This is a genomic window from Agromyces sp. NPDC055661 (assembly GCF_053618135.1).
Window position 1 is genome coordinate 779,730 of record NZ_JBSHHC010000002.1, and the last position, 102,049, is coordinate 881,778.

At 71.2% G+C, this 102,049-nt stretch carries 90 protein-coding genes and 2 tRNA genes (1 of these 92 running past the window's edge); 61 read left to right on the plus strand and 31 right to left on the minus strand.

Translation table 11 applies throughout. The features are described from left to right. From ACWGO8_RS17225 to ACWGO8_RS17275, 11 genes are all read left to right on the plus strand, one after another. Nucleotides 1–116, plus strand: partial view of an anthranilate synthase component I gene (locus ACWGO8_RS17225; RefSeq protein WP_452044204.1) — the 3' portion only. 1,405 nt of this gene lie to the left of the window's left edge; the window shows 116 of its 1,521 coding nt (coding positions 1,406–1,521); its start codon lies off the left edge, out of view; it ends in the stop codon at nucleotides 114–116. Further along, nucleotides 113–919: a Trp biosynthesis-associated membrane protein gene (locus ACWGO8_RS17230; RefSeq protein ID WP_452044205.1), complete on the plus strand. Its 807-nt coding sequence runs from the start codon at nucleotides 113–115 to the stop codon at nucleotides 917–919. The genes ACWGO8_RS17225 and ACWGO8_RS17230 overlap by 4 nt, the downstream gene beginning before the upstream one ends. A 33-nt stretch (nucleotides 920–952) precedes the next feature. After that, on the plus strand, nucleotides 953–1,183 hold the full coding sequence (locus ACWGO8_RS17235; RefSeq protein ID WP_452044206.1) for a DUF6704 family protein: 231 nt from the start codon (nucleotides 953–955) through the stop codon (nucleotides 1,181–1,183). Between the two features lie 3 nt (nucleotides 1,184–1,186). After that, a complete protein-coding gene (gene trpC, locus ACWGO8_RS17240; RefSeq protein WP_452044207.1) occupies nucleotides 1,187–1,957 on the plus strand; it encodes an indole-3-glycerol phosphate synthase TrpC in 771 nt (256 codons plus the stop codon). A 1-nt stretch (nucleotide 1,958) separates the two neighbouring features. Continuing rightward, nucleotides 1,959–3,167 (plus strand): tryptophan synthase subunit beta, encoded by a 1,209-nt coding sequence (trpB, locus tag ACWGO8_RS17245; protein ID WP_452044208.1) that lies wholly within the window; start codon nucleotides 1,959–1,961, stop codon nucleotides 3,165–3,167. Beyond that, complete coding sequence (gene trpA, locus ACWGO8_RS17250) at nucleotides 3,164–3,949, plus strand: tryptophan synthase subunit alpha (protein ID WP_452044209.1); 786 nt, start codon at nucleotides 3,164–3,166, stop codon at nucleotides 3,947–3,949. The genes trpB and trpA overlap by 4 nt, the downstream gene beginning before the upstream one ends. 59 nt (nucleotides 3,950–4,008) lie before the next feature. Continuing rightward, nucleotides 4,009–5,019: a prolipoprotein diacylglyceryl transferase gene (lgt, locus tag ACWGO8_RS17255; protein WP_452044210.1), complete on the plus strand. Its 1,011-nt coding sequence runs from the start codon at nucleotides 4,009–4,011 to the stop codon at nucleotides 5,017–5,019. Nucleotides 5,020–5,110: 91 nt separating this feature from the next. After that, on the plus strand, nucleotides 5,111–9,703 hold the full coding sequence (gltB, locus tag ACWGO8_RS17260) for a glutamate synthase large subunit (RefSeq protein ID WP_452044211.1): 4,593 nt from the start codon (nucleotides 5,111–5,113) through the stop codon (nucleotides 9,701–9,703). A 53-nt stretch (nucleotides 9,704–9,756) separates the two neighbouring features. Then, complete coding sequence (locus ACWGO8_RS17265) at nucleotides 9,757–11,214, plus strand: glutamate synthase subunit beta (protein ID WP_376954837.1); 1,458 nt, start codon at nucleotides 9,757–9,759, stop codon at nucleotides 11,212–11,214. A gap of 85 nt (nucleotides 11,215–11,299) precedes the next feature. After that, the gene (pyk, locus tag ACWGO8_RS17270; RefSeq protein WP_452044212.1) at nucleotides 11,300–12,715 is read left to right on the plus strand and encodes a pyruvate kinase; all 1,416 of its coding nucleotides are present in this window, start codon (nucleotides 11,300–11,302) and stop codon (nucleotides 12,713–12,715) included. A gap of 80 nt (nucleotides 12,716–12,795) precedes the next feature. Further along, nucleotides 12,796–13,245, plus strand: a complete 450-nt coding sequence (locus ACWGO8_RS17275) for an SRPBCC family protein (protein WP_452044213.1) — start codon at nucleotides 12,796–12,798, stop codon at nucleotides 13,243–13,245. 14 nt (nucleotides 13,246–13,259) lie between these two features. Here the strand turns inward: ACWGO8_RS17275 and ACWGO8_RS17280 are convergent. Continuing rightward, a tRNA-Leu gene (locus ACWGO8_RS17280) sits at nucleotides 13,260–13,342 on the minus strand. A gap of 36 nt (nucleotides 13,343–13,378) precedes the next feature. On the opposite strand from ACWGO8_RS17280, the gene ACWGO8_RS17285 reads away from it, so the two are divergent. The 5 genes from ACWGO8_RS17285 (at nucleotide 13,379) to rpsA (ending at nucleotide 22,418) form a co-directional block, all read left to right on the plus strand. Continuing rightward, on the plus strand, nucleotides 13,379–13,984 hold the full coding sequence (locus ACWGO8_RS17285) for an ANTAR domain-containing response regulator (protein WP_452044214.1): 606 nt from the start codon (nucleotides 13,379–13,381) through the stop codon (nucleotides 13,982–13,984). A 141-nt stretch (nucleotides 13,985–14,125) separates the two neighbouring features. Continuing rightward, complete coding sequence (gene polA, locus ACWGO8_RS17290) at nucleotides 14,126–16,828, plus strand: DNA polymerase I (protein WP_452044215.1); 2,703 nt, start codon at nucleotides 14,126–14,128, stop codon at nucleotides 16,826–16,828. Between the two features lie 180 nt (nucleotides 16,829–17,008). Continuing rightward, nucleotides 17,009–18,682 (plus strand): DUF885 domain-containing protein, encoded by a 1,674-nt coding sequence (locus ACWGO8_RS17295; RefSeq protein WP_452044216.1) that lies wholly within the window; start codon nucleotides 17,009–17,011, stop codon nucleotides 18,680–18,682. Between the two features lie 198 nt (nucleotides 18,683–18,880). Beyond that, nucleotides 18,881–20,815, plus strand: coding sequence for a PKD domain-containing protein (locus ACWGO8_RS17300; RefSeq protein WP_452044217.1), 1,935 nt, complete (start codon nucleotides 18,881–18,883; stop codon nucleotides 20,813–20,815). 154 nt (nucleotides 20,816–20,969) lie between these two features. Continuing rightward, the gene (gene rpsA, locus ACWGO8_RS17305; RefSeq protein ID WP_452044218.1) at nucleotides 20,970–22,418 is read left to right on the plus strand and encodes a 30S ribosomal protein S1; all 1,449 of its coding nucleotides are present in this window, start codon (nucleotides 20,970–20,972) and stop codon (nucleotides 22,416–22,418) included. Between the two features lie 100 nt (nucleotides 22,419–22,518). Here the strand turns inward: rpsA and ACWGO8_RS17310 are convergent, their stop codons facing one another. Further along, nucleotides 22,519–23,130, minus strand: a complete 612-nt coding sequence (locus ACWGO8_RS17310; RefSeq protein ID WP_452044219.1) for a DUF4126 domain-containing protein — start codon at nucleotides 23,128–23,130, stop codon at nucleotides 22,519–22,521. A 77-nt stretch (nucleotides 23,131–23,207) separates the two neighbouring features. Here ACWGO8_RS17310 and coaE point away from each other — a divergent pair, with 77 nt between their 5' ends. The 12 genes from coaE to ACWGO8_RS17370 all read left to right on the plus strand — a co-directional run bounded on the left by coaE (nucleotide 23,208) and on the right by ACWGO8_RS17370 (nucleotide 37,494). Then, nucleotides 23,208–23,819 carry a dephospho-CoA kinase gene (gene coaE, locus ACWGO8_RS17315; RefSeq protein ID WP_452044220.1) on the plus strand — a complete coding sequence of 204 codons (612 nt, stop codon included), beginning with the start codon at nucleotides 23,208–23,210 and terminating at the stop codon, nucleotides 23,817–23,819. A 96-nt stretch (nucleotides 23,820–23,915) separates the two neighbouring features. Beyond that, nucleotides 23,916–25,982, plus strand: a complete 2,067-nt coding sequence (uvrB, locus tag ACWGO8_RS17320; RefSeq protein ID WP_452044221.1) for an excinuclease ABC subunit UvrB — start codon at nucleotides 23,916–23,918, stop codon at nucleotides 25,980–25,982. A gap of 98 nt (nucleotides 25,983–26,080) precedes the next feature. Continuing rightward, nucleotides 26,081–28,972 carry an excinuclease ABC subunit UvrA gene (uvrA, locus tag ACWGO8_RS17325; protein WP_452044222.1) on the plus strand — a complete coding sequence of 964 codons (2,892 nt, stop codon included), beginning with the start codon at nucleotides 26,081–26,083 and terminating at the stop codon, nucleotides 28,970–28,972. A 5-nt stretch (nucleotides 28,973–28,977) separates the two neighbouring features. Beyond that, nucleotides 28,978–30,945 (plus strand): excinuclease ABC subunit UvrC, encoded by a 1,968-nt coding sequence (uvrC, locus tag ACWGO8_RS17330; RefSeq protein ID WP_452044223.1) that lies wholly within the window; start codon nucleotides 28,978–28,980, stop codon nucleotides 30,943–30,945. A 37-nt stretch (nucleotides 30,946–30,982) separates the two neighbouring features. Further along, nucleotides 30,983–31,864 carry an RNase adapter RapZ gene (rapZ, locus tag ACWGO8_RS17335; protein ID WP_452044224.1) on the plus strand — a complete coding sequence of 294 codons (882 nt, stop codon included), beginning with the start codon at nucleotides 30,983–30,985 and terminating at the stop codon, nucleotides 31,862–31,864. A 37-nt stretch (nucleotides 31,865–31,901) separates the two neighbouring features. Next, nucleotides 31,902–32,879, plus strand: a complete 978-nt coding sequence (gene whiA / locus ACWGO8_RS17340; RefSeq protein ID WP_376954820.1) for a DNA-binding protein WhiA — start codon at nucleotides 31,902–31,904, stop codon at nucleotides 32,877–32,879. 164 nt (nucleotides 32,880–33,043) lie between these two features. Then, on the plus strand, nucleotides 33,044–33,670 hold the full coding sequence (locus ACWGO8_RS17345; protein ID WP_452044225.1) for a superoxide dismutase: 627 nt from the start codon (nucleotides 33,044–33,046) through the stop codon (nucleotides 33,668–33,670). A gap of 95 nt (nucleotides 33,671–33,765) precedes the next feature. Then, on the plus strand, nucleotides 33,766–34,770 hold the full coding sequence (gene gap / locus ACWGO8_RS17350) for a type I glyceraldehyde-3-phosphate dehydrogenase (protein WP_376954817.1): 1,005 nt from the start codon (nucleotides 33,766–33,768) through the stop codon (nucleotides 34,768–34,770). Between the two features lie 11 nt (nucleotides 34,771–34,781). Further along, nucleotides 34,782–35,996, plus strand: a complete 1,215-nt coding sequence (locus ACWGO8_RS17355; RefSeq protein WP_452044226.1) for a phosphoglycerate kinase — start codon at nucleotides 34,782–34,784, stop codon at nucleotides 35,994–35,996. Further along, nucleotides 35,987–36,775: a triose-phosphate isomerase gene (gene tpiA, locus ACWGO8_RS17360; RefSeq protein WP_452044227.1), complete on the plus strand. Its 789-nt coding sequence runs from the start codon at nucleotides 35,987–35,989 to the stop codon at nucleotides 36,773–36,775. Before ACWGO8_RS17355 ends, tpiA begins: the two co-directional genes overlap by 10 nt. An 85-nt stretch (nucleotides 36,776–36,860) precedes the next feature. After that, nucleotides 36,861–37,112 carry a preprotein translocase subunit SecG gene (gene secG / locus ACWGO8_RS17365; RefSeq protein ID WP_108595410.1) on the plus strand — a complete coding sequence of 84 codons (252 nt, stop codon included), beginning with the start codon at nucleotides 36,861–36,863 and terminating at the stop codon, nucleotides 37,110–37,112. Between the two features lie 13 nt (nucleotides 37,113–37,125). Then, the gene (locus ACWGO8_RS17370) at nucleotides 37,126–37,494 is read left to right on the plus strand and encodes an RNA polymerase-binding protein RbpA (RefSeq protein ID WP_376954812.1); all 369 of its coding nucleotides are present in this window, start codon (nucleotides 37,126–37,128) and stop codon (nucleotides 37,492–37,494) included. A 105-nt stretch (nucleotides 37,495–37,599) separates the two neighbouring features. On the opposite strand, the gene pgl is transcribed toward ACWGO8_RS17370, so the two are convergent. The 6 genes from pgl to tkt are packed head-to-tail and all read right to left on the minus strand — an operon-like array spanning nucleotide 37,600 to nucleotide 45,725. Beyond that, entirely contained in the window at nucleotides 37,600–38,370 is a 771-nt protein-coding gene (pgl, locus tag ACWGO8_RS17375) for a 6-phosphogluconolactonase (RefSeq protein WP_452044228.1), read from the minus strand. Continuing rightward, complete coding sequence (locus ACWGO8_RS17380) at nucleotides 38,367–39,326, minus strand: glucose-6-phosphate dehydrogenase assembly protein OpcA (RefSeq protein ID WP_452044229.1); 960 nt, start codon at nucleotides 39,324–39,326, stop codon at nucleotides 38,367–38,369. Before ACWGO8_RS17380 ends, pgl begins: the two co-directional genes overlap by 4 nt. Beyond that, nucleotides 39,323–40,864 (minus strand): glucose-6-phosphate dehydrogenase, encoded by a 1,542-nt coding sequence (gene zwf, locus ACWGO8_RS17385; protein WP_452044230.1) that lies wholly within the window; start codon nucleotides 40,862–40,864, stop codon nucleotides 39,323–39,325. The genes ACWGO8_RS17380 and zwf overlap by 4 nt, the downstream gene beginning before the upstream one ends. Before the next feature lie 17 nt (nucleotides 40,865–40,881). Next, complete coding sequence (locus tag ACWGO8_RS17390) at nucleotides 40,882–42,486, minus strand: glucose-6-phosphate isomerase (RefSeq protein WP_452044231.1); 1,605 nt, start codon at nucleotides 42,484–42,486, stop codon at nucleotides 40,882–40,884. Further along, entirely contained in the window at nucleotides 42,483–43,610 is a 1,128-nt protein-coding gene (gene tal / locus ACWGO8_RS17395) for a transaldolase (protein ID WP_452044232.1), read from the minus strand. Before tal ends, ACWGO8_RS17390 begins: the two co-directional genes overlap by 4 nt. A gap of 24 nt (nucleotides 43,611–43,634) precedes the next feature. Then, nucleotides 43,635–45,725 (minus strand): transketolase, encoded by a 2,091-nt coding sequence (tkt, locus tag ACWGO8_RS17400; RefSeq protein WP_452044233.1) that lies wholly within the window; start codon nucleotides 45,723–45,725, stop codon nucleotides 43,635–43,637. Between the two features lie 320 nt (nucleotides 45,726–46,045). Here tkt and ACWGO8_RS17405 point away from each other — a divergent pair, with 320 nt between their 5' ends. Continuing rightward, nucleotides 46,046–46,969: a heme o synthase gene (locus ACWGO8_RS17405; protein WP_452044234.1), complete on the plus strand. Its 924-nt coding sequence runs from the start codon at nucleotides 46,046–46,048 to the stop codon at nucleotides 46,967–46,969. Nucleotides 46,970–47,108: 139 nt separating this feature from the next. Here ACWGO8_RS17405 and ACWGO8_RS17410 read toward each other — a convergent pair whose 3' ends face one another. Then, nucleotides 47,109–47,351 carry a hypothetical protein gene (locus ACWGO8_RS17410; RefSeq protein ID WP_452044235.1) on the minus strand — a complete coding sequence of 81 codons (243 nt, stop codon included), beginning with the start codon at nucleotides 47,349–47,351 and terminating at the stop codon, nucleotides 47,109–47,111. Nucleotides 47,352–47,488: 137 nt separating this feature from the next. On the opposite strand from ACWGO8_RS17410, the gene ACWGO8_RS17415 reads away from it, so the two are divergent. Continuing rightward, nucleotides 47,489–50,380 (plus strand): helix-turn-helix transcriptional regulator, encoded by a 2,892-nt coding sequence (locus ACWGO8_RS17415; RefSeq protein WP_452044236.1) that lies wholly within the window; start codon nucleotides 47,489–47,491, stop codon nucleotides 50,378–50,380. On the opposite strand, the gene ACWGO8_RS17420 is transcribed toward ACWGO8_RS17415, so the two are convergent. Both ACWGO8_RS17420 and ACWGO8_RS17425 read right to left on the minus strand, forming a co-directional pair. Continuing rightward, nucleotides 50,377–50,976 (minus strand): gamma carbonic anhydrase family protein, encoded by a 600-nt coding sequence (locus tag ACWGO8_RS17420; RefSeq protein ID WP_452044237.1) that lies wholly within the window; start codon nucleotides 50,974–50,976, stop codon nucleotides 50,377–50,379. The two genes, ACWGO8_RS17415 and ACWGO8_RS17420, sit on opposite strands and share 4 nt — an antisense overlap. Next, nucleotides 50,973–51,899, minus strand: coding sequence for a COX15/CtaA family protein (locus ACWGO8_RS17425; protein WP_452044238.1), 927 nt, complete (start codon nucleotides 51,897–51,899; stop codon nucleotides 50,973–50,975). The genes ACWGO8_RS17420 and ACWGO8_RS17425 overlap by 4 nt, the downstream gene beginning before the upstream one ends. Nucleotides 51,900–52,150: 251 nt before the next feature. On the opposite strand from ACWGO8_RS17425, the gene sufB reads away from it, so the two are divergent. From sufB to ACWGO8_RS17450, 5 genes are read left to right on the plus strand one after another with little or no spacing between them, the layout of a single operon-like run. Then, a complete protein-coding gene (sufB, locus tag ACWGO8_RS17430; protein WP_452044239.1) occupies nucleotides 52,151–53,569 on the plus strand; it encodes a Fe-S cluster assembly protein SufB in 1,419 nt (472 codons plus the stop codon). 14 nt (nucleotides 53,570–53,583) lie between these two features. Next, nucleotides 53,584–54,753: a Fe-S cluster assembly protein SufD gene (gene sufD / locus ACWGO8_RS17435; protein WP_452044240.1), complete on the plus strand. Its 1,170-nt coding sequence runs from the start codon at nucleotides 53,584–53,586 to the stop codon at nucleotides 54,751–54,753. A 1-nt stretch (nucleotide 54,754) separates the two neighbouring features. After that, nucleotides 54,755–55,081: a non-heme iron oxygenase ferredoxin subunit gene (locus ACWGO8_RS17440; RefSeq protein ID WP_452044241.1), complete on the plus strand. Its 327-nt coding sequence runs from the start codon at nucleotides 54,755–54,757 to the stop codon at nucleotides 55,079–55,081. A 50-nt stretch (nucleotides 55,082–55,131) separates the two neighbouring features. Continuing rightward, nucleotides 55,132–55,902, plus strand: coding sequence for a Fe-S cluster assembly ATPase SufC (gene sufC / locus ACWGO8_RS17445; protein ID WP_452044242.1), 771 nt, complete (start codon nucleotides 55,132–55,134; stop codon nucleotides 55,900–55,902). Between the two features lie 20 nt (nucleotides 55,903–55,922). Further along, complete coding sequence (locus ACWGO8_RS17450) at nucleotides 55,923–56,252, plus strand: metal-sulfur cluster assembly factor (RefSeq protein ID WP_452044243.1); 330 nt, start codon at nucleotides 55,923–55,925, stop codon at nucleotides 56,250–56,252. Between the two features lie 56 nt (nucleotides 56,253–56,308). Here ACWGO8_RS17450 and ACWGO8_RS17455 read toward each other — a convergent pair whose 3' ends face one another. Then, on the minus strand, nucleotides 56,309–58,348 hold the full coding sequence (locus ACWGO8_RS17455; protein WP_452044244.1) for a M3 family metallopeptidase: 2,040 nt from the start codon (nucleotides 58,346–58,348) through the stop codon (nucleotides 56,309–56,311). 63 nt (nucleotides 58,349–58,411) lie between these two features. Between ACWGO8_RS17455 and ACWGO8_RS17460 the strand changes: the two genes are divergently transcribed. Continuing rightward, nucleotides 58,412–59,245, plus strand: a complete 834-nt coding sequence (locus ACWGO8_RS17460; protein WP_452044245.1) for a methyltransferase domain-containing protein — start codon at nucleotides 58,412–58,414, stop codon at nucleotides 59,243–59,245. Nucleotides 59,246–59,248: 3 nt separating this feature from the next. Here the strand turns inward: ACWGO8_RS17460 and ACWGO8_RS17465 are convergent, their stop codons facing one another. From ACWGO8_RS17465 to ACWGO8_RS17480, 4 genes are all read right to left on the minus strand, one after another. Continuing rightward, on the minus strand, nucleotides 59,249–59,473 hold the full coding sequence (locus tag ACWGO8_RS17465) for a hypothetical protein (RefSeq protein ID WP_452044246.1): 225 nt from the start codon (nucleotides 59,471–59,473) through the stop codon (nucleotides 59,249–59,251). After that, nucleotides 59,473–59,919 carry a GNAT family N-acetyltransferase gene (locus tag ACWGO8_RS17470; protein WP_376954788.1) on the minus strand — a complete coding sequence of 149 codons (447 nt, stop codon included), beginning with the start codon at nucleotides 59,917–59,919 and terminating at the stop codon, nucleotides 59,473–59,475. The genes ACWGO8_RS17465 and ACWGO8_RS17470 overlap by 1 nt, the downstream gene beginning before the upstream one ends. 10 nt (nucleotides 59,920–59,929) lie before the next feature. After that, the gene (valS, locus tag ACWGO8_RS17475) at nucleotides 59,930–62,512 is read right to left on the minus strand and encodes a valine--tRNA ligase (RefSeq protein ID WP_452044247.1); all 2,583 of its coding nucleotides are present in this window, start codon (nucleotides 62,510–62,512) and stop codon (nucleotides 59,930–59,932) included. Between the two features lie 103 nt (nucleotides 62,513–62,615). After that, the gene (locus tag ACWGO8_RS17480; protein ID WP_452044248.1) at nucleotides 62,616–63,968 is read right to left on the minus strand and encodes an MFS transporter; all 1,353 of its coding nucleotides are present in this window, start codon (nucleotides 63,966–63,968) and stop codon (nucleotides 62,616–62,618) included. Between the two features lie 208 nt (nucleotides 63,969–64,176). On the opposite strand from ACWGO8_RS17480, the gene ACWGO8_RS17485 reads away from it, so the two are divergent. The 5 genes from ACWGO8_RS17485 (at nucleotide 64,177) to ndk (ending at nucleotide 70,401) form a co-directional block, all read left to right on the plus strand. Continuing rightward, nucleotides 64,177–64,572, plus strand: coding sequence for a GntR family transcriptional regulator (locus ACWGO8_RS17485; protein WP_376954783.1), 396 nt, complete (start codon nucleotides 64,177–64,179; stop codon nucleotides 64,570–64,572). Nucleotides 64,573–64,830: 258 nt separating this feature from the next. Further along, the gene (ileS, locus tag ACWGO8_RS17490; RefSeq protein ID WP_452044249.1) at nucleotides 64,831–68,154 is read left to right on the plus strand and encodes an isoleucine--tRNA ligase; all 3,324 of its coding nucleotides are present in this window, start codon (nucleotides 64,831–64,833) and stop codon (nucleotides 68,152–68,154) included. Continuing rightward, nucleotides 68,151–69,527 carry a bifunctional folylpolyglutamate synthase/dihydrofolate synthase gene (locus tag ACWGO8_RS17495; RefSeq protein ID WP_452044250.1) on the plus strand — a complete coding sequence of 459 codons (1,377 nt, stop codon included), beginning with the start codon at nucleotides 68,151–68,153 and terminating at the stop codon, nucleotides 69,525–69,527. The genes ileS and ACWGO8_RS17495 overlap by 4 nt, the downstream gene beginning before the upstream one ends. Nucleotides 69,528–69,535: 8 nt before the next feature. Beyond that, on the plus strand, nucleotides 69,536–69,982 hold the full coding sequence (locus ACWGO8_RS17500) for a DUF4233 domain-containing protein (RefSeq protein ID WP_452044251.1): 447 nt from the start codon (nucleotides 69,536–69,538) through the stop codon (nucleotides 69,980–69,982). Then, nucleotides 69,979–70,401, plus strand: coding sequence for a nucleoside-diphosphate kinase (gene ndk, locus ACWGO8_RS17505; protein WP_148734946.1), 423 nt, complete (start codon nucleotides 69,979–69,981; stop codon nucleotides 70,399–70,401). The genes ACWGO8_RS17500 and ndk overlap by 4 nt, the downstream gene beginning before the upstream one ends. 82 nt (nucleotides 70,402–70,483) lie before the next feature. Here the strand turns inward: ndk and ACWGO8_RS17510 are convergent, their stop codons facing one another. After that, nucleotides 70,484–71,110: a vitamin K epoxide reductase family protein gene (locus ACWGO8_RS17510; protein WP_452044252.1), complete on the minus strand. Its 627-nt coding sequence runs from the start codon at nucleotides 71,108–71,110 to the stop codon at nucleotides 70,484–70,486. 279 nt (nucleotides 71,111–71,389) lie between these two features. Between ACWGO8_RS17510 and ACWGO8_RS17515 the strand changes: the two genes are divergently transcribed. Continuing rightward, nucleotides 71,390–74,149 (plus strand): Rne/Rng family ribonuclease, encoded by a 2,760-nt coding sequence (locus ACWGO8_RS17515; RefSeq protein ID WP_452044253.1) that lies wholly within the window; start codon nucleotides 71,390–71,392, stop codon nucleotides 74,147–74,149. A gap of 38 nt (nucleotides 74,150–74,187) precedes the next feature. Here ACWGO8_RS17515 and ACWGO8_RS17520 read toward each other — a convergent pair whose 3' ends face one another. After that, nucleotides 74,188–74,484 (minus strand): DUF4031 domain-containing protein, encoded by a 297-nt coding sequence (locus ACWGO8_RS17520; RefSeq protein ID WP_452044254.1) that lies wholly within the window; start codon nucleotides 74,482–74,484, stop codon nucleotides 74,188–74,190. A gap of 217 nt (nucleotides 74,485–74,701) precedes the next feature. Here ACWGO8_RS17520 and rplU point away from each other — a divergent pair, with 217 nt between their 5' ends. The 12 genes from rplU (at nucleotide 74,702) to ACWGO8_RS17580 (ending at nucleotide 82,809) form a co-directional block, all read left to right on the plus strand. Continuing rightward, on the plus strand, nucleotides 74,702–75,010 hold the full coding sequence (gene rplU / locus ACWGO8_RS17525; RefSeq protein ID WP_148734950.1) for a 50S ribosomal protein L21: 309 nt from the start codon (nucleotides 74,702–74,704) through the stop codon (nucleotides 75,008–75,010). Nucleotides 75,011–75,035: 25 nt separating this feature from the next. After that, nucleotides 75,036–75,293: a 50S ribosomal protein L27 gene (gene rpmA / locus ACWGO8_RS17530; protein ID WP_376954774.1), complete on the plus strand. Its 258-nt coding sequence runs from the start codon at nucleotides 75,036–75,038 to the stop codon at nucleotides 75,291–75,293. 76 nt (nucleotides 75,294–75,369) lie between these two features. Continuing rightward, a complete protein-coding gene (obgE, locus tag ACWGO8_RS17535; protein ID WP_452044255.1) occupies nucleotides 75,370–76,917 on the plus strand; it encodes a GTPase ObgE in 1,548 nt (515 codons plus the stop codon). Beyond that, nucleotides 76,914–77,717: a glutamate 5-kinase gene (proB, locus tag ACWGO8_RS17540; protein ID WP_452044256.1), complete on the plus strand. Its 804-nt coding sequence runs from the start codon at nucleotides 76,914–76,916 to the stop codon at nucleotides 77,715–77,717. Before obgE ends, proB begins: the two co-directional genes overlap by 4 nt. Nucleotides 77,718–77,741: 24 nt before the next feature. Beyond that, nucleotides 77,742–79,010, plus strand: a complete 1,269-nt coding sequence (locus tag ACWGO8_RS17545; protein ID WP_452044257.1) for a glutamate-5-semialdehyde dehydrogenase — start codon at nucleotides 77,742–77,744, stop codon at nucleotides 79,008–79,010. 50 nt (nucleotides 79,011–79,060) lie between these two features. Further along, entirely contained in the window at nucleotides 79,061–79,282 is a 222-nt protein-coding gene (locus ACWGO8_RS17550; protein ID WP_376954770.1) for a hypothetical protein, read from the plus strand. A 15-nt stretch (nucleotides 79,283–79,297) separates the two neighbouring features. Continuing rightward, the gene (gene nadD, locus ACWGO8_RS17555) at nucleotides 79,298–79,897 is read left to right on the plus strand and encodes a nicotinate-nucleotide adenylyltransferase (RefSeq protein ID WP_376954768.1); all 600 of its coding nucleotides are present in this window, start codon (nucleotides 79,298–79,300) and stop codon (nucleotides 79,895–79,897) included. A gap of 35 nt (nucleotides 79,898–79,932) precedes the next feature. Next, on the plus strand, nucleotides 79,933–80,997 hold the full coding sequence (locus ACWGO8_RS17560; protein ID WP_452044258.1) for a hypothetical protein: 1,065 nt from the start codon (nucleotides 79,933–79,935) through the stop codon (nucleotides 80,995–80,997). A gap of 36 nt (nucleotides 80,998–81,033) precedes the next feature. Continuing rightward, nucleotides 81,034–81,423, plus strand: coding sequence for a ribosome silencing factor (rsfS, locus tag ACWGO8_RS17565; RefSeq protein ID WP_452044259.1), 390 nt, complete (start codon nucleotides 81,034–81,036; stop codon nucleotides 81,421–81,423). 100 nt (nucleotides 81,424–81,523) lie between these two features. Further along, nucleotides 81,524–81,596: transfer RNA gene (locus tag ACWGO8_RS17570), tRNA-Ala, on the plus strand. Nucleotides 81,597–81,690: 94 nt separating this feature from the next. Then, entirely contained in the window at nucleotides 81,691–82,188 is a 498-nt protein-coding gene (locus tag ACWGO8_RS17575; protein WP_452044260.1) for a glutathione peroxidase, read from the plus strand. 96 nt (nucleotides 82,189–82,284) lie between these two features. After that, complete coding sequence (locus ACWGO8_RS17580) at nucleotides 82,285–82,809, plus strand: hypothetical protein (RefSeq protein ID WP_452044261.1); 525 nt, start codon at nucleotides 82,285–82,287, stop codon at nucleotides 82,807–82,809. Between the two features lie 101 nt (nucleotides 82,810–82,910). Here ACWGO8_RS17580 and ACWGO8_RS17585 read toward each other — a convergent pair whose 3' ends face one another. From ACWGO8_RS17585 to ACWGO8_RS17610, 6 genes are all read right to left on the minus strand, one after another. After that, complete coding sequence (locus tag ACWGO8_RS17585; protein WP_452044262.1) at nucleotides 82,911–84,386, minus strand: dihydrolipoamide acetyltransferase family protein; 1,476 nt, start codon at nucleotides 84,384–84,386, stop codon at nucleotides 82,911–82,913. Continuing rightward, the gene (locus tag ACWGO8_RS17590; RefSeq protein WP_452044263.1) at nucleotides 84,374–85,396 is read right to left on the minus strand and encodes an alpha-ketoacid dehydrogenase subunit beta; all 1,023 of its coding nucleotides are present in this window, start codon (nucleotides 85,394–85,396) and stop codon (nucleotides 84,374–84,376) included. Before ACWGO8_RS17590 ends, ACWGO8_RS17585 begins: the two co-directional genes overlap by 13 nt. Further along, nucleotides 85,393–86,532: a pyruvate dehydrogenase (acetyl-transferring) E1 component subunit alpha gene (gene pdhA, locus ACWGO8_RS17595; protein WP_452044264.1), complete on the minus strand. Its 1,140-nt coding sequence runs from the start codon at nucleotides 86,530–86,532 to the stop codon at nucleotides 85,393–85,395. Before pdhA ends, ACWGO8_RS17590 begins: the two co-directional genes overlap by 4 nt. A 110-nt stretch (nucleotides 86,533–86,642) precedes the next feature. Next, nucleotides 86,643–87,137 (minus strand): Lrp/AsnC family transcriptional regulator, encoded by a 495-nt coding sequence (locus tag ACWGO8_RS17600; protein WP_148734963.1) that lies wholly within the window; start codon nucleotides 87,135–87,137, stop codon nucleotides 86,643–86,645. Beyond that, nucleotides 87,134–87,961 (minus strand): oxygenase MpaB family protein, encoded by an 828-nt coding sequence (locus ACWGO8_RS17605; protein ID WP_452044265.1) that lies wholly within the window; start codon nucleotides 87,959–87,961, stop codon nucleotides 87,134–87,136. The genes ACWGO8_RS17600 and ACWGO8_RS17605 overlap by 4 nt, the downstream gene beginning before the upstream one ends. Before the next feature lie 50 nt (nucleotides 87,962–88,011). Further along, the gene (locus ACWGO8_RS17610; RefSeq protein WP_452044266.1) at nucleotides 88,012–89,142 is read right to left on the minus strand and encodes an aggregation-promoting factor C-terminal-like domain-containing protein; all 1,131 of its coding nucleotides are present in this window, start codon (nucleotides 89,140–89,142) and stop codon (nucleotides 88,012–88,014) included. A gap of 79 nt (nucleotides 89,143–89,221) precedes the next feature. Here ACWGO8_RS17610 and ACWGO8_RS17615 point away from each other — a divergent pair, with 79 nt between their 5' ends. Both ACWGO8_RS17615 and ACWGO8_RS17620 read left to right on the plus strand, forming a co-directional pair. Then, nucleotides 89,222–90,409 (plus strand): glycoside hydrolase family 3 N-terminal domain-containing protein, encoded by a 1,188-nt coding sequence (locus ACWGO8_RS17615; protein WP_452044267.1) that lies wholly within the window; start codon nucleotides 89,222–89,224, stop codon nucleotides 90,407–90,409. Between the two features lie 76 nt (nucleotides 90,410–90,485). Next, nucleotides 90,486–91,046: a YceI family protein gene (locus ACWGO8_RS17620; protein WP_376954753.1), complete on the plus strand. Its 561-nt coding sequence runs from the start codon at nucleotides 90,486–90,488 to the stop codon at nucleotides 91,044–91,046. An 83-nt stretch (nucleotides 91,047–91,129) separates the two neighbouring features. Here ACWGO8_RS17620 and ACWGO8_RS17625 read toward each other — a convergent pair whose 3' ends face one another. Next, a complete protein-coding gene (locus ACWGO8_RS17625; RefSeq protein WP_452044268.1) occupies nucleotides 91,130–92,227 on the minus strand; it encodes a winged helix DNA-binding domain-containing protein in 1,098 nt (365 codons plus the stop codon). Between the two features lie 186 nt (nucleotides 92,228–92,413). Between ACWGO8_RS17625 and ACWGO8_RS17630 the strand changes: the two genes are divergently transcribed. Further along, entirely contained in the window at nucleotides 92,414–94,012 is a 1,599-nt protein-coding gene (locus ACWGO8_RS17630) for an ABC-F family ATP-binding cassette domain-containing protein (protein WP_452044581.1), read from the plus strand. A gap of 52 nt (nucleotides 94,013–94,064) precedes the next feature. Here the strand turns inward: ACWGO8_RS17630 and ACWGO8_RS17635 are convergent, their stop codons facing one another. Genes ACWGO8_RS17635 through ACWGO8_RS17645 form a run of 3 tightly spaced genes read right to left on the minus strand, consistent with a single transcriptional unit; the run spans nucleotide 94,065 to nucleotide 95,604 of the window. Continuing rightward, entirely contained in the window at nucleotides 94,065–94,946 is an 882-nt protein-coding gene (locus tag ACWGO8_RS17635; RefSeq protein WP_452044269.1) for an SURF1 family cytochrome oxidase biogenesis protein, read from the minus strand. Then, the gene (locus tag ACWGO8_RS17640) at nucleotides 94,943–95,188 is read right to left on the minus strand and encodes a hypothetical protein (protein ID WP_452044270.1); all 246 of its coding nucleotides are present in this window, start codon (nucleotides 95,186–95,188) and stop codon (nucleotides 94,943–94,945) included. The genes ACWGO8_RS17635 and ACWGO8_RS17640 overlap by 4 nt, the downstream gene beginning before the upstream one ends. After that, entirely contained in the window at nucleotides 95,185–95,604 is a 420-nt protein-coding gene (locus ACWGO8_RS17645) for a DUF3099 domain-containing protein (protein ID WP_452044271.1), read from the minus strand. Before ACWGO8_RS17645 ends, ACWGO8_RS17640 begins: the two co-directional genes overlap by 4 nt. Before the next feature lie 168 nt (nucleotides 95,605–95,772). Here ACWGO8_RS17645 and fabG point away from each other — a divergent pair, with 168 nt between their 5' ends. After that, the gene (gene fabG, locus ACWGO8_RS17650) at nucleotides 95,773–96,483 is read left to right on the plus strand and encodes a 3-oxoacyl-ACP reductase FabG (protein WP_452044272.1); all 711 of its coding nucleotides are present in this window, start codon (nucleotides 95,773–95,775) and stop codon (nucleotides 96,481–96,483) included. A 29-nt stretch (nucleotides 96,484–96,512) separates the two neighbouring features. On the opposite strand, the gene ACWGO8_RS17655 is transcribed toward fabG, so the two are convergent. The 3 genes from ACWGO8_RS17655 to glgC all read right to left on the minus strand — a co-directional run bounded on the left by ACWGO8_RS17655 (nucleotide 96,513) and on the right by glgC (nucleotide 99,458). Next, a complete protein-coding gene (locus ACWGO8_RS17655; RefSeq protein ID WP_452044273.1) occupies nucleotides 96,513–97,466 on the minus strand; it encodes an SMP-30/gluconolactonase/LRE family protein in 954 nt (317 codons plus the stop codon). 85 nt (nucleotides 97,467–97,551) lie between these two features. Next, entirely contained in the window at nucleotides 97,552–98,214 is a 663-nt protein-coding gene (gene serB / locus ACWGO8_RS17660; RefSeq protein ID WP_452044274.1) for a phosphoserine phosphatase SerB, read from the minus strand. Next, nucleotides 98,211–99,458, minus strand: a complete 1,248-nt coding sequence (gene glgC, locus ACWGO8_RS17665; protein WP_376954739.1) for a glucose-1-phosphate adenylyltransferase — start codon at nucleotides 99,456–99,458, stop codon at nucleotides 98,211–98,213. The genes serB and glgC overlap by 4 nt, the downstream gene beginning before the upstream one ends. An 88-nt stretch (nucleotides 99,459–99,546) precedes the next feature. Between glgC and glgA the strand changes: the two genes are divergently transcribed. From glgA to ACWGO8_RS17680, 3 genes are all read left to right on the plus strand, one after another. Continuing rightward, nucleotides 99,547–100,734, plus strand: coding sequence for a glycogen synthase (glgA, locus tag ACWGO8_RS17670; RefSeq protein ID WP_452044275.1), 1,188 nt, complete (start codon nucleotides 99,547–99,549; stop codon nucleotides 100,732–100,734). Between the two features lie 74 nt (nucleotides 100,735–100,808). Continuing rightward, complete coding sequence (locus ACWGO8_RS17675; protein ID WP_452044276.1) at nucleotides 100,809–101,594, plus strand: ABC transporter ATP-binding protein; 786 nt, start codon at nucleotides 100,809–100,811, stop codon at nucleotides 101,592–101,594. A 113-nt stretch (nucleotides 101,595–101,707) separates the two neighbouring features. Next, nucleotides 101,708–101,956, plus strand: coding sequence for a type B 50S ribosomal protein L31 (locus tag ACWGO8_RS17680; RefSeq protein WP_376954735.1), 249 nt, complete (start codon nucleotides 101,708–101,710; stop codon nucleotides 101,954–101,956). Nucleotides 101,957–102,049 lie beyond the last annotated feature (93 nt).

Below are 102,049 nucleotides of genomic sequence, written 5' to 3' on the forward strand. Positions count from 1 at the left end.
GCGGCGGCCTCGTGGCCGACTCGGTGCCCGAGTCCGAGTTCCAGGAGTCGGTGAACAAGGCCGCGGCGCCGCTGCGCGCGGTCGCCGTCGCGAACGCGATGCGGAGGGTCGAGTGACCGCCGCGCGCATGAAGCTGCCGGTCATCGTCGTCACGATCATCGGCGCCGGCCTCGCGCTGCTCTCGTGGAGCCAGACCTGGTACGAGCTCCGGCTCGCGGATGCCGCGGCGGGCGGCGAGGCGATCGCCGTGCCCGGCAGCGTCGCCTCGCCCGCCCTCGCCGCGCTCGGCCTCGCCGGGCTGGCGCTCGTCGCCGCGCTGGCGATCGCCGGACCGGGCATCCGGATCGTCCTCGGCGTGCTCGAGATCCTCCTCGGCGGCTGCGTCCTCCTCGCGGCCGGCGTCTCGCTGGGCGATCCGGTGGCCGCGGTCGCCCCGGCGGTCACGGATGCCACGGGCGTCACCGGCTCCGGACCGACCGCCGAGCTCGTGGCCTCGGCGACCGCCACCGCGTGGCCCGTCGCGGCGATCGCCGGCGGCGTGCTGCTCGTCCTCGCGGGGATCGCCGTGCTCGTCACCGGCACCCGCTGGCCCGCGTCCTCGCGCCGGTATCGCGGAGTGCGCCTGGCCGACACCGAGGAGCCCGGCTCGGCCGGGGACCGCGAGCGCGCGGCATCCGATCGCGCCGTCGACGACTGGGACGAGCTCAGCCGCGGGGACGACCCCACCGACGACCAGCCCGACGCGGCCGACGACGAGCCCGACGCGGCCGACGACGAGCCCGCCGCGACCCGTTCGACCGACCCGCCCGACACCCCCGCGGCATCCGCCCGAGCCGATGCGGACGACGCGACGGCGGTGCCCGACGTGCCCGCCGACGACGCCGCGACGGGCGAAGGCCCGACCGGTGCCAGCCGCTAGACTGACCCCCGAACCCCGCAACGAAGGAGCATCATGAGCACTGAGCACGCAGATCCCGGCCACGGACACTCGCCCGCGGCGTGGACCTCCGTCACGATCATGCTCATCGCGTTCGTCATCGGCACGGTCGCGTTCTTCTTCGACGTGCAGTGGCTCGTCTGGGCCTCCGCGGGCCTGCTCCTCATCGGCGCCATCGTCGGCTGGATCCTCGCCCGCGCCGGCTACGGCGTCGGCGGCGCGAAGACCGCCGAGAGGGTGCACTGACGCGTGCTGTCCGAGCTGACGGCGAATGCGGTCGCCGATTCTCTGTCGCGCCGTGAGGCGCGCCCCCTCGCCGAGGTCGAGCGCGCCGCGCTCGCGCGTCCGGCGGCCATCGACGCCCTCGAGGTGCTGAGCCCCGCCGAGCACATCAAGGTCATCGCCGAGATCAAGCGCTCGAGCCCGTCGCGCGGCGCGCTGGCGCAGATCGCCGACCCCGCCGCGCTCGCCCGCACCTACGAACTGGGCGGGGCGAGCGCGATCAGCGTGCTCACCGAGGGGCGCCGCTTCGGCGGGTCGCTCGACGACCTCGAGGCGGTGCGCGCCGCCGTGGCGCTGCCCGTGCTGCGCAAGGACTTCATCGCGACGCCGTACCAGGTGCTCGAGGCCCGCGCCGCCGGCGCCGACCTCGTGCTCCTCATCGTCGCGGCGCTCGACGACGCCATCCTGCGCGAGCTCTTCGACCTCATCGTCGAGCTCGGCATGACGCCGCTCGTCGAGACGCACTCCGCCGAGGAGCTCGACCGGGCCGCCGCGCTCGGCGCCCGGCTCATCGGCGTGAACGCCCGCGACCTCTCCTCGTTCGAGCTCGACCGCGACCTCTTCGGCCGGCTCGCCGCGCGCTTCCCGGCCGACGCGATCAAGGTCGCCGAGTCCGCGGTGCTGTCGGCGGCCGACGTGGCGCACTACCGCGCCGCGGGCGCCGACGTCGTCCTCGTCGGCGAGGCGCTCGTCACGGGCGACCCCATCGAAAACCTCCGAGCCTTCCTGGCGGTGTGACATGGCGCTGAGAGCGCAGACCGGTCCGTACTTCGGCGACTTCGGCGGGCGCTTCGTGCCCGAGTCCCTCGTCGCCGCCCTCGACGAGCTGGGCGAGGCGTACGACCTCGCGAAGCTCGACCCCGCGTTCGGCGAGGAGCTCGCCGAGCTCGGCCGCAGCTACACGGGGCGGCCATCGATCATCACCGAGGTGCCGCGGTTCGCCGCGCACGCCGGCGGTGCGCGCATCATCCTGAAGCGCGAGGACCTGAACCACACGGGCTCGCACAAGATCAACAACGTGCTCGGCCAGGCGCTGCTGACGAAGCGCATCGGCAAGACGCGTGTGATCGCCGAGACGGGCGCCGGCCAGCACGGCGTCGCCACGGCGACCGCGGCGGCCCTGTTCGGCCTCGAGTGCACGATCTACATGGGCGAGGTCGACACCGAGCGCCAGGCGCTCAACGTCGCGCGCATGCGGCTGCTCGGCGCCGAGGTCGTCGCGGTGAAGGCGGGCTCGCGCACGCTCAAGGACGCCATCAACGAGGCGATGCGCGACTGGGTCACGAACGTGGCGACCACCAACTACATCTTCGGCACGGTCGCCGGCCCGCACCCATTCCCCGAGATGGTTCGCGACTTCCAGAAGATCATCGGCGAGGAGGCCCGCCAGCAGGTGCTCGACCTCACCGGTGCGCTGCCCACCGCGGTCACCGCGTGCGTCGGCGGCGGTTCGAACGCGATCGGCATCTTCCACGCCTTCCTCGACGACGCCGCCGTACGCCTCGTCGGCTACGAGGCCGGCGGCGAGGGCGTCGACACCGAGCGCCACGCCGCGACCATCACCAAGGGCCGCCCCGGCGTGCTGCACGGCGCCCGCAGCTACCTGCTCCAGGACGAGGACGGCCAGACGATCGAGTCGCACTCGATCTCGGCGGGCCTCGACTACCCGGGCGTCGGCCCCGAGCACGCCTGGCTCGCCGCGATCGGCCGTGCCGAGTACCTCCCGGTGACGGATGCCGCCGCCATGGAGGCGCTCCGCCTGCTCACGCGCACCGAGGGCATCATCCCCGCCATCGAGTCGGCGCACGCCCTCGCGGGCACGCTCGAGCTCGGCCGCGAGCTCGGACCCGACGCCACGATCCTCGTGAGCCTTTCGGGTCGGGGCGACAAGGACATGGACACCGCGGCGAAGTACTTCGACCTGTACGACGAGGGAGCTTCCGAATGAGGACGGTCGGGCCGGTCATCCGCCGCCGCAACGAGGAGGCGCGGGGCGCCCTCATCGGCTACCTCCCGGTCGGCTTCCCGACGCTCGACGAGAGCGTCGAGGCCGCCGTCGCGCTCGTCGAGCACGGCGTGGACGTGCTCGAGCTCGGGCTGCCGTACTCCGACCCGGTCATGGACGGACCGGTCATCCAGGCGGCGACGCAGCGGGCCCTCCAGAACGGGTTCCGCCTCGCCGACGGCTTCGAGGCGGTGCGTCGCATCACCGAGCGCACGGATGCCCCGGTGCTGATCATGACCTACTGGAACCCCGTCGTGCAGTACGGCGTCGACCGCTTCGCCGACGACCTCGCCGCGGCCGGGGGAGCGGGCCTCATCACGCCCGACCTCATCCCCGACGAGGCGGCGGACTGGATCGCGGCATCCGAGCGCACCGGGCTCGACCGCGTCTTCCTCGCGGCGCCCACCTCGACCGACGCGCGCATCGCGCAGGCCGTCGATGCGAGCCGCGGCTTCGTCTACGCCGTCTCGACCATGGGCATCACGGGCGCGCGCAGCGACGTCGACCACGCCGCGCGGACGCTCGTGTCCCGCCTCGCCGACGCGGGCTCGCCCGCGAGCTGCGTCGGCCTGGGCATCTCCACGGCCGCGCAGGTGTCCGAGGTGCTCGAGTACGCCGACGGCGCGATCGTCGGCTCGGCGCTCGTGAAGGCGCTGGCCGACGGCGGGGTCGCCGCCGCCGGCGAGCTGGCGGCGGAGCTCGCACGCGGCACGCAGCCCGAGTGAAGTACGCTCTTGGAGGCCGCCACGGCGGCCGCACCCCCTGACGAAAGGCAGTCGACGGCGTGATCGCTCCGTTCAGCATCCCGAGCCCGGATTACGCGTGGCAGGTCCTCGAGATCCCGATCTTCGGCTGGACCCTGAACATCCACATGTACGCGCTGTGCATCCTCGCGGGCATCGTGCTCGCGGTGATCATCACCGGTCGCCGCCTCACGAAGCGCGGCGCCGAGCCCGGCGTCGTGCTCGACATCGCGCTGTGGGCGGTGCCGCTCGGCATCATCGGCGCGCGCCTGTACCACGTACTCACGCACCCCGACGACTACTTCTACCCGGGCGCCAACGTCTGGAACCCGTTCCAGCCGGGCGCGATCTGGAACATCTGGGAGGGCGGCAACGCCATCTACGGCTCGCTGATCGGCGGCGCCATCGGTGTCCTGATCGGCTGCCGCTTCACCGGCATCCGGTTCTGGTCGTTCGCCGACGCGCTCGCGCCGGGCCTCCTGGTGGCCCAGGCCGTCGGCCGCCTCGGCAACTGGTTCAACCACGAGCTGTTCGGCATGCCGACCGACCTGCCGTGGGGTCTCCAGATCGAGTCCGACAACGCCGCGTTCCCGGCCGGCCTCGCCGCCGGCACGCTGTTCCACCCCACGTTCCTCTACGAGATCGTCTGGAACCTCGCGGGCGCCGCGCTCATCATCTTCCTCGAGCGCCGCATCAACCTGCGCTGGGGCAAGGCGTTCGCGCTCTACCTGATCTGGTACGGCACGGGCCGCGCGTTCTTCGAGGCGATCCGCGTCGATCCGAGCGAGATGTTCCTCGGCGTGCGCGTGAACGTGTGGGCGTCGTGGGCCGCGGTCGTGCTCGGCATCGTCCTCTACTTCGTGCAGCGCCGCCGGCACCTCGGCGACGAGCCCTCGCCGTACGTTCCCGGCCGTGAATGGAAGGGACCCGACGCTGAGGTAGACTCAGACGAAATCGAGTCCGACTCCGACTCTCTCGACGATGGCGTCGAGGGTGAGAACACCACGGGCGAGACCGCAGCCACAAGCTCGAGCCGGTCCAGCACTCCGTAGCGTCCAGCGCACGTTCTCCGACGCGACGCCGCACCATGCGTCGCGACATCCCTTCGATGGGCCGACGACGTCCCCCGCTGTTATCTAGTTGATGAGGACGGTCCACGTGTCGCTCACTCCACCCTTCTCGAGGTTCGGTCTCGTTCCCGACGCGCAGGGCATGTACGACCCCGCCGCCGAGAAGGACGCCTGCGGCCTCGCGATGGTCGCGACGCTCCGCGGCACCGCGGGGCACGACATCATCACGGCCGCACTCGACGCGCTGCGACACCTCGAGCACCGCGGAGCGGTCGGCTCCGACGCCGGCACCGGCGACGGTGCGGGCATCATCACCCAGGTCCCCGACGCGTTCCTCCGCGCGGTCGTGCCGTTCGGCCTGCCGGATGCGGGCTCCTACGCGGTCGGCAACGCGTTCCTCCCCGTCGACCCCACCACGCGCTCGAGCGTCAAGCGCCGGCTCGCGCAGCTCGCGGCATCCGAGGGGCTCGAGGTCATCGGATGGCGCGAGGTGCCAGTTCGGCCCGATGAGCTCGGCACGCTGGCCCGCGCCGCCATGCCCGTGGTGCAGCAGCTCTACGTGCAGTCGTCGGCGACGACCTCCGAGGGCGACCGCCTCTCGGGCATCGCCCTCGACCGGCTCGCGTTCCGGCTCCGCAAGCGCGCCGAGCGCGAGATCGAGCTCTACTTCGCGTCGCTGTCGTGCCGCACGCTCGTCTACAAGGGCATGGTCACGACGCTCCAGCTCGAGCCGTTCTACCCCGACCTCTCCGACGAGCGGTTCGCGTCGAAGCTCGCGCTCGTGCACTCGCGCTACTCGACCAACACGTTCCCGTCGTGGCCGCTCGCGCAGCCGTTCCGCATGATCGCGCACAACGGCGAGATCAACACGATCCAGGGCAACCGCAACTGGATGCGGGCGCGCCAGTCGCAGCTCGAGTCGGAGCTGCTCGGCGACCTCGACCCGATCCTGCCCATCGTCACGCCCGGCGCGAGCGACTCGGCCTCGTTCGACGAGGTCGTCGAGCTGCTCACGCTCTCGGGCCGCAGCCTCCCGCACGCGGTCATGATGATGGTGCCCGAGGCGTGGGAGAACCAGACCGAGATCGACCCCACCCGCCGGGAGTTCTACGAGTACCACTCGATGCTCATGGAGCCGTGGGACGGCCCCGCCGCGATCGTCTTCACGGACGGCTCGCTCGTCGGCGCGACGCTCGACCGCAACGGCCTCCGCCCCGGCCGGTACCTCGTCACCGACGACGGCCTCGTCGTGCTCGCGAGCGAGATCGGCGTGCTCGACATCGACGAGTCGAGGATCGTCCGCAAGGGCCGCCTGCAGCCCGGACGCATGTTCCTCGTCGACACCGAGGCCGGCCGCCTCATCGAGGACGATGAGATCAAGGCCGAGCTCGCGGCATCCGAGCCGTGGGGCGAATGGCTCGACGCTGGTCGCATCCGGCTCGCCGAGCTGCCCGAGCGCGAGCACATCGTGCACCCGCCCGCCTCGGTCAACCGTCGCCAGAAGACCTTCGGCTACACCGAGGAGGAGGTGAAGATCCTCCTCACGCCGATGGCGCGCACCGGCCAGGAGCCGCTCGGCGCGATGGGATCCGACACCCCGATCGCGGTGCTCTCGAAGCGTCCGCGCCTGCTCTTCGACTACTTCACCCAGCAGTTCGCGCAGGTCACGAACCCGCCGCTCGACTCGATCCGCGAAGCGGTCGTCACGTCGCTCGGCTCCTCGCTCGGACCCGAGCGCAACCTGCTCGACGCCGGACCCGAGCACGCGCGCCAGGTCGTCCTCGACTTCCCGGTCATCGACAACGACGAACTCGCGAAGATCGTGCACATCGACCCGCGCATCGGCTCGCGCACCACGAAGACGCTGAAGGGCCTCTACCGCGTCGACGACGGCCCCGAGGCGATGCGCGCGCGGCTCGACGAGCTCTGCGACGAGGTCGACGAGGCCATCGAGGAGGGCGCCTCGTTCATCGTCCTGAGCGACCGCGACTCGACCAAGGACCTCGCGCCGATCCCGTCGCTGCTCATGCTCTCCGCGGTGCACCACCACCTCATCCGGTCGCAGACCCGCATGAAGGTCGGCCTCGTCGTCGAGGCCGGCGACGTGCGCGAGGTGCACCACATCGCGCTGCTCGTGGGCTTCGGGGCATCCGCCGTGAACCCCTACCTCGCGATGGAGACCTGCGAGGACCTGGTGCGCTCCGGCGTCATCACGGGCGTCACGCCCGAGCAGGCCGTGCACAACGTGATCAAGGCGCTCGGCAAGGGCGTGCTGAAGATCATGTCGAAGATGGGCATCTCGACCATCTCGTCCTACGCGGGCGCCCAGGCGTTCGAGGCCGTCGGCCTCTCGCAGGAGTTCATCGACGAGTACTTCACGGGCACCACCTCGAAGCTCGGCGGCGTCGGCATCGACGTCATCGCGGCCGAGAACGTGCACCGCCACCGCGTGGCCTATCCCGAGGACGTCGCCGTGCGAGCGCACGAGCGCCTCGCGACGGGCGGGGAGTACCAGTGGCGCCGCGACGGGTCGCCGCACCTCTTCAACCCCGAGACGGTGTTCCGCCTGCAGCACGCGACGCGGAACCGCCGCTACGACGTGTTCCGCGAGTACACCTCGCTCGTGGACTCGCAGGCCGAGGACCTCATGACGCTGCGCGGCATGTTCGCGCTCCGCACGGGCGTGCGGCCGCCTGTCCCCATCGACGAGGTCGAGTCGATCGAGTCGATCGTGAAGCGGTTCTCCACCGGCGCGATGAGCTACGGCTCCATCTCGAAGGAGGCGCACGAGACCCTCGCGATCGCGATGAACCGGCTCGGCGCCAAGTCGAACACGGGTGAGGGCGGCGAGGACCTCGACCGCCTGCTCGACCCCGAACGGCGCAGCGCGATCAAGCAGGTCGCCTCGGGTCGCTTCGGCGTCACGAGCATGTACCTCACCCACGCCGACGACATCCAGATCAAGCTCGCCCAGGGCGCGAAGCCCGGCGAGGGCGGCCAACTTCCGCCGACGAAGGTGTACCCGTGGGTCGCGCGCACGCGGCACGCGACCGCCGGCGTCGGGCTCATCTCGCCGCCGCCGCACCACGACATCTACTCGATCGAAGACCTGAAGCAGCTCATCTTCGACCTGAAGCGGGCGAACCCCAAGGCGCGCGTGCACGTGAAGCTCGTGAGCCAGTCGGGCATCGGCGCGGTCGCGGCCGGCACGGCCAAGGCCCTCGCCGACGTCATCCTCGTGTCGGGGCACGACGGCGGCACCGGCGCGAGCCCGCTGAACTCGCTGAAGCACGCGGGCACGCCGTGGGAGCTCGGACTCGCCGAGACGCAGCAGACGCTCATGCTGAACGGCATGCGCGACCGGGTCGTCGTGCAGGTCGACGGGCAGCTGAAGTCGGGTCGCGACGTCATCGTCGGCGCCCTGCTCGGCGCCGAGGAGTTCGGCTTCGCCACGGCGCCGCTCGTGGTGGAGGGCTGCGTCATGATGCGCGTCTGCCACCTCGACACGTGCCCGGTCGGCGTCGCCACGCAGAACCCCGAGCTGCGCAAGCGCTTCACGGGCAAGCCCGAGTTCGTGGTCAACTTCTTCGAGTTCATCGCGCAGGAGGTGCGGGAGTACCTCGCCGAGCTCGGCTACCGCTCGCTCGACGAGGTCATCGGCCGCCGCGACCTGCTCGACGTCGACCGCGCGGTCGAGCACTGGAAGGCTTCGGGCCTCGACCTCACGCCCGTGCTCGTCGGCCCCGACTTCTCGGAGTCCGAGCCGCGCCGCAACCTCCGCCAGCAGGACCACGAACTCGACGAGCACTTCGACAACGAGCTCATCCGCCGCGGTGCGATCGTGCTCGAGCAGGGCGGCAGCGTCGAGATCACGCTGCCGATCCGCAACACCGAGCGCGCCGTCGGCACGATGCTCGGCCACGAGGTGACCGTCCGCCACGGCGAGCACGGCCTCCCGTCGGGTTCGATCGACGTGACGCTGACCGGCTCGGCCGGCCAGTCGCTCGGCGCGTTCCTGCCGAGCGGCATCACGCTGCGCCTCGAGGGCGACTCGAACGACTACGTCGGCAAGGGACTCTCGGGCGGCCAGCTCATCCTGCGTCCCTCGCGCGACAGCGGCTTCGTCGCCGAGCGCAACGTCATCGCGGGCAACGTGATCGGCTACGGCGCGACGCGCGGCAGCATGTTCATCCGCGGCATCGTCGGCGAGCGGTTCCTCGTGCGCAACTCGGGCGCCACCGCCGTGGTCGAGGGCGTGGGCGACCACGCGCTCGAGTACATGACGGGCGGCCTGGCGCTCATCCTCGGCGAAACCGGCCGCAACCTCGGCGCGGGCATGTCGGGCGGCACCGCCTACGTGCTCGGCCTGCGCGAGGGCCGCGTGAACCGCGAGGCGCTGAGCACCGGCGAGCTCGAGCTGCTCCCGCTCGGGAGCGCCGACATCGAGATCGTGCGCGACCTGCTCGAGCAGCACCTCGAGCAGACCGACTCCGCGGTCGCCGCGCAACTGCTCGCCGAAGGCGAGGCCGCGTTCGACCGCTTCACGAAGGTGCTGCCGCGCGACTACGCGGCGGTGCTCCGTACCCGCCAGAACGCGGTCGACGAGGGGCTGGACCCCGACGGTGACGTGGTGTGGACCAGAATCCTGGAGGTGACGGGTGGCTGAGACGACCGAGGTGTGGACGCGAGCCGTGTCCATGAACCGCATGGAGGTGACGGGTGGCTGACCCGAAGGGCTTTCTGAAGGTCACCGAGCGGGAGCTGCCCAAGCGGCGCCCCGTGCCGGTGCGCATCATGGACTGGAAAGAGGTCTACGAGCAGGGCGACCCCGCCCAGCTCCGCCGCCAGGCCGGCCGCTGCATGGACTGCGGCATCCCGTTCTGCCACCAGGGCTGCCCGCTCGGCAACCTGATCCCCGAGTGGAACGACCTCATGTACCGCGGCGAGGGCCGCGCCGCGATCGAGCGCCTGCACGCGACGAACAACTTCCCGGAATTCACCGGCCGCCTCTGCCCGGCTCCGTGCGAGTCGGCGTGCGTGCTCGGCATCAACCAGCCCGCCGTCACGATCAAGCAGGTCGAGGTCTCGATCATCGACCAGGCATTCGGCAACGGCTGGGTGCAGCCGCAGCCGCCCGGGCGCCTCACCGGCAAGACCGTGGCCGTCGTCGGCTCGGGCCCGGCGGGGCTCGCCGCCGCGCAGCAGCTCACGCGCGCCGGACACACGGTCGCGGTGTTCGAGCGCGACGACCGCATCGGCGGCCTGCTCCGCTACGGCATCCCCGACTTCAAGATGGAGAAGAAGCACCTCGACGCGCGGCTCGCGCAGATGACCGCCGAGGGCACCCGCTTCCGCGCGGGCGTGAACATCGGCGTCGACATCACGTGGGAGCAGCTCCGCGAGCGGTACGACGCGGTCGTGGTCGCCACGGGCGCACTCGTGCCCCGCGACCTGCCGATCCCCGGGCGCGACCTGCCGGGCGTGCACTTCGCCATGGAGTACCTCGTGCAGTCGAACCGCCACCTCGCGGGCGACGAGGTCTTCGACCAGATCACGGCCGAGGGCAAGCACGTCGTCGTCCTCGGCGGCGGCGACACCGGCGCCGACTGCATCGGCACCGCGCACCGCCAGGGCGCGCTCTCCGTGACGAACCTCGCGATCGGCAAGCAGCCGAGCCCGTCGCGTCCGTCCGAGCAGCCGTGGCCGATGCACCCGACGCTGTTCGAGGTGCAGAGCGCGCACGAGGAGGGCGGCGTCCGCCAGTACCTCGCCTCGACCGTCGAGTTCCTCGCGAACGACGCCGGCGAGGTGCGCGCCATCCGCGTCGCGGAGACGGAGTACCTCGACGGCCGCCGCGTGCCGAAGGCGGGCACGGAGCGCGAGATCCCCGCGGACCTCGTGCTCCTCTCGCTCGGCTTCACCGGCCCCGAGACGCGCGAGCTCGACGAGCAGCTGCAGCTGCCCGTCACCGACCGCGGCAACATCGCCCGCGACGCCGACTACAGCACCGCCCAGCCGGGCGTGTTCGTCGCCGGCGACGCCGGACGCGGACAGTCCCTCATCGTGTGGGCCATCGCCGAGGGCCGCGCTGCGGCATCCGCCGTTGACCGGTACCTTGAAGGCGACACCGAGTTGCCGAGCCCGATCGCCGCGCACGCCCGCGCCTTCGCGATCTAGCCCACGCGGAGCGCCGTCGGCGCGACGCACGACCCACGACCAACGAACCCAGCGCCTCGGCGCGGAACACGGGAGCACACACCAGATGAGACGAGCGAAGATCGTCGCCACCCTCGGGCCGGCGACGTCGAGCTATGAGCAGATCCGGGCGATCATCGATGCCGGCGTCGACGTCGCGCGCATGAACCTCAGCCACGGCACCTACGACGTGCACGAGGGCGTCTACCAGAACGTCCGGAAGGCGGCGAACGACTCCGGCCGCGCGGTCGCGGTGCTCATCGACCTCCAGGGCCCGAAGATCCGCCTCGGCAAGTTCGAGAACGGCCCCCACGAGCTCGCCGAGGGCGACATCTTCAAGATCACCACCGAGGAGATCCTCGGCACCAAGGAGATCGTCGGCACGACCTTCAAGGGCCTGCCGCAGGATGTGAAGGCCGGCGACCACCTGCTCATCGACGACGGCAAGGTTCGCGTCGAGGTCGTCGAGACCGACGGCACCGTCGTCACGACCAAGGTCGTCGTCGCCGGCCCGGTCTCGAACAACAAGGGCATCAACCTCCCCGGCGTCGCGGTCAACGTGCCCGCGCTCTCGGACAAGGACGAGGCCGACCTGCGCTGGGGCCTCGAGCTCGGCGCCGACCTCATCGCCCTCTCGTTCGTGCGGAACGCCGCCGACGTCGAGCGCGTGCGCGAGATCATGGACGAGGTCGGCCGTCGCGTGCCGGTCATCGCCAAGATCGAGAAGCCGCAGGCCGTCGACGCGCTCGAGGAGATCGTCGAGGCCTTCGACGCCATCATGGTCGCCCGCGGCGACCTCGGCGTCGAGCTGCCGCTCGAGGCAGTGCCCATCGTGCAGAAGCGCGCCATCGAGATCGCCCGTCGCCTCGCGAAGCCCGTCATCGTGGCGACGCAGATGCTCGAGTCGATGATCCACAGTCCGGTGCCCACGCGCGCCGAGACCTCCGACGTCGCGAACGCCATCCTCGACGGCGCCGACGCGGTCATGCTGTCGGGCGAGACGAGCGTCGGCGAGTATCCGGTGATCACGGTCAAGACCATGGCGCGCATCGTCGAGTCGACGGAGCAGCACGGACTCGAGCGCATCCCGCCGCTCGGCACCAAGCCGCGCACGCAGGCCGGCGCGATCACGCTCGCCGCCGTCGAGGTGGCGGACTTCGTCGAGGCCAAGTACCTCTGCGTCTTCACCGAGACCGGGGAGTCGGTGCGTCGGATGACCCGCATCCGCTCGGTCATCCCGATCCTCGCGTTCACGCCCGACCCCGCCATCCGGCGCCGCATGGCGCTCAACTGGGGCGTCGAGTCGTTCGTCGTGGACCGCGTGACGCACACCGACCAGATGGTCGGCCAGGTCGACGACGTGCTCGCGAAGACCGGCATGGCCGTGAACGGCGAGAAGGTCGTCATCATCTCGGGATCCCCTCCCGGCATCCCCGGCACCACCAACGACGTGCGCGTGCACGTCGTCGGCGAGGTGCTCTAGCCCAAGCCCTCGGCGAGAGCCGATCCCGACGGCCCGGTCGATCGACCGGGCCGTCGGCGCGTCCATGGCAGGATGTCGTGGTGACCGTCGAGTTCGAGTTCCGCACGCCGTTGGCGATGCCCGTCGAGGAGGCGTTCGAGCGCTCGCTCAGCATCGACCTGCACGTCGCCTCGATGGCGGCCAGCCACGAGCGTGCGATCGGCGGCGTCACCTCCGGCCGCATCGGGCTGGGGGAGGAGGTCACCTGGCGCACGCGGCAGTTCGGCATGCCGATCACCATGACGAGCCGGATCACCGAGCTCGAGGCGCCCAACTGGTTCGTCGACGAGCAGGTGCGCGGCCCCTTCCGCAGCTACCGGCACGAGCACGCGTTCATCGCCGAGGGCGACGGCACCCTCATGATCGACCACGTCGTGTTCGAGGCGCCGCTCGGGCGACTCTCGGAGGCGGTGGCCGGCCCGCGGCTGCAGCGGCTGATCGCCGAGCGCAACGCGTACCTCGCGGCATCCGGCCGGCCGACGTCGGCGTGAACACGCCCGGAAGGTGCCGGTGGTGGGGGTCGAACCCACACGCCCTTTCGGGCAAAGCATTTTGAGTGCTCCGCGTCTGCCATTCCGCCACACCGGCCAGAGGCCCCGCTCAGAATACCGTAGGCTTTCCTGCGTGACAGACAGCGAACAGACCCTGCCGGCGCCGCGCCGCGTGGTCGTGGCGGAGGACGAGTCCCTCATCCGCCTCGACATCGTCGAGATCCTCCGCGACAACGGCTACGAGGTCGTCGGGGAGGCCGGCGACGGCGAGACGGCCGTGGCCCTCGCGACCGAGCTGCGCCCCGACCTCGTCATCATGGACGTGAAGATGCCCCAGCTCGACGGCATCTCGGCGGCCGAGCGGCTCTCGAAGGGCCACATCGCGCCGGTCGTGCTCCTCACCGCGTTCAGCCAGAGGGAGCTCGTCGAGCGGGCGAGCGAGGCGGGCGCCCTCGCCTACGTCGTGAAGCCGTTCACCCCCAACGACCTGCTGCCGGCCATCGAGATCGCGCTCGCCCGGCACGCCCAGATCATCGCGCTCGAGGCCGAGGTCGGCGACCTCGTCGAGCGCTTCGAGACCCGCAAGCTCGTCGACCGCGCCAAGGGCCTGCTCAACGAGAAGATGGGCCTCACCGAGCCCGAGGCGTTCCGTTGGATCCAGAAGGCGTCGATGGACCGTCGCCTCACCATGAAGGACGTCTCCCAGGCCATCATCGAACAGCTCGCTCCCAAGAAGTAGGGCCTCCAGAACCCGAGCAGCGGATGCCGCGACGACCCGTTCGTCGCGGCATCCGTCGTCTCCGCCGACGGCCGAGGCCGCGGCATCCGTCGCCCGCCCCGCTGTGAGATCGGTGTCACCGGTCGCTTGTAGTCTTGGTGGGTGCCGGACGCAGACAAGCCCACCCTCCTCGTGATCGACGGCCACTCGCTGGCCTTCCGCGCCTTCTACGCCCTCCCCGTCGACAGCTTCTCGACGCGCGACGGGCAGCACACGAACGCCATCCACGGGTTCCTGTCGATGCTGCTCCTGCTGCTGCAGAACGAGAAGCCCACGCACCTCGCGGTGGCGTTCGACATGTCGCGGCAGTCGTTCCGCACGCGCGAGTACGCGGAGTACAAGGGCAACCGCGGCGAGACCCCGGTCGAGTTCAAGGGCCAGGTCCCGCTCCTCCAGGACGCGCTGCGCGCCATGGGCGTGCGCACGCTCGAGAAGGAGGACTTCGAGGCCGACGACATCCTCGCGACGCTCGCCTCGCGCGGCGCCGCCGAGGGGTACCGCGTGCTCCTGGTCTCGGGCGACCGCGACACCATCCAGCTCGTGAACGACGACGTCACGCTGCTCTACCCCAACACGCAGGGCGTCTCGCAGCTCAAGCGCTACGACACCGACGCGGTCGTCGAACGCTACGGCATCCGCCCGGAGCAGTACCCCGACGTGGCCGCCCTCGTCGGCGAGACGAGCGACAACCTGCCCGGCATCCCGAAGGTCGGCGAGAAGACCGCGGTGAAGTGGCTGGGCCTCTACGGCGACCTCGACGGCATCCTCGCGCACGCCGAGGAGATCAAGGGCGTCGTCGGGCAGAACCTGCGCGACGGGCGCGAGAACGCGGTGCGCAACCGCAAGCTGAACCAGCTCGTGCGCGACGTCGAGCTCGACGTCGAGATCGCCGAACTCGAGTCCCATCCGATCGACCTCGAGTCGGTGCGGCCGATCTTCGAGCGGCTGGAGTTCCGCACGCTCATGGAGCGCGTGACGAAGCTCGTCACGGGCGAGGCCAACGGCAGCGGCGGCGCTTCCGCCGCGGCTTCCGCGCCCGCCCAGCCCGAGGTCGTCGAGTCCGGGCCGGCGCCCACCGCGCCGACCGCGCAGCGCCTGGTCGGCGACGACCTCGCCGCGTGGCTCGAGCGCGCCGCAGCCGCCGAGCCGGCGGGCCTCGGCCTCAGCCTCGAGGTCGTCGACGGACGCGTGATCGGCGCGGGCATCGCGACCGCCGACGAGTCGGTGCACCTCGCGTGGCAGGCAGGCGCGCCCGAGACGGCGCCGTTCGAGGTGTGGCTGGGCAGCGACGCGCCGAAGATCCTCACCGACGCGAAGCCGCAGCTGAAGGCGCTCGCGCGATCGGGTCTCGCGATCGACGGGCTCGTACTCGACACGCTCCTCGCCGGATGGCTCGTGCGGCCGATCCTGCAAGAGAAGACGCTGTCCGACCTCGTGTCGTACCACCTCGGGGAGACCGTGCCGCAGGCCGACCCGGCGATGCTCGTGCCCGAGGAGGGCAGCGATTCCGGCGCGCCCGAGTACGCCTGGTACACGCTCCGGCTCGCGCCCGTCGTGCTCCGCGCGCTCTCCGAGGAGTCGCGCCGCCTGCTCGCCGAGGTCGAGATGCCCCTCGTGCACGTGCTGGCCGCCATGGAGCTGCGCGGCGTCACCGTCGACCACGGCGAGCTCTCGACGCTCTCCGGCGAGCTCGGGGCGCGCGCCGCGGCGCTGGCCGAGGCGGCCTACGCCGAGATCGACCGCGAGATCAACCTCGGCTCGCCGAAGCAGCTCCAAGAGGTCCTCTTCGACCAGCTCGGCATGCCGAAGACCCGGGCGACGAAGACCGGCTACACGACCGACGCGAACGCACTCGCCGACCTGCAGGAGTCGAACCCGCACCCGTTCCTCGGCTACCTTCTGGAGCACCGCGACGTCACGAAGCTCCGCCAGATCATCGAGTCCCTCGACAAGGCGATCGGCGCCGACGGGCGGATCCACACGACGTACGGCCAGATCGGCGCGGCCACCGGGCGCATGTCGTCGAACGACCCGAACCTGCAGAACATCCCCATCCGCACCGAAGACGGGCGACGCATCCGCGAGGCGTTCCGGCACGGTCCCGAGTACGCCGAGCTGCTCACCGCCGACTACTCGCAGATCGAGATGCGCATCATGGCGCACCTCTCGGGCGACCCCGGGCTCATCGAGGCGTTCAACGCAGGCGAAGACCTGCATCGGTTCGTCGGCGCGCGGGTCTTCTCGGTCGACCCGGCCGACGTCACCAACCTCATGCGCACCAAGGTGAAGGCGATGTCCTACGGCCTCGCCTACGGGCTCAGCGCGTTCGGCCTCTCGAAGCAGCTCCGCATCGAGCGGGCCGAGGCCCAGCAGCTCATGCGCGAGTACTTCGAGCGGTTCGGCGCCGTGCGCGACTACCTGCGCGGCGTGGTCGAGCAGGCGAGGATCGACGGCTACACCGAGACGATCTTCGGCCGCCGTCGCCCGTTCCCCGACCTCTCCAGCCCCAACCGGGTGCTCCGCGAGAACGCCGAGCGCGCCGCGCTCAACTCGCCGATCCAGGGCTCGGCCGCCGACATCATCAAGATCGCGATGTCGCGCGTCGAGGCCGACATCGCCGGTCGCGGGCTGCGGAGCCGCATGCTCATGCAGGTGCACGACGAGCTCATCTTCGAGGTCGCGCCGGGCGAGTCCGACGTGCTCGAGGAGGTCGTGCGCGATCGAATGGCGCACGCCGCCGACCTCCTCGTGCCGCTCGACGTGCAGATCGGTCGCGGCGCCAACTGGGACGACGCGGCCCACTGAGCCGCGCGGCACGGATGCCCCGAGCCGACGCATGCGGCTCGCGGCATCCGTGGTCGTGGCCGGCCCACTCGCGCCCTCGCACGCGCCGCTCGCGCGTCTGCACGCGCCGCCGAGGGCCGTCGGCCAGGCCGTCGCCCGGGCCTTCGCGGCGCGTCGGCGGGGTGCCCTAGGCTCGCTCCCATGGCATCGAGTGAGCGCACCCCGTCCGACGTCGACCGCATCGCCGAAGGGTGGGTCGACACCCTCGTCGAGCTGAATCCGGCCGTCGGCACGTACATCGGCCGTTCCTCCGCCGACGACCGGCTCGCCGACTACTCGCCCGAGGGTCACGATCGGGCCGTGCACGAGACGCGACGGGCGCTCGCGGCGCTCCGTTCCGCCGCTCCGGTCGACGACGTCGATCGCATCACGGTCGCCGACCTCGGCAGCGAGCTCGCGCTCGACCTCGAGGGCGACGAGGCGAAGCTGCACCTGCGCGACCTCAACGTGATCGCCAGCCCCGCGCAGGAGATCCGCGAGGTGTTCGACATCATGGCCACCGACTCGCGCGACGACTGGGAGCGCATCGCGTCCCGGCTCGGCGAGGTGCCGCGCGCGATCGGCGGCTACGTGGCCACGCTCCGCGCCGGCATCGGCGAGGGCGTGGTGCCCGCGGTCCGGCAGGTGCGCGAGGTCGCCGCCCAGGCGCGGCGCATCGCGAAGTCCGACGGGTTCTTCGCGACCTTCGCCGAGCACGCGAAGGCCGGCGACGAGGAGCTCCCCGAGCCGCTGCGTCGCGAGCTCGAGCGCGGAGCATCCGAGGCGGCGACCGCCTACGGCGCACTCGCCGACTTCCTCGAGGGCGAGCTCGCACCCGTCGCGGGCGAGCGCGACGGCGTGGGCCGCGAGCTGTACGCGCTGCAGTCGCGCCGCTTCCTGGGCGCGGTCATCGACCTCGACGAGACCTACGAGTGGGGCATCGAGGAGCTCGCACGGATGGTCGCCGAGCAGGAGTCCATCGCCCGGGAGATCAAGCCCGGGGCATCCGTCGCCGAGGCCATCGCCTACCTCGACGGCGACCCGTCGCGCAAGCTGCACGGCACCGACGCCCTGCAGCGGTGGATGCAGGAGACCAGCGACCGTGCCGTCGCCGAGCTCGGCGCCACGCAGTTCGACATCCCCGCCGAGATCCGCACCCTCGAGTGCCTCATCGCGCCCACGCAGGAGGGCGGCATCTACTACACGGGTCCGAGCGACGACTTCAGCCGCCCGGGCCGCATGTGGTGGTCGGTGCCCGAGGGCGTGACCGAGTTCGACACCTGGCGCGAGCTCACCACCGTGTACCACGAGGGCGTTCCGGGCCACCACCTGCAGATCGGGCAGGCGGTGGTGAACCGCGGCAAGCTCAACACCTGGCGTCGGCAGCTGGCCGGCACGTCGGGCCACGCCGAGGGCTGGGCGCTCTATGCCGAGCGGCTCATGGAGAGCCTCGGCTACCTCGACGACCCAGCCGATCGGCTCGGCATGCTCGACGGCCAGCGCATGCGCGCGGCGCGCGTGGTGCTCGACATCGGCATGCACCTCGGCAAATCCCGTCCCGACGGCCAGGGGCCGTGGACGGGGGAGTACGCGCTCGAGTTCCTCTCGCAGAACGTGAACATGAACGAGGGCTTCGTGCGGTTCGAGGTGAACCGGTACCTCGGCTGGCCGGGCCAGGCGCCGTCCTACAAGGTCGGCCAGCGCATCTGGGAGCAGTTGCGCGACGAGGTCGCACGCCGCGAGGGCGATGCGTTCGACATCCGCGAGTTCCACCGTCGCGCGCTCGACCTCGGCGGTGTCGGACTCGACACGCTGCGCGGTGCGCTCCTGAGCTGACGCCCGCGCGGGTCGGGCGGCTCGGACGTCTGGGCGGCTTCGCACGGACCCCCAGTTGAGGTGAGGAATCCTCAAGAACACTGGTGGGTCGGGCGAGCCGACGGCTAGCATGCGACGAGAGGCGCTCGGCGCCCGACCCTGCGGAGACGACGCGCCGCCGCGCCTCGCACGAGTCAACCCGACGTGCAAGGAGCGGTCATGAGTGCCCTCAAGTCGTTGATCGCCGCTGCAGCCGGCGCCTCCGTGATCGCCGCGGCCCTGATCGGCAGCACGGTGCAGCCGCGAACGGCGGCCACGCCGGGCACGGTCCACTTCACCGCGTCAGGCGACATCGCGGCGCGGGCCGAGTCGGCCGCGGTCCTGAGCCAGGTCGACGCGCTCGACCCCGACCTGCACCTCGCCCTGGGCGACCTCTCCTACGGGGCCACCGGCGCCGAGCAGACCTGGTGCGACTTCGTGACCGCGCGCGTGGGTGCTGGGTTCCCGTTCGAGCTCATCTCGGGCAACCACGAGAGCGACGGCCTCAACGGCAACATCAACGACTTCTCGGCCTGCCTCCCGAACCAGCTCCCGGGCGTCGTCGGCACCTACGGCCGGCAGTACTACGTCGACGTGCCGCAGGGCGCCCCACTCGTGCGGTTCATCGGGATCTCGCCCGGGCTCGTCTACTCCGACGGCGCCTGGACGTACACGGCCGGCTCGCCCCGGTACCAGTGGACCGCCGCCGCCATCGACGGAGCCCGCGCCGCGAACATCCCGTGGGTCGTCGTCGGCATGCACAAGCCGTGCCTCTCGATGGGGCAGTACACCTGCGACCCGGGCGCCGACCTCGTGAACCTCCTGCTCCAGAAGCGCGTCGACCTCGTGCTCGGCGGCCACGAGCACCTGTACCAGCGCTCCAAGCAGCTCGTCACGCGGGCCGGATGCACCTCGCTCACCATCGGCGGCTACAACCCCGCGTGCGTGGCCGACGCCGACAGCGACCTCGTGCGGGGTGCCGGAACCGTCTTCGCGACGGTCGGCACGGGCGGGATCCAGCTGCGCGACGTCACGACGACCGATGCCGAGGCCGGCTACTTCGTCACGTCCTCCGGGCTCAACCAGAACCCGACGTGGGGCAACCTCGACGTCTCGGCGACCTCCACCACGATGACGGCGCGATTCCTGCCCGCGACGGGCGGCACGTACACCGACGCCTTCACGATCACGGCGGGCCAGGCGGGCAACACGCCGCCGGTCGCGGCGTTCACCCCGACGTGCGCGGGGCTCGGCTGCACCGTCGACGGCAGCGCGTCGACCGATTCCGACGGCCTGGTGGCCGACTACGCATGGCAGTTCGGCGACGGCGGCACCGCGACCGGAGCCACCGCCTCGCGCACCTACGCCGCGGCGGGCAGCTACACGATCACGCTCACGGTCACGGACGACGACGGCGCCACGGCGTCGACGACGGCGACCGTGACGGCCGTCGATCCGGGCGGGCCGGCGGTCATCGCCTCCGACGCGTTCGGGCGCGAGGTCGTGAACGGACTCGGCTCAGCCGACGTCGGCGGCCCCTGGACCTTCACGGGCGCGAGCTCGTCGTACTCGGTCACGGGTGGCACCGGGCGACTCCGGATGGCCACGCTCGGGGGGACCCTCAACGCGTACCTCGACGGCGCGTCGCAGCAGGCAGGCGACCTGCGGTTCAGCATCGCCGTCGACAAGCCGCCCACGGGCTCCGGCATCTTCCTCTCGGCGATCGGCCGCCGCGTGACGGTCGTGGGCGCCTACCAGGCGAAGATCGTGCTCCGCGTCGGCGGGACGGTCGGCATCTCGCTCGTCCGGGTGAACACGAGCGGCGGGGGAGAGGTCGCGCTCACGCCGGCCATCAACATCCCCGGGCTCGTGTACGCCGCGGGCGACCGCCTCAACGTGCGCCTGCAGGTCATCGGCGCCTCGCCGACGACCCTCAACCTCAAGGTGTGGAAGGCCGGCACGCCCGAGCCGGCGGCGTGGCAGCGAACGGCGACGGATGCCACGGCCGGCCTGCAGGCCGCGGGTGGCATCGGCCTGCGCACCTACCTCTCCAGCACCGCGACGAACGCACCCGTGACGGCGACGATCGACGATCTCGTGTTCACGGCGCCCTGACGGGCGGCTGGATGCCCGGTTGCCGATGGCCCTCGCCGTCGGCTAGGATGGAGCGTCACGCGTGTGACATCCCTGTCCGCATGCCCGCCGCGGAAATCATCAACGCTCACCTTCGCGACGGGCTCGATTCTGTCCTTTACGGAGCATTCACTACATGACAACCGCAACGACCAAGGCGCCCAAGCAGGTCGCGATCAACGACATCGGATCTGCTGACGATTTCCTCGCCGCGGTCGAGAAGACTCTCAAGTTCTTCAACGACGGCGACCTCATCGAGGGTACCGTCGTGAAGATCGACCGCGACGAGGTCCTCCTCGACGTCGGATACAAGACCGAGGGTGTGATCCCCTCCCGCGAGCTTTCCATCAAGCACGATGTCGACCCCAGCGAGGTCGTCGGCGTCGGCGACACCGTCGAGGCCCTCGTTCTCCAGAAGGAGGACAAGGAAGGCCGACTCATCCTGTCGAAGAAGCGCGCGCAGTACGAGCGCGCCTGGGGCGACGTGGAGAAGATCAAGGAAGCCGACGGCGTCGTGACCGGCCAGGTCATCGAGGTCGTCAAGGGCGGCCTGATCGTCGACATCGGCCTCCGCGGCTTCCTCCCGGCTTCGCTCATCGAGCTCCGCCGCGTCCGCGACCTCACGCCGTACCTCGGCCAGGAGATCGAGGCGAAGATCCTCGAGCTCGACAAGAACCGCAACAACGTCGTGCTCTCGCGCCGCGCGCTCCTCGAGCAGACGCAGTCCGAGTCGCGTTCGACGTTCCTCGCCAACCTCCACCCGGGCCAGATCCGCAAGGGCGTCATCTCGTCGATCGTCAACTTCGGTGCGTTCGTCGACCTCGGCGGCGTGGACGGCCTCGTGCACGTCTCCGAGCTGTCGTGGAAGCACATCGAGCACGCCAGCGAGGTCGTCGAGGTCGGCCAGGAGGTCACCGTCGAGGTGCTCTCCGTCGAGCTCGACCGCGAGCGCGTCTCCCTGTCGCTCAAGGCGACGCAGGAGGACCCGTGGCAGGTCTTCGCCCGCACGCACGCGATCGGCCAGGTCACCCCGGGCAAGGTCACGAAGCTCGTCCCGTTCGGCGCGTTCGTCCGCGTCGCCGACGGCATCGAGGGCCTCGTGCACATCTCGGAGCTGTCGGGCCGTCACGTCGAGCTCGCCGAGCAGGTCGTGTCGGTCGGCGAGGAGGTCTTCGTCAAGGTCATCGACATCGACCTCGAGCGTCGCCGCATCTCGCTCTCGCTCAAGCAGGCCAACGAGGGCGTCGACCCCGAGGGCACCGAGTTCGACCCGGCGCTCTACGGCATGCTCACCGAGTACGACGAGCAGGGCAACTACAAGTACCCCGAGGGCTTCGACCCCGAGACGAACGAGTGGCGCGAGGGCTTCGAGGCCCAGCGCGAGAAGTGGGAGCAGGACTACGCTGCGGCCCAGGCTCGTTGGGAGGCGCACAAGAAGCAGGTCGCCCAGGCGAACGCTGCTGCTGCCTCCGACGACTCGTTCGCAGGCTCGGCGTCGTACTCGAGCGACTCCGCGGCTGCCGGCACCCTTGCCGACGACGCGTCGCTCGCTGCACTGCGCGAAAAGCTCTCGAGCAACAACTAGTCGCACGCGACGAACGGAAGGCCGGTCCCCTCGGGGGCCGGCCTTCCGGCGTTGCGGGCGCCCGCTCGGCCCGGAATCGCGGGGTCGCGTGCTCGCCGGCTCAGCCGGTGGGAGCCGGCGGCTGCGCCGCGCGCTCGCGCCGGAGGCGTCGTCGGCGCACCAGCCAGACCACGAGCGCCGCCAACACGACGATGGCGAGCAGCACGAGCACCGGAGCGAGGATGGCGGCGAACGCGAGGGTGAAGCTGCCGGCGTCCTCCGCGGCGCTCGCGACGGGGGCGCCCACGCCGGCCGTCGACGCGTTCACGATCGGCCGTGCGGCGGCCTTCGCGAGGTGCACCCCGAGCGCGAGGACGATGCCGATCGCGATCGGGACCCACTGCTGCGAGGCGAAGAACGTCTCGGGGTCGGTGACCGCCACGGTGGTCGCCCCGACGCCCGATCCGAACGCGATGCCGCCCGCCGTCGGCCTGATGAAGGTCTGCACCACGTCGTTGATCGAGTCGAGCCCCGGCACCTTGTCGGCGACGAACTCGAACACGAGCAGCACGACGAGGATGAGGAGCACCCACTCGTTCGCGAGCCACGCCCAGGCCGCCGGGAGCTCGATGAGCCCCGTGAATCGGTCGAGCGCGCCGAGCACGACGAGCGGGATCCAGGCGTTGAGCCCGGCCGCGAGCGCGAGACCCGTGCCGGTCAGCAGCTCGAGCATCGACACCCCCTCAGCCGTGCGGGCCATCGACCCGGCGTCGCCGTCGGGTCGAGTGTCGCATGGATAGAGTGGGGAGCGTGTATCTGATCGGTCTCACGGGCGGAATCGCCTCCGGCAAGTCCACGGTCGCCAGGCGCCTCGTCGAGCACGGGGCGGTGCACATCGACGCCGACGACCTCGCGCGCCGCGTCGTGGAGCCCGGCAAGCCCGCTTTCGACGCGATCGTGGCCGAGTTCGGCCAGGGCGTGGTGGGACATGACGGGCGGCTCGACCGCCCGAAGCTCGGCGAGCTCGTGTTCGGCGACGATGCGGCACGTGAGCGGCTCAACGCGATCGTGCATCCGGCGGTCCGCGAGTTGTCGCGCAAGCTCATCGAGCGCGCCGAGGCCGAGGACCCCGACGCCGTGGTGGTCTACGACGTGCCGCTGCTCGTCGAGGCATCCGTCGACCACCCCTTCGACCTCATCGTCGTGACGAACGCGCCGCGCCGCACGCAGGTCGAGCGCCTGGTCGAGGAGCGCGGGTACGACCCGATCCACGCCGAGGCCCGGGTGGACGCCCAGGTCGACAACACCGCGCGCCTCGCGATCGCCGACGTGGTCATCGACACCGACGGATCGATGGCGCACACCATGAGCCAGACCGACGCGCTGTGGCAGCGCATCCGCCAGGAGCGCGCGCGAGCGTAGGTGCGCGTCGAGCGGATGCCGCAGCTCGCGTCCACCCGCGTTCGCCCGTGGCGCACGCCGGGTGGAGTGTCGGCGGGCGAACCTAGACTTGAACGCATGCAGGCCACGCGTTCCGTCCGTCCGTTCGAGGTCGTGAGCGAGTACCAGCCGAGCGGCGACCAGCCCACGGCGATCGCCGACCTCGCCGGCCGCATCAACGCCGGTGAGACCGACGTGGTGCTCCTCGGCGCCACCGGCACGGGCAAGTCGGCGACCACCGCCTGGCTCATCGAGCAGGTGCAGCGTCCCACGCTCGTGCTCGCGCACAACAAAACCCTCGCGGCGCAGCTGGCCACCGAGTTCCGCGAGCTGCTGCCGAACAACGCGGTGGAGTACTTCGTCTCCTACTACGACTACTACCAGCCCGAGGCGTACGTGCCGCAGACCGACACCTTCATCGAGAAGGACTCGTCGATCAACGCCGAGGTCGAGCGGCTCCGACACTCCACCACGAACTCGCTGCTGAGCCGTCGCGACGTCGTGGTGGTTTCGAGCGTGTCATGCATCTACGGCCTCGGCACGCCTGAGGAGTACCTCAACGCGATGATGCCCCTGCAGGTGGGTCAGCGGGTCGATCGCGACTGGCTCATCCGCAAGTTCGTGTCGATGCAGTACCAGCGCAACGACCTCGCGTTCTCGCGCGGCACGTTCCGCGTGCGCGGCGACACGATCGAGATCATCCCGATCTACGAGGAGCTCGCGATCCGCATCGAGATGTTCGGCGACGAGATCGAGGCGCTGTACAGCCTGCACCCCCTCACGGGGCAGGTCGTCGCGAAGCTCGACGCGGTGCCGGTGTTCCCGGGCTCCCACTACGTCGCGAGCACCGATGTCATGCAGCGGGCGATCGGCACGATCCGCGACGAGCTCGACGAGCGCCTCGCCGAACTCGAGCGCGAGGGCAAGCTGCTGGAGGCGCAGCGACTGCGGATGCGCACGACGTTCGACCTGGAGATGATGGAGCAGATCGGATTCTGCTCGGGCATCGAGAACTACTCGCGGCACATCGACGGCCGGGCGCCGGGGGAGGCGCCGCACTGCCTCCTCGACTACTTCCCCGACGACTTCCTCGTCGTGATCGACGAGTCGCACGTCACCGTGCCGCAGATCGGCTCCATGTACGAGGGCGACTCGTCGCGCAAGCGCACGCTCGTCGAGCACGGGTTCCGGCTGCCGAGCGCGCTCGACAACCGACCGCTCAAGTGGGACGAGTTCAAGGCGCGCGTCGGCCAGACCGTCTACCTGTCGGCGACGCCCGGCCGCTACGAGATGGGCGTCGCCGATGGCGTGGTCGAGCAGATCATCCGGCCGACCGGCCTCGTCGACCCCAAGATCGTGGTGAAGCCCTCGAAGGGCCAGATCGACGACCTGCTCGAGGAGATCCGGCTCCGCGCCGAGCGCGACGAGCGTGTGCTCGTCACCACGCTCACGAAGCGCATGGCCGAGGAGCTCACCGACTTCCTCACCGAGGCCGGCGTGCGCGTGCGCTACCTGCACTCCGACGTCGACACGCTCCGCCGCGTCGAGCTCCTCACCGAGCTGCGCGCCGGCGTCTACGACGTGCTGGTGGGCATCAACCTGCTCCGCGAGGGCCTCGACCTGCCCGAGGTGTCGCTCGTGGCGATCCTCGACGCCGACAAGGAGGGCTTCCTCCGTTCGTCGACGTCGCTCGTCCAGACCATCGGCCGCGCGGCCCGCAACGTGTCGGGCGAGGTGCACATGTACGCCGACGTGCTCACCGACTCGATGGCTTCCGCGATCGACGAGACGACGCGTCGTCGCGACAGGCAGCTCGAGTACAACCGCGCGAACGGCATCGACCCGCAGCCGCTGCGCAAGCGCATCGCCGACATCACTGAGGTCCTCGCTCGCGAGGAGGCGGATACGGCGGCGCTGCTCGCCGGTCGCGAGGGCCGCGCCAAGGCGCCGGTGCCGAACCTCCGGCGCGAGGGCATCGCGGCCGAGGGCGCGAACGACCTCGAAGACCTCATCCGCGACCTCAACGACCAGATGCTGGAGGCCGCCGGCGAGCTGAAGTTCGAGCTCGCGGCCCGGCTGCGCGACGAGGTCTCCGAGCTGAAGCGCGAGCTGCGTCAGATGGAGAAGGCCGGTCACCTGACGTAGGCGGGGAGCCCCCTCGAACGCCGAGAATCGAACGTATGTTCGCTGAGAGCACGTGCCGCAGCGGGCCCCGTGTCGGCGGTGCTCTCTAGACTCGGAGGGTGCCAGTTTCACGTCTCGATGCCCACTCGCACCTGAGTGTCCGCGGTGCCCGCGTGCACAACCTGCAGAACGTCGACGTCGAGATCCCGCGCGATGCCATGGTCGTGTTCACGGGCCTCTCGGGCTCGGGCAAGTCCTCGCTCGCGTTCGACACGATCTTCGCCGAGGGCCAGCGTCGCTACGTCGAATCGCTCTCCGCATACGCCCGCCAGTTCCTCGGCCAGGTCGACCGACCCGACGTCGACTTCATCGAGGGGTTGAGCCCTGCGGTGTCGATCGACCAGAAATCGACGAACCGCAACCCGCGCTCGACGGTCGGCACGATCACCGAGATCTACGACTACATGCGCCTCCTCTGGGCGCGCATCGGCGTGCCCCACTGCCCGGTGTGCGGGGAGAGGATCCAACGGCAGACGGTGCAGCAGATCGCCGACCAGCTCATGGAGCTGTCGGAGGGCACGCGCTACCAGGTGCTGAGCCCGGTCGTGTCGCAGAAGAAGGGCGAGTTCGTCGACCTGTTCCGCGAACTCGCGGCGGGCGGCTACTCGCGCGCCGTCGTCGACGGCGAGGTCATCCGGCTCGACGAGCCTCCGGTGCTGAAGAAGCAGGTCAAGCACGACATCTCGGTCGTGATCGATCGGCTCGTCGCCGGTCCCGAGCTCCTCGGGCGTCTCACCGACTCGCTCGAGACGGCGCTGCGCCTCACCGACGGGCTCGTGCAGGTCAACTTCGTCGACGAGACCGGCCCCGACGCGTGGACCACGTTCTCCGAGAAGCTGTCGTGCCCCAACCAGCACCCGATCCAGCTCACCGAGATCGAGCCGCGCACCTTCTCGTTCAACGCGCCGTTCGGCGCCTGCCCCGAGTGCTCGGGCCTCGGCACGCGCATGTCGGTCGACGAGGCGCTGCTGCTCGGCGACACGACGCTCAGCATCGCCGAGGGCGTCATCCTGCCGTGGACCTCGCAGGGCAAGAGCCTCTACAACTACTACGAGAAGCTGCTCGACGGGCTGGCCCGCGACCTGGGCTTCTCGCTCGACACGCCGTGGGAGGAGCTCCCGGCCGATGCGCGCAACGCCGTGCTCCGGGGCGACAACTTCGAGGTCAAGGTGCGGTGGCGCAACCGCTACGGCCGTGAGATGAGCTACACGTCGGGCTTCGAGGGTGTGGTGCCGTACATCGAGCGCCAGTACCTCCAGGCCGAGACCGACGTGCAGCGGGCGCGCTGGGCCGAGTACCTCCGCGAGGTGCCGTGCCCGGTGTGCGACGGCAAGCGCCTCAAGCCCGAGGTGCTCTCGGTGCTCATCCACGACCACAGCATCGCCGACGTCGGCCTGCTCAGCCTCACCGACGCCCGCGCCTTCATGGACCGACTCCAACTCACCGACCGCGAGCAGGCCATCGGCGCCCAGGTGCTCCGCGAGATCAAGGTCCGGCTCGACTTCCTCATCAGAGTCGGGCTCAGCTACCTCGACCTCGCTCGGGCGGCCGGCACCCTCTCGGGCGGAGAAGCGCAGCGCATCCGGCTCGCGACGCAGATCGGCTCGGGCCTCACGGGCGTGCTCTACGTGCTCGACGAGCCGAGCATCGGGCTCCACCAGCGCGACAACCGCCGCCTCATCGACACGCTCGTCGCCCTGCGCGACCTCGGCAACACGCTCATCGTCGTCGAGCACGACGAGGACACGATCCGCACGGCCGACTGGATCGTCGACATCGGCCCGGGCGCCGGCGTCAACGGCGGAACCGTGGTGCACTCGGGCAGCTACGCCGACCTGCTCAAGAACTCGCGCTCGCTGACGGGTGATTACCTGTCCGGGCGCAAGGAGATCGCGATGCCCACCCGGCGGCGCGCGATCGATCCCGGTCGCATGATCTCGGTGCAGGGCGCCGAGGCCAACAACCTTCGCGGCGTCGACGTGGAGTTCCCGCTCGGCACGTTCACGGCGGTCACCGGGGTGAGCGGCTCGGGCAAGTCGTCGCTCGTCAACGACATCCTCTACCGCGTGCTCGCGAACCGGCTCAACGGCGCCCGCAAGGTGCCGGGCAGGCACCGCCGCGTCATGGGCATCGAGCAGCTCGACAAGGTCGTGCACGTCGACCAGGCGCCGATCGGCCGCACGCCGCGATCGAACCCGGCGACCTACACGGGCGTGTTCGACCGCATCCGCACGCTCTTCTCCGAGACCACCGAGGCGAAGGCGCGCGGCTACCTGCCCGGCCGATTCAGCTTCAACGTCAAGGGCGGGCGCTGCGAGGCGTGCGCAGGCGACGGCACGATCAAGATCGAGATGAACTTCCTGCCCGACGTGTACGTCGCGTGCGAGGTCTGCGGCGGCAAGCGGTACAACCGCGAGACGCTGCAGGTGCACTACAAGGGCAAGAACATCGCCGAGGTGCTCGAGATGCCGATCAGCGAGGCGGCGGAGTTCTTCGAGCCGATCTCGGCGATCCACCGGTACCTCAAGACGCTCGTCGACGTCGGCCTCGGCTATGTGCAGCTCGGGCAGAGCGCCACGACCCTGTCGGGCGGCGAGGCGCAGCGTGTGAAGCTCGCCACCGAGCTCCAGCGCCGCTCGAACGGCCGCAGCGTGTACGTGCTCGACGAGCCCACGACGGGCCTCCACTTCGAGGACGTGCGCAAGCTCCTGAAGGTGCTCGGCAAGCTCGTCGACAAGGGCAACACGGTCATCGTCATCGAGCACAACCTCGACGTGATCAAATCCGCCGATTGGATCATCGACCTCGGGCCCGAGGGCGGCTCCGGCGGCGGCCAGGTCGTCGCGACCGGCACGCCCGAGCAGGTGGCTCGAGTGGCCGAGAGCCACACCGGCTACTTCCTGCGCGAGATCTTCGACGCGGCATCCGCCCACGTCGAGGTCGCCAGCTGACGCGGATGACCACAGCGCTGTCACGAGACACCGTTCCGTACCGGCCGAAGCCCGGGGAGATCCCCACGGGCCCCGGCGTCTACCGGTTCCGCGACGCCGATCGCCGCGTGCTCTACGTCGGCAAGGCGAAGAACCTGCGGGCACGCCTGTCGAACTACTTCGCGCCGCTGTACAGCCTGCACGAGCGCACCCGCCGCATGGTGCTCAGCGCGGCATCCGTCGAGTGGACCGTCGTCGCGAGCGACGTCGAGGCGCTGAACCTCGAGATCACGTGGATCAACGAGCTGAAGCCGCCGTTCAACGTGCGGTTCAAGGACGACAAGTCGTACCCGTACCTCGTCGTGACGCTCGCCGACGAGGCGCCGCGCGCGATGGTCTCGCGCAAGCGCGGCATCCCGGGGGCCCGGTACTTCGGCCCGTACCCGAAGATGTGGGCCGTCACCGACATGCTCGAGATCCTCATCAAGCTGTTCCCGATCCGCACGTGCAAGGACAGCGACTACCGGCGCGCGATGGCGACGGGCAAGCCGTGCTTCGCAGGCCAGATCGGGCGGTGCTTCGGGCCGTGCTCGGGCAGGGTCACGGTCGAGGAGCACCGGGCGAACGTCGATCGGTTCGTCGCGTTCATGCAGAACCAGGACCCGCGCATCGTGCGCGACCTCGAGCGCGAGATGCACGCCTCGTCGGCCGTCCAGGACTACGAGTCGGCCGCGCGCAAGCGCGACCAGCTGCAGGCGGCAACGGCGTTCTTCGAGAAGAGCGCCGTGGTGCTCGGCGACCGCGTCGACCTCGACGTGTTCGGCATCGAGCACGACGAGCTCGCCGCTGCGGTGCACCTGTTCATGGTCCGCGGCGGCCGCATCCGCGGCGAGCGGTCGTGGACCGTCGACAAGGAGCTCGACGTGCAGCTCGGCGAGCTGGTCGACGTCGTCGTGCAGAATGCGTACGGCGACGACCTGACGCCGGCGCGCGAGATGGTCGTGCCCGAGCTGCCCGACGACGCCGACGCGCTCGAGACCTGGCTCGGCGGGCTCGCCGGCCGCAACGTGAACCTCCGCGTCGCGCAGCGCGGCGCGAAGGCCCAGCTGCTCGCCACCGCGACGCAGAACGCCAAGCAGTCGCTGATGCTCTACAAGACTCGCCGCAGCGCCGACTTCACCACCCGCTCGCGGGCGCTCGAGGACATCCAGGAGGCCCTCGGCATGGCCGACGCGCCACTGCGCATCGAGTGCTACGACGTCTCGCACCTCAGCGGCACGAACATCGTGGCGTCGATGGTCGTGTTCGAAGACGGCCTCGCGCGGAAAGACGAGTACCGCCGGTTCACCATCCCGAGCTCCACCGACGACACCGACTCGATCCGCCAGGTGCTCACGCGCCGGCTCGCGTACCTCGCGAGACCGGCCGACGGCGAGGCATCCGATCAGGCGGTCGCCGCCGAAGGCGCGAGTGCCGGGGCTGAGGCGCCCGACGGCGATGCAGCGGATGCCCCGGTGATCTCCGAGCGGCGCAGGAAGTTCGCCTACCGCCCCAACCTCCTCGTCGTCGACGGCGGCCAGCCGCAGGTGGCGGCTGCGGCCAGGGCGCTCGAGGAGTCCGGCGTAGAGGGCATCTACCTCTGCGGCATCGCCAAGCGGCTGGAGGAGATCTGGACGCCCGAGGCCGACTTCCCGGTCATCCTGCCGCGCAACAGCGACGCCCTGTTCCTCTTCCAGCGCGTCCGCGACGAGGCGCACCGCTTCGCCATCACGCACCAGCGCCAGCGCCGCAAGCGCGACATCTCGACGGTGCTCTCCGAGATCCCGGGGCTCGGGCCGGTCAGGGTGCGGGAGCTGTTGAAGCACTTCGGATCGGTGAAGCGACTTCGCGGCGCGGGGGAGACCGAGATCGCCGAGGTGAAGGGCATCGGCCCGAGCCTCGCGGCCACGGTCCACGCGCACCTGCACGCTGACGGCGTGTCGGCGCCCCGGTAGGCTGGGGTGTCGACGCGCGAAACGGGGGCAGGGGACGATGGCAGCCGAGGCTGAGCACCACCAGCAGGAGATGCTCATCGTCACCGGGATGTCGGGCGCCGGACGATCCACCGTCGGGAACGCGCTCGAGGACCTGGGCTGGTACGTCGTCGACAACCTCCCGCCGCAGATGCTGCGTCCGCTCGTCGAGCTGGTCGAACGCGCCGGGGCCTCGCTCCCGCGCATCGCAGCGGTCGTCGACGTGCGCGGCCGCGACTTCTTCTCGGAACTGCAGGACATCATCCAGGCACTCCGCACGGGCGTGAACGTGCGCGTCGTGTTCCTCGACGCGACCGACGCGGTGCTCGTGCGCCGCTTCGAGTCCGTGCGCCGGCCGCACCCGCTGCAGGGCAACGGCACCCTCCTCGACGGCATCGGCGCCGAGCGCGGCCGACTGGCCGAGCTGCGCGAGTCGAGCGACATCGTCGTCGACACGTCCGACCTCAACATCCACCAGCTCGCGACGCTCATCACCGAGACGTTCGCCGAGGAGGGTCGCGCGGGCCTGCGGGTCACGTTGCTGAGCTTCGGCTTCAAGTACGGGCTCCCGGCCGACGCCGACCTGGTGGCCGACGCGCGATTCCTGCCCAACCCCTTCTGGATCCCCGAGCTCCGGCACCTCAACGGCGAGGACCCCGAGGTGGCCGAGTTCGTACTCGGCCAGCCCGGTGCACGCGAGTTCATCGACGCCTACGCCGCCGCGCTCGAGCCGGTGCTCGCGGGCTACCAACGTGAGAACAAGCGACATGCGACCATCGCGATCGGATGCACCGGCGGCAAGCACCGCTCGGTGGCCATCGTCCGCGAGCTGGCCGACCGACTGGGCGCGCTCCCGGGCGTGGCCGTCAGCGTGAAGCATCGCGATCGCGGCCGTGAATGAGCCGGCCGCACACCATGAATGAACGAGAGGACGTGACGTGGCACTGACCGCCGACGTGAAAGAGGAACTCGCGCGGGTCGAGGTGTCGAAGACGAGCGTGCGCGCGGCCGAGCTCGCCTCGGTGCTGCGCTTCGCAGGCGGCTTGCACATCATCTCGGGCCGCATCGCGATCGAGGCCGAGCTCGACTCGCCGACGATCGCCCGGCGCGTGACCCGCGACCTCGGCGAGCTCTACGGCGTGCGACCGGATGTCTCCGTGATCTCGCCGTCGGGCATCCGCCGGCAGAACCAGTACCTGGTGCGCGTGCTCGACGGCGGCGAGACGCTCGCCCGGCAGACCGGGCTGCTCGACGCCCGCCGCCGTCCGGTGCGCGGGCTGCCGAACAAGCTCACGACGGGCTCGCGCGACGACGTCGCGGCCGTCTGGCGCGGGGCGTTCCTCGCCCACGGCAGCCTCACCGACCCCGGCCGCTCGGCGGCGCTCGAGGTCACGTGCCCCGGCAACGAGACGGCGATGGCCCTCGTGGGCGCGGCCGGTCGCCTGGGCGTCTCGGCGAAGGCCCGCGAGGTGCGCGGCGTGCACCGCGTCGTGATCCGCGACGGCGAGGCGATCAGCGCGATGCTCGCGATCATGGGCGCGACCGAGACCGTGCGCAATTGGGAGGAGCTGCGGCAGCGGCGCGAGGTGCGAGCCACCGCGAACCGCCTGGTGAACTTCGACGACGCGAACCTCCGTCGGTCGGCGCAGGCCGCCGTGGCCGCGTGCGCCCGCGTGGAGCGAGCCATGGAGCTCCTCGGCGACGACATCCCCGACCACCTGAAGTACGCGGGGGAGCTGCGCCTCGCGCACCGCGACGCCAGCCTCGACGAGCTCGGCCACCACGCCGACCCGCCCATGACGAAGGACGCCGTGGCCGGACGCATCCGGCGCCTGCTGGCCATGGCCGACAAGCGCGCGGCGGAGCTGGGCGTGCCCGGCACCGAGGCGAGCCTGCCCGCCGACCTCGACGACTGAGCGGGGGCGCGCGCCACCGCGGCATCCGACTGCCGACTGCCGCCCGGGCAGGTGACCGAAAGCGTCAAGGCCCGGCAGCGCCCGCTACGTCAGGCATAGGCTAGGGGATGCCGCGGTCGCGCCGGGCAGAGGCCCGGTTCCCCGGCATCTGACAAGGAGAAGCAATGGCTGACTACACCCTCCCCGATCTCCCGTACGACTACGCGGCCCTCGAGCCGTCGATCAGCGGTCGGATCATGGAGCTGCACCACTCGAAGCACCACCAGGCGTACGTGACCGGTGCCAACACGGCCCTCGCGCAGCTCGCCGAGGCGCGCGACTCGGGCAACCTCGCCAACGTCAACAAGCTCGAGAAGGACCTCGCGTTCAACCTCGGCGGCCACGTCAACCACTCGATCTTCTGGACCAACCTGTCGCCCGACGGCGGCGACAAGCCGACCGGCGAGCTCGCTGCGGCGATCGACGACGGGTTCGGCTCGTTCGACAAGTTCCAGGCCCACTTCACGGCCACCGCCCTCGGCGTGCAGGGCTCCGGCTGGGCCGTGCTCGCGTGGGACTCGATCGGCCAGCGGCCCATCATCGTGCAGTTCTTCGACCAGCAGGGCAACCTCCCGGCGGGCATCGTCCCGCTGCTGATGCTCGACGTCTGGGAGCACGCGTACTACCTCGACTACCAGAACGTCCGCGCCGATTACGTGAAGGCGTTCTGGAGCATCGCGAACTGGGACAACGCCCAGCAGCGCCTCCAGGCCGCACGCGAGAAGACCTCAGGGCTGCTGCTACTGTCATAGCGGATGGTGTCCCCGGGCGCCGTCCGGGGACACCGCCGTCCGATCAGTTCACCTTGGAATCCGCGCATTCGCGCACGTCAATTCAGGAGACATCCGTGTCCGTAAAGATCGGCATCAACGGCTTCGGCCGCATCGGCCGCAACTACTTCCGAGCCGCCCTCGCCCAGGGCGCCGACCTCGAGATCGTCGCCGTGAACGACCTCACCGACAACAAGACGCTCGCGCACCTGCTGAAGTACGACTCGGTCACGGGCCGCCTCGACGCGACCGTCGACTACGACGACGACCACATCATCGTGAACGGCAAGGCGATCAAGGCCTTCGCGGAGCGCGACCCCGCGAACCTGCCCTGGGGCGAGCTCGGCGTCGACATCGTCATCGAGTCGACCGGCTTCTTCACCAAGGCCGCCGACGCGCGCAAGCACCTCGAGGCCGGCGCGAAGAAGGTCCTCATCTCGGCTCCCGCGACCGACGAGGACGCGACCTTCGTCATGGGCGTCAACGAGGACTCGTACGACCCCGAGAAGCACAACATCATCTCGAACGCGTCGTGCACCACGAACTGCCTCGCGCCGCTGGCCAAGGTCTTCAACGACGCGTTCGGCATCGAGCGCGGCCTCATGACCACGGTGCACGCCTACACGGCCGACCAGAACCTGCAGGACGGGCCGCACAAGGACCTGCGCCGCGCCCGCGCCGCCGCCATCAACATCGTCCCGACCTCGACCGGTGCGGCGAAGGCCATCGGCCTCGTGCTGCCCGAGCTCGTCGGCAAGCTCGACGGCTTCGCCCTGCGCGTCCCGGTCCCCACCGGCTCGATCACCGACCTCACCGTCACCTCCTCGCGTCCCGTGACGGTCGACGAGGTCAAGGCCGCCTACAAGGCCGCCGCCGACGGTCCCCTCAAGGGCATCCTGAAGTACACGGAGGACGAGATCGTCTCGAGCGACATCGTCTCCGACCCGTACTCCTGCATCTTCGACGCCGGTCTCACGCGCGTCATCGGCGACCAGGTGAAGCTCTCGGGCTGGTACGACAACGAGTGGGGTTACTCCAACCGTCTCGTCGACCTCACCGAGTACGTCGCCGAGCGCCTCTGAAGCGGGCCGTCGTGACCCTGCGAACGATCGAAACCCTCGGTCCGCTCGCCGGCAAGCGCGTCGTCGTCCGTTGCGACCTCAACGTTCCTCTCCAGGACGGGGTCATCACGGACGACGGCCGCGTGCGGGCGTCGGTGCCCACCCTCGAGGCCCTCACGGGCCAGGGGGCACGCGTCATCGTGGTCTCCCACCTCGGTCGCCCTGACGGTGCGCCCGACCCGAAGTACAGCCTCGCGCCCGTGGCGGCCCGCCTCGACGAGCTCATCGACGCTCCCGTGGCGTTCGCGTCCGACACGGTCGGCACGGATGCCGCGGCGAAGGTCGCGGCCCTCGGCGACGGCGAGGTGCTCGTGCTCGAGAACCTCCGGTTCAACCCGGGGGAGACCTCGAAGAACGAGGCCGAGCGCACGGCGTTCGCCGGCCAGCTCGCCGAGTTCGCCGACGCCGTGGTCTCCGACGGCTTCGGCGTCGTGCACCGGAAGCAGGCAAGCGTCTACGAGCTGGAGGAGCTGCGGCCGAGCGCCGCGGGCCTCCTCATCGCCTCGGAGCTCGACGTGCTCGACCGGCTCACGGAGTCGCCCGAGCGTCCCTACACGGTCGTCCTTGGCGGCTCGAAGGTCTCCGACAAGCTCGGCGTGATCGCGCACCTGCTGCCGCGGGTCGACGCGCTGCTCATCGGCGGCGGCATGCTCTTCACGTTCCTCGCGGCGCAGGGCCACAAGGTCGGCTCGAGCCTCCTCGAGGCGGACCAGATCGAGACGGTGCAGGGCTACCTGGCCGAGGCCGCCGAACGCGGCGTCGACATCCTCCTGCCGACCGACGTGGTCGTGGCCGAGCGCTTCGCCGCGGATGCCGCGCACGAGGTCGCGCCGGCCGACGCCATCGAGGAGACGGCGTTCGGGGAATCCGGACTCGGACTCGACATCGGGCCCGACACGGCCGCGGCGTTCGCCGAGCGGATCCGCGAATCGAAGACGGTGTTCTGGAACGGCCCGATGGGCGTGTTCGAGCTCGCGCCCTTCGCCGAGGGCACGCGCGTGGTCGCACAGGCGCTCACCGAGGTCGACGGCCTCAGCGTCGTCGGCGGCGGCGACTCCGCCGCGGCGGTGCGCCAGCTCGGCTTCGCCGACGACGCATTCGGACACATCTCGACGGGCGGAGGCGCGAGCCTCGAGTTCCTCGAGGGCAAGAAGCTCCCCGGACTGGAGGTCCTCGGATGGCAGTGAAGCGCACCCCGTTCATCGCGGGCAACTGGAAGATGAACCTCGACCACCTGCAGTCGATCGCGTTCGTGCAGAAGCTCGCGTGGTCGCTGGCCGACGCGAAGCACGACTACGCCGACGCCGAGGTGGCCGTGTTCCCGCCGTTCACCGACCTGCGCTCGGTGCAGACGCTGATCGCGGCAGACTCGCTCCCGCTCGCCTACGGCGCGCAGGACCTGTCGGCGCACGACTCGGGCGCCTACACGGGCGAGGTCTCCGGCGCGTTCCTCGCGGCCCTCGACTGCGCGTACGTCATCATCGGGCACTCCGAGCGGCGCACCTACCACCACGAGACCGACGCGGTGGTCAACGCGAAGGTGCTCGCGGCACAGCGTCACGGTCTCATCCCCGTCGTATGCGTCGGCGAGACCGCCGACGACCTGGAGCGGTTCGGCGCGAGCGCCGTGCCCGTGGCGCAGCTGCGCACGGCGCTCGAGGGCGTCGACGGCGCGAAGGGCCTCGTGGTCGCGTACGAGCCCGTCTGGGCGATCGGCTCCGGCCAGGCGGCCACGCCCGAGCAGGCCGAGAAGGTCGCCGCGGCACTGCGCGAGGTCATCGCCGAGGTGCTCGGCGACGACGTCGCCCAGGCGACGCGCATCCTCTACGGCGGATCGGTGAAGGCCGCGAACATCGCGTCCTTCCTGCGCGAGCCGAACGTGGACGGCGCCCTCGTGGGCGGCGCGAGCCTCGACATCGACGAGTTCTCGAGCATCGCCAGATTCACGAAGCACGTCGGGGCCTGACGGCGGGTTCCATCGGCCCGGCCGCGCGTGCGGCTATACTCGAATGTCGGCACGACACCCTGCGTCGTGCCCGGAAAGGTTCACCGTGGAGATTCTCCAGGTCGTCCTGCAGGTGCTGCTCGGGCTCACGAGCCTCCTGCTGACGCTGCTCATCCTGCTGCACAAGGGCCGCGGCGGCGGTCTGTCCGACATGTTCGGCGGCGGCGTCACCTCGAGCCTCGGCGCCTCCGGCGTGGCCGAGCGCAACCTCAACCGGATCACGGTGATCCTCGGACTCGTGTGGGTGACGTGCATCGTCGTGCTCGGACTCATCACGAAGTTCGACGCCGGAATCTGACGGGGGAGACGCCATGGCATCAGGCAACAGCGCCATCCGTGGCTCGCGCGTGGGCGCGGGCCCCATGGGCGAGCAGGATCGCGGGTTCCACGCCGACCGCGTCGCCGTGAGCTACTGGGACGCCCAGGGCAACGAGACCGTGCGGTACTTCGCGGCGAACCTGCCCGAGGAGGAGATCCCCGAGATCATCGACAGCCCCTCGACGGGTCTGCCGGCGGGTCGCGACAAGGACAACCCGCCGTCGGTGTCGAAGCTCGAGCCGTACAAGACGCACCTCGCCTACGTGAAGGAGCGTCGCACCGACGAGGAGGCCGCCGCGCTGCTCGAGGAGGCCCTCACGCAGCTCCGCGCGCGCCGTGGGCAGACCGCTCCGCAGGAGTGACGTCACCCGCAGACATGCGGAAGGGGCCGGCCATCTTGGCCGGCCCCTTCCGCGTTTCCCGAAAAAGGAGCGGGAGCGGATGCTCGCGGCATCCGCCCGCCCGGTTCAGTAGTCGCGTGCGATGAGGGACTCGGGGACCTCGGCCGCCGCGTCGGCGTCGACGAAGAACACCGTGCGGCGCCGGCCCTTGATGCCGGCGGCCGGCACCTCGTCGCGGCTCGCGCCCGCGAGGGCGAGGCCGAGCGCGGAGGCCTTGTCGGCGCCGGCGAGCACCATCCAGATGCGCTGAGACGAGTTGATCACCGGGCGCGTGAGGCTCAGGCGCTCGGGTGGCGGCTTGGGTGAGTTCCGCACGGGGATGACGGTGCGGTCGGTCACCTGGATGCCCGAGCGGTGCGGGAAGAGCGACGCGATGTGGCCGTCGGGCCCGACGCCCAGGAACGTGATGTCGAAGATCGGATGCGGCAGCCCGTCGACGCCGTGCTCCGACAGCTCCGCGGCGTACACCGCCGCCGCCTCGTCGAGGTCGATGCCGGCGTCGGACGCGGGGAACGGATGCACGTTCTCGTCGGGGAGGTCGAGGTCGTCGAGCAGCGCCTGCTGCGCCTGCAGGTCGTTGCGATCGGCGTCGCCCGCGGGTACCCAGCGCTCGTCGCCCCACCAGAAGTGCACGCGCGACCAGTCGATGGTCGTGCGCGCGGGCGAGGACGCCACCGCCTCGAGCACCGCCGAGCCCATGGACCCGCCCGTCAGCACGACGTGCGCGACGGCCTGCTCGTCGAGGATGTCGAGCATCTTGGTGATGAACCGTGCGGCCACGGATCCGGCCAGCGATGCCTTGTCGGGGTGGACGAGCACCCGCCGCTCATTCGTCATGCATGGACTCCTTCGGCCTCCGCGTCGCCGAGCAGCGAGAGGCCGCTCGTGATCACTTCACCGTACAACTCGTCGGGGTCGAGGCGACGGAGTTCGTCGGCGAGGCAGTCGCGGAGGTTGCGGCGCGGCAGCGCGACGTGATGGGTCGGCTGGCCCGGCTGGTTCAGCGTGGCGACACCGGGGGTGTCGCGCACGAGTTCGACGGTGCCGGCGTCGCGCTGCAGCTCCACGCCGTGGATGCCGTGCGAGCCCTCCTCGACGGGCGTGAGCTCGTAGCTGGTCGGCGCGTCGAGCTGGAGGTGCAGCCAGGCCGCGAGCAGCGTGGTCGACGGCGAGTCGATCGCCCCCGTCACCTTGACGGCCGTGATGGGCTCGTACGGCGGCTGGTCGAGCACCGCGGCGAGCTGCGCGCGCCAGAGCGTGAGGCGCGTCCACGCGAAGTCCGCGTCGCCGGGGGTGTAGCTCGAGGCGCAAGCGTGCAGCGCGTGCTGCGGGTCGGGCTTCGTCGAGGCATCCGTGATGCGACGGTGGGCGATGCGGCCGAGCGGGGACTGGCCGGGCACCTCGGGCGAGGGGCCGGGCCACCACGTGACCACCGGGGCATCCGGCAGCAGGAGGCCCATGACGAGGCTCTCCTCGTCAAGGGCGGCGTCGCCGTGTGCGCGGAGGACGATGACCTCGCTCGCGCCGGCGTCGCCGCCCACGCGGATCTCCGCGTCGAGGCGCGAATCCGTGTCGGGTGCCTCCGCCGGGTCGCTCGAGACCACGATGACGCGCATCGGGTGCTCGCGGGACGCGTCGTTCGCAGCCTCGATCGCCTCCTCCTCGCTGCCGGGCTCGGTGGCGATGACGAGGGTCAGCACGCGGCCGAGGGCGACGACGCCGCCCTCCTCGCGGATCTTGACGAGGGTCTTGGAGACCTGGCTCGTCGTCGTGTCGGGCAGTTCGACGATCACGGTCGCCTCCAGCTTCGTCCGTCGCGGTGCAGGAGCTCGTCGGCCGAGCTCGGTCCCCAGGTGCCGGGGCGGTACTGCTCTGGCTGGCCCTGCGTGGCCCAGAACTCCTCGATCGGGTCGAGGATCTTCCACGACAGCTCGACCTCCTCCTGGCGGGGGAAGAGCGGCGGGTCGCCGAGCAGCACGTCGAGGATGAGCCGCTCGTACGCCTCGGGGCTCGCCTCGGTGAACGCGTGGCCGTAGCCGAAGTCCATCGTGACGTCGCGCACCTGCATGCCGGCGCCTGGCACCTTCGAGCCGAACCGGATGGTCACGCCCTCGTCGGGCTGCACCCGGATCACGAGCGCGTTCTGGCCGAGCTCGGAGGTCTGGCTGTCGGCGAAGACCTGCTGGGGTGCCCGCTTGAAGACGACCGCGATCTCGGTGACACGGCGGCCGAGGCGCTTGCCGGCGCGCAGGTAGAACGGCACGCCCGCCCACCGGCGGGTGCCGATGAGCAGCTTCATGGCCGCGTACGTCTCCGTCGTCGAGTGGGGGTTCATGCCCTCCTCGTCGAGGAAGCCGACGACCTTCTCACCGCCCTGCCAGCCGCCGGCGTACTGGCCGCGGGCGGTGCCCGTCGCCAGGTCGTCGGGCAGGCGCACGGCCGCGAGGATCTTCTCCTTCTCGGCGCGCAGGTCGGCGGCATCGAACGAGATCGGCTCCTCCATGGCGGTGAGCGCGAGCAGCTGCAGCAGGTGGTTCTGGATGACGTCGCGCGCAGCGCCGATGCCGTCGTAGTACCCGGCACGGCCGCCCACGCCGATGTCCTCGGCCATGGTGATCTGCACGTGGTCGACGTAGTTCGCGTTCCAGATGGGCTCGTAGAGCTGGTTCGCGAACCGGAGCGCCAGGATGTTCTGGACGGTCTCCTTGCCGAGGTAGTGGTCGATGCGGAACACCGCGTCGGGCGGGAACACCGAGGCGACGACGTCGTTCAGCTCGCGCGCCGACTTCAGGTCGCTGCCGAACGGCTTCTCGATGACGACGCGTCGCCACTGGCCGTCCTTCTGCTCGGTGAGGCCCGAGCGCTTGAGCTGCTCGGTCACCAGCGGGAACGACTTGGGCGGGATCGACAGGTAGAACGCGTGGTTGCCCATCGTGCCGCGTTCGCGGTCGAGCTCCTCGACGACGGTGCGCAGGCGGTCGAACGCCGCGTCGTCGTCGAAGTCGCCCTGCACGAAGCGGATGCCGCGGGCGAGCTGCTTCCAGACGTCCTCACGGAACTCGGTGCGGGCGTACTGCTGCACCGAGTCGTGCACCACCCGCTCGAAGTCCTCGTCCGCCCAGTCGCGGCGCGCGAACCCGACGAGCGCGAAGCCGGGCGGCAGGAGCCCCCGGTTCGCGAGGTCGTAGACCGCCGGCATGAGCTTCTTGCGGGCGAGGTCGCCGGTCACCCCGAAGATGATGAGGCTCGAGGGGCCGGCGATCCGGTTGAGGCGGTAGTCCTTGGGGGAGCGCAGCGGGTTGTGCTGCGCAGAGATCTCTGCCGGAGCCAATGCGGATCCTCCCTGGATCAGCCGACCGCGTCGAACAGCGTCGCGAGGTTCGCGGCGGGGTCCGTCAGCGTCAGCGTGAGCACCGGGCGCCCGTGGTCGGCGAGCACGCTCGCGTCGCCGGACGCCTGCGCGGCGATGAGCTCGCCGAAGGTGAAGGGGCGCTCGGGGATCTCGAGGTCCTCGGCGGGGTGCTCCGTGATCTGCAGGAACACGCCGACCGCGGGGCCGCCCTTGTGGAACTGGCCGGTCGAGTGCAGGAACCGGGGACCCCAGCCGAAGGTCACCGGCCGGCCGGCGCGCGCCGCGAGGAGGTCGCGGATGCGGGCGACCTCGGGGTGCGCGACGCGGTCGACGTAGGCCTGGACCGAGAGGTACCCGTTCGCGGGCAGCTCCTCGAGCAGCACCTCGATGGCCGAGGCGAGGTCGCTCGACGCCCCGATGACCTCGGGGGTGCCGCGGACCTCGATGCCGTCGGCGACGAACGCGGCGGGAGCGGGCTCAGGGCGTGCGTCCAGGAGGCCGCGCGCCGCGATCTTCGCCGACTCCACGTCGGGCTGGTCGAACGGGTTGATGCCGAGCAGGCGACCCGCGACCGCCGTCGCGTACTCCCAGACGAGCAGCTGCGCGCCGAGCGTGCCGGAGACGCGGATCTCGCCGTGCGTGTCGTCGCGGAAGATCTCGTCGCCCGCGTCGTCGACGAGTCGCACGATCTGCACGTCGGACAGGTCGGCCGTGAGCTCGGGGGAGTTCACGTCGAGGACGACGGGCAGGATGCCGGTGCCCTCCTTGCCTGTGGACTCCGCGATGAGCTGCTCGGCCCAGTCGGCGAAGCCGACGATGTGGGTGCCGTCGGCGACGATCGCGAGCTTGTCGCGCAGCGGCACGGTGGCCGCGATCGCGGCGCCGAGCACGAGGCCCGGGTTCTCGGGGCTGTCGATCGCGAGCGACAGCTCGATCGTCTCGGCCTCGTCGAGGACCTCGGCGATGTCGACGCCCGCGAGGCCGGAAGGCACGAGGCCGAATGCGGTCAGCGCGGAGTAGCGGCCGCCCACGTTCGGGTCGGCGTTGAAGACGCGGTAGCCGGCGGCGCGCGCCGACTCGTCGAGCGGCGAACCGGGGTCGGTCACGACGACGATGCGCGTGGTCGGGTCGATGCCCGCGTCGCGGAACGCCTGCTCGTAGACCCGGCGCTGGCTGTCGGTCTCGGCCGTGGAACCCGACTTCGACGAGACGACGAGGGCGGACTCGGCGAGACGGTCGGCGAGCGCCGCGCGCACCTGGCCCGGCTCGGTCGAGTCGAGCACGGTGAGCTCGACGCGCGCGGTGCGCGTGATGACCTCGGGTGCGAGCGACGAGCCGCCCATGCCCGCAAGCACGATGTGGGAGACGCCGTCGGCCTCGAGCTGCTCGCGGAGTGCCTCGATCTCGGGCACGAGCGGGCGCGACACGGCGACCGCCTCGGTCCAGCCGAGGCGCTTCGCGGCCTCCTCCTCGGCCGCCGGACCCCAGAGCTCGGGGTCCTGCGCGGTGATGCCGCTGGCGACGAGGTCGGACACGAGGCCCGGCACGGTGCGCCGGACGGCGTCGGCGGCCGCGCCGCTGACCGAGATGCGGAAGCTCATCGGGCCGCCTCCAGTGCGGTGCGCACGGTGTCGAGCAGCTCGTGCCAGGACACGATGAACTTCTCCACGCCCTCGCGCTCGAGCACGGCGGTGACGTCGTCGTAGTCGACGCCCACGCTCGCGAGCGCGTCGAGCACGGCACCGGCCTGCGCGTACGACCCGGTGACGGTGTCGCCGCGGACCTCGCCGTGGTCGAAGGTGGCCTCGAGGGTCTTCTCGGGCATCGTGTTCACCACGCCCTGGGCGACCAGCTCGACCACGTACAGCGTGTCGGGCAGGGCCGGGTCCTTCACGCCCGTCGACGCCCAGAGCGGGCGCTGCCGGTTCGCCCCTGCGGCCAGCAGCGCCGCGGCCCGGTCGGACGCGAACGCCTCCTCGTACAGCTCGTACGCGAGCTGCGCGTTCGCGACGCCGGCCTTGCTCTTCAGGGCGAGGGCCTCGTCGGTGCCGATGGCGGTGAGGCGCTTGTCGATCTCGGTGTCCACGCGGGACACGAAGAACGACGCGACCGAGTGGATCGTGGAGAGTTCGATGCCCGCCGCCTTGGCCTGCTCGAGGCCTGCGAGGTAGGCGTTGATGACCTCGCGGTACCGGTCGAGGCTGAAGATCAGCGTCACGTTCACGCTGATGCCGGCGCCGATGGCGGCGGTGATCGCGTCGAGGCCCTCGATCGTCGCGGGGATCTTGATCATGACGTTCGGGCGGTCGACCTTCTCCCAGAGCGCGTGCGCCTGCTCGATGGTCGCCTTCGTGTCGTGCGCGAGGTCGGGAGCGACCTCGATCGACACGCGGCCGTCGTAGCCGCCGGTCGCGTCGTACACCGGCCGGAAGATGTCGGCGGCGTCGCGGACGTCGTTCGTCGTGGTCTCGAACACCGCCGTGTCGACGTCGGCGCCGGCCGCCGCGAGGGCGTGCAGCTGCTCGGCGTAGGCGTCTCCCTTCGAGAGGGCGCCCGCGAAGATCGTCGGGTTCGTGGTGACGCCCACGACGTTGCGGTCGGCGATCAGCCGGGCGAGTCCGCCCGACGTGATGCGCTCGCGGGACAGGTCGTCGAGCCAGATGCTGACGCCGGCCTCGGAGAGGGCCTCGGTCGGGGTCTGGGTGGACTGGGTCTGCGTGGCCATGCTGGTCATTCTCCTTCTCGCCCGTCAGGCGGCGAGCGAATCCTTGGCGGCGGCGACGACGGCATCGGTGGTGATGCCGAACTCGCGGAACAGGGTCTTGTAGTCGGCGGAGGCGCCGAAGTGCTCGATCGACACGCTGCGGCCGCGGTCGCCGAGGTAGGGACGCCACGTGAGGGCGATGCCGGCCTCGACGGAGACGCGGGCGGTGACCGACGACGGCAGCACGGACTCGCGGTACTCGGCGTCCTGCTGCTCGAACCACTCGAGGCTCGGGGCCGACACGACGCGCGCCTGGACGCCCTCCTCGGCAAGGCGCTCGCGCGCCGCGACGGCGAGCTGCACCTCGGAGCCCGTGGCGATGAGGATCACGTCGGGCTCGCCCGACGGTGCCTCGGCGAGCACGTAGGCGCCCTTCACGACGCCGTCGGCCGAGGCGAGCGTGTCGCCGGATGCCGCGCCCTCGCCGCGCTCGAACACGGGGATGTTCTGGCGGGTCAGCGCGAGGCCGACCGGGCCGCCGCGACGCTTCAGGACCTCGAGCCAGGCGACCGCGACCTCGTTCGCGTCGGCGGGTCGCACGACCGTGAAGTTCGGGATGGCGCGGAGCGTCGCGAGCTGCTCGATCGGCTGGTGCGTCGGGCCGTCCTCGCCGAGCGCCACGGAGTCGTGCGTCCAGACGAAGATCGACGGGATGTTCATGAGCGCGGACAGGCGGACCGCCGGGCGCATGTAGTCGCTGAAGATCAGGAAGGTGCCGCCGAACGGACGCGTCGGGCCGTGCAGCACGATGCCGTTGACGATCGCGGCCATCGCGTGCTCGCGGATGCCGAAGTGGAGCACGCGGCCGTAGGGGTTGCCGGCGAACTCGTGCGTCGACCACTCGGTCGGGATGAACGAGGCCGCGTCGTTGATGGTCGTGAGGTTCGACTCCGCGAGGTCGGCCGATCCGCCCCAGAACTCGGGCAGCTCGGCCGCGAGGGCGTTGATGACCTTGCCGGATGCCGCGCGCGTGGACACCTCGGTGCCACCCTCGAACGCCGGCAGCACCGACTCGATGCCGGCGGGCAGCTCGCCCGCCTCGAGGCGGTCGAGGAGCGCCTTGCGCTCGGGGTTCGCCTCGGCCCACGCGTCGAACCCGACCTGCCATTCGGCGCGTGCGGCGGCGCCGCGCTCGAGGGCGCCGCGGGTGTGCTCGATGACGTCGTCGGCGACGACGAAGCTCTGCTCGGGGTCGAAGCCGAGCACCTCCTTGGTGGCGGCGAGCTCGGCCGCGCCGAGCGCGGAGCCGTGGATCTTGCCGGTGTTCTGCTTGCCGGGGCTCGGCCAGCCGATGATGGTCTTCAGGATGATGATCGACGGCTTCGAGGTCTCGCCCTTGGCCGCCTCGACCGCACGGTGCAGCTCGGCGACGTCCTCGACGTACTGCCCGGTCTTCTTCCAGTCGACGGTCTGCACGTGCCAGCCGTACGCCTCGTAGCGCTTGGCGACGTCTTCCGTGAAGGCGATGTCGGTGTCGTCCTCGATCGAGATCTGGTTCGAGTCGTAGATCACCACGAGGTTGCCGAGCTGCTGGTGACCGGCGAGCGAGGATGCCTCGCTCGTCACGCCCTCCTCCAGGTCGCCGTCGCTGGCGATCACGTAGACGAAGTGGTCGAACGGGCTCGTGCCCGCTGCCGCCTCGGGGTCGAAGAGGCCGCGCTCGTAGCGCGAGGCGTAGGCGAAGCCGACGGCCGACGAGAGCCCCTGGCCGAGCGGACCGGTCGTGATCTCGACGCCCGCGGTGTGGCCGTACTCGGGGTGGCCCGGGGTCTTGGAGCCCCAGGTGCGGAGCGACTCGAGGTCGTCGAGCTCGAGGCCGTCGCCCGCGAGGTACAGCTGCACGTACTGCGTGAGCGAGCTGTGGCCCGCGGAGAGGATGAAGCGGTCGCGTCCGAGCCACGTGTGGTCGGCCGGGTCGCGGCGCATGACCTTCTGGAAGAGGAGGTAGGCCGCGGGCGCCAGGCTCATCGCGGTGCCGGGGTGCCCGTTCCCGACCTTCTCGACGGCGTCGGCCGCGAGGACGCGCGCCGTGTCGACCGCGCGATCGTCGATGGGTTCCCACTGCAGAGTTGCCACGAGGTGATGTTCCTTCCGATCGTGACGGCGTCGGGAACCGACCGGCCCCGACCCGCCGAGGACGTTGCGGCGCGGTTCCGCCCGGGCGACGGATTCGACCGGCAGCCTGGCGAGACGCCCTCTGGGTCGAACCCGCGAAGCCGGGCGCGCATTCCTCAGTATATGGATTTCGGGCCATGTGTGACGGGCTGTGACTCACACGTCGCTCCGCGTGATGTGAGGCGGAAAGCGCATTCCATGCACCCTCGCGCGGGCATGACCTAGAATCGATGGAGGCCGCACGGGGAGTGGTCGAGACACCCGTGCCCAGAAGAGGAACGATGCAGGCAGCAGCCGTACACACGCGCGAGTCGCGCCCGTCGATGACGGTACGGCGGAAGCTCGCCGCCTACCTCGCCCTCACCAAGCCGCGCGTCATCGAGCTGCTGCTCGTGGTCACCGCACCGACCATGATCCTGGCCCAGAACGGGCTCCCGAACCTCTGGCTGCTCGTCGCCACCCTCATCGGCGGCGCGATGAGCGCCGGCTCGGCCGGGGCGTTCAACTGCTACATCGACCGCGACATCGACCGGGTCATGCGCCGCACGCGCGGGCGCCCGCTGGTCACCGGCGAGCTCACCGACCGCGAGGCGCTCGTCTTCGCCTACGGCCTCGGCGCGGCATCCATCTTCTGGCTCTGGGTCTTCACCAACTGGCTCGCCGCACTGCTCTCGCTCGCCGCGATCCTGCTCTACGTCGTCTTCTACAGCCTCATCCTCAAGCGCCGCACGTCGCAGAACATCGTCTGGGGTGGCGTCGCCGGCTGCATGCCCGTGCTCATCGGCTGGGCCGCGGTGACCGGCAGCCTGAGCTGGACGCCGTTCATCCTGTTCCTCATCATCTTCCTGTGGACGCCGCCGCACTACTGGCCGCTCTCGATGAAGTACAAGGACGACTACGCCGCGGCGGGCGTGCCCATGCTCGCCGTAGTGCGCGGGCGCGCCCAGGTCGGCCTGCAGGTGATCCTCTACGCGTGGGCGACGGTGGCGTGCTCACTGCTGCTCATCCCCGTCGCGGGCATGGGCCTGCTCTACTCGACGGTCGCCGTCGTGACGGGCATCTGGTTCGTCTACGAGACGCACCGCCTCTACAACCTCGCGATCCGCCACGAGCAGGTCTCGCCGATGCGCGTGTTCCACGGGTCGATCGCGTACCTCTCGCTCCTGTTCCTCGCGATCGGGATCGACCCGCTGCTGCCGTTCTGAGCCGGAGGGACGGTGCGCCGTCCCTGACCCGGCGCACCGCCGTCGGATGCACGACCCCACCTCGCGGTGCGTCGTCGCGCTGACACGAGACGGGCGCGCCGGTCCACGTCCGGCGCACCCGTCAGAAGATGCGTACTCCTCAGAAGAAGCGTGGTTGCTGCTCGGGGATCCAGGATGGGGCCCTGACGCCGGCACCGCTCAGGTCGTCGCAGCGGACGAACTGGTCGTCGATGCGCTGCAGGGAGCACTCGCCGAACCCGTGCGACTGCACGGACGGCGCGGCGGGCGCAGCCTCGGGACGGGCGGATGCGGGGGCGGCGATGGCCGTCGTGAGGAACGCGGCGATGAAGAGGGATGCGCCGACGGTGCGTGCGGTGGACATGATCCTTGCCTTTCAGGGAATCGGACGGCACCACCCTCCGCTTCGGACGGGTGGGCCGAATCGGGTGCGACCCCTGAGATGGGGGCGGAACATCCTGAGATCCGTGGGCGCAGCGGTGCCAGACTGGGATCGTAGCCATGCCACCCGAGCCGTCGTCGCCGGTGTTCGTCGGCCGCGAGCGTGAACTCGGGACCATCAGGGGGCTCCTCGAACGATCCGCTGCCGAGGAGGCTCAGGCGCTCGTCGTTTCGGGCGACGCCGGCGTGGGAAAGACGGCGCTGGTCGCGCATGCGTGCTCGAAGGGCCGCCGAGCGCTGACGATCTTCGGCGCCTGCCTGCCGCTCACGTCGATGTCGATTCCGTTGATGCCGATCCGTGGCGCCCTCCGTGCCATGGACGATGAGGATGACGGGACCGCGATCGAGCTCGACGGCGACGATCGCGAGCTCACCGTCCGGTTCGACGCCTGGCTCGGCGGGAGGTGTCGGGACCGGCCGGTCGTCCTCGTCGTCGACGATGTGCAGTGGGCTGACCAGTCGACGCTCGATGCGCTGATGTACGTCATCGCAGGCCCGGCACGACGCCGTCTGAGCGTGATCGCGACCCTCCGCGCGGGCGAGGTGGGCCTCGGGCATCCGCTGCAGCGCTGGCTCGCGGACATCCGCCGACTGCCCCGTGTGTCCGAGCTCGCACTCGACCCGCTCGACCGTGCGGGCACCGCCGAGCAGCTGCAGGCGCTGCTCGGCGCGGTTCCGCATCAGTCGTTGATCGACGACGTGCACGGTCGCACCCGAGGCAACCCCTACTTCACCCGTCTCATGGTCGCGGGGCTGTCCGCGGACGCGCGGGCCGCGCCCGAGACGTTCCCCGCCGACCTCAGTTCAGCGGTCCTGCAGGCATGGTTCCGCCTCACTCCCGAGACGCGCCGGCTCGCCACGGTGCTTGCAGTGGGCGGCGTGGCGATGCACGCGGGCGAGCTCGCCGAGGTGGTCGATGCCGACGTGTCGGTGGACGCGATCCGCGCCCGCCTCACCGAAGCGGTCGACCTGGGGACACTCGACCTGCTCGACGACGGTGCGTACTGGTTCCACCACCCCATGAACGCCGAGGTGCTCGAGGGCTCGCTCGCGGAGGACGAACGGCGCGAATGGCATCGTCGGTTCGCGGGGCTCCTGGAGGCACGACTCGCAGATCCGACTTCAGCGGCTGCGGTGATCGCCATCGCCGATCACCGGTACCGCGCCGGTGAGACCCGGGTCGCCTTCGACTGGGCACTGCGCGCCGCCGCCGCGGCGGGCGATGCTGCCGGTCGCGCCGAGGAGCTCCGCCTGCTCCGGCGCGCCGTCAGCCTGCGCGAGGATCTCGACGACGCCGTGCCGTCGCTCGACGACCTGCTTCGGCGCCTCCGGCGGGCGGCCGCCGATTCCGGCGCCACGGGCGACGAGCTCGACGCCGTCGAGGCCCTGCTCGCCCGCGTCGACGAGCGTGCCGAGCCGCTCGTGGCGGCCGAGCTCCGCGTCCGGCGCATGCACCTGCGCTTCATGCGCGGGCTGTCCTTCATCGAGGTCGACCAGATGCGGGAGGCCGTCCGGCTCGCGTCGACCGACACGGCGAGCCCGGAGTACGCGCTGGCGCTCGCGGAGCTCGCGCACGCGGAGCTCTGGAGCGGTGATCCGCAGGCGCGCACGCACGCGCGGACGGCGATCGAGATCGCCCGCAGGGCAGGTGATGCCGAGGCGCTGTCGATCGCGCTCTCGGCCGGATCGATGGCCGCGGACTTCGTGGAGGACAACGTCGTCGGGGCCGAGCTGGGGCGCGCGGCGCTCGCGCCCGCCTTGGACGCGCGCGCCTGGTGGGCGTTCGTGCATGCGGCGATGTGGGAGGCGAACGCGGTCGAGACCTGGGCGAGCGAGACGTACGCGCTGCGGATGCGGGAGCGCCGGCTCGAGCTGGAGGCGCACGGTGGTCCGCACCCCTACATCGCGTGGCTCTCGGCCGCCGAGGCGCTCTCCCGCCTGACGAGCGGGGACTGGCGCGAGGCCGATGCGCGGCTGCGCGTGGCGCTGGGTTCCGACCCCGGTCCGCTCGGTGACGTCGAGGCCCGACTGGCCGCCGCACGGCTCGCGGTCCTCCAGGGCCGACAGGGGGAGGCCGAGGGTCACCTCCTGCGCGTGGAGGAGCTCGTCGTGGATGGATCCGCGTTCCTCGCCATCGAGTACGACGCGGTCCGCGCGGAGGTGCGGCTCGCAGCCGGCGACCCCCTCGGCGCCTACGAGGCCGCGCTCCAGGGCGCCGTGGATCGCGGGACTCCGCCGACCATGGCCGAATGGCTGCTGCCGTTCGCGGCACGCGGCCTCGCCGAGCTCGCGCAGTCCGCGAGGGATCGAGGCCGACCCGACGACGACGTGCTCGCCATGCTCGACCGGCTCGTCGAGCGATTCCCGCACATCATCGAGGACGTCGGCACCTGGACCGAACTGGCGCGACGGCAGGTGGCGGCCCTCGACGGCATGTACCTCGCCGAGCAAGCCCGTGCCCGGGCCGACGAGGGCGCGGCCGCCCGGTGGACGGACGCGGTCGAGGCCTGCTCGATCGCGAGCCTCCCGTGGGAGGAGGCCTACTGTCGCTGGCGCGCAGCGGAGGCGCTGCTTGGCCGTGGCCACGACCGCCAGGCGGGCGCCGAGATGCTCCGCAGCGGGCTCGCCCTCGCACGCCGCCTGGGCGCGAAGCCGGTGGAGGGCGAGTTGCTCGACCTCGCCGCCCGAGCACGCGTGCCGATCGAGGAGCCGGGCGCCGCGGCATCCGCTGGGCCGTCTGCTCTGCCCGGCCTCACCGAACGCGAGCGGGAGGTGCTCGATCTCATCGCGGTCGGGCGCACCTACTCCGAGATCGCGCGAACCCTCGTGATCAGCGAGAAGACCGTGAGCACCCACGTCTCGCACCTGCTCGCGAAGACCGGCACCGCGAATCGCGTGGAACTCGCACGCCTGGTCCACCGGGTGACCGACGAGGGCGTGGCCCGCACTTAGTCGACGTCGATCACCCGGTCGCCGTCGTGGGCCGAGTAGAACACCGATTGCCGACGCATGAGCTCGTCCATGCCCGCGCCGCGATCGACGCCGTAGACCGTGCCCGGGAAGTCGAGCGCCTGCTGGATGGCCCAGATCTCCTCGTGCCGGTCGGGGGAGAGGATCCGCGCGGGGGAGCCGACCGCCACCCACCCGATGGGCACGACCGCGCCGGGCTCGAGCGCCGTGTTCACCTGCACGACGCCGTTCACGCGCACCTCCGCGCGTTCGCCGACGACCGCGCCCGGAAACAGCGATGCGCCCGTCGCGATGAAGGCCCGATCGCCGACGGTCGCGCCGTTGACGTGCGCGTGCGGGCCCACCATGACGTGCGATCCGACCACGGCCGGATGCCTCGCACGGCCGCGGATCACGGCGTGCTCGAGCACCACCGACTCACGGCCGATGCGCACCTCGCCGTCCTCGGCGGTGAGCACCGCGCCGTGCAGGATGCGTGCGCCGGCCTCGACCACCACGTCGCCCGAGACGATCGCCCCGGGCGCCACCGTGGCCGAGGGATCGATGCGCGGCGTGCGGCCGCGATGCTCGACGATCATGCGCCGACGGATGCCTCCACCGGCCGATCGGCCGGAACGGGACGCTTGAGCCGCAGCACGACCACCGTCATCGTGGAGGCGGTGAGCGCCGCGAGCACCATGTGCACGCCGACCGCGAGCGGCGGGAGGCCGTTGCGCGCCTGGTAGAGCCCCACGGCGATCTGCACCAGCTCGGCGGCGAGGAGCACGACCGTCCAGCGGAGGGTCGGCAGCCGCAGGCGCCACGCGCCGATCAGCAGCGCCACGGTGAGGGCGAGGAGGGCGTAGCCCGGCCAGGCGTGCACGTGCTCGAGCAGCTCGGCCTCGAAGCCGTTGCGGCCGGCCGCGGCATCCCCGGAGTGCGGGCCGGCGCCCGTCGTCAGGATGCCGAACACGATGGTGAGCGCGAGGACGCCCGTCGTGGCGTGCGTGAGCCCCGCGTACCAGCCGGGCACGGCGAGCTCACGGGGACCGGGAGTCGCGTCCATGCGCACGATGAACGCGGCGCACACGCACACGAGCAGCAGCGACGACACGTAGTGGAAGCCGACGATGAACGGGTTGAGTCCCGTCCACACCGTGATGCCGCCCACGATGGCCTGCGCGACGACGCCAGCGCCCACGATGAACGCGAGCACGAACAGGTCGCGGCGCTCGCGGCGGATGCGCCACACGAGCACGAACAGCACGAGCGCGACGATGCCGACGACGCCCGTCATCATGCGGTTCCCGAACTCGATGAGCGAGTGGTAGCTGAGCTCCTCGGTGGGCACGAGGGAGTCGGGCGTGCAGGTCGGCCAGGTGGGGCATCCGAGACCGGAGCCCGTGAGCCGCACCGCGCCGCCCGTGCCGATGATGATCGTCTGCACGGCGAAGGAGAGCCATGCGAACACCCGGATGCGCGTGTCGACGCGGTCGGGCAGCCACTCGGTGAAGCGATTCACGCTGGTCGGTCCTGATCCGGGTCGGACTGTGACGGCACTGGGAGAACCGTCCAGCCGGCAGTGCGACCCTATAGACTTGAAGGGTTGGGGATACCCCGCGAGGCGCGCGACACGGCGCGATGCGGTTCCCAGCCATCTTAGGTTCGCACTGGAGCCACCCGCACATCATCACCCACTCACCGAGTGCCTCGACTCGCAAGGGGAATGAGCCGGACTGATAGCCGGTTGCACGGGAGGAGAAGAGGGAGAGCATGACGGACGTACTGATCGACCGCCCCGAGCTGGAAGGGCTCGGCGTATACGAGTTCGGCTGGGCCGACTCCGACGCCGCCGGCGCATCCGCCAGGCGGGGCATCTCGCCAGAGGTCGTCGCCGACATCTCGGCGCTGAAGGCCGAGCCCGAATGGATGCTCCAGCGGCGCCAGCGCGCCCTGCAGCTCTTCGAGCGCAAGCCGATGCCGACTTGGGGCGCAGACCTCTCGGAGATCGACTTCGACAACATCAAGTACTTCGTCCGCTCCACCGAGAAGCAGGCCCAGACCTGGGAAGACCTGCCCGACGACATCAAGAACACCTACGAGAAGCTCGGCATCCCCGAGGCCGAGCGCCAGCGGCTCGTCGCCGGCGTGGCCGCGCAGTACGAGTCCGAGGTGGTGTACCACCAGATCAACGAGGAGCTCGAGCGCCAGGGTGTGATCTTCATGGACACCGACACCGCGCTGAGGGAGCACCCCGAGTTCTTCGAGGAGTACTTCGGCACCGTCATCCCGGCAGGTGACAACAAGTTCGCGGCGCTCAACACGGCCGTCTGGTCGGGAGGGTCGTTCGTCTACGTGCCGCCGGGCGTGCACGTCGAGATCCCGCTCCAGGCCTACTTCCGCATCAACACCGAGAACATGGGCCAGTTCGAGCGCACCCTGATCATCGCCGACGAGGGCTCTTACGTGCACTACATCGAGGGCTGCACGGCGCCGATCTACAAGTCGGACTCGCTGCACTCCGCGGTCGTCGAGATCATCGTGAAGAAGAACGCGCGCGTTCGCTACACGACGATCCAGAACTGGTCGAACAACGTCTACAACCTCGTCACGAAGCGGGCCACCGCCGCCGAGGGCGCCACCATGGAGTGGATCGACGGCAACATCGGCTCGAAGGTCACGATGAAGTACCCGTCGATCTTCCTCATGGGCGAGCACGCCAAGGGCGAGACCCTCTCGGTGGCCTTCGCAGGCCCGGGCCAGCACCAGGACGCCGGCGCCAAGATGATCCACATGGCGCCGTACACGCAGTCGTCGATCGTCTCCAAGTCGATCGCGCGCGGAGGCGGACGAGCCGGCTACCGCGGCGAGGTCCGGGTGGACGCGAACGCGCACCACTCGGCGAACACCGTGCGTTGCGACGCCCTCCTGGTCGACACGATCTCCCGCTCCGACACGTACCCGGCCATCGACATCCGCGTCGACGACGTGCACCTCGGCCATGAGGCGACGGTCTCGAAGGTCAGCGAGGAGCAGCTCTTCTACCTCATGTCCCGCGGTCTCCCTGAGGACGAGGCCATGGCGATGATCGTGCGCGGCTTCATCGAGCCCATCGCGCGAGAGCTCCCCATGGAGTACGCGATGGAACTCAACAAGCTCATCGAGATGGGCATGGAAGGCAGCGTCGGCTGAGAATGACCGCACAGATGACCAGCACAGCCATGCCCACGGCCGAGCAGCACGGCTTCCGCCCGCACTCCGACGGCGCGTTCGTTCCCGTGCAGACGCGGTCCGAGCGCTTCCGATCGGTGGACGTCGGTGATTTCGAGCCCGTCACCGGGCGCGAGCACGAGTGGAAGCTCTCGCCCGTCGCGGCGTTCGCCGACCTCACGGGCGGGCCGCTCGACGGCTCGCGCGTCGAGATCGAGACGGCGGATGTCGCGGGCGTCGACGTCACCTGGATCGCACGCGACGACGCCCGCGTCGGTCGCACCGGCATTCCCGAGGAGCGTGCGTCCGCGAACGCGTGGAGCAGCTTCGGCGAGGCCCTGCTCATCACCGTCGCGGGCGAGGATGAGAAGGTCGCCGCCGTCACCCGCCAGGGCCTCGGCGACCAGCCGCGCGGCGCGCACACCGTGATCGAGGCCGCGCCCAACAGTCGCGGGCTCGTGGTGCTTCGCGGCACGGGCGCCGCCCGCCTCTCCGAGAACGTGGAGATCGTCGTCGGCGAGGGCGCCTCGCTCACGGTCGTCTCGCTCCAGGAGTGGGACGACGACGCGGTGCACCTGGCGAGCCACTTCGCGCGGCTCGGGCGCGACTCGTTCCTCAAGCACATCGTGGTCTCCCTCGGCGGCAAGGTCGTGCGGGTGAACCCGTCGACGCACCTCGCCGAGCAGGGCTCCGACGTCGAGGCGCTCGGCCTCTACTTCGCCGACGCCGGCCAGCACCTCGAGCAGCAGGTCTTCGTGCACCACGACGCCCCGCACACCCGCTCTCGCGTGACCTACAAGGGTGCGCTGCAGGGCGCGGGCGCTCGCACGGTCTGGGTCGGCGACGTCCTCATCGGCAATGCTGCGGTCGGCACCGACAGCTACGAGCAGAACCGCAACCTCGTGCTCACCGACGGCACTCGTGCCGACAGCGTGCCGAACCTCGAGATCGAGACCGGCGACATCGAGGGGGCCGGGCACGCCAGCGCGACCGGTCGCTTCGACGACGAGCAGCTCTTCTACCTGATGGCCCGCGGCATCCGCGAGGACGAGGCGCGCCGGCTCGTGGTGCGCGGCTTCCTCACCGAGATCGTCCAGAAGATCGGCTCGGCTGACCTCGAAGAGCGGCTCGTCGCCGCGATCGAGGCTGAACTGGAAGGGCGCTGACGTGGCATCGGTTCGTGTCTGCGCCGTCGACGACCTCGGGACCAACGAGGCCGCGCGCTTCGTGGTCGAGGGCGTGCCGATCGCCGTCGTGAAGGATGCGGCGGGCGAGATCTTCGCGATCGGCGACACTTGCACCCACGGCGACATCTCCCTCGCCGAGGGCTTCGTGGAGGACGACACCCTGGAGTGCTGGGCCCACGGGTCGAAGTTCTCGCTCCGGACCGGCAAGCCGCTCACCCTTCCCGCCTACGAGCCCGTCCCCGTCTTCCAGGTCGAGGTCAAGGACGGCGGCGTCCACATCGATCCCTCGGTCACCCTCACCGTCTGAACCAGCTTCCGGCCCGGAACGGCCGGCTCACGAAAGAGATCCACCACCACATGTCTGTGCTCGAGATCAAGAACCTGCACGTCAACGTCGAGACCGAACAGGGCCCGCGCGAGATCCTTCGCGGCGTCGACCTCACCATCAACGAGGGCGAGATCCACGCCATCATGGGGCCGAACGGCTCCGGCAAGTCGACCCTCGCCTACACGATCGCCGGTCACCCGAAGTACACCGTCGTGCAGGGCGAGATCCTGCTCGACGGCGAGAACGTGCTCGAGATGACCGTCGACGAGCGCGCCCGCGCCGGTCTCTTCCTCGCGATGCAGTACCCCGTCGAGATCCCAGGCGTCACGGTCACCAACTTCCTCCGCACCGCCAAGACCGCCATCGACGGTGAGGCGCCGTCGGTGCGCACATGGGTCAAGGACGTGCGCGAGTCGATGACGAACCTCCGCATGGACTCGAAGTTCGCCGAGCGCAACGTCAACGAGGGCTTCTCCGGCGGTGAGAAGAAGCGCAATGAGATCCTCCAGCTCGAGCTCCTGAAGCCGCGGTTCGCAGTGCTCGACGAGACCGATTCGGGCCTCGACGTCGACGCGCTGAAGATCGTCTCCGAGGGCGTGAACCGCGCCAAGGCGAGCACCGGCCTCGGCATCATGCTCATCACGCACTACACGCGCATCCTCCGGTACATCCATCCCGACTTCGTGCACGTGTTCGTCGCGGGCCGGATCGCCGAGCAGGGCGGACCCGAGCTCGCCGACCGGCTCGAAGACGAGGGCTACGACCGCTACCAGGTCGCCGAGACGGCCGTCGCCGAGTAGGGCGCGGGTAGACTCGCATCATGGTCAGCACACTCGCACCCGAGCGCTACGACGCGGTCACCGAGGCGCTCAAGGACGTGATGGACCCCGAGCTCGGCGTCAACGTCGTCGACCTCGGATTGATCTACGACCTCGGCTGGGACGACGAGCACGATGCGCTCGTGATCCACATGACGCTCACGAGCGCCGGATGCCCCCTCACCGACGTGCTCGAGGAGCAGACCGCCGAGGCGCTCGACGGCATCGTCGACGCGTTCCGCATCAACTGGGTGTGGATGCCGCCGTGGGGTCCCGAGCGGATCACCGACGACGGACGCGACATGATGCGCGCCCTCGGGTTCGCGATCTAGCGCTCACCTCGACACCGACGCCCCGGATGCCGCGTGCATCCGGGGCGTCGCCGCGTTCAGGCCAGCCCGCGACGCCGCAGCAGCGCGTCGATCGACGGCTCGCGTCCGAGCAGCGCGCGGATCGACTCGCCCGGATCGCGCGAGCCGCCCGGCTCGAGCACCTCGCGGCGGTACCGGTCGCCGTTCTCGCGGGTGGCTCCGCCGTTGCGCTCGAACCACTCCATGACGTCGGCGCCCGGCACCTCGCTCCAGATGTACGAGTAGTAGCCGGCGTCGTAGCCGCCCGCGAACACATGCGCGAAGTAGGCGCTGGAGTAGCGCGGCGGCACGAGCGGGTCGTCGAGGCCCGCGGCCGCGAGCGCCGCGTGCTCGAATGCGGCCACGTCGGTGACCTCGTGCTCCGCGCCGAGTCGGTGCCACGCCTGGTCGAGCACCGCGGCGCCGAGGTACTCCGCGGTCTCGAAGCCCTGGTTGAAGCCGCGGGCCGCGATGAGGCGATCGGCGAGCTCCTGCGGCATCCGCTCGCCCGTCTCGTGGTGCACGGCGTAGTGCCCGAGCACCTCGGGGCGGAGCACCCACAGCTCGTTCACCTGGCTGGGCAGCTCGACGAAGTCGCGGAACACGTTCGTGCCGGCCTGCGACGGGTACCGGACTCTCGCGAGGAGGCCGTGCAGCGCGTGGCCGAACTCGTGGAAGAGCGTCTCGGTCTCGTCGAACGTGAGCAGCGTCGGCTCGCCGGCGGCGGGCTTCGGGATGTTCATGTTGTTCACGACGACGGGCAGGTCGCCCGTGAGCTCGGACTGGTCGACGAGCGCGCTCATCCACGCGCCGCCGCGCTTCGAGTCGCGCGTGTACGGGTCGAAGAGGTAGAGGCCGACGGGGGATCCGTCGTGCTCGAACACCTCGTGGACGCGCGTGTCGGGGTGGTAGCCGACGAGGTCCTCGCGGCGCGCGAACCGGAGGCCGTAGAGGAGTCCGGCCGCGTGGAAGACGCCGTCGACGAGCACCCGGTCGAGCTCGAAGTACGGACGCAGGGCGGCGAGGTCGACGTCGTGCCGCTCGGCCCGCACCTGCTCGGCGAGGAACGCCCAGTCGGCGGCGACGGGCGAACGCGCTCCGGCCGCGGCCGCACGGGCGGCCAGGTCGGCGCGCTCGCGTGCGACGTTCCGCGTCGCCGGGGGAGCGAGCTCGTCGAGCAGGGCGGCGACGGCGTCGGGGGAGCCCGCGGTCTCGCCGGCGGTCACGGCCGCCGCGTGGTCGGGGAAGCCCAGCAGTTTCGCGCGCTCGGCACGCAGGCGAACGATCTCGAGCAGGCCCGCTCGCGTGTCGTGCGCCCCGCCCCGAGAGCCGCGAGCCATGGATGCCGCGAGCAGGCGATCCCGCACATCGGGGCGGTTCAGCGCCGCGAGCGCCGGCTGGCCGGTCGGGAGCACGAGCGTGATGAGCCAGCCGTCGAGGTCACGGGAGCGGGCGGCCTCACGCGCGGCGGAGCGCGCCCCGGCGTCGAGCCCGTCGAGTTCGGCCTCGTCGGTGAGGTGCAGCGCGAGGTCGTTCGTGTCGGCGAGCAGGTCCTGCTGGAACGCGGTGGTCAGCGCTGAGAGCCGCTCGTTGAGCTCGGTGAGCCGGCTGCGCCCGTCGGCCTCGAGTCCCGCGCCGGCGAGGACCGCCTCGGTGTACGTGCGGTCGAGGAGGTACGCCTGGTCGGGGTCGAGGTCGAGCTCGCCGCGCATGCCGTGGAGCACCCCGATGCGCGCGAACAGCCGCGGGTCGAGGCGGATGGCGTCGCGGTGCGCCGCGAGCTTCGGCGCGAGCTCGGCCTCGAGCGCGTCGAGCTCGTCGTTCGCGTCCGCCGAGCTCGCGTTCGCGAACACGGGAAGCACGCGGCGGAGCAGGACCCCCGACCGCTCGAGGGCGACGAGCGTGTTCTCGAAGCTCGGCGGCGCGGCATCCGTGGCGATCGCCTCGACCTCGGCGCGCTGCTCGCGCATGCCGGCCTCGATCGCCTCGCGATAGTGCTCGGGCCGCACGAGCCCGAACAGCGGCAGGCGGTAGGGGAGCGGACTGGGGTCGAGGAAGGGGTTCGAGCGGTCGTCCATCCGACCACCCTACGGGTGGGGACCGCGCGCGCGAGGGCGCCGCGACGGTCGTAGGCTCGACGTATGCAGCGCGACGGGGAGTCGATCGAGTCCGCACCGGCCGAGGCGTACATGCACGGCCATCACGAGAGCGTGCTCCGGGCCCATTCGTGGCGCACGGTGGAGAACTCCGCGGCGTACCTCGCGCCCCACCTCCAGGCCGGAGCTCGGATCCTCGACGTCGGCAGCGGCCCCGGCACGATCACGATCGACCTCGCGCGTCGCGTGCGGCCCGGGCTCGTCTCGGGCATCGACGCCGCTGCCGACGTCGTGGCCCGCGCCGCGGGCCTGGCGGTGAGCGAGCGCGTCGACAACGCCGACTTCCGCGTCGGCGACGCGTACGCGCTCGAGTTCGCGGATGCCGCGTTCGACGTCGTGCATGCACACCAGGTGCTGCAGCACCTCGCCCGGCCCGTCGACGCGCTGCGCGAGTTCCGGCGGGTGCTGAAGCCCGGTGGCATCCTCGCGGTGCGCGACGTCGACTACGGCGGCGTCATCTGGAGCCCCGCCTCGTCGGGCCTCGACCGCTGGCTCGAGCTGTACCACGACATCGCCTGGAGCAACGGCGGCGAGCCCGACGCCGGGCGGCACCTCAAGCGCTGGGTGCGCGAGGCGGGGTTCGCCGATATCGAGGCGACGGCGACGACCTGGGTCTTCTCGACCGCGCTCGAGCGCGAGTGGTGGGGCGGCACCTGGGCAGAGCGGGCCACGCAGTCGCAGTTCGCGGCGCACGCCATCGAGGCGGGGCACTCCGATCCGTCCGAGCTCGAGCGCGTCGCCCAGGCCTGGCGCGACTGGGCGGCCGACGACGACGGCTGGCTGCTCATGCCGCACGGGGAGGTGCTCGCCCGGGCCTGAGGCCTACCAGTCCTCGTCGGCGTCGTGCACGTCGATGATGGCGTCGCTGATGACGGTGCCGTCGTCGAGCTCGACGATCGGTCGGCCCTCGAGCCAGGTCAGGGTCCAGTGGCGTCCGGCGCCGTCGCCCTCGTGGCCCGCCTCCGCGGCCGCGATGCGCGGGCGCAGGTCGGCGGGCACGGATGCCGGCGGCTCGGCGCCGAACTCCCAGCGCGTGCCGAGGCGCATCAGGCGTCCATCTCGTACGTGACCCACGTCGTGCGACGTGCGAGGTCGTCGTAGAGCTTCTGCGCGTCGGCGTTGTCGGCCGCGGTGATCCAGCTCACCCCGCCCGCGCCGATCTCACGCGACCGCGTGTGCACGAACTCGATCAGCGCGCGCCCCACGCCCGATCCGCGCGACTCGGGGTCGACGTACAGGTCGTCGAGGAACAGGCCGCGCGTCGCGTTGAGCGTGTCGGGCACGACCCGGTACTGCGCGAGCCCGACGGGCGTGCCCTCCTCGTCGACCGCGAGCGCCGCCTCGAGCGGGTCGTGCTCGTCGCGGATCCAGTTCCAGACGATGAGCGCCTTCGCGTCGTCGAGGTCGGTCTCGTAGAACCGGCAGTACGCCTCGAAGAGCGGCAGCCAGCCGAAGAAGTCGTCGTCGGCCGCCATGCGGATCTCGTGTGCCATGCGTTTCCCCCTACGCCTCCGGTGCGGCGAGCACGATGTCGCGCACCTCGAACTCGCCGGCCTCCACGAACGACAGCGACGCGATGCGCCCCACCGCGCGGAGGTCGGATGCCGCCGACTCGAGCAGCGCGATCGCGGCCGCGGGGGCGGCGATCACGGCACTCGACACCGGCGTCTTCTGCGACGCCTTCGCGTCGGTCTTGGCGCGACGGATGCCCGTGAGCGCGAGCCCGGCGAGCTCGAGCAGTTCGACGCCGGCCTCACCGCGCGCCGAGAGCTCGTCGGTCGTCGGCCACGGGGCACGGTGGACCGAACCCTCGTTCGACCAGCGCCAGGCCTCTTCGGTCGCGAACGGGATGACCGGCGCGAACAGTCGCAGCAGCACGGAGAGGGCCGTCTTCAGCGCGGCCACGGCCGACGCCTGCTCGGGGCTGGGCTCGCCGTAGGCGCGCTCCTTGACGAGCTCGAGGTAGTCGTCGCAGAAGGTCCAGAAGAACGTCTCCGCGACCTCGAGCGCGCGCGCGTGGTCGTACGCGTCGAAGGAGCGCGTGGCGCTCGCGACGACGTCGGCGAGCTCGGCGAGCATGCTGCGGTCGATCGGCACGGTCACCGGGGCATCCGCCCGACCGTCGAAGCCGAGGATGAACTTCGCCGCGTTCAGGACCTTGATCGAGAGGCGACGGCCGATCTTCACCTGCGTCGGGTTCTGCGGGTCGAACGCGGCGTCGACGCCGAGGCGGCTCGAGGCGGCCCAGTACCGCACCGCGTCGGAGCCGTGCTGCTCGAGCAGGCCGGCCGGCGTGACCACGTTGCCCTTCGACTTCGACATCTTCTTGCGGTCGGGGTCGACGATGAAGCCCGAGATCGCGGCGTTCGACCAGGGCTGGGTTCCGTGCTCGAGCTGGGCGCGCAGGACCGTCGAGAACAGCCACGTGCGGATGATGTCCTGCGCCTGCGGCCGGAGCGAGTACGGGAAGACGAGGTCGAACAGCTCGGGATCGCGCTCCCAGCCGCCCGCGAGCTGGGGGGTGAGCGAGGAGGTCGCCCAGGTGTCCATGATGTCGTGCTCGCCGACGAAGCCGCCCGGCTCGCCGCGCTGCGACTCCTCGTAGCCGGGCGCGGTCGCCGACGACGGGTCCACCGGGAGCAGCTCGCGCGTCGCGACGATGGGCTCGTCGAACACCGGGTTCCCCTCGCCGTCGAGCGGGTACCACACGGGGATCGGCACGCCGAAGAAGCGCTGGCGGGAGATGAGCCAGTCGCCCGAGAGGCCGCCGACCCAGTTCTCGTAGCGCACCCGCATGAAGTCGGGGTGCCAGTCGATCTCGCGGCCGCCGTCGACCAGGCGAGAGCGCAGCTGGTCGTCGCGCGCGCCGTTGACGATGTACCACTGGCGCGTCGAGACGATCTCGAGCGGGCGATCGCCCTTCTCGAAGAACTTCACGGGGTGCGTGATCGCCTTGGGCTCGCCGAGCAGGTCGCCGGAGGCCCGGAGCTGCTCGACCACGGCCTGCTTGGCGGAGTACGCGGTCTTGCCGGCCAGCTCGGCGAACGCGGCACGGCCGGACTCGGACGTGATGGCCTCGGGCGCCTCGGCGACGATGCGGCCGTCGAACCCGATGATCGTGCGGTTGGGGAGGTCGAGCTCGCGCCACCACGTCACATCGGTCACGTCGCCGAACGTGCAGATCATGGCGATGCCCGTGCCCTTGTCCTTCTGGGCCAGGTGGTGCGCCACGACCGGCACCTCGACGCCGAACACGGGTGTCGTGACCGTCGTGCCGAAGAGGGGCTGGTAGCGCTCGTCGTCGGGGTGCGCGACGAGGGCCACGCACGCAGGGATGAGCTCGGGGCGGCTCGTCTCGATCTCGACGGTGCCGCCGTCGGGGCGGTGAAACGTCACCCGGTGGTAGTGCCCGGGCTGCTCGCGGTCCTCGAGCTCGGCCTGCGCCACCGCAGTGCGGAAGGTCACGTCCCAGAGGGTGGGCGCGAGCGCCTGGTAGGCTTCGCCGCGCTCGACGTTGCGGATGAACGCGAGCTGCGACGTGAACAGCGCCTCGTCGGCGATGGTGCGGTAGGTCTGCGTCCAGTCGACCGAGAGGCCGAGCGAGCGGAACAGCGCCTCGAACTCCTGCTCGTCTTCGACCGTGAGCTTCTCGCAGAGCTCGATGAAGTTGCGTCGGCTGATCGGCTGCTGGTCGGCGGCCTTCGTGCTCTTGTTGTCGCCGCCCTCGAACGGCGGCACGAAGTCAGGGTCGTACGGCAGCGTCGGGTCGCAGCGCACGCCGTAGTAGTTCTGCACGCGGCGCTCGGTGGGCAGGCCGTTGTCGTCCCAGCCCATGGGATAGAAGACGCTCCTACCGCGCATGCGCTGGTAGCGCGCCACGAGGTCGGTGTGCGTGAACGAGAACACGTGGCCGATGTGCAGCGAGCCCGACGCCGTGGGCGGCGGGGTGTCGATCGAGTAGATCGCGTCGCGCGTGGCCGAGTCGCGGTCGAACCGGTACGTTCCGTCGTGCTCCCAGACGCCGCCCCATTTGGCTTCGAGGCCCTCGAGTGCGGGCTTGTCGGGGATGCGCGGGGTGTCGGTCATGATGCTCCGGTTCGGTATATACGGCACCGAGTCCATGGGGGTGCCTGAATGTGCGACGCTCCAGCCTAGCGGATGGAGCGTCGCACCCCGCGGAGCGGGCCGCTCAGGCGGTGGGACCGGCCGCCTGCGGTTCGAGCTGCTGCTCGGGGTCGCCCGACTCGGGCACCACCGGCATCCGGCCGGCCGCCCAGGCCGCGACGAGCGTCACGGCCGAGAGCACGGCGAGCACGATGCCCGGGTGCCACCAGACGTATCCCGTCGCCTCGCCGAGCGCCACGGTCACGAGCGGCACGAAGCCGCCCACGGTGGCCGCGATGGCGTAGGAGACCGACAGGGCCGAGTAGCGGAAGTGGTCGGGGAACAGGTCGTTCATGAGGCCGCCGAGCGCCGCCCACGACATGGTCGGCAGGATGCCGCCGATGATCATCGTGCCCACGAGGATCGGGAACGTCGCGAACTGGAGCAGGAAGTACATGGGGAACGTGATGAGCAGCGTGCCGAGCGCGCCCCACGCGACCACCCTGGCCGAGCCGATGCGGTTCGCCCACGCGCCGAACAGCGGGATGGTCACGAGCTGGAGCAGGCCGCCGATGGTGGTCGCGATGAGGAGGTCCTGGAAGCTGAACCCGAGCTCCGCCGCGCCGTAGTTGATGGTGTACGTGTTCATCAGCGAGTACGAGCCGATGCCGAGCATCGCCGCGCCGATCGCGATGAGGATCGCGACGGGGCGCTTCTGGAACATGGTCGCGAACGGGACGCGGTCGCGGCGGCCCTCGGCGACGACCTCCTTGAACACCGGCGTCTCGTCGATCGACCAGCGCAGGTAGAGCGAGACGAGCAGGAGCGGGATGGCGAGGAGGAACGGGATGCGCCAGCCCCAGGCGGCGATCTCCTCGGGCGGGAGCACGAGGGTCATGACGATGAACAGGGCCGCGGAGAGGATCGAGCCGACGGGCGAGCCGAGCTGCGGGATGGCGGCGTAGAAGGCGCGCTTCACGGGGTTCGAGTGCTCCGTGGCGAGCAGGATCGAGCCGCCCCACTCGCCGCCGAGCGAGAGCCCCTGCACGACGCGGAGGAGCACGAGCCCGACGGCGCCGAGCCAGCCGGCCTGCGCGTACGTCGGGAGGAGGCCGATGAGGCCGGTCGCGACGCCCATGATGCCCACGGTCCAGAGCAGGGTCGCGCGGCGCCCGAGGCGGTCGCCCATGTGGCCGAAGATCACGGCGCCGACGGGGCGCACGACGAACGCGATCGCGATCGTCGAGAACGCGGCGAGCGTGCCGCCGAACTCGCCGAGCGGATCGAAGAAGAGCGGTCCGACGAAGAACGCGGAGAAGTACGCGAAGACGTAGAAGTCGAACGACTCGAGCGAGGTGCCGACCATGGACGCCCACGCGATGCGGCGGATGTGCGGCGGGTTCGCGGGCGTCGTGGGCACGGGGGTTGCAGTGGTCACGATGGGTCCTTGTGGGTTCTGGCGCGGTGAGCCCGACGGATCGGCGGGTGCCGGCGTCGCGCGACCGGCGGCGTGATCCGGGCCGGTCGACGGGGCGCGCTGGGGGAGCGGGGACGCCCCGACGACGCGGCTCGGACTCATCATGGCAGCGGGCGATCGGGCCGACAAGCAACTTGTTCGTATTCGACTAGCACAATACGATCGAGAGGTGCTGATCCGCCTCGATCCGACCCGTCCGACCCCGCTCTTCGAGCAGCTCGCGTCCGCCGTGCGCGCCGCCATCATCGACGGGCGCGTCATCGGGGGCGAACGACTTCCGGCGGCGCGCGACCTCGCCGCCGACCTCGGCGTGAACATGCACACGGTGCTGCGCGCGTACCGCGTGCTGCGCGACGAGGGCCTCATCGAGTTGCATCGCGGTCGCGGCGCCGTCGTCGCGGTGCGCATCGGCGGCCACGCCGCCCTCGCGGGCGCGATCCACGACCTCGTGGACGAGGCGAAGCTGCACGACCTCCCCGAGGGCGCCCTGCTCGCGCTCATCAGCGAGGCGTACCGGTGGTCGCCGACGTCGCCCGGCGTGCTCCGCACCGCCCCGACGCGGTAGGCTGGACGGCAACGACATCGATCCGGCCATCACCGGGGAGTCTTCGGAAGAACGCGAACGGGTGCCCCTCGGCATCCGCTCGGCAAGTAGAACCGAACGGGTCGGCCCGTCACAGCCGCAACGAGGGGCGAATCGGTCCCGGTCCCTGAGCTCGTCGAAGGGCGAAGCGTCCGATTCGCAAGCGAGGTGGTACCGCGGCGGAGCTCGATCGAGCGGCCGGCGTCCTCGCGGAAGCATCCGTCCCCGCAAGGAGCGAGCGTGTACCCCCGTACCCCAGACGACCACTCCGTCGCCCCGTCTCCCGACTTCCCGTCGGTCGAGCGCGAGGTCCTCGCCTTCTGGAAGGCCGACGAGACCTTCCAGGCGTCGATCGACCAGCGCGAGGGCGCACCCGAGTGGGTCTTCTACGACGGCCCGCCGTTCGCCAACGGCCTGCCGCACTACGGGCACCTCCTCACGGGCTACGCGAAGGACCTGTTCCCGCGGTTCCAGACCATGCGCGGGCACCAGGTGCACCGTCGGTTCGGCTGGGACACGCACGGCCTGCCCGCCGAGCTCGAGGCCGAGCGCCAGCTCGGCATCACCGACAAGAGCGAGATCGAGCAGATGGGCATCGCGGCCTTCAACCAGGCCGCACGCGACGCCGTGCTGCGCTACACCGAGGAGTGGCAGGAGTACGTCACCCGCCAGGCGCGCTGGGTCGACTTCGAGAACGACTACAAGACGCTCGACCTGCCGTTCATGGAATCGGTGATCTGGGCGTTCAAGACCCTGCACGACAAGGGCCTCGCGTACGAGGGCTACCGCGTGCTGCCGTACTGCTGGCGCGACCAGACGCCGCTGTCGAACCATGAGCTCCGCATGGACGACGACGTCTACAAGATGCGCCAGGACCAGACGGTGACGGTGACCTTCCCGCTCACGGGCGCGAAGGCGGAGTCGCTCGGGCTCACCGCCGTGCGCGCCCTCGCGTGGACGACCACGCCGTGGACGCTGCCGACGAACTTCGCGCTCGCGGTCGGCCCCGCCATCGAGTACGCCGTCGTGCCCGCCGGCCCGAACGGCACGCCCGACGCGACCGTCAACCGGGAACACGTGGGCGCGACCGACACCGAGGTGCTCGGTGCGGAGTACCTGCTCGCCCGCGACCTCGTCGGCAGCTACGCCAAGGAGCTCGGCTACGACTCGGCCGACGAGGCCCGTGCCGCGGTCTCCCGCACCCTCGCGGGCGCCGAGCTCGAGGGCGTGACCTACGACCGGCTCTTCGACTACTACGCGGACGTCGAGCACTACGGGCTGCAGAACGCGTGGCAGATCCTCGTCGCCGACTACGTCACGACCGACGACGGCACCGGCATCGTGCACCAGGCCCCCGCCTACGGCGAGGAGGACCAGAAGGTGGGCGAGGCCGCCGGCATCCCGGTGATCCTCTCGCTCGACGAGGGCGGCAAGTTCCTGCCGGCGGTGACGGATGTCGCGGGCCTCCTCTGGAGCGACGCGAACAAGCCGCTCACCCAGCTGCTGAAGGCCGAGGGCCGGCTCCTCCGCCAGGCGAGCTACGAGCACTCGTACCCGCACTGCTGGCGCTGCCGCAACCCGCTCATCTACAAGGCCGTCTCGAGCTGGTTCATCCGCGTGCCCGAGTTCCGCGACCGCATGGGCGAGCTCAACCAGGAGATCACCTGGGTCCCCGAGAACGTGAAGGACGGCCAGTTCGGCAAGTGGGTCGCGGGTGCGCGCGACTGGTCGATCAGCCGCAACCGGTACTGGGGCTCGCCGATCCCCGTGTGGAAGAGCGACGACCCCGAGCACCCGCGCATCGACGTGTACGGGTCGCTCGAGGAGCTCGAGCGCGACTTCGGCGTGCTGCCGCGCAACTCGCACGGCGAGCCCGACCTGCACCGCCCGTTCATCGACGACCTCACCCGTCCGAACCCCGACGACCCGACCGGGAAGAGCACCATGCGGCGCATCCCCGACGTGCTCGACGTGTGGTTCGACTCGGGGTCGATGCCGTTCGCCCAGGTGCACTACCCCTTCGAGAACCAGGAGTGGTTCGACAGCCACAACCCGGCCGACTTCATCGTCGAGTACATCGGGCAGACGCGCGGCTGGTTCTACACGCTGCACGTGCTCTCGACCGCGCTCTTCGACCGCCCGGCGTTCGAGAACGTGGTGAGTCACGGCATCGTGCTCGGCAGCGACGGCCAGAAGATGTCGAAGTCGCTGCGCAACTACCCCGACGTCTCCGAGGTCTTCGACCGCGACGGCTCCGACGCCATGCGCTGGTTCCTGATGTCGAGCTCGGTGCTGCGCGGCGGCAACCTCGTGGTGACCGAGGAGGGCATCCGCGAGGGCGTGCGGCAGGTCATGCTGCCGCTGTGGAGCACGTGGTACTTCTTCTCGCTCTACGCCAACACGGCGCGCCCTTCGACGGGCTCAGGGACCGGCGGCTACGAGGCGCGGCGGCGCACCGACTCGACCGACGTGCTCGACCGGTACCTGCTCGCGAAGCTGCGCGACCTCGTGGCCGGCGTCACCGCCGACCTCGAGGACTTCGACTCGCCGCTCGCGGCGCAGAAGCTGCGCGACTTCGCCGACGTGCTCACCAACTGGTACGTGCGCCGGTCGCGCGACCGGTTCTGGGCGGGCGTCGGCGACGACGGCCGGGGTGCCGAGGCCTTCGACACGCTCTTCACCGTGCTCGAGACATACACGCGCCTCGCGGCGCCGCTCCTTCCGCTCGTCACCGAGCAGGTGTGGCGCGGGCTCACGGGCGGCCGCAGCGTGCACCTGGCCGACTGGCCCGACGTCGAGGAGTTCCCCGCCGACCCGGCGCTCGTCGCCGCCATGGACGCCGTGCGCGAGATCAGCGGCGCGACGCTCGCGCTGCGCAAGCAGGCCGCGCGCCGGGTGCGCCTGCCGCTCGCGAACCTCACGGTCGTGACGACGGATGCCGCGGCGCTCGTGCCCTTCGAGGGCATCCTGCGCGACGAGCTCAACGTGAAGTCGGTCGAGCTCGTGCCCCTCGACGCGTCGAGCGCCGAGGCCTACGGCGTCACGAAGCGGCTCAGCGTGAACGCGCGCGCCGCCGGCCCCCGCCTCGGCAAGTCCGTGCAGCAGGCGATCCAGGCCGCCCGGTCGGGCGACTGGTCGCTCAACGGCGAGGGCGTCGTCGCGGGCGGCATCGCGCTCGAACCCGGCGAGTACGACCTCGTACTGGAGGCCGGTGGTTCCGGCGACGGATCGACCGCACTCGCGCTGCTGTCCGACGGCGGATTCGTGCTGCTCGACACGGCGACGACCCCTGAGCTCGAGGCCGAGGGCCTCGCGCGCGACGTCGTCCGCGCCGTGCAGGAGGCGCGCAAGGCCGCCGGCCTCGAGGTGGGCGACCGCATCCGCCTCGGCCTCACGCTCGACGCGACCGGCGCCGCCGCGGCATCCGCGCACCACGCCCTCATCGCCCGGGAGACCCTCGCGACGGAGCTCGACATCGAGACGGCCGCCGACGTGGCGGGCGCCGCGGCGTCGCGTCCCGTCGGCGACGGCTCCGCCCTGCTCGTGGACCTGGAGAAGCTGTGACCGACGCATCCGACGACTTCGAGGCGGCCGAGGCGCGCGACGCGGCCGACGCCGTGTACGCCGCGCTCATCGCCCGCGTGGGCGAGGGCTCGCCGCGCCCGCGGCTGGCGCCGACCCGTCGCGCCGTCGAACTGCTCGGCGACCCGCACCGCGCCGCGCCCGTGATCCACATCACCGGCACGAACGGCAAGACGTCGACGAGCCGGATGATCGAGAGCCTGCTGCGCGCCTCGGGACTGCGCACCGGCCTGCTCACGAGTCCGCACCTCGAGCGGTTCACCGAGCGCATCCGCATCGACGGCGAGCCCATCGCCGACGAGGCCGTGGCCCGCAACTGGGAGGAGATCCTCCCGTTCATCGCGATCGTCGACGCGGAGCTCGAAGGCGCGGGCGAGGAGCCGCTGACGTTCTTCGAGGTGCTCACCGTGCTCGCGTTCGCGTGCTTCGCCGACGCCCCCGTCGACGTCGTCGTGCTCGAGGTGGGCATGGGCGGCGAGTGGGACTCGACGAACGTGGCCGACGGGCAGGTCGCGGTGTTCACGCCGATCGACCTCGACCACCAGTCGCGCCTGGGCTCGACGATCACCGAGATCGCGCGCACGAAGTCGGGGATCATCAAGCCCGCGGCATCCGTCGTCAGCGCGCGCCAACCCGACGCGGCGCTCGAGGTGCTCGAGGAGGCGGCCGACCTCACCGAGTCGACGCTCGCGGTCGAGGGCGACGCCTTCGACGTGCTCGAGTCGCGCGTGGCCGTCGGCGGACAGCTCGTGACCATCCGGGGCCTCGCGGGGGAATACCGCGACATCGCGCTGCCGCTGTTCGGGCGCCACCAGGCCGAGAACGCCGCCGTGGCCATCGCCGCGGTCGAGGCGTTCATCGGCGGCGGCGCCGTGCGCCTCGCCGACGAGGTCGTCGACGGGCTCGCGACGACCACGTCGCCCGGGCGCCTGCAGACGATCGGCACCGAGCCCACGGTCATCGTCGACGCCGCGCACAACCCGCACGGCGCCGCCTCGCTCGTGGCGGCGCTCGAGGAGTACTTCGACTTCGACGAGGTCGTGTTCGTGTTCGGCGTGCTCGCCGACAAGGACGCCGACGGCATCGCCTCGGTGCTCGCCCGCACGGGTGGCGCGTTCCTCGTCACCCGGCCCGACTCCGACCGCGCCCGCGACGCCGCCGAGGTGGCGGCATCGGTCGGCGCCCGCATCGGGACCGAGCGCGTGCAGGTCGTCGAGCGGCTCGACGACGCCCTCGACGAGGCGCGTGAGTGGGCCGCCGAGGCGCCGAAGCGCGCCGTGGTCGTCACCGGCTCCATCGGGCTCGTCGCCGAGGCGATGGAGATCGCCGCGGACCGTGGCTGGGGGCGTGCATGAGCGGGGCCATGGACCTTCCGGCCGAGCACGAGCCCGACCCGACCGACGGCACCGAGGCTGCTCCCGCTGCGGCCGCACCGCGCTCGGTGCGCCGCAGCCTCGCCTCCATCGTGCTCGGCTTCGAGATCATCGTGGTCTTCCTCGCCGCGCTCGTGATCTGGGGCCTCGCGCCCACCGAGAACGGCACGTTCGACCTGCCGCCGTGGATCGCGCTCGCGGCCGGCGGCGTGCTGATCCTCGGCCTCGTGGCCACCATCGGGCTCCTGCGGTTCCGATGGGGCTACGGCGTCGGATGGGCCATCCAGGCGCTCATCCTCGCGTCGGGCCTGCTCAACCCGGCGATGTACTTCGTCGGCGCCATCTTCGGCGGCCTGTGGGCGTACTGCATGGTCGTCGGTGCACGGATCGACCGTGAACGGACGGCATCGGCCGATCCGGGGAAGGAACAGGAATGACGACCCCCATCGAGGAGACCCTCGTGCTCGTGAAGCCCGACGGCGTCGCGCGCAACCTGACCGGCGAGATCCTCCGCCGCATCGAGGCGAAGGGCTACTCCCTCGTCGACATCCGCATGGTGCAGCCCGACCGCGACCTGCTCGCGCAGCACTACGCCGAGCACGAGGGCAAGCCGTTCTACGAGCCGCTGCTCGAGTTCATGCAGTCGGGCCCGGTCGTCGCCATGCGCGTCGCCGGCAACCGCGTGATCGAGGGCTTCCGCATCCTCGGCGGCACCACCGACCCGACGACCGCGGCGCCCGGCTCGATCCGCGGCGACTTCGGTCGCGACTGGGGCCTCCGCGTGCAGCAGAACCTCGTGCACGGCTCCGACTCGGTCGAGTCGGCCGAGCGCGAGCTCGCCCTCTGGTTCGCCTGATCGGATGCCGCGCCGGCCGGGTCCTCCGGCCGGCGCGCTCCGGCGCGGCCGGTGACGGCCTCGATCGAGCCGACGCGCTCGGCTAGTCGAAGAGGTTCTGCAGGTCGATCATCACGCGCGGGATGGCGTTCATCTGCGCCTGCGCGAGGACGATGACGATCGCGTAGCAGACGACCGTGATGAGCGGGATCCACTTGAACCACTCCGCCGCGAGCTGTCGGACGCGTGCCGATGCCGGAATATGACCCTCCCGGAGGTTGTGCAGCGTCACGACCCAGAACAGCGGGATGGCCACCGCCCACGTGAGCATGCACCACGGGCAGAGCACGTCGAGCACGTAGATGCTCTGCGCGATGAGCCAGCCCACGAAGACCAGGGCGCCGGCCACGCCGACGTTGAACCCGATCCAGAACCAGCGCGCGAACACGGCGCCCGCGAGGATCGCGACCCCGATCGTGATGACGACGGGCCAGGCCATCATGCCGATGAACGGATTCGGGAAGCCGAACACCGAGCCCTGCCACGACGCGAGGTTGGTGCTGCAGCCCACGAGCACCCCGACGTTGCAGTTCGGGACGTGCTCGGGATCGGCCAGCACGAGGACCTTCTCGACCGACAGCTCCCACGCGGCGAGCAGGCCCAGCGCCCCGGCGATCACGAGGAACACGGCGACCGCGACGGGTCGGGACCGCGGGGGAGTGTCCGGCATGTTCGTATTGTGGCATGCCGTTTCCACACCACCCTGTGAGAGCGTGCGATAATCGAAGGAGTCGCTCGGGCCGCGCCCGCCGCGACGCCGACGAAGGCTTTCATGGATGCAGCGCATCCGAGCAGGCGGTGAGACGCACCGCGAGACGTGGCGACACAGGCAACCAGCCGGTCGCAGCAGTGAGAAGGATTGGCGGTTCCGCGCACGGCGCGAGACCGCTCGAGACGAGAACGGAGCGGATGGCGCGGCCATCCACACCGTCGTAGGAGTGCACCAGAGATGGTGGAAGGCAACGACAACCACACGAACGAACCTGATTCCGGTTCCGGAACACCGAAGCGACGCGGCGGCCTGTTCGGTGCCCGCCGCACCGGCCGGGTCCGCATCACCGAGCGCTCTTCGCTGAGCGGCGGCTCGCCCGTCGACGAGGCCGTGCCGGCTGCACCCGAGTCGGATGCCGCGGACGCGCGTCCGGCCGAGGAGGTCGCCGTCGCGGCATCCGTCGAGGGCGAGGCCGACCAGGGCGCCGAGGCACCCGAGGCGGCCGCGCCGACCGGCGAGGCCGACGACGCGGACGACGCCGCCGACGCCCCCGACGCGGAGGAGGCCCCCGCCGAGGCGGACGCCGAACCCGAGGGGGCGCCCGAGCCCGTCTCGCCGATCCCGGCGACGCTCACGACCACCTCGCTGATCTTCCACGCGCCGCCCGTGCTGGTCCCCGCCGAGCGGCCTGAGCGGCCCGAGCGGCCAGAACGTGCCGAGCGGGGTGACCGGGGCGGCGCTCCGGCCGGCGAGGAGTCCTCGAGCGTGCGCCGTCGCACCCGTCGCCGCACCGGCGAGGAGGGCCGCCCGTCGGCCGATGAGCCGGCCAACACGGTCGTCAAGGTGCGCAAGCCCCGCGAGCCCGAGCTCATCACCGAACCGCAGAAGGTCAAGGGCTCGACGCGCCTCGAGGCCAAGAAGCAGCGCCGTCGCGACGGCCGCGACGCCGGTCGCCGCCGTGCGGTCATCACCGAGGCGGAGTTCCTCGCGCGCCGCGAGTCGGTCGACCGCCAGATGGTCGTGCGTTCCAAGAGCGGCCGCGTGCAGATCGGCGTGCTGGAGGACGGCGTGCTCGTCGAGCACTACGTCGCCCGCAACCAGGATGCGTCGCTCATCGGCAACGTCTACCTCGGCCGCGTGCAGAACGTGCTGCCGAGCATGGAGGCGGCGTTCGTCGACATCGGCCGCGGCCGCAACGCCGTGCTCTACTCGGGCGAGGTCGACTGGGACGCCGCAGCCGAGAACGGCGAGAAGAACCAGCCCCGCCGCATCGAGCTGGCCCTGAAGCCGGGCGACCGCGTGCTCGTGCAGGTCACGAAGGACCCGGTCGGCCACAAGGGCGCCCGCCTCACCAGCCAGGTCTCGCTGCCCGGCCGCTACCTCGTGTACGTGCCGAACGGCTCCATGAACGGCATCAGCCGCAAGCTGCCCGACACCGAGCGCGCGCGTCTCAAGAAGATCCTCAAGGAGGTGCTGCCCGACAACGTCGGCGTCATCGTGCGCACGGCCGCCGAGGGCGCCACCGAGGAGCAGCTCACGCTCGACGTGAACCGCCTCATCGCGCAGTGGGCCGACATCTCGACCCAGCTCGAGAAGGTCCAGGCACCCGCGCTGCTGCACTCCGAGCCCGACCTGCTCATCAAGATCGTCCGCGACGTCTTCAACGAGGACTTCCAGAAGATGATCATCTCGGGCGACGACGCGCGCGAGACGATCGAGCGCTATCTCCGCGCCGTCGCGCCCGACCTGCTCGAGCGCGTCGAGGCGTACGCGGGCGAGCGCGACGCGTTCGACGAGTTCCGCATCACCGAGCAGATCGAGAAGGCCCTCGACCGCAAGGTCTGGCTGCCCTCGGGCGGGTCGCTCATCATCGACCGCACTGAGGCGATGACCGTCGTCGACGTGAACACCGGCAAGTTCGTCGGCTCGGGCGGCAACCTCGAGGAGACCGTCACCAAGAACAACCTCGAGGCCGCTGAGGAGATCGTCCGGCAGCTCCGGCTCCGCGACATCGGCGGCATCATCGTCGTCGACTTCATCGACATGGTGCTGGAGTCCAACCGCGACCTCGTGCTGCGCCGCCTCGTCGAGTGCCTCTCACGCGACCGCACGAAGCACCAGGTCGCCGAGGTCACCTCGCTCGGCCTCGTGCAGATGACCCGAAAGAAGCTCGGCCTCGGCCTGCTCGAGTCGTTCAGCGAGCCCTGCGAGGTCTGCGCCGGCCGCGGCATCATCGTGCACCACGAGCCGATCATGAAGCACCGCGCGCCGCAGCAGCAGCAGGTCGAGCGCCGGCGCGGTCGCGGCGGCGGCGGCAACCAGCCGCAGCAGCCGCAGCAGCAGCCGGCCGACTCGAAGGCGCACGCGGGCACCCATGCGATCACCGAGGACGTGAAGCACGCCCTCGCGCAGATCGCGGCATCGACGATCCCGCACACCGAGCACAAGCCGGCGACGGATGCCGCGCCCGCCGCCTCGGCCGATGAGGCCGCGTCGCCCGTGGTCGAGCCGGCTCGCGAGGCGGAGGCCCCCGCCGCGACGGACGCCGGGCCCGCGACGGCCGACGCGGCACCGCGCGGTCGCGAGTCGCAGCCGTCCTCGGGCGGTCGGCGTCGCGGTCGCCACCGTCGCGTGTCGCAGGACCAGGGTCCGGCCGAGAGGCAGGCGCCTGCTGCTCCGGCACCCGCCGATTCGGCACCGGCGGAGCCGCGCACGACCGAGCCCGCGCCTGCGGACTCCGAGCCCGCCGGGGCCTCCGAGCCTCGTGTCTCGCTCGACCTGCCGCCCGTCGCGCCGGCCGAGCGACGTCGCACGGTTCGCGCCGCCGAGGCCGAGGTGCTCCTCGACTCCGTGCTCGACGCCCTGCCCGCCCCGAAGAAGGCCGGCGAGGGCAGGTCCCGCAGCCGACGTGTGTCGACGGCCGCGCTCAGCACCGCGGGCGGTCCGCCCGTGATCACGCGCGCCGACGGCACGACCGCGGGCGAGCACCAGGAGTAGGGCCGACCCGGGCGGTTCCCGCGGCGGCGCTCGCGCCGCTAGCGGTGGTGCCGCTCGGGGCCGCCCCGGCCGTGCCGCTCGCGCGGCGTGACCCGCAGGCCGCTCGCGGCCAGACGGCGCACCAGCTCGCGCGGAGAGACGGGTTCGGCCCCCGCGGCGACGAGCTCGTCCCACCGCTCGACGGGCACGTCGTAGTGGTCGAGGTCGAAGGCGCGTGACGGAACCCCGTTGCCCTCGGCGAAGGCCCGGAGCTCGGCGATCGAGCGGTCGCTCACCAGGTGCGCCCAGACCGTGCCGTGCTTCGGCCAGAGCGGCGTGTCGATGAGCACGGTCATGGGCCCGATCCTACGCGCCGGGTCGTACGACGCGCCGGGCGGCGCGCGTTTGACCGTCCCCGGGGCATCCGGTAGACTCGACCGCTGGTGCCACCGCTTATCCCGGTGTGCCCGCACAGTTTTCTGGCAGTGACGACCCTCCTTCCCGCTGGGGTCCCGCGCAGTGACATCCCCATGCAGCTATGGAGCCCCGGCTCCCCAGAGATAGGTACGAGTAGTGGTTTACGCAGTAGTGCGCGCCGGCGGTCGGCAGGAGAAGGTCGAAGTCGGCACCATCGTGACGATGGACCGGATCAAGGCGGACAAGGACGGCAACGTCCAGCTCACGCCGGTCCTGTTCGTCGACGGCGACAAGATCACCTCCGACGCCAAGTCGCTCGCGAAGATCACGGTCACGGCCGAGGTCCTGAACGACCTCCGCGGTCCCAAGATCGTGATCCAGAAGTTCAAGAACAAGACCGGCTACAAGAAGCGCCAGGGCCACCGTCAGGAGCTCACGCGCGTCAAGATCACCGGCATCAAGTAGCAGCGGCCCGCAAGGAGAAGCAGACATGGCACACAAAAAGGGAGCGAGCTCCACTCGCAACGGTCGTGACTCGAACGCGCAGCGCCTCGGCGTGAAGCGCTTCGGCGGTCAGGTCGTCGGCGCGGGCGAGATCATCGTCCGCCAGCGCGGCACCCACTTCCACCCGGGTGCGGGCGTCGGTCGCGGTGGCGACGACACGCTCTTCGCGCTCGAGGCCGGCGCCGTGCAGTTCGGCACCAAGGGCGGCCGCAAGGTCGTCAACATCGTGGCGGCCGGCGAATAGTCGACCGATCGGTCGTGTGAGGGCGGGCTTCGGCTCGCCCTCACGCATTTTTCCAGAGCACTAGGAGGGCTGCCGCATGGTCAGCTTCGTCGACCGCGTGACGCTGTTCGTGCGCGCCGGACACGGCGGCAACGGCTGCGTGTCGGTGCGCCGTGAGAAGTTCAAGCCGCTGGCCGGCCCCGACGGCGGCAACGGCGGACACGGCGGCGACATCGTGCTCGTCGCCGACCCCCAGGTCACGACCCTCCTCGCGTACCACGGGCGGCCGCACCGGTCGTCCGACAACGGCCAGCCCGGCATGGGCGACAACCGATCCGGCGCCGCCGGCGAGACCCTCGAGCTCCCGGTGCCCGTCGGAACGGTCGTGAAGGACGAGGACGGCGTCGAGCTCGCCGACCTCGACCAGCCCGGCATGCGCTTCGTCGTCGCGCCCGGGGGCCTCGGCGGCCTGGGCAACGCGGCCCTCGCGAGCACCAAGCGCAAGGCTCCCGGCTTCGCGCTGCTCGGCACGCCCGGCTACGAGGGCGAGGTCGGCCTCGAGCTGAAGACCATCGCGGATGTCGCACTCGTCGGCTTCCCGTCGGCCGGCAAGTCCAGCCTCATCGCCGCCCTCTCGGCCGCACGGCCCAAGATCGCGGACTACCCGTTCACGACGCTGCATCCGAACCTCGGCGTCGTGCAGGCGGGCGACCACCGCTACACCGTCGCCGACGTGCCCGGCCTGATCGAGGGCGCGAGCGAGGGCAAGGGCCTCGGCCTCGAGTTCCTCCGCCACGTCGAGCGCTGCTCGGCGCTGCTGCACGTCATCGACTGCGCCACGCTCGAGCCCGGTCGCGACCCCGTCAGCGACCTCGACGTGATCCTCGGCGAACTCGCTGCGTATCCGGTGCCCGAGGGCCAGGTGCCGCTCCTCGACCGCCCGCAGCTCATCGCGCTGAACAAGGTCGACGTGCCCGAGGCCCGCGAGCTGGCCGACTTCGTGCGTCCCGAGTTCGAGGCGCGCGGCTATCGCGTGTTCGAGATCTCGACCGTGAGCCACGAGGGCCTCCGCCAGCTCGGCTACGCGCTCGGCGAGCTCGTCGACGAGGCGCGTGCCGCCGCCGCCGCGCCCGCACCCGAGCGCATCGTGATGCGCCCGAAGGCCGTCGACGAGGCCGGGTTCGTCGTGCGCCCCGAGGGCGGCAGCTACGGCACGATCTATCGCGTGCTGGGCGCGAAGCCCGAGCGCTGGGTCGCGCAGACCGACTTCACCAACGACGAGGCCGTCGGCTACCTCGCCGACCGGCTCGCCCGCCTCGGCGTCGAGGACCAACTCGTGCGCGCCGGCGCAGTCGCCGGCTCGACCGTCGTGATCGGCCCCGGCTCGGGCGTCGTCTTCGACTGGGAGCCGACGCTCACCTCGACCGCCGAGCTCATCACGGCCCCGCGCGGCACCGACGTGCGCCTCGACGAAAACCGTCGCGCGACCCGCGCCGAGCGCCGCAGCGAGTACCACGAGCGCATGGACGCCAAGGCCGAGGCCCGAGCCGAGCTGCAGCGCGAGCGCGAAGCCGGCCTGTGGGCGGCCGACGACGAGGATGCGATCGGGCCCGCCGAGCCCGGTACGGAGGACGACGACCGGTGACCCCGCGCACGCGCGCCGACATCCCGAACGCCCGTCGCATCGTCGTGAAGGTGGGCTCGTCGTCCATCAGCGGCGAGAACGCGGGTCAGATCGGTCCGCTCGTCGACGCCCTGGCCGCGGCGCACGAGCGCGGAACCGAGGTCGTGCTCGTCTCGTCGGGCGCGATCGCCACGGGCATGCCCTACCTCCGGCTCGACGAACGGCCCACCGACCTCGCGACGCAGCAGGCCGCGGCATCCGTGGGGCAGAACCTGCTCGTGTTCCGCTACCAGGACTCGCTCGACCGCTACGGCATCGTCGCCGGCCAGGTGCTGCTCACTGCGGGCGACCTCGAGCACGCCACCCCGCGCTCGAACGCCCAGCGCGCGATGGACCGGCTCCTCGCCCTGCGCATCCTGCCCATCGTCAACGAGAACGACACGGTGGCGACGCACGAGATCCGGTTCGGCGACAACGACCGGCTCGCCGCGATGGTGGCCGAGCTCATCGGCGCCGACCTGCTCGTGCTGCTCTCCGACGTCGACGCGCTCTACACGAAGCCCCCGCACGTCGACGGCGCGGAGCGCATCGACCACGTGGCGTTCGGCGATCCGCTCGCCGGCGTCGAGATCGGGTCGATCGGCCGGGCCGGCGTCGGCACCGGGGGAGCGGAGACCAAGGTCTCGGCCGCGCGCATCGCGGCGGAGTCGGGCGCAGCGGTGCTCATCACCGCGACGCCGCTCGTGTCGCAGGCCCTCACGGGCGACGAGGTGGGCACCTGGTTCGACGCGGCCCCCGTTCGTCACACGGCCGGGGCGTAGGTCCGGCTCGCCTAGGCTGGTGCCATGGAGCACCCCGATCTCGACACGACGGTGATCGATGCGCGGCTGGCCGCCGCGAAGGAGGCGTCGTACCGGCTCGCGCGCGCCACGACGGCCGAGAAGGATGCCGCGCTCGAGCGCGTCTCCGTCCTGCTCCGCGAGCGAACCGCCGACATCATCGCCGCCAATGCGCTCGACCTCGAGGCGGGCGGCGAGGCGGGCCTCTCCAGCGGACTCCTCGACCGGTTGGCCCTCGACGAGCGTCGGGTCGGCTCCCTCGCCGACGCCGTGCTCGAGGTCATCGCGCTCACCGATCCGATCGGCGACACCGTGAGCGGTCGCTCGCTCCCGAACGGCGTCCGCATCGACCAGGTGCGCGTGCCGCTCGGGGTCGTCGGCGCGATCTACGAGGCGCGCCCCAACGTGACGATCGACATCGCCGTCCTCGCGCTGAAGAGCGGCAACGCGGTCGTGCTCCGCGGCGGCACCGCTGCCGAGCAGACCAACCGCGTGCTCATCGGCGTGCTGCGCGACGCGCTCGAGTCCGTCGGCCTGCCCGCCGACGGCGTGCAGACGGTCGACGACTTCGGCCGCGCCGGCGCGCGCCACCTCATGCAGGCGCGCGAGTACGTCGACGTGCTCATCCCGCGCGGCAGTGCCGGGCTCATCCGCGCCGTCGTCGACGAGGCGAAGGTGCCCGTCATCGAGACGGGCGCGGGCGTCGTGCACATGTTCCTCGACGCGTCCGCCCGCGAGGACTGGGCCGTCGAGCTCGTCCACAACGCCAAGGTCCAGCGGCCGAGCGTCTGCAACGCGCTCGAGACCCTGCTCGTGCACCGCGACGCGGCCGAGCGCTTGCTGCCCGCGGTGCTCGACCGGCTCGAGGCATCCGGCGTCACCGTTCATGCCGACGAGCGCGTGCGCGCCCTGCGGCCCGAGACGGTGCCCGTGACCGAAGAGGACTGGGCGACCGAGCACATGAGCCTCGACCTCTCGGTGGGCATCGTCGACTCGATGGACGACGCCCTGCGCCACATTCGCCGCTTCTCGACGAAGCACACCGAGTCGATCGTCACGAACGACCTCGGCAACGCCGAGCGATTCCTCAACGAAGTGGACGCCGCGGCGGTCATGGTGAACGCGTCGACTCGGTTCACCGACGGCGCGGAGTTCGGGTTCGGCGCGGAGGTCGGCATCTCGACGCAGAAGCTGCATGCCCGCGGACCCATGGGCCTGCCCGAACTCACGAGCACGAAGTGGATCGTGCGCGGCGCCGGTCACGTGCGCGCCTGACCTCGCTAGACTGTCACGAGCGACACCCGCAGGATCGAAAGGAACGGCGAATGAGCCTCACGACCGCAGTGCTGACCGGCACGGTACTGGCCGAGACGGTGCACGCGAGGGAGCTCCCCGTTGAGCCCTGGGTCTACGGACTCGTGGCGCTCATCATCTTCGCCGCCCTGGCCTTCGTCGCGGCGTCCTACCGCGACGTCGCCAACCGTCACCGGGCGAAGGCCGCGGCCTACGCGGCGCGCCACGGCGGGGGCGAGCACGGCGGCCACTGAGCGAGCGTTCGCGCCATGACGGGCGGGAGCAGTCGACCACGCATCGGCGTGATGGGCGGCACGTTCGACCCGATCCACCACGGCCACCTGGTGGCGGCCAGCGAGGTCGCGCAGTCCTACGGGCTCGACGAGGTCGTGTTCGTGCCGACGGGGGAGCCGACGTACAAGTCGGTGGTCACCCCGGCCGAGCACCGCTACCTCATGACGGTCATCGCGACCGCGTCGAATCCGCGCTTCACGGTGAGCCGCGTCGACATCGATCGCGGCAAGCCGACGTTCACGATCGACACCCTGCGCGACATCCGTCGCGAGCGTCCCGACGCGGAGCTGTTCTTCATCACGGGAGCCGACGCGATCGCCCAGATCCTCAGCTGGCGCGACGTGGAGGAGCTCTGGGAGCTCGCCCACTTCGTGGCTGTGAGTCGTCCGGGACACGACCTGTCCGTTTCGGGTTTGCCCGAGCAGGACGTAAGCTTGCTGGAGGTCCCGGCACTGGCGATCTCGTCGACCGATTGCCGAGACCGGGTACGCCGGGGTTTCCCGGTGTGGTACTTGGTGCCTGATGGGGTCGTCCAGTACATCTCCAAGCACCACCTCTATCGGAGTGTCGCATGACGTCGTCGCAGGAACCGCCGCTGACGCGGCGAGAGATGCGAGAACGCGAACGCCTGCTCGAGCAGCAGGCGGCTTCGTCGACCCCCGAGGCCGCGCCCGCCCCGTCGCCGCAGCAGGTGCCGCCTCCGCAGCAGGTCCCGCCTCAGGCCCAGGTGCCGCCGCAGGCCGTGCCGGCTCCGCAGGCGCCGCCGACCGACTACATCGCGCCGCGTCCCGCCGGCGGGTTCTCCGAGCCGTCGTCGCCCTTCGGTGGTGCGGTCGTGACGCCGTCCGGCACGCCCGAGAGCGCGTTCCCGGCCCAGTTCGATCCCACCGCGTCCGCTCCGCCGCGGCAGGAGCCGTTCCCCGAGCCGTCGACCCCCGAGCGCACGCTCACGCGCCGTGAGCTGCGGGCGATGCTCGACGCGCATGCGGCCGGCGAGTTCCACGACCTCGACATCTTCGACGGGCTCGAGACCGAGGCCCCGGCCGCCCCGGCACCCGCCGCCGCGCCGGCGGCGCCCGCTCCCGTGCCCGGTGCGATGTCGAACCCGTTCGGCCAGGCCTCGGCGCCGACGCGTTCGCCCGCGCCGCACCAGGTGGCCGATTCCGCGATCGCCGACGAGCCCGCGGCCGCGCCCAAGCCCGTCGGGCATTGGACGTCGCAGCTCGACGCGCCGATCGAGCGCGCGGAGCCGTTCGACCAGCTGCTCTCGCGTGGCGGCATCAGCCACGGCGTCCCCACGACCACGAACGCCCTCATCCTGCCGAGCCTGCCCGACCAGGGCCCCATGAGCGACGCGCTCGCGAAGAGCGGCGAGGTCATCGTGACCGGGTCGATCGACCTGCCGCGCAGCTTCGGCGCGACGGGCGTGCACCCCAGCCAGATCGACTCCTCCGACGTCGACCGCCTGTTCGACCAGGTGGAGGACGGTGCCGGCGTCGGCGCCCCCGTCGCGGCCACGCGGGCGATCAGCACCCAGAACAACGCACGCGCCATGATGGCGCCGCCGAAGAAGGAGGGCATGAACGTTCCGCTCGTGCTCGCCGTCACCGCCGGCGTGCTCGCGCTCGGCGTCGTCGCCACCCTCATCATCGGCGCGGTCGCCGGCCTGTTCTGATCGGCCGCGTCATCACCACCAACCGGAAGTGAGCCTATGACCGCATCCGACCAGGCACTCGACTCGCTCGCCCTCGCGGCGCGCGCGGCCGATTCGAAGGGCGGCGAGGATCTCGTCGCCCTCGACGTGTCGGCGCCGCTGCCCTTCGCCGACGTGTTCCTCATCGTCACGGGCACGTCCGAGCGCAACGTCATCGCGATCGCCGACGAGGTCGAGGACGTGCTCCGCAAGGCGGGCGCCAAGACGCATCGACGCGAGGGTCACGATGCCGGACGATGGGTCCTCCTCGACTTCGGCGACCTCGTCGTGCACGTCTTCCACCGCGAGGAGCGGCTCTACTACGGCCTCGAGCGACTCTGGCTCGACTGCCCGGTGCTGCCGGTGGCGCCGTTGCTCGCAGCGGGCAGCAGCAGCACCGCGAACTGAGCTCGCGGCGTCCGCGGCATCCGCCGAGCGAGCACCGCTCGATTTCATCGGAGGGCCCCGGCTGGTGTAAGCTCAATTCGTTGCCCCGAACGGGGCGCACGGGTCTGTGGCGCAGCTGGTAGCGCACCTGCATGGCATGCAGGGGGTCAGGGGTTCGAGTCCCCTCAGATCCACCGAACACACGGAATGGCCGGTCGCGGAAGCGCCGGCCATCGTCGTCTCCGCAGTCTGCGCGGACGCCCAGCCAACCCGGGTTAGACTCGAACGGTGGACCTCCGAGACATTCCGCTCACGACCATCGACGGCGAGACGACGACCCTGGCCGAGTACGACGACCGCGTCGTGCTGGTGGTGAACGTCGCCTCGCGATGCGGGCTCACGCCACAGTACGAGAAGCTCGAGGCACTGCAGCGCGAGTACGGCGACCGCGGGTTCACGGTGCTCGGATTCCCCTGCAACCAGTTCGCCGGTCAGGAGCCGGGCAGCTCCGACGACATCAAGTCGTTCTGCTCGATGACCTACGGCGTGACCTTCCCGCTCATGGAGAAGGTGAAGGTCAACGGGCGCAAGCGGCATCCGCTCTACGTCGAACTCACCCAGGTGCCGGATGCCGCGGGCAAGGCCGGCCGCGTCACCTGGAACTTCGAGAAGTTCGTGCTGCTGCCCGACGGCGAGGTCGCCCGATTCCGCCCGAACGTGCAGCCCGACGACCCCGCGGTGATCGCGGTCATCGAGCGGGGCCTCGCGGAGGCCGCGGCCGCCTGACACGCGAGCGAGCCTCGGGCGGCGCGCTTCCTTGACCGCTTCGCCGGGCCGACCCACAATTGGGGGGTCCGGCAAAGCACGGGAAGCGGGGGAGCCATGACCGACGCGTACTCACGTCAGATCGTCGACCAGGGGGCGCAGGCCGGATATCCGGCCCAGCAGCCCGACGACACGGTCGTGATGCAGACGGGTCCCCAGCCCGAGTCGGGCGGTGCTTCGTCGCCCCGCTCGCCCTCGCGAGTGTGGGGTCGCGACCTGCGCTTCATGCTCGTCGTGCTCGTGGGCATCGTCGTGCTCTTCCTCGCGTTCGCCCTGCTCATCGCGTTCAGCCCGACGGGCGCCGCGATCAGTGCGCTCGCGGTGATCGCCGCGCCCATCGCCACGATGGTCGCCGCCTACTACGGCATCTCGCTCGCCCTGCGACAGGTGGCCGACGCGCGCAGCGCCGCCGAGGCCTCCGAGGAGCGTGCGCGTGCCGCCGAGTCGGCCGCCCGCGACTCCGACTCGTGGGCCGCGCAGATGGAGTCGGGCCTCCGAGTGGCGGTGGCGAAGCTCCGCGCGGCGAGCGAGAGCACGCGCGACGTCGAGCGCGCCGCGGGCACGCCCGACGACTTCTTCTGATCCCGAGATCGACGGATGCCGCGGCGGCCGCCTCGAGCCCGGCGCCGCGGCATCCGCCTGCCCGGGTGACCGTCGCGCCGGTCTCAGGCAGCCGTCGACGGCTAGAGGTCGGCGAGCACCGACACCGGACGCTCGATGCAGCGCGCGACGAACGTGAGGAACGCCGCGGCCTCCGCGCCATCGCAGACGCGGTGGTCGAACGAGAGCGTGAGCTCGGTCACGGTGCGCACGGCCAGCGCGCCGTCGACGACCCACGGCCGCTCCACGAGGCGCCCGATGCCGAGCATGGCCGCCTCGGGGAAGTTGATGATCGCGGCGGAGCCGTCGACGCCGAGCGTGCCGTAGTTGTTCAGCGTGAACGTGCCGCCCGTGAGCGCGGACGGCGGGAATGCCCCCGACGTCGCCTCCTCGCTGCGCGAGCCGATCGCGTCCCGCAGTTCGCGCAGCGACATCCGGCCCGCGCCGTGCACGACGGGCACGAGCAGGCCGCGCGGGGTCTGCGCCGCGATGCCGAGGTTCACGTCGCCGTGCAGCACGATCTCGTCGCGCTCGGCGTCGAAGCTCGAGTTGAGCAGCGGATGCCGCGCCAGGCCGGCCACGACGAAGCGCGCGACGAGCGCGGTGACGCCGAAGCGCTCGCCCGTCGCCTCCTGCAGCTGCCGGCGCGCGGCGAGGAGCTCGGTGGCGTCGACGTCCATCCAGACGGTCGCCTCGGGGATCTCGCGGCGCGACCGCGAGAAGTGCGCGGCGGCGGCGCGTCCCATGCGGTCGAGCGGCACGCGACGATCGCCGGCCGGCTCGGGGGTCGGAGCAGCGGATGCCGCAGCCTCCCGCACAGGCCCTGTTGGCCCGGCGGCGGGCGTCGCCTCAGGTGCCGCCGTCGTCGCGCCCTCGAGCTCCTGCACGTACGCCTCGACATCGCGGCGCATCACGAGGTGATCGGGGCCCGACCCGTCGAGCTGGCTCGCGTCGAAGCCGTGATCGCGCGCGATCCGGCGCACGATCGGGGAGACGACGGGGGAGCGGCGAGCGGGGTCCAGGCGTGCGGGCGCCGGGCCGGTGGCGGTCCGGCTCGCGTTGCCGGGACCACCTGAGGCGCCGGAGCCCGTTCCGGCCCCGCGCCGCCGGCGACCGAAGCGCGTCGGCGCCTCGGCGGAGCGCTTCGTCGCGGTCGTCGCCTTCGTGCCGTAGCCGATGAGCACGGCGCCCGACTCTTCGGAGGCGGCCTCGGTGGGCACGGCGATACCGGGCTCGGCGGCGACCGGCGCGGTCGCGGCATCCGTCGACGCCTCGACCGCCATCGTGGCATCCGATGCGACCTCGGCGCCGACCGGCGCGAGCGTCATGAGCACGTCGCCCGCGTGCAGCACCTGGCCGACCTCGCCGCCGAGCGTCTCGACGACGCCGGCGAACGGCGTGGGCAGCTGCACCACGGACTTCGCGGACTCGAGCTCGACGACGGGCTGGTCGATGCCGACCTCGTCGCCGGGCGCGACGAGCCAGGCGACGACCTCGGCCTCGGTGAGGCCCTCGCCGAGGTCGGGGAGGATGAAGTCGCGGCCCATCAGTCGTCCCACTCCCACGAGTCGAGCGCGGCGAGCACGCGGTCGGGCGTCGGCAGGTGGTACTCCTCGAGCTTCGGCGACGGGAACGGGATGTCGAAGCCGGTGATGCGCAGCACGGGCGCGGAGAGCCAGTAGAAGTTGCGCTCGGTCACCCGGGCGGCGACCTCCGCGCCGTAGCCGCCGAACTGCGCGGCCTCGTGGATCACGGCCGCCCGCGAGGTCTTGCGCACGGATGCCCCGACGGTCTCGTCGTCGAAGGGGGAGAGGCTGCGGAGGTCGACGACCTCGATCGACAGGTCCTCCGCCGCGGCGGCGTCGGCCGCCTCGAGGGCGGTGCGAACGGTCGGGCCGTACGCGAGCAGGGTCGCGTCGGTGCCCTCGCGGACCACGACGGCGCGGTCCATGGGCGCCGTGCGCACGGGCAGCGACATCTCGGCCTTCGACCAGTAGCGGCTCTTCGGCTCCATGAACACGACCGGGTCGTCGCTCTCGATCGCCTCGCGCAGCATCGAGTACGCGTCGGCGGGGTTGGAGGGCATCACGACCGTGAGTCCGGGCGTCGACGTCCAGTACGCCTCCGAGGAGTCGGAGTGGTGCTCGACGCCGCCGATGGCGCCGGCGCAGGGGATGCGCACGACCATCGGCAGCGTCATCCGGCCCTTCGTGCGGTTCCGCATCTTCGCAACGTGCGAGACCATCTGCTCGAACGCGGGGTAGCTGAACGCGTCGAACTGCATCTCGACGACCGGACGCATGCCGTACATGGCCATGCCCACCGCGGTGCCGACGATTCCCGACTCGGCGAGCGGCGCGTCCCAGATGCGGTCCTCCCCGAAGCGCGCCTGCAGTCCGTCGGTGACGCGGAACACGCCGCCCAGCGGGCCGACGTCCTCGCCGTAGACGACGACGCGGTCGTCGGCCTCCATCGCGTCGCGGAGCGCGGCGTTGAGCGCGCCGGCCATCGTGAGCTGCGTGGGCGCGGATGCCTCGGGCGCGTCGGGCTTGGTCGAGGTCGCGGTCATCGGGCGGCTCCGGCGTGGTCGGCGGCGTGCAGGGCGGCGTCGGCGAGTTCCGCCTCGAGGCGCGCACGCTGCTCGAGGAGGGAGGCACGCTCCCGGCCGTAGACGTGGTCGAAGAGCTCCAGCGGGTCGAGCTCGGCCTCGGCGGTCATGACCTCGCGCGTGTGGGCGGCGACGGCCTCCGCGGCATCCGCGATCTCGGCACGGGCCGACTCGCTCAGCGCGCCCTCGGAGACCAGGTACTTCTCGAGGCGCTCGATCGGATCGCGGCGCTTCCAGTGCTCGACGTCGCGCGAGAGCCGGTAGCGCGTGGGGTCGTCGGAGTTCGTGTGCGCCTCGATGCGATAGGTGAGGCCCTCGATGAGGGTCGGACCGCCGCCGGCGCGGGCGCGGTCGACGGCGTCGCGGGTGACGGCGTACATCGCGGCGACGTCGTTGCCGTCGACGTGGTAGCCGGGCATGCCGTATCCGACGGCCTTGTCGGCAAGCGTGGCCGCACGAGTCTGCCGCGAGACCGGCGTCGAGATCGCGAACCCGTTGTTCTGGATGAGGAAGACGGTGGGCGTCTGCCAGACCGCCGCGAAGTTGAACGCCTCGTGCGCGTCGCCCTCGCTCGTCGCGCCGTCGCCGAGGTACGTCATCGTCACGATCGGGTCCTGGCGCAGGCGGGCGGCGTGCGCGAGTCCCACGGCGTGCAGCGCCTGCGTCGCGAGCGGGGTGGCCTGCGAGGCGGTGCGGTGGGCGTGCTGGTCGTAGCCGTTGTGCCAGTCGCCGCGGAACGAGGCGAGGATGTCGCCGGGCTCGATGCCGCGCGTGAGCAGCGCGATGCTGTCGCGGTAGGTGGGGAAGAACCAGTCGCGCGCCTCGAGCGCCGAGATGGCGCCGATCTCGCAGGCCTCCTGCCCGTAGGCGGAGGGATACGTCGCGAGGCGGCCCTGCTTCGTGAGGGCGGTGACCTGGACGTCGAAGCGCCGTGCGACGACCATCCGCCGGTACAGCTCGACGAGCGTCTCGACGTCGGGCAGCTCGAATCCGCCGGCGGCCGCGCCGTGCACCGCGTGGCCGGCGTTGTCGAGCAGCCGGATCGGTTTCTCGGACGGGAGTGTGCGGACGCTGTGGTGCTCGACGTTGAGGCTCATACGGCCAATCGTCCCGCCCATCCGGAGGCGCTCGCTGGGCGTCCCGGACAAGCGTGAACGAACGGCACTGCCAGCGTGAAACGGTTGCCGTTCGTCCGCCGTGAGGGCCCTCAGGTGCGCCAGATGTCCAGGGTCTGTGCAGGCGGATGTCCGTCGAGTTCGGCGAGGATCAGGTGCGACCTCGTGGACACCACGCCGGGCATGTCGTGGATGTCGCGGAGGATGGCCTGGCTGAGCTGCTCGTGGTCGGGCGCGCTCACCGTGAGCATGATGTCGATGTCGCCCGAGACGGCCTGCACCTTCTCGACGAAGGGGAGCGTCGCGAGCTTCGCGGCGATCTGCTCCCACGACACCTCGCCGATGCGCACCACCACGAGCGCCGAGATGTTCAGGCCGATCGCCTTGCGGTCGATCTGCGCGCCGAAGCCCGTGATGACGCCGCGCTTCTGCAGTTGCTGCACGCGGTTGTGGGCGGCGGTGCGGGAGATGTGCACGCGCTCCGCGAGGGTGCGGACGGAGAGGCGGCCGTCCCGGCTGAGCTCCGCGACGATGCGCCGATCGATGCTGTCGAGCGGCTCGTTCCGGTGCGGTGCTGGCTGGGTCATCGTCGTCCTCGGTGCTCAAGGCCAGCGTAGCGAATGCGGCGCCTCGTGCGCCGGAGTGATGCGCGCATCGGGGCGTGCCTCACGGCCCGTGGGAGCATGAGCCAGACGACCCCGATCCCGCGGAGCCACCCGTTCGCGACGCGCTCGGTGCGTGCCGTCCAGCGGAAGCCGTACGCCTCGCGGACCGCGGCCGGGAGGAGCGCCGCCGTCAGGAGTCGCACGGGCGCGAGCAGGGTGGTCGCGCCCGCGGGGAACCCGGCCTGCCGCGACAGCAGCGCCCGCGCCACTGCACGGGCCTCGTCGCCCACCGCCAGCCGCCCGGCGCGATCGGCCCACCACGCGTCGAACTCCGCTCGCGTCTCGGGCCACCCCTCCCGGGTCGCCTGGAGGTGCTGACCCACGGCGGCGTAGCCGCGCACGATCGCGTCACCCGTCGCCTCGTCGACCGGGCCCCAAAGCCGCTCCCGCAGGTCGAGCGCCACGGCCGCGAGCGTCGAGGCCACCCAGCGCTGGGCGTCCGCGTCGAAGGCGCTGTAGGCCGGGCGACCCTCGCCCGCGGCGGCGCGCACCGGCACGTGCGCGGCGTTGACCGCCCGCACCGCGGCGCGCACGGTCTCGTCGTCGCCGAACCCCACCGCGTAGATGTAGTCGAGCGTGCCGAACAGGCGATCCAGGGGACGCGAGCGGAAGTCGCTGTGCCGGACCACGCCGTGGGCGATCCGGGGGTCGGCGAGCTGCAGGAGGAGCGCCGCGCCGCCGCCGAGCAGCAGCACGCCCTCCGCGCCGTGCCGGCGGAACACCTCGAGCTCGTCCTGGTCGCGCATCCGTACCAGTCTGGACTGCCGTCGGGCCCGTCGCGGACGCGGCGTCGCCGTCAGTACCAGTTGACCGCCTCGGAATGCGCCCACGCGGCGCACGGCGAGCCGTACCTGGCGTCGATGTACCCCAGGCCCCAGTCGATCTGCGTGGCCGCGTTGGTGCGCCAGTCGGCGCCGGCGCTCGCCATCTTGCTGCCGGGCAGGGACTGGGGGATGCCGTAGGCGCCGCTCGAGGCGTTGTACGCGTCGGCCCGCCAGCTCGACTCCCGCGTCCAGAGCAGGTCGAGGCACCGGAACTGGTCGGAGCCCCAGCCGTACGCGCCCATGCGGCTCGCGGCGTACGCCTTGGCCGCCGCCCGGTCGACGACGACGCCGGGCGGAGGTGCGCCGACGTCGCCGCCGTTCGACGCCGCAGCGGCGGCGGCAGCCGCGGCCTCACGTGCGGCCTGTTCCTGGGCCACCTGCTCGCCGATCCGGTACTGCCGCTCGAGCTCCACCGTGCGGTCGCGCAGGCTCGCGAGCTGGGCGTAGAGCGTGTCGAGCACGCCCTGCTGCTCGATCACGCGGGCCTCGGCCGCCTCGTGCGCGGCCTCGGCGGCGTCGGCGGCCGCCACGGCTTCGGCGGCGAGCCGGGTGCGCTCCGACTCGGCGACGTCCGCCTGCCCGCTCAACGCCGCGGCATCCGCTCGCGTCGCCTTCGCCCGCGCCGCGACCCCGCCGTAGAGGTCGGCGAGCTGCGCCGCGCGAGAGAGGCCCATGAGGAGGTCGGAGGCGCTGCCGTCGTCGAAGAAGAGCCGGAGACCCACGTCGGCTCCGCCCGAGCGGGCGAGCACCGCGCCGACCCGCCCGAGACGGGCGGCGGATGCCTCGGCCTCGGCCGTGGCCGCGTCCGCCTCCGCACGCAGGGTGGCGGCTCGCGTCTCCGCGGCGGCGCGCGCCGACTCGGCCGCAGCGGATGCCGCGGCAGCCTCGACCGCGGCATCGCCCAGGCGTCCCGCCTCGGCCTCGAGCTCGTCGACGAACGCGGTGATCCGCGACGCCTCGGCCTCGCGGCTCGTCACGTCGGCCTTCGCGGCCTGCACCTCGTCCCAGGTCGGATAGTCCTCGGCGACGGCCGGAACGGCGGGCAGGGCGATCACGGCGAGCACCACCGCGATACCCGCGACCGCCTTCCCTCCGATTCGCACAGGACCCCCTCCGAGCCCCGCGAGTCTAACCGCGGGCCCGCTCGGCGGACGTCCGGACACGCAGCGTACACTCGGGCCGGTGCGAACGACGAGAACGACGATCCTGCCGCTGCTGGCCGTGGCCGTGCTCGTCGGCGGTGCCGCGTGCGCCGCTCCCGCGTCCGATGACCGCACGTCCGGCGAGACCTCGGCGTCGGCCTCCGAGCTGCCCGTCCAGTCGATCGGCGACTGGGTCGACGAGCGGATGTCGGAGCTCACCACCGAGCAGAAGGCGGCGGCGCTGCTCATGCTGCACGCCCCGGGCATCGACCCCGCGCCGCTGCGGGCGTACGTCGACCAGGGCGTCTCCGGCCTCATCCTCATGGGCGACAACATGCCCGAGACCCCGCCCGAGCTCGCCGAGCTGACGGCCGCCGTCCAGGACGATCCCGAGGCGCCCGCGCTGATCGGGATCGACGAGGAGGGCGGCGAGGTGCAGCGCCTGCCGTGGGACGACCAGCCCGGCGCCGACCAGCTGCGGAACGAGCCGCCCGCGGCATCCGAGGACGCGTTCGCTGCCCGTGCCGCCGCCCTCGCCGACGCGGGCGTCTCGGTGAACTTCGGGATCGTGGCCGACGTCACGCCCGACCCCGAGTCGTTCATCGCGGGCCGCATCCTCGGGACGGACCCGACGGGAGCGGCGGATCGCGTCGCGGCCGCCGTGTCGGGGGAGCGCCACGTCGTGGAGAGCACGCTCAAGCACTTCCCGGGCCACGGCGCCGCCCCAGGGGACTCCCACACGAGCATTCCGACCGCGCCGCTGACGATGGACGAGTGGCGCACCGGTCCGGCCGTGCCGTTCGAGGCCGGCATCGATGCGGGTGCCGAGCTCGTGATGACCGGTCACCTGGCCTACCCCGCGATCGACCCGGCGCCGGCCTCGCTCTCGCCGGAGTGGCACCGGATCCTCCGCGACGAGCTGGGCTTCGACGGGGTCGTCGTGAGCGACGACATGCTCATGCTGCAGCGGAACGACCTGCCCGAGTACGCCGATCCCGGCGAGAACGCCGTGCGAGCGGTCGCGGCGGGCTGCGACCTGCTGCTGTACGTGCTGCCCGCCGATCCGGCCGATGTCGGCATCTCCGTCGACGGCCTCGTCGGGGCCATCAGCGGCGCGGTGGACTCCGGCCGCTTGAGCGAGGAGCGCCTCGACGACGCGGTCGAGCGGGTGCTCACCCTCCGCCGTTCGATCGCGGTCGAGGAAACGGATTCGGGATCCGGGGAATAGACCCGACGGTTCCATGCGTTCGTATCGAGTGTGGCCGATCCGGCCGCACGATACCGAACACGGAGAACAACGCACTATGACGAGCACCGCCACGATCGAGATCCCCGGCTACCGAGTGGGCACCTGGAAGGTCGACACCGCGCACAGCGAGGTCGGCTTCAGCATCCGCCACCTCATGATCAGCAAGGTGAAGGGCAAGTTCGAGCGCTTCGACGCGACCTTCGTCACGGCCGAGAACCCCCTCGACTCGCAGGTCACCGCGTCCGCCGAGGTCGCCTCGATCACCACGAACGAGCCGAACCGCGACGCCCACCTGCGCACCGGCGACTTCTTCGAGGCGGAGACCCACCCGACGATCGACTTCGTCTCCACCGGCGTGCGCGTCGAGGGCGGCGACTTCAAGGTGGACGGCGACCTCACCATGCGCGGCATCACCAAGCCCGTGACATTCGACTTCGACTTCGGCGGCTTCGGCGGCGACCCCTACGGCAACTACAAGGGCGGCGCCACCGCGAAGGCCGTCGTGAACCGCGAGGACTTCGGCCTCAGCTACAACGCGGCGCTCGAGACCGGCGGCGTGCTCCTCGGCGACCAGGTCACCATCACGCTCGAGCTCCAGGCTGCCCTCGCGCAGTAGCCCGACGCGTGCGAACGGGCGGCGCCGACTCTCGGCGCCGCCCGTTCGTCGTCCCGGCGGCTTCCGCGTCGACGTCGACCGGCTCAGGCCGTCGTGACCGCGTCGAGACGTTGGCCCGTGAAGCGGGCCCACCTCGCGAGCGCCGAGCGATAGCGCGCGGGCTCGAGGTCGCCGTCGAAGCCGTGCAGGGCGACGGTTGCCCCGCCTCGCGCCCGAGCGACCTTCCACAGGCCCTCGACCACGCCGCCGGCCACGAGGATCGGCTGGAACACGCCGTTGCCGCCCGGCACCACGCGGCCGGCGTGCAGCGGTTCGCAGACCGGAGCGCGGTCGCGGTAGCCGAGGAAGTACTCGTCGAACGCGGCGAGCGCGTGGCGCCCGGTCGCGCGCGGCGCCGCGGCGTCGGGATCGGCCGCCCAGCCGGCGTCGGCGGCCACGAACCGCTCGTCGTCGAACACGGTGACCGCGTCGCCCGCGGCCGCGAGCGCCGTGCGCGCGTCGCCGAGCGTGAGCCCCGCCCACCAGGCGAAGTCCTGCACGGTCACCGGGCCATGCCCGACGACGTACGCGGTGAGCAGGCCCGCGAGGACCTCCTCGCGATCGGGGAGCCCGCCGCGCTGCGGCGCCCACTCGTCGAGCAGGACGAAGCGCTGGGTGCGGCCCTCGACCGGTCCGCAGCAGACCACCGCCTCGAGCGCGAGCCACCAGATCAGGTGGTACCCGCGCTGGCCCGCCGTCGAGATGCCGGCGTCCTCCCACGCGGCGAGCAGCTCCTCACGAGACATCGCACCGCCGGCGAGCTCCCGCTCGGCCACCGCGCGAGCACGCCGGTAGACGGCGTCGTCGAGCTCGAGCGTGCGGTGGGTGAGCGTCGCCCGTCGCAGCTCGCGAGCCCCGGTGATCGACAGGATCGGCCGGAGCCGCTCGGTGGGGAGGATGTGCAGCGTGCCCCGCATCGGCCAGGAGCGCACCACCTCGCGCGACTCGAGCGCCGCGTCGACGTCGGCACTGACGGACCCCGGGACCCGCGCGCCGAGCACCCACTTCGATGCGACGAAGTCCTGCGCCTGCACGGCCCCGAGGCGGCGCACGGCGTCGACGATCGTGGGCAGCCCGTCGCGGAGTCCGTGCGCGGCGAGGCGGGCGGAGCGAAGTCGGGCCGTGCTGGCGGGCGTCGGCATGCCTCGAGTCTGGCGGATGCCGGGGACATCCGTCGGGAGACACCCGCTCGGCGCCGTGGCCGCGGACGGATCGGTGCACGGCGGTACCCGGGGAGCTCGCGGCGGTCATTCATGCTGCGAGCGATAGACTGGGCGGCTGTGCCGTTCGGCACCTCGCCCACCACCCGTTCCGCCCGGAGGATCCCCGTGCTCGCCGTCCATGATCTCGAGATCCGCATCGGCGCGCGCGTGCTCATGGAGCACGTGGACTTCCGCGTCTCCTCAGGCGACAAGGTGGGACTCGTCGGCCGCAACGGCGCCGGCAAGACGACCCTCACGAAGACGCTCGCGGGCGAGACGCTGCCGACCGGCGGGCGAATCGACCGTTCGGGCGAGATCGGCTACCTGCCGCAGGATCCGCGTTCCGGCGATCCCGACATGCTCGCGCGTACGCGCATCCTCGACGCCCGCGGCCTCGGCTCGCTCGTGCTCGGCATGCACGAGGCATCCGTGCAGATGGGCAGCGACGACGCCGCCGTCGCCGAGCGCGCGATGAAGAAGTACGGCAACCTCACCGACCGCTTCACGGCGCTCGGCGGGTACGCCGCCGAGGCGGAGGCCGCGTCGATCGCGTCGAACCTCAACCTGCCCGACCGCATCCTCGACCAGCCGTTGAAGACCCTGTCGGGCGGACAGCGCCGCCGCATCGAGCTGGCCCGCATCCTCTTCTCGGACGCCGAGACGATGATCCTCGACGAGCCCACCAACCACCTCGACGCCGACTCCGTCGTCTGGCTGCGCGAGTTCCTGAAGGGCTACAAGGGCGGCGTGATCGTGATCAGCCACGACGTGGAGCTCGTCGGCGAGGTCGTGAACCGCGTGTTCTACCTCGATGCGAATCGCTCGGTCATCGACATCTACAACATGGGCTGGAAGCACTACCTGCGCCAGCGGGCCGCCGACGAGGAGCGCCGCAAGAAGGAGCGCGCCAACGCCGAGAAGAAGGCTGGCGTGCTCCAGCTGCAGGCGGCCAGGTTCGGCGCGAAGGCGTCGAAGGCAGCCGCGGCGCACCAGATGGTCGCGCGCGCCGAGAAGCTGCTCGCCGGGCTCGAGGAGGTGCGCTCGGTCGACCGCGTGGCCAAGCTCCGCTTCCCCACGCCGGCGCCCTGCGGTCGCACGCCGCTCACCGCGAGCGACCTCTCGAAGAGCTACGGCTCGCTCGAGATCTTCACGGCCGTCGACCTCGCGATCGACCGCGGGTCGAAGGTCGTCATCATCGGGCTCAACGGCGCGGGCAAGACCACCCTGCTCCGCATCCTCGCGGGCGTCGACGCACCCGACACGGGCGTCATCGAGCCCGGCCACGGACTGCGCGTCGGCTACTACGCCCAGGAGCACGAGACGCTCGACGTGAAGCGGAGCGTGCTGCAGAACATGGTGAGCGCGTCGCCGAACCTCACCGAGACCGAGGCGCGCAAGGTGCTCGGCTCGTTCCTCTTCACGGGCGACGACGTGCACAAGCCCGCCGGGGTGCTCTCAGGTGGCGAGAAGACGCGTCTCGCGCTCGCGATGATCGTGGTGTCGGGGGCGAACGTGCTCCTCCTCGACGAGCCGACGAACAACCTCGACCCCGCGAGCCGCGAGGAGATCCTCGACGCGCTCGCGCACTACGAGGGGTCGGTCGTGCTCGTCAGCCACGACCCGGGCGCGGTCGAGGCGCTCAACCCCGAGCGCGTCCTCATCATGCCCGACGGCACCGAGGACCACTGGTCGAAGGAGTACCAGGAGCTCATCGAGCTGGCGTGACGGCGGCGCGTCGCGAAAGCGACCGCGAGCATCGGGACGGGCCCCGCTGCCCCTACCGCCGGTCGAGCACCTCGTCCTCGAGGTCGGCGTCCGCATCCTTCCGCTCGCGCTTCGGTCGCCTCGGCGCCCGCACGGGCGTGCCCGAGACCGGCGCGCCGGGTGCCATCGCGGCATCCGTCGTCGCATGCGAGCCGGCGGATGCCTCGGCGAGGCCCCTGCGCTCCTGGTTCGCGGCCCAGGCGAGCCCGACGAACCCGAGCAGCGCGAACACGAACCACTGCAGCGCGTAGGAGAGGTGCGGACCCTCGTCGCGCGCCGGGCGCATGGCCGCCAGGGGAGGCTCATCGGCGTCGTCGCCGCGCTGCACGAGCAGGCCGTACGCGCCCGTGTAGGTCGGTCCGCCGACGCGGTCGGAAAGCTCGTCGAGGTCGATCGTGGCGAGCTCGTTCCCGGTCGACGTGCGTCCGGCGATCCGGCCTTCACCCGCCTTCAGTCGCGCCTCGACGTCGACGCGTCCGGCCGGCGGCGCCGCGTACTCGCTCGGCCGACCATCGGAGTCCTGCGCGATCCAGCCGCGGTTCACCATGAACACGGTGCCGTCGTCGAGCCGGAACGGCGTGATCACCTCGAAGCCCGAACTGCCCTGGAACGGGCGGTTGCGCACGACGACCTCCTCGTCGGCCAGGTACTCGCCCGAGAGGGCGACGACCTGCCAGCGCTGATTGGCGTCGAACCCGTCGGGATCGGGCAGGGCCTCGGCCACCGGGATCGCCTCGGCGTCGTAGTTGGCGTCGATCCGCGCGACCTCGGCGAGCGCCTCGGCGCGCCGGTTGAGCTGCCACGTGCCGAGCGCGCAGCAGGCGATCGCGAACACGATCACGAGCGCCAGGTAGCCCGCCCAGCGGGGCGACCTGAGGAAGGACCATTCGCTCACGGCTCGGCCCCCGCGGCGGCATCCGTCACCGGGTCGAAGGCCGCGACGCGCACCGGGAAGGACCGGGCCTCGAGGAATCCGCGGAGGTACTCCACGTGCTCGTCGCAGGCGAGCCAGGTCTTCCACCGGTCGCCGGTGTGGATGCGCGGGTTCTGCCAGTCGATGCGCCAGGTCGCGGGCTCACGGCACGCGGCGCGCGAGCAGACGTCCTGGGCGGATTCCGCCCCGATCGCGCCGATCACGCGGCACCGCGCTCGTCGCCGTCGCGATCGGATGACGCGGAGCCCGGGTCGTCGGCCGAGGTCTGCGCGTCCGTCGGCTCGCCGGCTCGGGGCGACGCGTCGTCGGGCCCGTCGGCGCCGGCTGCGTCGCCATCGGATCGGGCGTCGTCGTCGGGCGGTGTCCCGACCGGGACGATGCTTCCGGGCCGCAGCACCTCGTCGTTGCGCGTCGGACCGCTCACGTTGGCGAGCACGACCGCGACGTAGGGGAGGAACACCGCACCGGCGGCGAACACGGCGAGCCACCAGCCCTTCGCGAACAGCATGCAGAAGATGCACACGACGCGGATGGACATCGCGACCGTGTACTTGATCATGCGCGAACGCCGCTCCGCTTCGGGCGAGGGCGGCAGCGTGGTGATCGACTGCTGCTTCATGCTGGTCGCCGTGGGTCTCGCGGCGCCCTCCTCATGCCTCAAGCCTACGTCCGTCAGGGCCCCGCGGATGCCCCGATCGGCGAGCCTCTATGCTGGGACGGGCCGATCGGCCGGGGCGTCGCCCCTTCGCAGCAGGGCATCGCCCGACCGCACAGAACGGAGTCCAGCATGATGACGAGCCGCACCGTCCTCGTGACCGGTGGCAACCGGGGGATCGGCTACGCGATCGCCCAGGAGTTCCTCGCCGAGGGCCACCGGGTCGCGGTCACCGCGCGCTCCGGCGAGGGCCCCGAGGGCGCGCTCACGGTCCGGGCCGACGTCACGGATGCAGCGTCGGTCGACCAGGCCTTCACCGAGGTCGAAGCGGCCCTCGGTCCCGTCGAGGTCATCGTGGCGAACGCCGGCATCACGCGCGACACGCTCCTGCTGCGCATGACCGAGGACGAGTTCACGAGCGTCATCGACACCAACCTGACTGGCGCGTTCCGCGTGATCAAGCGCGCGTCGAAGGGCATGCTCAAGGCGCGGTTCGGCCGCATCGTGCTCATCTCGAGCGTCGTCGGCCTCTACGGCTCGCCCGGGCAGGTGAACTACGCGGCGTCGAAGGCCGCCCTCGTGGGCATGGCGCGCTCGCTCACCCGCGAGCTCGGCGCGCGGAACATCACGACGAACGTCGTGGCCCCCGGCTTCATCCAGACCGACATGACCGACGAGCTGTCGGAGGCGCAGCAGGCCGACTACCAGAAGACCATCCCGCTGGGTCGCTTCGCGACGCCCGTCGAGGTCGCGAAGGTCGTCACCTGGCTCGCCGGCGACGACGCGGGCTACATCTCGGGCGCCGTCATCCCCGTCGACGGCGGCCTCGGGATGGGGCACTAGGCCCCACCGCTCGCTGCGGACGCGACCGCTCAGCGGTCGATGCGCACTACCGAGTACTCCGTGGTCGGCGTCGGCGGCGTGTCGAAGCGCGCGTTCGGGAGGAAGAGGCTCTTCCCGAACTTCGCGACGGTCGTCGGCACCTGGAAGTGGGGGTCCGTGATCGTGTCGACGACGGTGCCGTTCGAGCCGTCGGGGGCCAGCTCGACGACGGCGACCGCATTGCCGAAGTTCTGCACGACGTAGAGCGTGCGGCCGACCACGAGCAGGCCGTCGCCATTGTCCAGGGTCGCGCCGCCGAGATCGACAGCCGTGGCGTCACCGGTGGCGGGATCGACCCGGAACAGCGTCGCGGTCGCCGACTGGATGACGAGCAGCGCCTTGTGATCGGGTGTCTCGGCGATGCCGTTCGCATTGAATGCGTTGGGGACCTGCGTCCAGTCGCCCGAGAGCGGCAGGGTCACGACGTCGGAAGCGTCGGGAAGCGCGCCCGCCGGGCCCACGGGCAGGAAGTACAGCTCGGCGGCGGAGCTGTTCGTGAACCACGCGCCGTCGCGGGTCAGCACGACGTCGTTGATGAACGCCGGCCCCGTGGTGAGCTGATACTCCTCCAGCAGCGCTCCGGTCGACGCGTCGACGACGCGCGCCTCGCCCGTCGGTCCGCCGGCGATGAAGAGCCGTCCGCGCTGGTCGACCTTCAGGCCCACCGAGGGCGTGCCAGGACCCTGGAGGGTCGTGATCTCGGCGCCCGTGCGCAGGTCGACGACGTAGACGTCGCCGTCGGCGAGCGAGCCGACGTAGGCCGTCGGTCCGTTGCCGATCGCGATCCCCTCGGGCTGGAACCCGTCGGGCAGCGAGATGACGTCCTCGACGGAGCCGCCTCCGGGCGGACTGCCTGCTGCCTGTGCGGTGCCGACCGCGCCGACGGCCATCAGCCCGGTCAGCGCGGCGGCGGCGAACGTACGTGCGACGATGCGACCGGACATGGGGTCAGGCTACGACCGATCCGACACGGCGGTGCGGGTTCGGAGGAAGCTCCCAGCCCGCTTCGGATCGGCCTCGCGCGTGCGGTCAGCCGCGAAGGCCGAGCAGGGGGAGCACGGTGCTGAGGTCGGGCACGTCGATCGCGACATCCGCCTGTCGCCGCACGACCGGCTTCGCGCAGAACGCGACTCCCAGGCGCGCGCGGCCGAGCATCTGCAGGTCGTTGGCGCCGTCGCCGACGGCGACCGTGCGCTCCAGCGGGATGCCGCTCGCCGCCGCCCACTCCTCGAGCGCCGCGGCCTTGCCGCCCGCGTCGACGATGGCGCCGTCGACCCGACCGGAGAGGCGGCCGTCGACCACCTCCAGCCGGTTCGCGCGGCAGAAGTCGAGGCCCAGCCGCTCGGCGAGCGGATCGAGCAGCTCGTGGAAGCCGCCGGAGACCACGCCGACCCGGCCGTCGATCGCGTGCACCCGCTCGATGAGCTCCTCGACGCCCGGCGTGGGCGTCATCCGGGCGCGGGCGCGCTCGAGCTCGGCCACGTCGAGTCCGGCGAGCGTCGCGACGCGCTCGCGCAGGCTGGCCGCGAAGTCGAGCTCGCCGCGCATCGCGCGCTCGGTGACCTCGGCGACGAGCTCGAGGCTGCCCGCGGCATCCGCCAGCAGTTCGATCGCCTCTTCGCGGATGAGCGTGGAGTCGGCGTCGAGCACGACGAGGGGGCCGCTCGCGCGGCCGGCCGTGCCGCCCGTCACGCGGAGACCCGGACCCGGGAGCCCTTGCCGACGACCGTGATGCCGCTGTCGGTCACGATGAAGCCGCGCGCCAGGTCTTCGGCGCGGTCGACGCCGATGTGCGCACCGGCCTCGACGACGACCTCCTTGTCGAGGATCGCCCGCTGCACGGTCGCGCCCGCCTCGATGCGCGCACGGTCGAACAGGATCGAGTCGGCGACGTGCGCCCCCGAGCCCACGATCGCCCACGGGCCGAGCACGCTGCGCTCGACGTGCGCGCCGGAGATCACGGACCCGAGCGACACGATCGAGTCGATGACCGTGCCGAGCGAGCCGCGAGCGTCTCGCGTGAACTTCGCGGGCGGCGAGTTGAGCTGCTGGCTGAAGATCGGCCACTCGCGGTTGTAGAGGTTGAACACCGGCAGCACCGAGATGAGGTCCTGGTGCGCCTCGAAGAACGAGTCGATCGTCCCCACGTCGCGCCAGTAGTAGCGGTCGCGGTCGGTGGATCCGGGCACGTCGTTGCGCTTGAGGTCGTAGACGCCCGCGGCGCCCTGGGCGACGAAGGCGGGGATGATGTCGCCGCCCATGTCGTGGCTCGAGTCGGTGCGCTCCCCGTCGCGGAGCACGGCGTCGATGAGCGCGTCGGCGTCGAACACGTAGTTGCCCATCGAGGCGAGCACCTCGTTGGGGGAGTCGGGCAGGCCGACCGGCTCCTTCGGCTTCTCGAGGAAGCGATGGATGCGGTCGGGCTGCTCCTTGTCGACCTCGATCACGCCGAACTGGTCGGCCAGCGAGATGGGCTGGCGGATCGCGGCGACCGTCGCCGCCTGGCCCGACTGGATGTGCGCGTCGATCATCTGGCTGAAGTCCATGCGGTACACGTGATCGGCGCCGACGACGACGATGATGTCGGGCTGCTCGTCGTAGATGAGGTTGAGGCTCTGCAGGATCGCGTCGGCCGACCCCGAGAACCAGCGCTTGCCGAGGCGCTGCTGCGCCGGCACTGAGGCGACGTAGGAGTTCAGCAGCCCGTTCATGCGCCAGGTCTGCGAGATGTGGCGGTCGAGGCTGTGCGACTTGTACTGCGTGAGCACCACGATCTGCCTGAGGCCGGAGTTCAGCAGGTTCGACAGGGCGAAGTCGATGAGCCGGTACTGTCCCCCGAACGGAACCGCGGGCTTGGCCCGGTCCTCCGTGAGGGGCATGAGCCGCTTGCCCTCGCCGCCGGCGAGCACGATGCCGAATACCTTGCGCGTGGCCATGGACCCCAGCGTAGTCAGACGCCGCGCGATTTCGGGGGTCGATGTCGGCCCATGTCGCATGCGGCACGTGCTGCGCTACCGTGGCAGCATGCGTGTCGACCTGCTCACCCGCGAGTATCCGCCCGAGGTCTACGGAGGGGCGGGGGTGCATGTCGCCGAGCTCGTCAGGGCGCTGCGCCGCGACCTCGACGTGATCGTCCGCTGCTTCGGCGCACCACGCGACGAACCCGGCACGATCGGCTACTCGACCCCCGCCGAGTTCGACGGCCGCAACGCTGCGCTCGGCACCATGGGCGTCGACCTGCTGATGGCCGGGGATGCCGCGGGCGCCGACCTCGTGCACTCGCACACCTGGTACGCAAACTTCGCCGGCTTCACCGCCAAACGCCTGCACGACATCCCGCACGTCGTCACCGCGCACAGCCTCGAGCCGCTGCGTCCGTGGAAGGCCGAGCAGCTCGGCGGGGGCTACCGGCTCTCGTCGTGGGTGGAGCGCACCGCGTTCGAGGACGCCGACGCGGTGATCGCGGTGAGCGACGGCATGCGCCGCGACATCCTGCGCGCGTACCCCGCCATCGACCCCGAGCGCGTCGAGGTCGTCTACAACGGCATCGACCTCACCGACTGGAAGCCGAACCACGACGCCGACCTCGCGCGATCGCTGGGGCTCGACCCCGACCGGCCGTCGGTGATCTTCGTGGGCCGCATCACCCGGCAGAAGGGCCTTCCGTACCTGCTGCGCGCGGCGCGGATGCTGCCGCCCGACGTGCAACTCGTCCTCTGCGCGGGCGCGCCCGACACCGAGGAGATCATGGCCGAGGTCACGGGCCTCGTCGAGGAGCTCAGCGCCGAGCGCGGCGGTGTCGTGTGGATCGACCGGCACCTCCCGCGGCCGGAGCTCACCGCGCTCCTCACCGCGGCGACCACGTTCGTGTGCCCCTCGGTGTACGAGCCGCTCGGCATCGTGAACCTCGAGGCGATGGCCTGCGGCGCACCCGTCGTGGGCACCGCCACGGGCGGCATCCCCGAGGTCGTCGAGGACGGCGTCACGGGCGTGCTCGTGCCCATCGAGCAGGTCGACGACGGCACCGGGACCCCGCTCGACCCCGACGCGTTCGTCGCCGATCTCGCCGCCGCGCTGACGCGCGTGGTGGGCGATCCGGCCACGGCGAAGGCGATGGGGGAGGCCGGTCGCCGACGCGCCGAGGAGCACTTCGCGTGGGACGCGATCGCCGCTCGCACGCAGGAGCTCTACGCCCGGGTCCTCGGGAGGTGAGCCACCGAGAGGCGGCGCCGCTGACGATCGTGCGCGGACCGGAGGGCCCTTCCGGTCCCGATAGCATGGTGGGCATGGCGAGTACGGTGCTGCAGTTCCACGACGTGTCGGTGATCCGAGACGGGAATCCGATCCTCGACTCGGTGACGTGGAGCGTCGACTCCGACCAGCGCTGGGTCATCCTCGGTCCGAATGGGGCCGGAAAGACCACGCTGCTGCAGATCGCGGCCGCGGCGATGCACCCGACCAAGGGCACGGCCGACGTGCTCCAGGAGTCGCTCGGCAAGGTCGACGTCTTCGAGCTCCGCCCGATGATCGGCTTCGCGTCGACCGCGATGGCTCGAAAGATCCCCAAGAACGAGACCGTGCTCGACGTGGTGCTCACGGCCGCCTACTCGGTCACCGGGCGCTGGAACGAGGAGTACGAGGAGATCGACCTCCGCCGCGCCCAGCGCGTGCTCGCCGAGTGGGGCCTCGAGGGCTTCGCGGAGCGCCGCTTCGGCAGCCTCTCCGACGGGGAGCAGAAGCGCGTGCAGATCGCCCGCTCGGTGATGACCGACCCCGAGCTGCTGCTCCTCGACGAGCCCGCCGCGAGCCTCGACCTCGGCGCTCGCGAGGAGCTCGTCGGCCTGCTCGGCGGGTACGCCTCGTCGCCGTCGTCTCCCGCGATCGTCATGGTCACCCACCACGTCGAGGAGATCCCGCACGGCTTCACGCACGCGCTGCTGCTCTCGGACGGCAAGGTGGTCACGGCCGGTCCGCTCGCCGAGGCGCTCACGTCCGACAGCCTGAGCGAGACGTTCGGGATCTCGATCGACCTGTCCGAGGCCGAGGGGCGGTTCGCCGCGCGTGCGGCCTGACGTGCGACCGCGTCGACTCTGCTAGACTCGACAGCTGGCCCGAGGGCCACGAAGCTTTTCCTGTGCCCAGTGCGCGGGATTCCCCGTCAGATCCGATCAACAAGGAAGTCTCCATGAAGACCGACATCCACCCCGAGTACAACGCGATCGTCTTCCGCGACCTCGCCTCGGGCGCCACGTTCCTCACCCGCTCGACCGCGACGAGCGACAAGACCATCGAGCTCGACGGTGTCACCTACCCCGTCATCGACGTCGAGATCTCGTCGGAGTCGCACCCGTTCTACACGGGCAAGCAGCGCATCATGGACTCGGCCGGCCGCGTCGAGAAGTTCAACCAGCGCTTCAAGAACTTCGGCAAGTAATCCTGCCGACCGGAAGGGGGGGGGGGGCCGGGGGCCCCCCCCGCCCCCAGCCCCCCCCCCCGCAACAGGGGGGGGGTATAAAAAAAAAAAAAA

Excerpts from the sequence above, each read along its gene's own strand:
- ACWGO8_RS17390 (WP_452044231.1), bottom strand. The coding sequence starts at position 42,486 with ATGAGCTTCCGCATCTCGGTCAGCGGCGCGGCCGCCGACGCCGTCCGG.
- sufB (WP_452044239.1), top strand. The coding sequence starts at position 52,151 with ATGACGGACGTACTGATCGACCGCCCCGAGCTGGAAGGGCTCGGCGTA.
- ndk (WP_148734946.1), top strand. The coding sequence starts at position 69,979 with ATGACGACCCCCATCGAGGAGACCCTCGTGCTCGTGAAGCCCGACGGC.
- ACWGO8_RS17450 (WP_452044243.1), top strand. The coding sequence starts at position 55,923 with ATGGTCAGCACACTCGCACCCGAGCGCTACGACGCGGTCACCGAGGCG.
- tal (WP_452044232.1), bottom strand. The coding sequence starts at position 43,610 with ATGGCCACGCAGACCCAGTCCACCCAGACCCCGACCGAGGCCCTCTCC.
- ACWGO8_RS17310 (WP_452044219.1), bottom strand. The coding sequence starts at position 23,130 with ATGCTCGAGCTGCTGACCGGCACGGGTCTCGCGCTCGCGGCCGGGCTC.
- tpiA (WP_452044227.1), top strand. The coding sequence starts at position 35,987 with ATGGCAGTGAAGCGCACCCCGTTCATCGCGGGCAACTGGAAGATGAAC.
- ACWGO8_RS17455 (WP_452044244.1), bottom strand. The coding sequence starts at position 58,348 with ATGGACGACCGCTCGAACCCCTTCCTCGACCCCAGTCCGCTCCCCTAC.
- ACWGO8_RS17620 (WP_376954753.1), top strand. The coding sequence starts at position 90,486 with ATGACGAGCACCGCCACGATCGAGATCCCCGGCTACCGAGTGGGCACC.
- glgA (WP_452044275.1), top strand. The coding sequence starts at position 99,547 with ATGCGTGTCGACCTGCTCACCCGCGAGTATCCGCCCGAGGTCTACGGA.
- ACWGO8_RS17300 (WP_452044217.1), top strand. The coding sequence starts at position 18,881 with ATGAGTGCCCTCAAGTCGTTGATCGCCGCTGCAGCCGGCGCCTCCGTG.
- nadD (WP_376954768.1), top strand. The coding sequence starts at position 79,298 with ATGACGGGCGGGAGCAGTCGACCACGCATCGGCGTGATGGGCGGCACG.
- fabG (WP_452044272.1), top strand. The coding sequence starts at position 95,773 with ATGATGACGAGCCGCACCGTCCTCGTGACCGGTGGCAACCGGGGGATC.
- ACWGO8_RS17415 (WP_452044236.1), top strand. The coding sequence starts at position 47,489 with ATGCCACCCGAGCCGTCGTCGCCGGTGTTCGTCGGCCGCGAGCGTGAA.
- ACWGO8_RS17500 (WP_452044251.1), top strand. The coding sequence starts at position 69,536 with ATGGACCTTCCGGCCGAGCACGAGCCCGACCCGACCGACGGCACCGAG.
- pyk (WP_452044212.1), top strand. The coding sequence starts at position 11,300 with ATGAGACGAGCGAAGATCGTCGCCACCCTCGGGCCGGCGACGTCGAGC.
- ACWGO8_RS17590 (WP_452044263.1), bottom strand. The coding sequence starts at position 85,396 with ATGACCGCGACCTCGACCAAGCCCGACGCGCCCGAGGCATCCGCGCCC.
- ACWGO8_RS17460 (WP_452044245.1), top strand. The coding sequence starts at position 58,412 with ATGCAGCGCGACGGGGAGTCGATCGAGTCCGCACCGGCCGAGGCGTAC.
- ACWGO8_RS17550 (WP_376954770.1), top strand. The coding sequence starts at position 79,061 with ATGAGCCTCACGACCGCAGTGCTGACCGGCACGGTACTGGCCGAGACG.
- ACWGO8_RS17560 (WP_452044258.1), top strand. The coding sequence starts at position 79,933 with ATGCGAGAACGCGAACGCCTGCTCGAGCAGCAGGCGGCTTCGTCGACC.
- ACWGO8_RS17605 (WP_452044265.1), bottom strand. The coding sequence starts at position 87,961 with ATGCGCGACCAGGACGAGCTCGAGGTGTTCCGCCGGCACGGCGCGGAG.
- rpmA (WP_376954774.1), top strand. The coding sequence starts at position 75,036 with ATGGCACACAAAAAGGGAGCGAGCTCCACTCGCAACGGTCGTGACTCG.
- ACWGO8_RS17410 (WP_452044235.1), bottom strand. The coding sequence starts at position 47,351 with ATGTCCACCGCACGCACCGTCGGCGCATCCCTCTTCATCGCCGCGTTC.
- uvrC (WP_452044223.1), top strand. The coding sequence starts at position 28,978 with ATGACCACAGCGCTGTCACGAGACACCGTTCCGTACCGGCCGAAGCCC.
- ACWGO8_RS17405 (WP_452044234.1), top strand. The coding sequence starts at position 46,046 with ATGCAGGCAGCAGCCGTACACACGCGCGAGTCGCGCCCGTCGATGACG.
- ACWGO8_RS17655 (WP_452044273.1), bottom strand. The coding sequence starts at position 97,466 with ATGTCCGGTCGCATCGTCGCACGTACGTTCGCCGCCGCCGCGCTGACC.
- glgC (WP_376954739.1), bottom strand. The coding sequence starts at position 99,458 with ATGGCCACGCGCAAGGTATTCGGCATCGTGCTCGCCGGCGGCGAGGGC.
- ACWGO8_RS17235 (WP_452044206.1), top strand. The coding sequence starts at position 953 with ATGAGCACTGAGCACGCAGATCCCGGCCACGGACACTCGCCCGCGGCG.
- ACWGO8_RS17295 (WP_452044216.1), top strand. The coding sequence starts at position 17,009 with ATGGCATCGAGTGAGCGCACCCCGTCCGACGTCGACCGCATCGCCGAA.
- ACWGO8_RS17600 (WP_148734963.1), bottom strand. The coding sequence starts at position 87,137 with ATGACCCAGCCAGCACCGCACCGGAACGAGCCGCTCGACAGCATCGAT.
- trpA (WP_452044209.1), top strand. The coding sequence starts at position 3,164 with ATGAGGACGGTCGGGCCGGTCATCCGCCGCCGCAACGAGGAGGCGCGG.
- trpB (WP_452044208.1), top strand. The coding sequence starts at position 1,959 with ATGGCGCTGAGAGCGCAGACCGGTCCGTACTTCGGCGACTTCGGCGGG.
- gltB (WP_452044211.1), top strand. The coding sequence starts at position 5,111 with ATGAGGACGGTCCACGTGTCGCTCACTCCACCCTTCTCGAGGTTCGGT.
- sufC (WP_452044242.1), top strand. The coding sequence starts at position 55,132 with ATGTCTGTGCTCGAGATCAAGAACCTGCACGTCAACGTCGAGACCGAA.
- pgl (WP_452044228.1), bottom strand. The coding sequence starts at position 38,370 with ATGACGAATGAGCGGCGGGTGCTCGTCCACCCCGACAAGGCATCGCTG.
- ACWGO8_RS17510 (WP_452044252.1), bottom strand. The coding sequence starts at position 71,110 with ATGCCGGACACTCCCCCGCGGTCCCGACCCGTCGCGGTCGCCGTGTTC.
- pdhA (WP_452044264.1), bottom strand. The coding sequence starts at position 86,532 with ATGAGCCTCAACGTCGAGCACCACAGCGTCCGCACACTCCCGTCCGAG.
- ACWGO8_RS17345 (WP_452044225.1), top strand. The coding sequence starts at position 33,044 with ATGGCTGACTACACCCTCCCCGATCTCCCGTACGACTACGCGGCCCTC.
- ACWGO8_RS17645 (WP_452044271.1), bottom strand. The coding sequence starts at position 95,604 with ATGAAGCAGCAGTCGATCACCACGCTGCCGCCCTCGCCCGAAGCGGAG.
- ACWGO8_RS17680 (WP_376954735.1), top strand. The coding sequence starts at position 101,708 with ATGAAGACCGACATCCACCCCGAGTACAACGCGATCGTCTTCCGCGAC.
- ACWGO8_RS17370 (WP_376954812.1), top strand. The coding sequence starts at position 37,126 with ATGGCATCAGGCAACAGCGCCATCCGTGGCTCGCGCGTGGGCGCGGGC.
- valS (WP_452044247.1), bottom strand. The coding sequence starts at position 62,512 with ATGACCGACACCCCGCGCATCCCCGACAAGCCCGCACTCGAGGGCCTC.
- ACWGO8_RS17420 (WP_452044237.1), bottom strand. The coding sequence starts at position 50,976 with ATGATCGTCGAGCATCGCGGCCGCACGCCGCGCATCGATCCCTCGGCC.
- rsfS (WP_452044259.1), top strand. The coding sequence starts at position 81,034 with ATGACCGCATCCGACCAGGCACTCGACTCGCTCGCCCTCGCGGCGCGC.
- ACWGO8_RS17465 (WP_452044246.1), bottom strand. The coding sequence starts at position 59,473 with ATGCGCCTCGGCACGCGCTGGGAGTTCGGCGCCGAGCCGCCGGCATCC.
- ACWGO8_RS17675 (WP_452044276.1), top strand. The coding sequence starts at position 100,809 with ATGGCGAGTACGGTGCTGCAGTTCCACGACGTGTCGGTGATCCGAGAC.
- ACWGO8_RS17470 (WP_376954788.1), bottom strand. The coding sequence starts at position 59,919 with ATGGCACACGAGATCCGCATGGCGGCCGACGACGACTTCTTCGGCTGG.
- uvrB (WP_452044221.1), top strand. The coding sequence starts at position 23,916 with ATGCAGGCCACGCGTTCCGTCCGTCCGTTCGAGGTCGTGAGCGAGTAC.
- ACWGO8_RS17580 (WP_452044261.1), top strand. The coding sequence starts at position 82,285 with ATGACCGACGCGTACTCACGTCAGATCGTCGACCAGGGGGCGCAGGCC.
- ACWGO8_RS17545 (WP_452044257.1), top strand. The coding sequence starts at position 77,742 with ATGGAGCACCCCGATCTCGACACGACGGTGATCGATGCGCGGCTGGCC.
- obgE (WP_452044255.1), top strand. The coding sequence starts at position 75,370 with ATGGTCAGCTTCGTCGACCGCGTGACGCTGTTCGTGCGCGCCGGACAC.
- rapZ (WP_452044224.1), top strand. The coding sequence starts at position 30,983 with ATGGCAGCCGAGGCTGAGCACCACCAGCAGGAGATGCTCATCGTCACC.
- rpsA (WP_452044218.1), top strand. The coding sequence starts at position 20,970 with ATGACAACCGCAACGACCAAGGCGCCCAAGCAGGTCGCGATCAACGAC.
- ACWGO8_RS17625 (WP_452044268.1), bottom strand. The coding sequence starts at position 92,227 with ATGCCGACGCCCGCCAGCACGGCCCGACTTCGCTCCGCCCGCCTCGCC.
- ACWGO8_RS17515 (WP_452044253.1), top strand. The coding sequence starts at position 71,390 with ATGGTGGAAGGCAACGACAACCACACGAACGAACCTGATTCCGGTTCC.
- ACWGO8_RS17520 (WP_452044254.1), bottom strand. The coding sequence starts at position 74,484 with ATGACCGTGCTCATCGACACGCCGCTCTGGCCGAAGCACGGCACGGTC.
- sufD (WP_452044240.1), top strand. The coding sequence starts at position 53,584 with ATGACCAGCACAGCCATGCCCACGGCCGAGCAGCACGGCTTCCGCCCG.